98 protein-coding genes (1 of these 98 only partly in view) are annotated in these 113,035 nt (G+C 70.4%); 43 read left to right on the top strand and 55 right to left on the bottom strand.

Going from position 1 to position 113,035, the window contains the following annotated elements:
- On the bottom strand, nt 1-1,135 hold a 1,135-nt coding region (locus BMW78_RS15135; protein WP_143056279.1), incomplete at its 3' end, for an HNH endonuclease.
- Between the two features lie 241 nt (nt 1,136-1,376).
- Between BMW78_RS15135 and BMW78_RS15130 the strand changes: the two genes are divergently transcribed.
- Nucleotides 1,377-1,877, top strand: a complete 501-nt coding sequence (locus BMW78_RS15130; protein ID WP_177180417.1) for a DUF2505 domain-containing protein — start codon at nt 1,377-1,379, stop codon at nt 1,875-1,877.
- A 93-nt stretch (nt 1,878-1,970) separates the two neighbouring features.
- On the opposite strand, the gene pruA is transcribed toward BMW78_RS15130, so the two are convergent.
- The gene (gene pruA, locus BMW78_RS15125; protein ID WP_091761423.1) at nt 1,971-3,599 is read right to left on the bottom strand and encodes an L-glutamate gamma-semialdehyde dehydrogenase; all 1,629 of its coding nucleotides are present in this window, start codon (nt 3,597-3,599) and stop codon (nt 1,971-1,973) included.
- 57 nt (nt 3,600-3,656) lie between these two features.
- Between pruA and BMW78_RS15120 the strand changes: the two genes are divergently transcribed.
- A complete protein-coding gene (locus BMW78_RS15120; protein ID WP_091761421.1) occupies nt 3,657-4,490 on the top strand; it encodes an alpha/beta fold hydrolase in 834 nt (277 codons plus the stop codon).
- Nucleotides 4,491-4,500: 10 nt separating this feature from the next.
- Nucleotides 4,501-5,376, top strand: a complete 876-nt coding sequence (locus BMW78_RS15115; protein ID WP_091761419.1) for an alpha/beta fold hydrolase — start codon at nt 4,501-4,503, stop codon at nt 5,374-5,376.
- On the opposite strand, the gene BMW78_RS15110 is transcribed toward BMW78_RS15115, so the two are convergent.
- The 5 genes from BMW78_RS15110 to BMW78_RS15090 form a co-directional block, all read right to left on the bottom strand.
- The gene (locus BMW78_RS15110) at nt 5,373-6,155 is read right to left on the bottom strand and encodes a SprT-like domain-containing protein (protein ID WP_091761417.1); all 783 of its coding nucleotides are present in this window, start codon (nt 6,153-6,155) and stop codon (nt 5,373-5,375) included. The genes BMW78_RS15115 and BMW78_RS15110 overlap by 4 nt on opposite strands.
- An 85-nt stretch (nt 6,156-6,240) precedes the next feature.
- A complete protein-coding gene (locus BMW78_RS15105) occupies nt 6,241-7,731 on the bottom strand; it encodes an ATP-grasp domain-containing protein (RefSeq protein ID WP_091761415.1) in 1,491 nt (496 codons plus the stop codon).
- Nucleotides 7,732-7,819: 88 nt separating this feature from the next.
- Entirely contained in the window at nt 7,820-8,242 is a 423-nt protein-coding gene (locus BMW78_RS15100; protein WP_091761413.1) for a DUF6912 family protein, read from the bottom strand.
- A complete protein-coding gene (locus tag BMW78_RS15095; RefSeq protein ID WP_091761411.1) occupies nt 8,239-9,249 on the bottom strand; it encodes a patatin-like phospholipase family protein in 1,011 nt (336 codons plus the stop codon). The genes BMW78_RS15100 and BMW78_RS15095 overlap by 4 nt, the downstream gene beginning before the upstream one ends.
- 10 nt (nt 9,250-9,259) lie before the next feature.
- The gene (locus BMW78_RS15090; RefSeq protein ID WP_091761409.1) at nt 9,260-10,684 is read right to left on the bottom strand and encodes a WS/DGAT/MGAT family O-acyltransferase; all 1,425 of its coding nucleotides are present in this window, start codon (nt 10,682-10,684) and stop codon (nt 9,260-9,262) included.
- A gap of 40 nt (nt 10,685-10,724) precedes the next feature.
- Here BMW78_RS15090 and BMW78_RS20865 point away from each other — a divergent pair, with 40 nt between their 5' ends.
- Together BMW78_RS20865 and BMW78_RS15080 are read left to right on the top strand one after the other, a co-directional pair.
- Nucleotides 10,725-11,201: a cupredoxin domain-containing protein gene (locus BMW78_RS20865; RefSeq protein WP_177180416.1), complete on the top strand. Its 477-nt coding sequence runs from the start codon at nt 10,725-10,727 to the stop codon at nt 11,199-11,201.
- Nucleotides 11,198-12,532 (top strand): hypothetical protein, encoded by a 1,335-nt coding sequence (locus tag BMW78_RS15080; RefSeq protein ID WP_091761405.1) that lies wholly within the window; start codon nt 11,198-11,200, stop codon nt 12,530-12,532. The genes BMW78_RS20865 and BMW78_RS15080 overlap by 4 nt, the downstream gene beginning before the upstream one ends.
- Before the next feature lie 38 nt (nt 12,533-12,570).
- Here BMW78_RS15080 and BMW78_RS15075 read toward each other — a convergent pair whose 3' ends face one another.
- Complete coding sequence (locus BMW78_RS15075) at nt 12,571-13,893, bottom strand: CpaE/TadZ family protein (RefSeq protein WP_091761403.1); 1,323 nt, start codon at nt 13,891-13,893, stop codon at nt 12,571-12,573.
- Nucleotides 13,890-14,561 carry a hypothetical protein gene (locus BMW78_RS15070; protein ID WP_091761401.1) on the bottom strand — a complete coding sequence of 224 codons (672 nt, stop codon included), beginning with the start codon at nt 14,559-14,561 and terminating at the stop codon, nt 13,890-13,892. The genes BMW78_RS15075 and BMW78_RS15070 overlap by 4 nt, the downstream gene beginning before the upstream one ends.
- Nucleotides 14,562-14,848: 287 nt before the next feature.
- Between BMW78_RS15070 and BMW78_RS15065 the strand changes: the two genes are divergently transcribed.
- On the top strand, nt 14,849-15,073 hold the full coding sequence (locus tag BMW78_RS15065; protein ID WP_091761399.1) for a helix-turn-helix domain-containing protein: 225 nt from the start codon (nt 14,849-14,851) through the stop codon (nt 15,071-15,073).
- A 76-nt stretch (nt 15,074-15,149) separates the two neighbouring features.
- Here the strand turns inward: BMW78_RS15065 and BMW78_RS15060 are convergent, their stop codons facing one another.
- Nucleotides 15,150-15,713, bottom strand: coding sequence for a hypothetical protein (locus BMW78_RS15060; RefSeq protein WP_091761397.1), 564 nt, complete (start codon nt 15,711-15,713; stop codon nt 15,150-15,152).
- Between the two features lie 157 nt (nt 15,714-15,870).
- Between BMW78_RS15060 and BMW78_RS15055 the strand changes: the two genes are divergently transcribed.
- Both BMW78_RS15055 and BMW78_RS15050 read left to right on the top strand, forming a co-directional pair.
- Nucleotides 15,871-16,704 (top strand): LysM peptidoglycan-binding domain-containing protein, encoded by an 834-nt coding sequence (locus BMW78_RS15055; RefSeq protein WP_177180415.1) that lies wholly within the window; start codon nt 15,871-15,873, stop codon nt 16,702-16,704.
- On the top strand, nt 16,701-17,297 hold the full coding sequence (locus BMW78_RS15050; protein ID WP_177180414.1) for an Rv3235 family protein: 597 nt from the start codon (nt 16,701-16,703) through the stop codon (nt 17,295-17,297). Before BMW78_RS15055 ends, BMW78_RS15050 begins: the two co-directional genes overlap by 4 nt.
- Before the next feature lie 140 nt (nt 17,298-17,437).
- Here BMW78_RS15050 and secA read toward each other — a convergent pair whose 3' ends face one another.
- Nucleotides 17,438-20,365 (bottom strand): preprotein translocase subunit SecA, encoded by a 2,928-nt coding sequence (secA, locus tag BMW78_RS15045; protein ID WP_091761393.1) that lies wholly within the window; start codon nt 20,363-20,365, stop codon nt 17,438-17,440.
- 341 nt (nt 20,366-20,706) lie between these two features.
- Between secA and BMW78_RS15040 the strand changes: the two genes are divergently transcribed.
- Genes BMW78_RS15040 through BMW78_RS15030 form a run of 3 tightly spaced genes read left to right on the top strand, consistent with a single transcriptional unit; the run spans nt 20,707 to nt 22,542 of the window.
- Nucleotides 20,707-20,916, top strand: coding sequence for a hypothetical protein (locus tag BMW78_RS15040; protein ID WP_091761391.1), 210 nt, complete (start codon nt 20,707-20,709; stop codon nt 20,914-20,916).
- The gene (locus tag BMW78_RS15035; RefSeq protein WP_091761389.1) at nt 20,913-21,554 is read left to right on the top strand and encodes a cytochrome b N-terminal domain-containing protein; all 642 of its coding nucleotides are present in this window, start codon (nt 20,913-20,915) and stop codon (nt 21,552-21,554) included. Before BMW78_RS15040 ends, BMW78_RS15035 begins: the two co-directional genes overlap by 4 nt.
- Before the next feature lies 1 nt (nt 21,555).
- A complete protein-coding gene (locus tag BMW78_RS15030) occupies nt 21,556-22,542 on the top strand; it encodes a hypothetical protein (RefSeq protein WP_091761388.1) in 987 nt (328 codons plus the stop codon).
- Nucleotides 22,543-22,562: 20 nt separating this feature from the next.
- On the opposite strand, the gene BMW78_RS15025 is transcribed toward BMW78_RS15030, so the two are convergent.
- Nucleotides 22,563-22,868, bottom strand: a complete 306-nt coding sequence (locus BMW78_RS15025; RefSeq protein ID WP_091761386.1) for a GNAT family N-acetyltransferase — start codon at nt 22,866-22,868, stop codon at nt 22,563-22,565.
- Nucleotides 22,869-23,151: 283 nt separating this feature from the next.
- Between BMW78_RS15025 and BMW78_RS15020 the strand changes: the two genes are divergently transcribed.
- The gene (locus BMW78_RS15020; protein ID WP_091761384.1) at nt 23,152-24,507 is read left to right on the top strand and encodes a hypothetical protein; all 1,356 of its coding nucleotides are present in this window, start codon (nt 23,152-23,154) and stop codon (nt 24,505-24,507) included.
- Here BMW78_RS15020 and BMW78_RS15015 read toward each other — a convergent pair.
- From BMW78_RS15015 to BMW78_RS14995, 5 genes are all read right to left on the bottom strand, one after another.
- Nucleotides 24,493-25,854: an MFS transporter gene (locus BMW78_RS15015; RefSeq protein WP_091761382.1), complete on the bottom strand. Its 1,362-nt coding sequence runs from the start codon at nt 25,852-25,854 to the stop codon at nt 24,493-24,495. The genes BMW78_RS15020 and BMW78_RS15015 overlap by 15 nt on opposite strands.
- 129 nt (nt 25,855-25,983) lie before the next feature.
- The gene (locus tag BMW78_RS15010) at nt 25,984-27,174 is read right to left on the bottom strand and encodes a winged helix-turn-helix domain-containing protein (protein ID WP_091761380.1); all 1,191 of its coding nucleotides are present in this window, start codon (nt 27,172-27,174) and stop codon (nt 25,984-25,986) included.
- Nucleotides 27,175-27,187: 13 nt separating this feature from the next.
- A complete protein-coding gene (locus tag BMW78_RS15005; protein WP_091761378.1) occupies nt 27,188-27,895 on the bottom strand; it encodes a response regulator in 708 nt (235 codons plus the stop codon).
- A 94-nt stretch (nt 27,896-27,989) separates the two neighbouring features.
- On the bottom strand, nt 27,990-28,664 hold the full coding sequence (hpf, locus tag BMW78_RS15000) for a ribosome hibernation-promoting factor, HPF/YfiA family (protein WP_091761376.1): 675 nt from the start codon (nt 28,662-28,664) through the stop codon (nt 27,990-27,992).
- A gap of 239 nt (nt 28,665-28,903) precedes the next feature.
- Nucleotides 28,904-29,713 carry a ComF family protein gene (locus tag BMW78_RS14995; RefSeq protein WP_143056274.1) on the bottom strand — a complete coding sequence of 270 codons (810 nt, stop codon included), beginning with the start codon at nt 29,711-29,713 and terminating at the stop codon, nt 28,904-28,906.
- A gap of 201 nt (nt 29,714-29,914) precedes the next feature.
- Between BMW78_RS14995 and BMW78_RS14990 the strand changes: the two genes are divergently transcribed.
- Nucleotides 29,915-31,519, top strand: coding sequence for a histidine kinase (locus BMW78_RS14990; RefSeq protein ID WP_177180413.1), 1,605 nt, complete (start codon nt 29,915-29,917; stop codon nt 31,517-31,519).
- Complete coding sequence (locus tag BMW78_RS14985) at nt 31,516-32,166, top strand: response regulator transcription factor (protein WP_091761371.1); 651 nt, start codon at nt 31,516-31,518, stop codon at nt 32,164-32,166. The genes BMW78_RS14990 and BMW78_RS14985 overlap by 4 nt, the downstream gene beginning before the upstream one ends.
- Before the next feature lie 32 nt (nt 32,167-32,198).
- Here BMW78_RS14985 and BMW78_RS14980 read toward each other — a convergent pair whose 3' ends face one another.
- From BMW78_RS14980 to BMW78_RS14950, 7 genes are read right to left on the bottom strand one after another with little or no spacing between them, the layout of a single operon-like run.
- Nucleotides 32,199-33,113, bottom strand: a complete 915-nt coding sequence (locus tag BMW78_RS14980; protein ID WP_245735887.1) for a type II secretion system F family protein — start codon at nt 33,111-33,113, stop codon at nt 32,199-32,201.
- A 13-nt stretch (nt 33,114-33,126) separates the two neighbouring features.
- A complete protein-coding gene (locus tag BMW78_RS14975) occupies nt 33,127-35,109 on the bottom strand; it encodes a VWA domain-containing protein (RefSeq protein ID WP_091761367.1) in 1,983 nt (660 codons plus the stop codon).
- Nucleotides 35,109-36,476 carry a TadA family conjugal transfer-associated ATPase gene (locus BMW78_RS14970; RefSeq protein ID WP_091761365.1) on the bottom strand — a complete coding sequence of 456 codons (1,368 nt, stop codon included), beginning with the start codon at nt 36,474-36,476 and terminating at the stop codon, nt 35,109-35,111. Before BMW78_RS14970 ends, BMW78_RS14975 begins: the two co-directional genes overlap by 1 nt.
- Complete coding sequence (locus BMW78_RS14965; RefSeq protein WP_091761363.1) at nt 36,473-37,669, bottom strand: CpaE/TadZ family protein; 1,197 nt, start codon at nt 37,667-37,669, stop codon at nt 36,473-36,475. Before BMW78_RS14965 ends, BMW78_RS14970 begins: the two co-directional genes overlap by 4 nt.
- Nucleotides 37,666-38,454: a Flp pilus assembly protein CpaB gene (gene cpaB / locus BMW78_RS14960; protein ID WP_091761361.1), complete on the bottom strand. Its 789-nt coding sequence runs from the start codon at nt 38,452-38,454 to the stop codon at nt 37,666-37,668. Before cpaB ends, BMW78_RS14965 begins: the two co-directional genes overlap by 4 nt.
- A 29-nt stretch (nt 38,455-38,483) precedes the next feature.
- The gene (locus BMW78_RS14955) at nt 38,484-38,738 is read right to left on the bottom strand and encodes a Flp family type IVb pilin (RefSeq protein ID WP_091761360.1); all 255 of its coding nucleotides are present in this window, start codon (nt 38,736-38,738) and stop codon (nt 38,484-38,486) included.
- A 51-nt stretch (nt 38,739-38,789) separates the two neighbouring features.
- Nucleotides 38,790-38,963 (bottom strand): Flp family type IVb pilin, encoded by a 174-nt coding sequence (locus BMW78_RS14950; protein WP_091761358.1) that lies wholly within the window; start codon nt 38,961-38,963, stop codon nt 38,790-38,792.
- Nucleotides 38,964-39,160: 197 nt separating this feature from the next.
- Here BMW78_RS14950 and BMW78_RS14945 point away from each other — a divergent pair, with 197 nt between their 5' ends.
- The 3 genes from BMW78_RS14945 to BMW78_RS14935 are packed head-to-tail and all read left to right on the top strand — an operon-like array spanning nt 39,161 to nt 43,274.
- A complete protein-coding gene (locus BMW78_RS14945) occupies nt 39,161-40,573 on the top strand; it encodes a hypothetical protein (RefSeq protein WP_143056273.1) in 1,413 nt (470 codons plus the stop codon).
- Complete coding sequence (locus BMW78_RS14940) at nt 40,570-42,066, top strand: hypothetical protein (RefSeq protein WP_091761354.1); 1,497 nt, start codon at nt 40,570-40,572, stop codon at nt 42,064-42,066. Before BMW78_RS14945 ends, BMW78_RS14940 begins: the two co-directional genes overlap by 4 nt.
- Nucleotides 42,063-43,274, top strand: coding sequence for a hypothetical protein (locus BMW78_RS14935; protein ID WP_091761352.1), 1,212 nt, complete (start codon nt 42,063-42,065; stop codon nt 43,272-43,274). The genes BMW78_RS14940 and BMW78_RS14935 overlap by 4 nt, the downstream gene beginning before the upstream one ends.
- A gap of 9 nt (nt 43,275-43,283) precedes the next feature.
- Here the strand turns inward: BMW78_RS14935 and BMW78_RS14930 are convergent, their stop codons facing one another.
- From BMW78_RS14930 to mtrA, 3 genes are all read right to left on the bottom strand, one after another.
- Complete coding sequence (locus BMW78_RS14930) at nt 43,284-45,035, bottom strand: LpqB family beta-propeller domain-containing protein (protein ID WP_143056272.1); 1,752 nt, start codon at nt 45,033-45,035, stop codon at nt 43,284-43,286.
- Between the two features lie 17 nt (nt 45,036-45,052).
- The gene (mtrB, locus tag BMW78_RS14925; RefSeq protein WP_425439062.1) at nt 45,053-46,654 is read right to left on the bottom strand and encodes an MtrAB system histidine kinase MtrB; all 1,602 of its coding nucleotides are present in this window, start codon (nt 46,652-46,654) and stop codon (nt 45,053-45,055) included.
- A gap of 182 nt (nt 46,655-46,836) precedes the next feature.
- Nucleotides 46,837-47,562, bottom strand: coding sequence for an MtrAB system response regulator MtrA (mtrA, locus tag BMW78_RS14920; RefSeq protein ID WP_177180412.1), 726 nt, complete (start codon nt 47,560-47,562; stop codon nt 46,837-46,839).
- Nucleotides 47,563-47,722: 160 nt separating this feature from the next.
- Between mtrA and BMW78_RS14915 the strand changes: the two genes are divergently transcribed.
- From BMW78_RS14915 to BMW78_RS21410, 3 genes are all read left to right on the top strand, one after another.
- Nucleotides 47,723-48,211 (top strand): TadE/TadG family type IV pilus assembly protein, encoded by a 489-nt coding sequence (locus BMW78_RS14915; protein WP_091761495.1) that lies wholly within the window; start codon nt 47,723-47,725, stop codon nt 48,209-48,211.
- A 53-nt stretch (nt 48,212-48,264) separates the two neighbouring features.
- Nucleotides 48,265-49,269 carry a Tad domain-containing protein gene (locus BMW78_RS14910; protein WP_143056271.1) on the top strand — a complete coding sequence of 335 codons (1,005 nt, stop codon included), beginning with the start codon at nt 48,265-48,267 and terminating at the stop codon, nt 49,267-49,269.
- A 71-nt stretch (nt 49,270-49,340) separates the two neighbouring features.
- Complete coding sequence (locus tag BMW78_RS21410; RefSeq protein WP_091761343.1) at nt 49,341-50,480, top strand: acyltransferase family protein; 1,140 nt, start codon at nt 49,341-49,343, stop codon at nt 50,478-50,480.
- Nucleotides 50,481-50,770: 290 nt separating this feature from the next.
- Here the strand turns inward: BMW78_RS21410 and BMW78_RS14900 are convergent, their stop codons facing one another.
- Complete coding sequence (locus BMW78_RS14900; RefSeq protein WP_091761341.1) at nt 50,771-52,054, bottom strand: hypothetical protein; 1,284 nt, start codon at nt 52,052-52,054, stop codon at nt 50,771-50,773.
- A 657-nt stretch (nt 52,055-52,711) separates the two neighbouring features.
- Here BMW78_RS14900 and BMW78_RS14895 point away from each other — a divergent pair.
- On the top strand, nt 52,712-53,089 hold the full coding sequence (locus tag BMW78_RS14895; protein WP_177180410.1) for a GtrA family protein: 378 nt from the start codon (nt 52,712-52,714) through the stop codon (nt 53,087-53,089).
- Between the two features lie 25 nt (nt 53,090-53,114).
- Complete coding sequence (locus tag BMW78_RS21405) at nt 53,115-54,440, top strand: acyltransferase family protein (RefSeq protein WP_091761338.1); 1,326 nt, start codon at nt 53,115-53,117, stop codon at nt 54,438-54,440.
- Between the two features lie 112 nt (nt 54,441-54,552).
- On the opposite strand, the gene ahcY is transcribed toward BMW78_RS21405, so the two are convergent.
- Complete coding sequence (gene ahcY, locus BMW78_RS14885; RefSeq protein ID WP_091761336.1) at nt 54,553-55,986, bottom strand: adenosylhomocysteinase; 1,434 nt, start codon at nt 55,984-55,986, stop codon at nt 54,553-54,555.
- Nucleotides 55,987-56,186: 200 nt separating this feature from the next.
- On the opposite strand from ahcY, the gene BMW78_RS14880 reads away from it, so the two are divergent.
- The 5 genes from BMW78_RS14880 to BMW78_RS14860 all read left to right on the top strand — a co-directional run bounded on the left by BMW78_RS14880 (nt 56,187) and on the right by BMW78_RS14860 (nt 63,830).
- The gene (locus BMW78_RS14880; protein WP_177180408.1) at nt 56,187-57,044 is read left to right on the top strand and encodes a glycosyltransferase family 87 protein; all 858 of its coding nucleotides are present in this window, start codon (nt 56,187-56,189) and stop codon (nt 57,042-57,044) included.
- A 158-nt stretch (nt 57,045-57,202) separates the two neighbouring features.
- A complete protein-coding gene (locus tag BMW78_RS14875; RefSeq protein ID WP_218144370.1) occupies nt 57,203-59,482 on the top strand; it encodes a hypothetical protein in 2,280 nt (759 codons plus the stop codon).
- Complete coding sequence (locus BMW78_RS14870) at nt 59,479-60,909, top strand: hypothetical protein (RefSeq protein WP_143056270.1); 1,431 nt, start codon at nt 59,479-59,481, stop codon at nt 60,907-60,909. Before BMW78_RS14875 ends, BMW78_RS14870 begins: the two co-directional genes overlap by 4 nt.
- Before the next feature lie 122 nt (nt 60,910-61,031).
- Nucleotides 61,032-61,967, top strand: a complete 936-nt coding sequence (locus tag BMW78_RS14865; protein ID WP_091761328.1) for a glycosyltransferase family 2 protein — start codon at nt 61,032-61,034, stop codon at nt 61,965-61,967.
- 159 nt (nt 61,968-62,126) lie between these two features.
- Nucleotides 62,127-63,830, top strand: a complete 1,704-nt coding sequence (locus tag BMW78_RS14860; RefSeq protein ID WP_143056269.1) for a hypothetical protein — start codon at nt 62,127-62,129, stop codon at nt 63,828-63,830.
- A 98-nt stretch (nt 63,831-63,928) separates the two neighbouring features.
- On the opposite strand, the gene BMW78_RS14855 is transcribed toward BMW78_RS14860, so the two are convergent.
- Complete coding sequence (locus BMW78_RS14855; RefSeq protein WP_091761324.1) at nt 63,929-64,990, bottom strand: NADH:flavin oxidoreductase/NADH oxidase; 1,062 nt, start codon at nt 64,988-64,990, stop codon at nt 63,929-63,931.
- Nucleotides 64,991-65,045: 55 nt separating this feature from the next.
- Between BMW78_RS14855 and BMW78_RS14850 the strand changes: the two genes are divergently transcribed.
- Together BMW78_RS14850 and BMW78_RS14845 are read left to right on the top strand one after the other, a co-directional pair.
- Nucleotides 65,046-65,579, top strand: coding sequence for a YbaK/EbsC family protein (locus tag BMW78_RS14850; protein WP_245735886.1), 534 nt, complete (start codon nt 65,046-65,048; stop codon nt 65,577-65,579).
- A gap of 125 nt (nt 65,580-65,704) precedes the next feature.
- On the top strand, nt 65,705-66,766 hold the full coding sequence (locus BMW78_RS14845) for an acyltransferase family protein (protein ID WP_091761322.1): 1,062 nt from the start codon (nt 65,705-65,707) through the stop codon (nt 66,764-66,766).
- 536 nt (nt 66,767-67,302) lie between these two features.
- Here BMW78_RS14845 and BMW78_RS14835 read toward each other — a convergent pair.
- From BMW78_RS14835 to BMW78_RS14815, 5 genes are read right to left on the bottom strand one after another with little or no spacing between them, the layout of a single operon-like run.
- On the bottom strand, nt 67,303-69,897 hold the full coding sequence (locus tag BMW78_RS14835; RefSeq protein WP_091761317.1) for a DEAD/DEAH box helicase: 2,595 nt from the start codon (nt 69,895-69,897) through the stop codon (nt 67,303-67,305).
- 35 nt (nt 69,898-69,932) lie between these two features.
- Nucleotides 69,933-71,120 (bottom strand): SIS domain-containing protein, encoded by a 1,188-nt coding sequence (locus BMW78_RS14830; protein WP_091761315.1) that lies wholly within the window; start codon nt 71,118-71,120, stop codon nt 69,933-69,935.
- 11 nt (nt 71,121-71,131) lie between these two features.
- Complete coding sequence (locus BMW78_RS14825) at nt 71,132-71,341, bottom strand: Trm112 family protein (protein WP_091761313.1); 210 nt, start codon at nt 71,339-71,341, stop codon at nt 71,132-71,134.
- Nucleotides 71,338-72,783, bottom strand: a complete 1,446-nt coding sequence (locus BMW78_RS14820) for a phosphomannomutase/phosphoglucomutase (protein ID WP_091761311.1) — start codon at nt 72,781-72,783, stop codon at nt 71,338-71,340. The genes BMW78_RS14825 and BMW78_RS14820 overlap by 4 nt, the downstream gene beginning before the upstream one ends.
- A 20-nt stretch (nt 72,784-72,803) precedes the next feature.
- On the bottom strand, nt 72,804-73,199 hold the full coding sequence (locus BMW78_RS14815; protein WP_091761310.1) for a DUF3499 domain-containing protein: 396 nt from the start codon (nt 73,197-73,199) through the stop codon (nt 72,804-72,806).
- 60 nt (nt 73,200-73,259) lie between these two features.
- On the opposite strand from BMW78_RS14815, the gene BMW78_RS14810 reads away from it, so the two are divergent.
- The gene (locus BMW78_RS14810; RefSeq protein WP_091761492.1) at nt 73,260-73,754 is read left to right on the top strand and encodes a metallopeptidase family protein; all 495 of its coding nucleotides are present in this window, start codon (nt 73,260-73,262) and stop codon (nt 73,752-73,754) included.
- A 78-nt stretch (nt 73,755-73,832) separates the two neighbouring features.
- Here BMW78_RS14810 and BMW78_RS14805 read toward each other — a convergent pair whose 3' ends face one another.
- From BMW78_RS14805 to BMW78_RS14790, 4 genes are read right to left on the bottom strand one after another with little or no spacing between them, the layout of a single operon-like run.
- Nucleotides 73,833-74,948: a hypothetical protein gene (locus tag BMW78_RS14805; protein WP_091761307.1), complete on the bottom strand. Its 1,116-nt coding sequence runs from the start codon at nt 74,946-74,948 to the stop codon at nt 73,833-73,835.
- Between the two features lie 2 nt (nt 74,949-74,950).
- A complete protein-coding gene (locus BMW78_RS14800; protein ID WP_091761305.1) occupies nt 74,951-76,444 on the bottom strand; it encodes a DUF5719 family protein in 1,494 nt (497 codons plus the stop codon).
- Nucleotides 76,441-79,611 (bottom strand): glycosyltransferase, encoded by a 3,171-nt coding sequence (locus BMW78_RS14795; protein WP_091761303.1) that lies wholly within the window; start codon nt 79,609-79,611, stop codon nt 76,441-76,443. The genes BMW78_RS14800 and BMW78_RS14795 overlap by 4 nt, the downstream gene beginning before the upstream one ends.
- A 37-nt stretch (nt 79,612-79,648) precedes the next feature.
- The gene (locus BMW78_RS14790) at nt 79,649-79,912 is read right to left on the bottom strand and encodes a WhiB family transcriptional regulator (protein WP_091761302.1); all 264 of its coding nucleotides are present in this window, start codon (nt 79,910-79,912) and stop codon (nt 79,649-79,651) included.
- Between the two features lie 212 nt (nt 79,913-80,124).
- On the opposite strand from BMW78_RS14790, the gene cofD reads away from it, so the two are divergent.
- The 3 genes from cofD to BMW78_RS14775 all read left to right on the top strand — a co-directional run bounded on the left by cofD (nt 80,125) and on the right by BMW78_RS14775 (nt 83,183).
- Nucleotides 80,125-81,102 (top strand): 2-phospho-L-lactate transferase, encoded by a 978-nt coding sequence (gene cofD, locus BMW78_RS14785; RefSeq protein ID WP_091761300.1) that lies wholly within the window; start codon nt 80,125-80,127, stop codon nt 81,100-81,102.
- Between the two features lie 2 nt (nt 81,103-81,104).
- Nucleotides 81,105-82,184: a coenzyme F420-0:L-glutamate ligase gene (locus tag BMW78_RS14780; RefSeq protein WP_245735885.1), complete on the top strand. Its 1,080-nt coding sequence runs from the start codon at nt 81,105-81,107 to the stop codon at nt 82,182-82,184.
- Nucleotides 82,185-82,286: 102 nt separating this feature from the next.
- The gene (locus tag BMW78_RS14775) at nt 82,287-83,183 is read left to right on the top strand and encodes a thermonuclease family protein (protein WP_091761298.1); all 897 of its coding nucleotides are present in this window, start codon (nt 82,287-82,289) and stop codon (nt 83,181-83,183) included.
- Between the two features lie 32 nt (nt 83,184-83,215).
- On the opposite strand, the gene BMW78_RS14770 is transcribed toward BMW78_RS14775, so the two are convergent.
- Nucleotides 83,216-83,404: a hypothetical protein gene (locus BMW78_RS14770; protein ID WP_091761297.1), complete on the bottom strand. Its 189-nt coding sequence runs from the start codon at nt 83,402-83,404 to the stop codon at nt 83,216-83,218.
- A 184-nt stretch (nt 83,405-83,588) separates the two neighbouring features.
- The gene (locus tag BMW78_RS14765) at nt 83,589-84,560 is read right to left on the bottom strand and encodes a DNA-3-methyladenine glycosylase family protein (RefSeq protein WP_245735884.1); all 972 of its coding nucleotides are present in this window, start codon (nt 84,558-84,560) and stop codon (nt 83,589-83,591) included.
- Between the two features lie 124 nt (nt 84,561-84,684).
- Between BMW78_RS14765 and BMW78_RS14760 the strand changes: the two genes are divergently transcribed.
- Nucleotides 84,685-85,389 carry a DUF3105 domain-containing protein gene (locus BMW78_RS14760; RefSeq protein WP_091761293.1) on the top strand — a complete coding sequence of 235 codons (705 nt, stop codon included), beginning with the start codon at nt 84,685-84,687 and terminating at the stop codon, nt 85,387-85,389.
- An 86-nt stretch (nt 85,390-85,475) separates the two neighbouring features.
- Here BMW78_RS14760 and BMW78_RS14755 read toward each other — a convergent pair whose 3' ends face one another.
- From BMW78_RS14755 to BMW78_RS14725, 7 genes are all read right to left on the bottom strand, one after another.
- The gene (locus BMW78_RS14755; protein WP_091761291.1) at nt 85,476-86,045 is read right to left on the bottom strand and encodes a DUF4865 family protein; all 570 of its coding nucleotides are present in this window, start codon (nt 86,043-86,045) and stop codon (nt 85,476-85,478) included.
- A complete protein-coding gene (locus BMW78_RS14750; protein WP_091761289.1) occupies nt 86,042-86,464 on the bottom strand; it encodes a cupin domain-containing protein in 423 nt (140 codons plus the stop codon). The genes BMW78_RS14755 and BMW78_RS14750 overlap by 4 nt, the downstream gene beginning before the upstream one ends.
- Nucleotides 86,461-87,030: a TetR/AcrR family transcriptional regulator gene (locus tag BMW78_RS21325; protein WP_091761489.1), complete on the bottom strand. Its 570-nt coding sequence runs from the start codon at nt 87,028-87,030 to the stop codon at nt 86,461-86,463. Before BMW78_RS21325 ends, BMW78_RS14750 begins: the two co-directional genes overlap by 4 nt.
- 71 nt (nt 87,031-87,101) lie before the next feature.
- Nucleotides 87,102-87,992: a class I SAM-dependent methyltransferase gene (locus BMW78_RS14740; RefSeq protein ID WP_091761287.1), complete on the bottom strand. Its 891-nt coding sequence runs from the start codon at nt 87,990-87,992 to the stop codon at nt 87,102-87,104.
- Between the two features lie 10 nt (nt 87,993-88,002).
- On the bottom strand, nt 88,003-89,082 hold the full coding sequence (locus BMW78_RS14735) for a lysylphosphatidylglycerol synthase transmembrane domain-containing protein (protein ID WP_245735883.1): 1,080 nt from the start codon (nt 89,080-89,082) through the stop codon (nt 88,003-88,005).
- Nucleotides 89,082-90,980, bottom strand: coding sequence for a glycosyltransferase family 4 protein (locus BMW78_RS14730; protein ID WP_245735882.1), 1,899 nt, complete (start codon nt 90,978-90,980; stop codon nt 89,082-89,084). The genes BMW78_RS14735 and BMW78_RS14730 overlap by 1 nt, the downstream gene beginning before the upstream one ends.
- Nucleotides 90,977-92,074, bottom strand: coding sequence for a glycosyltransferase family 2 protein (locus tag BMW78_RS14725; RefSeq protein WP_245735881.1), 1,098 nt, complete (start codon nt 92,072-92,074; stop codon nt 90,977-90,979). Before BMW78_RS14725 ends, BMW78_RS14730 begins: the two co-directional genes overlap by 4 nt.
- 95 nt (nt 92,075-92,169) lie before the next feature.
- Here BMW78_RS14725 and BMW78_RS14720 point away from each other — a divergent pair, with 95 nt between their 5' ends.
- A complete protein-coding gene (locus BMW78_RS14720; RefSeq protein ID WP_245735880.1) occupies nt 92,170-92,958 on the top strand; it encodes an inositol monophosphatase family protein in 789 nt (262 codons plus the stop codon).
- 45 nt (nt 92,959-93,003) lie between these two features.
- Here the strand turns inward: BMW78_RS14720 and BMW78_RS14715 are convergent, their stop codons facing one another.
- Entirely contained in the window at nt 93,004-94,143 is a 1,140-nt protein-coding gene (locus BMW78_RS14715; RefSeq protein WP_177180407.1) for an acyltransferase, read from the bottom strand.
- A 152-nt stretch (nt 94,144-94,295) separates the two neighbouring features.
- Between BMW78_RS14715 and BMW78_RS14710 the strand changes: the two genes are divergently transcribed.
- Entirely contained in the window at nt 94,296-96,440 is a 2,145-nt protein-coding gene (locus BMW78_RS14710; protein ID WP_091761283.1) for a cell wall-binding repeat-containing protein, read from the top strand.
- 105 nt (nt 96,441-96,545) lie between these two features.
- Here the strand turns inward: BMW78_RS14710 and BMW78_RS14705 are convergent, their stop codons facing one another.
- Nucleotides 96,546-98,657: a hypothetical protein gene (locus BMW78_RS14705; protein WP_143056268.1), complete on the bottom strand. Its 2,112-nt coding sequence runs from the start codon at nt 98,655-98,657 to the stop codon at nt 96,546-96,548.
- Nucleotides 98,658-98,691: 34 nt separating this feature from the next.
- On the opposite strand from BMW78_RS14705, the gene BMW78_RS14700 reads away from it, so the two are divergent.
- Nucleotides 98,692-99,411: a TIGR03089 family protein gene (locus BMW78_RS14700; protein ID WP_091761279.1), complete on the top strand. Its 720-nt coding sequence runs from the start codon at nt 98,692-98,694 to the stop codon at nt 99,409-99,411.
- A 16-nt stretch (nt 99,412-99,427) separates the two neighbouring features.
- On the opposite strand, the gene BMW78_RS14695 is transcribed toward BMW78_RS14700, so the two are convergent.
- Complete coding sequence (locus BMW78_RS14695) at nt 99,428-101,086, bottom strand: peptidoglycan-binding domain-containing protein (RefSeq protein WP_091761277.1); 1,659 nt, start codon at nt 101,084-101,086, stop codon at nt 99,428-99,430.
- A gap of 330 nt (nt 101,087-101,416) precedes the next feature.
- On the opposite strand from BMW78_RS14695, the gene BMW78_RS14690 reads away from it, so the two are divergent.
- Both BMW78_RS14690 and BMW78_RS14685 read left to right on the top strand, forming a co-directional pair.
- Entirely contained in the window at nt 101,417-102,211 is a 795-nt protein-coding gene (locus tag BMW78_RS14690) for a CoA transferase subunit A (protein ID WP_091761275.1), read from the top strand.
- A gap of 1 nt (nt 102,212) precedes the next feature.
- Complete coding sequence (locus BMW78_RS14685; protein WP_091761273.1) at nt 102,213-102,851, top strand: 3-oxoacid CoA-transferase subunit B; 639 nt, start codon at nt 102,213-102,215, stop codon at nt 102,849-102,851.
- Nucleotides 102,852-103,017: 166 nt separating this feature from the next.
- Here the strand turns inward: BMW78_RS14685 and BMW78_RS14680 are convergent, their stop codons facing one another.
- Together BMW78_RS14680 and BMW78_RS14675 are read right to left on the bottom strand one after the other, a co-directional pair.
- Nucleotides 103,018-105,360, bottom strand: coding sequence for a cell wall-binding repeat-containing protein (locus tag BMW78_RS14680; RefSeq protein WP_091761271.1), 2,343 nt, complete (start codon nt 105,358-105,360; stop codon nt 103,018-103,020).
- A 41-nt stretch (nt 105,361-105,401) separates the two neighbouring features.
- Complete coding sequence (locus BMW78_RS14675) at nt 105,402-107,894, bottom strand: cell wall-binding repeat-containing protein (protein WP_143056267.1); 2,493 nt, start codon at nt 107,892-107,894, stop codon at nt 105,402-105,404.
- Nucleotides 107,895-108,226: 332 nt separating this feature from the next.
- Between BMW78_RS14675 and BMW78_RS14670 the strand changes: the two genes are divergently transcribed.
- The 4 genes from BMW78_RS14670 (at nt 108,227) to BMW78_RS14650 (ending at nt 112,416) form a co-directional block, all read left to right on the top strand.
- Complete coding sequence (locus BMW78_RS14670; RefSeq protein ID WP_091761267.1) at nt 108,227-108,895, top strand: glycosyltransferase family 2 protein; 669 nt, start codon at nt 108,227-108,229, stop codon at nt 108,893-108,895.
- 52 nt (nt 108,896-108,947) lie between these two features.
- Complete coding sequence (locus BMW78_RS14665; RefSeq protein ID WP_091761265.1) at nt 108,948-109,394, top strand: DUF2304 domain-containing protein; 447 nt, start codon at nt 108,948-108,950, stop codon at nt 109,392-109,394.
- A gap of 232 nt (nt 109,395-109,626) precedes the next feature.
- Entirely contained in the window at nt 109,627-111,687 is a 2,061-nt protein-coding gene (locus BMW78_RS14655) for a DUF6541 family protein (protein ID WP_091761262.1), read from the top strand.
- A 105-nt stretch (nt 111,688-111,792) separates the two neighbouring features.
- On the top strand, nt 111,793-112,416 hold the full coding sequence (locus tag BMW78_RS14650) for a class I SAM-dependent methyltransferase (RefSeq protein WP_091761261.1): 624 nt from the start codon (nt 111,793-111,795) through the stop codon (nt 112,414-112,416).
- Here BMW78_RS14650 and BMW78_RS14645 read toward each other — a convergent pair.
- Both BMW78_RS14645 and BMW78_RS14640 read right to left on the bottom strand, forming a co-directional pair.
- Complete coding sequence (locus BMW78_RS14645) at nt 112,329-112,937, bottom strand: DUF2304 domain-containing protein (RefSeq protein ID WP_091761259.1); 609 nt, start codon at nt 112,935-112,937, stop codon at nt 112,329-112,331. The genes BMW78_RS14650 and BMW78_RS14645 overlap by 88 nt on opposite strands.
- Nucleotides 112,937-113,035 carry the end of a glycosyltransferase family 2 protein gene (locus tag BMW78_RS14640; RefSeq protein ID WP_245735879.1) on the bottom strand. 597 nt of this gene lie beyond the right edge of the window, so only the last 99 of its 696 coding nucleotides appear in the window; its start codon lies beyond the right edge, outside the window; its stop codon occupies nt 112,937-112,939. The genes BMW78_RS14645 and BMW78_RS14640 overlap by 1 nt, the downstream gene beginning before the upstream one ends.

The raw sequence follows: 113,035 nt of genomic DNA, 5'->3' as shown, positions 1-113,035 counted from the left end.
TGTTGGCCAGCGACGTGTGGCCGCCCTGCCACCAGGGGGTGCCGTGGTGGGCGTCGCACCACTGCGCGGGCACGGTGCAGCCGGGCCAGGTGCAGCCGCGGTCGCGCAGCCAGGCGGCCAACCGGATGGCGGGTGGGACGAGGCGTTTGCGGCGGCCGACGTCGAGCAGCTCGCTGTTGGTGCCGAGGACGGCGGGGATCAGGTCGGCCTCGCAGGCGAGCCGGCGGACGGTGCCGGCGGTGAGGAGCTCCTGGCCGAGGGTGAGCCCGGCGCCGCGGACGGCGCCGGTGAGCTGTTCCAGGCTCATCGTGACGACGAGCTGGGCCTTGGCGGTCTTCGGGGCCTTGCCCGGGGCGGAGACGCCGCGGCCGACGATCGCCAGCAGGGCGTCGGCGCGGCGGGCGGCCGGGGTGCGCAGGTCCGGGTCGCCCTTGGCCGGCCGCGGTCGGGCGAGCGGGTCGAGGGCGGCGTCGAGGATGGCGGCGCCCTCGGGGTCCAGGACCACCCGGTAGGTGGACATCCCGCCCGGCCCGGGCCCCTTGTACAGGGCGCGGGCGGCGCGTTGCCGTTCGGCGAGGTGCTCGGCGTCCTTCTCCGGGCGCAGCAGGGCGCTGGCGTGCCGGATCGCGAGGGCCAGCTGCCGCTCCGTCAGGGTCGGGGCGGCGGCGATCAGGGTGGCCGTGTCGTCGGCCAGCTGGACCGGGTCGGCCACCGGCGCGGCGCAGCGGTGAAACCGGGCCAGCTGCGCCGCCTTGGCCAGCGAGATGGCCCCGGACTCCACCGCGGTCGCGCGATCGTCCAGCCGCGGGTCCCGGCAGGCGTCGGCGGCCACCTGCAACGTGGAGGCGTGCCCGGTGCTCATGGACGGCGCGGCCTGGGTGGACCAGTCCACCCCCGACCAGCCCTGCTCGTTACCCAACCCGCGGGAGCGGGCCTCGGTCACGACGGCGACCTGCTGGGCCTCCGCGGCGGCCCTCACCCGCTCCAGGTGCCCCAACGTCGAGGCGACCTCGGTGTCGGACAGCGCCCACAGCTGACCGACCTGCGCCCGGCCGCCGGCCAGCACGGCGTCCGCGGGCCGGGCGGCGGACAGCACCGGCCGGGAACCGAACGCGGAGGCTGGAAGGGTGGACATGACAACCACCGTAGGGGCGACCACCGACAACCCAACTCACACCGCGATGCGTGGGAACCGTTGCAGCGCAACGGGTTTCGCGGCATACCGGGTCCCGAAAGGCAACCGCGGTGACGCACCCTGTGGACGGTGTGACGACGTCACGCCGGGTGTGGACAAGCCTCCCGCGGGCCGGCCACGACGGCCGTGGTTACGATCGACGGCGAACCTGAGCCCTTGCTGCCGAACCCCAGGAGTCCCCGTGAAGATCTCGCACACCGTCGAGTTCCCCGCCCCGCCGCACGAGGTCTTCGAGATGCTCGCGGAGCCGCGCTTCCAGGAGGCCAAGTGCGGCGCCACGGCCGCGCTGGAGCACGCCGTCGACGTCGAGCTGTCCGGCGACAAGACGATCATCAGGACCGAGCGGGTGCTTCCCGCCAGGGGGCTGCCCGACTACGCGCGCAACATGGTCGGCGAGACCCTCAAGGTCGGCGAGAAGCAGGAGTGGGGACCGCAGACCGCCGACGGCTCCCGCCACGGCACCATCGACCTGCAGATCCACGGCGTGCCGCTCTCCCTCACCGGCACAGTGCGGCTGGAGCCCGGCGGCGCCGGCACGGTGCAGCACATCGACGGTGACCTCAAGGCCAAGGTGCCGCTCATCGGCGGCAAGATCGAGAAGGCGGCAGCCCCGATCATCGAGTCCGCCATCGAGGTCGAGCACCGTACCGGCGTGAACTGGCTCAACGGCGCGAGGGACTGACCCCGGGAACCCGCCCACACGGCATACCGGCACCAACGCGAGAGGGCCTGGAACCACAACGGTTCCAGGCCCTCTCGGCGTTCGCCGGCGGCGTCAGCCCATGTGCGGGTACTCGTGGGCGGTCGGCGGGTTGAACGTCTCCTTGATGGAGCGCGCCGAGGTCCAGCGCAGCAGGTTCTGCGCGGCGCCCGCCTTGTCGTTGGTGCCCGACGCGCGGCCGCCGCCGAACGGCTGCTGGCCGACGACGGCACCGGTCGGCTTGTCGTTGACGTAGAAGTTGCCGGCGGCGAAGCGCAGCTTCTCGGTCGCGCTGGCGATGGCGACGCGGTCCTGGGCGATGATCGAGCCGGTCAGGCCGTAGGGCGCGAACGACTCCATCTGGTCGAGCACCTTGTCGAACTGGCGGTCCGGGTACACGTGCACCGACAGGATCGGGCCGAAGTACTCGGTCTTGAACGACTCGTCGCTCGGGTCGGCGATCTCCAGCACGGTCGGGCGGATGAAGTAGCCCTCGCTGTCGTCGTACTTGCCGCCCGCGATGACGTCGACGCCCGCCGTGGCGTGCGCCCGGTCGATCGCCGCGGCGTGCTTGGCGAACGCCTTGTCGTCGATGACCGCACCCATGAAGTTCGACAGGTCGGTGACGTCGCCCTGCTTCAGGCCCTCGGTGATCGAGACCAAGTCGGCCTTGATCTGCTTCCACAGCGATTTCGGCACGTAGGCGCGAGAGGCGGCCGAGCACTTCTGGCCCTGGTACTCGAAGGCGCCGCGGATCATGGCGGTGCGCAGGACGTCGGGGTCGGCCGACGGGTGGGCGAGGATGAAGTCCTTGCCACCGGTCTCCCCCACCAGTCGCGGGTAGGTGCGGTAGCTGGTCAGGTTCGCGCCGACCTCCTGCCACAGGTGCTGGAACGTGGCGGTCGAGCCGGTGAAGTGGATGCCGGCGAGGTCGGGGTCGGTGAGCGCGACCTTCGAGACGTTGATGCCGTCACCGGTCACCAGGTTGATGACGCCCGGGGGCATGCCGGCGGCCTCGAGCAGCTCGAGGGTGACCTGCGCGGCGAGCTGCTGCGTCGGCGACGGCTTCCACACGACGGTGTTGCCCATCAGCGCGGGCGCGGTCGGCAGGTTGCCGGCGATCGCGGTGAAGTTGAACGGCGTAATCGCGTAGACGAACCCCTCGAGCGGGCGGTGGTCGGTGCGGTTCCAGATGCCCTTGGAGTTGAGCAGCGGCTGCTCGGCGAGGATCTGCCGGGCGAAGTGGACGTTGATGCGCCAGAAGTCGATGAGCTCGCACGCGGAGTCGATCTCGGCCTGGTAGGCGGTCTTGGACTGGCCGAGCATGGTGGCGGCGTTCAGCCGCGCGCGCCACGGGCCGGAGAGCAGCTCGGCGGCCTTGAGGAGGACGGCTGCGCGGTCGTCGAACGACAGCGCACGCCAGCCGGGGGCCGCGGCCTTGGCGGCGTCGACGGCGGCCCGGGCGTCCTCGACCGTGGCGTTGCGCATGGTGCCGAGGACCTTGCGCTTCGCGTGCGGCTGGCGCACGTCGATCTTCTTGCCCGTGCCGATGACCCGCTTGCCGGCGATGGTGTGGGGCAGGTCGACCCGCTCGCTCCCGAGCTCGGCGAGCGCGATCTCCAGCGCGGCTCGCTCGCTGCTGCCGGGCGCGTAGTCGAGCACCGGCTCGTTGACGGGGGCGGGCACCTGGGTGACGGCATCCATATGGGGGCTACTCCTTGAGGATCTCTCGGCTGTGAGTGCACCCCTATGGTGTCACGTATGCCGTCGCCGGAGTTTCCCCCCGATCTCACCGTCCACGACTACGGAGGTCCGCAGGACGCGCCTGCGCTGGTGCTCCTGCACGGCCTCACGGACTCCGGTGAGTGCTGGGCCGACGCCGCCGCGCGGTGGGCCCCGCGATACCGCGTCCTCGCGTGGGACGCGCGTGGCCACGGCAACTCGGCCCGCTTCACGCCGAAGCAGCTCGAGGCCGGCGTCGGCGAGACCATGGTTGCCGACGCCGTCGCCCTGCTGGAGTCATTGCGCGACCAGGGCTTCGAGCGGCCGGTGCTCGTGGGGCACTCGATGGGCGGTGGCACGGCTGGCTCGGTGGCCGCGACGCGCCCGGACCTGGTGCGCGCCGTGGTGCTCGAGGACCCAGCCCTCGGCGGGGATCCCGACGAGACCCTGGACGACCGGCTGAAGGCCGGCGCCGAGCGCGCCGTCGACGCGCAGCAGTGGCTCGACGACCCCGAGGCCGCGCTGGCCCAGGGCCTCGCCGACAACCCGGGCTGGCCGGCGTCGGAGTACGACGGGTGGGCTCGGGCCAAGAAGCAGACCGACCTCGCCATGCTCGCCACCGGCGAGGCCCGGGTGCGGCGGACGTGGCAGGAGGTCGCCGCCGAGATCGCCGTCCCCGCGCTGGTGGTCACGTGCGACGACGACTACCTCTGGGACGACGCCAAGCGGGCGGAGCTCGACGCACTGGACAACCCCCATCTCGAGGTGGTGACGGTCCACGACGCCGACCACTGCATCCGCCGGTCGAACGTCGAGGGGTTCCACGCAGTGGTCGACCCCTGGCTGGAGCAGCACGTGAGCAGCCGGACATGAGCGGCCGGACATGAGCGGCCGGAACAGCCCCGTGGCCGTCCACCGCTTCGGCCGCACTGACGGCCCGACGCTCGTGCTGTTCCACGGCAACGGCGACAGCGGCCGGTGCTGGCCCGACGCCGTCTCGCGGTGGGGCCGCGACTACCGCCTGCTCGCCGTCGATGCCCGCGGCCACGGCGACTCACCGCGCTTCACGGCGGACGAGCTGCAGCGACCCGCGGAGGTCTACCTCGCGGACGCTCGGTCGGTCGTCGAGAACGCGCGAGCCGACGGCGAACCCGTCGTCGGTGTCGGGCACTCGCTGGGCGGCGGGGTACTGACCGAGCTGGCGGCACGGTGGCCCGACCTCCTGGACGCCGCCGTGCTGCTGGACCCCCCGTGGGACAGCCCCGTCGTGGGCCCCGAGCCGCGGCCGGAGGTCGGCGAGCGCTGGGTCACCCTGGTCAAGGAGTGGCGAGCCGACCCCGAGGGCGCCCTGCAGGAGCACGAGCTGGCGAACCTCGCCTGGCCTGACGGGGAGAGTGAGGCCTGGCTCGAGGCCAAGATGCAGGTCGACCTGTCGCTCATCGCGGTCGGCAACGGCCGGTCGGCCACCGCGTGGCACGAGCTGGTGCGGGCGATCCGGACCCCCACCCTCGTGGTCACCGGTGACCACGACTGCCTGGTGGCCGAGGAGACGCAGTCGCGCTTGGCACAGATTGCCAACCCCGCGGTCGAGGTCGCCGTGGTGGCGGACGCGGACCACTACGTCCGGCAGAGCGCCGCGGAGGCGTTCCACGCCGTGGTCGACCCCTGGATCGCCCGTCAGGCAAGCCACCGACCTGCCCTGACCAGCGGGGACGCCAGCGGCTCGGCAGGCCACCCCGACGCCGACACCGGGCGCTAGGCCGCCTCGGCGAGCTCGAAGGGGACGGTGAGGATGCCCGCCGGCACCTTGAGGTGGTAGCGCGTGCGGCCCCGCTTCACGACGACCCCGACGACGCCGTAGTACTTGCCGGGCGCCAGGCAGCGCGCGCGGGCACCCGGGGCCAGCCGGACCCGTGCCCGCACTGACGTCGATGCGTCGGGGTCGAGAGCTGCCTTGCCCCACAGCTCGAAGGGCGTGACACCCGAGAGGCCGGGCTCGTTCGCGGCGACTCGCGCAGCGGCAGCAGCCTGCTCCAGGTTCCGGCGCACCGCCGCCAGCTGCGACTGGTACGCCGGTGACATCGCGGCCGGCCGCCCCCGGTGGGTCCACTCGAACAGGTGGCGCACGTCGAAGGAGGGCGCGCACCGGGAGCAGGACTGCAGCCGCTGCGGGCGGCGGTGCCGGTTCACCTCGTGCCCGGCGGGACAGGTGCCGGTCCAGTCGCCCTCGACCTTGGGTGCGTCGAGGGGCACGCACCGCTCCCCGGTGCAGCCGATCCGGACCGCCGTCGCCCGCCAGACCTTGTCGTGCCGGTGGCGCGGGCCCACGAGCGCGTGGGCGACCTCGTGCAGGATCGTGTCGCGCACCTGCTCCTCCGAGTGCAGCCAGGTCAGCGGGCCGCTGAGGGTGATGAGCTTCTTGGCGTAGTGGCACGCACCAGCCCGCGTCTTGGCCCGGTCGAGCTCGACCCGCCAACCCGAGAGCCCGTGCTCGGCCACCAGGGAGCGGGCGAGGGCGAGGGCGTCGCGGGTGTCCATGGGCCACTCCTGGGTTCCTGCGGGACGGGGCACTGCAACCACGCACGGCTCCTGCCGGGCCGGGGAGGTCGACTGGCCACGAACTCTAGGTGGCGCCTCCGACAACGGTGGTCCGGGCCCGGGTCGCGGCCGCCTGGATGGCCCCCTGCACCTCCTCGAGCAAGGCGTCCGCCTCCTCCAGGGACGTCCCGATGGCCGTCACACCGCAGCGGGCGTCGATGCCGAGCCCCGACAGGCCGTGCAGCACGGCGCCGCTGCCGGCCCCGCGGTCGAACGCCGCCAGCGAGGCCGCGACGGCGTCGATGGCGGCGGCGGGCCGCAGGTCCTGCCAGCGCGGGTCGCGCAGGTTGTCGGTCGAGGAGTAGCACCGCGTTCCGCCGGCGTCGGCGAGCCACCTCCCCTGGTCAGCGTCGTAGCGCCCCGGGACGAGGTGGCGCAGCGCCGTCAGCGGGTGGGTGGTGCCGCCCTTGCGGAGGTTGACCTCGATCGCCAGGACGTCCCAGGCATCTTGTCGAACCGCGACGAAGTCGACGCTGAGCCGCCCCCGTGCGCCGAGGTCGGCGAGGCGGGCGCCCACAGCACGGGCGTGGTGGGCCAGCACCCCCGTGTACTCGGGGTTCGCTGGGAAGGTGCACCCGGCATACACCTGTCGGTCGTCGCCGGCCAGAACCTGCTCGTGGGTGGCGGCCACCTCGACCGACCCGTCGGGTGCCACGTCGACCTGCGCGCTGGGGCTGGTGAACGCGTCGCCGGCCACCAGCTCCTCGACGACACCGCCGGCCTCGAGGTCGAGGCGGTACCACTCAGGGATCGACTGGTCCAGGATGTGCCGCAGGTCGTCGCTGCCGACCGGCCTGCCGTCGAGGTCCCTGATGCCGACGACGAGGTTGCCCTCCCCCGAGCCGCTGTTGTCGTGCTTGACGACCACCCCGCGGGTCTCCGGGTTGGCCGCCACGATGGCGGCGATGGCGAGCGCGACGTCCTCGACCGAGCGCACGTCCTCGTGGCCGAGGGGCACGGGTACGCCGCTCTCCCGGAAGATCCGGCGACCAGAACTCTTGAACGCCGTGGGCCACAGGTGCGGAGGCGTGCCGTTGAGCGGCAGCCCGAGCCGCTCGGCCACCGCCACCTCGGTGAGCGTGACGTTCCAGGGCTCGATCAGGGCCGGGCGACCGCCGATGATGTCGGTGATGCGCGCCAGGGCGTCCGGGTTCTCCAGCAGCTTGACCGCGACCGGGCGCGCCGAGAGGTCCTCGACCGCCACCACGTGCACGCGCGAGCGGACGCTCTCCTGCAGGTGGCCCGCCACCAGGCCGGCGTAGTAGTCGAGCACCGCACGTCCCGGGTGCGAGGAGCACACGAACACCAGCTCGCAGCCGGGGACCCGGGCGAGCATGAGCACCTCGGTGAGGTAACGGTGCTCGAGCGCCACGAGCCGAGGGCCGTAGTTCCGCAGCATGCTGGGCGAGATGTTGAGCGAGGGCAGCACCACCACGACGTGCTCGGCCGTCGAGCCGGGCTGGTTCAGCGCCCAGACGTCAGCGAGTCCTGCCTGCAGGTCGTGGATCGGTTCCATGCGCCCTCCCGCTGTGGGAATCGACGTCTGCGCCGTGGCTCCGTGCCAAGGGTCTGCGCTGATCGACGTCTGCGACTGAAGGAGGCGTCTACACCAGACGCGTGACCTCGTCGAGCTCCGTGGCGTCGTACCAGAGCAGGTCCTCCGCCCCGTCAGCGCCCGGTGACTCGTCGATGTGGAAGGAGACGATCCGCGGCAGCGGGAGCGACTCCGTCACCTCAACGGCCGAGGGGGCCGAAGCCTCCCCGCCCGCCTTCACCCAGTCCGCCTCGACGTCGGCCGCGGCCACGACCCGCTTGGCGTCCTGCTTCTCACGCAACCAGGAGGCCGCCTCGAGCGCATCACACAGAGCGGCGTACTCCCACTCCTCCTCGTCGCCCGTGGGCATCGAGCGCTCCAGCCGGCTCGTCACGGCGAAGGCCGCCAGCGGCGACTCCGCCAAGGTGCGCCTCTCGTTCAGCTCGCGCAGGCGCGCGCTGTTGAGCGGCACGTAGATCCGGGTCTGGCTCATCCCACATCCTCGAAGTCGGTGGCGCTCGGCAGGGGTGCCGGGTCGTGCAGGGCCTGCGCCGATGTTCGCAGGGAGGTCTCGATGACACGAGGGCGGCGTCGGACGTCCATCAGGTTCGCGCCGAATGCCTCGAGGTCCTCCTCGCCGGGTCCGAGCACGGTGACGTGCGTGCCCTCCTGGTGCACCCGCCGCAGCTCGCGCAGGCAGCGCAGGGTGACGCGGTTGCGCCACTGCCGCTCGACCCGCGTCTTCCAGTGCTTCGGTGCGTCCTGGACGAAGCTGACCGAGGGCGCGAGCACGAAGACCTCGTCGAGCCCGAGACCGGCCATGAGGTCGAGGTTGGTCGACGACCACGCCCCGCCGTCGATGTAGCGGTGCTCCCCCACGCGCACCGGCTGGTACCAGCCCGGGATGGCGCACGAGGCCATCACCGCCGACGACAGCGGTGCGGGCGGGGCACCCTCCCGGCCGAATGCCACCCGCTGGCCCGCGTCGAAGTCCAGCGCCGTCACGCACACGCCCTCGCGCGGGGCCCAGCCGTCCCCGGCCACCCACGCCACGAGGGCGCCGACCGCCTCGATGCTGCCCCGGCCCTCGGGGACGATGGCGGAGAGCACGGCCGTGGGCGGCAGCTGGCGCAGCTGGCGCGCGTTGGCGCGCAGCAGCTCCGGGGACCCGAGGCTGACCCGGGGCCGTGGCGGGCGGTCGCCGCCGGTGTCGCGGTGGTAGTCCCACTCGTAGCCGGCGAGCGGCCCGACGTCGATGGCGCCCTCCAGCTGGTGGCGCACCAAGTCGGCCACCGAGACACCGCAGCCGAGCATCGCCGTGATCACTGCGCCGGCCGACGTGCCGACGTACTGGTCGAAGTGACGGGCGTCCATGCCGATCTCGTCCTCGAGCGCCTTGAGCGCACCGACCATCCAGGCCGCGCCGAGCACGCCGCCGCCGCCGAGCACGAGGCCCCGGCGGGGGCGCCCGGCGTCAGTGGGAACGAGCTCGGTGCTCACGGCCTGCCGCCTACCGCTGGCTCGACTTGCTCTCGAGGAGCTCGCCGAGCGCGTCGACGATCCCCTGCCCGAGGACGTCGATGTCGGGCATGGCGTCACGGTCGGCGTTGAGGCCGTAGTAGACCCCTCCGTCGTAGGAGGTGAGCCCGATCGACAGCCCCTGCCCCTTGGCCAGCGGCATCACGGGGTAGGTCGCCACCATCTTGGCGTCACCGGCATACAGGGCCTGCTGCGGACCGGGCACGTTGGTGATGACCACGTTGAACAGCCGGCGCGAGACCGCGCTGCCGAGGCGGGCACCGAGCGAGTGCAGCGTCGGCGGGGCGAAGCCGGCGAGCTCGGCGAGGGTCTCGGCGCCCACGGCCTGGCCGCCCTCCATCTGCTGGCGCATCGCGAACGCCACCTGGTGCAGCCGCATCGAGGCACCCGGCTCGCCGGCGGGGAGGTCGACGAAGCAGGCCTTGAGCCGGCTGCCGAGGCGGGTGTGGTTCTCGTCGTCGTAGACGCTGACCGGCACCATCGCCCGCACCGTCGTGCCCGAGTGCACCGCCTCCCCACGGGTGAGCAGCCACGAGCGGAACGCGCCGGCGATGGTCGCCAGGACGACGTCGTTGATGGTGACGTCGTCGGCGAAGTGCCCCCGGGCGAGCGCGCTGCGGACCTTCTTGTAGTCGTCGAGGTCGGTGCCGATCATGACGTAGCGGCGGGCCTCACCCACCGAGGCGTTGAGTGGTGACGTCGGCGCGGGACGGGCCGCCGTGCGAGCGATCGTCGACGCCACGTGTCCCGCAGCCGACAGGGCGCGGCCGCCGACCGCCTTGACGTCGGCGATGCCGCCGCGCACGTTCTCGACGATCTCGCTCGGCCGGCGCACGGCGTCGACGAGCGCACTGGTGAGCAGCTCGATGTCGCTCGGCTCCGGCGAGGGGCGCCAGGTGTCGGTGACGAGGCCCTCGGCCGCCGGGTCGTCGTCGACGATCACGTGCGCGATGTCGACCGCGTGCACGCCGTCGACCAGCGCCTGGTGCGACTTGGTGACGATCGCGAAGCGGCCGTCCTCCAGGCCCTCGACCAGGTAGACCTCCCACAGCGGCCGCTGCCGGTCGAGCGGGCGCGGCTGGATCCGCGCGACGAACTCCTGCAGCTGCTCGTCGGTGCCCGGGCGCGGCAGGGCGGACCGGCGCACGTGGTAGGTGACGTCGAAGTCCTCGTCGTCGACCCACACCGGGTTCGCCAGGCGGCCGGGGATCTGCCGGATCCGCTGTCGGTAGCGCGGCACGAACGCGATCCGCTGGGAGATCAGCTGCACCAGCCGGTCGTAGTCGAAGCCGTCGTCCGGGGGGTCGAAAACCATCACCGAGCCCACGTGCATGGGCGTCGTCGCGTCCTCCAGGTAGAGGAAGGACGCGTCGAGCGAGCTCAGGCGGTCGGGCACGCGTCCATGGTGTCAGATCGCGCTGTCTAGACTGCAGCGCGTGACGAAGATGACCCTGGCCAGGGGCGCCTCGTATGCCGCGGGGGCGGCGCTGGCGCTCGCCGTCACCGCGTGCGGGGGAGACACCGCGACACCCGGGGTGAGCCCGGCTGCGTCGTCGAGCACGGCCGCCTCCACCGCCTCGTCGAGCGGGGCCCCGACGCCGCCGTCCGCGAAGAGCCCCACCACTCCTCCGCCGGCCAAGGACACCCCGGCGGGGCGGGTCATCGACGTCACCATCACCGGCAGGAAGGTCACGCCGGCGCCCACCACCGTCGACCTCAAGGTCGGCGAGAAGCTGACCCTCGTGGTCACGAGCGACCACGACGACGAGCTCCACGCCCACGGCTTCGACATCGAGGAGAAGCTGAAGGCCGGAACGCCCACCACCGTCACCCTGACGGGCGCTGAGGCGGGCCTCTACGAGGTCGAGACGCACGAGCCGGCCCTGCGGCTGATGATGATCGCCGTCCGATGACCCTGCTCCCCGCTGCCCTTCCGTCGGTCATGCTGCCGGCCCACGGCATCGGCTCGCGCGAGGACCTTCCCCTGCCGTTCGACCTGCTGCTCATCGGCGCGGGGTTGGCGCTGGCGATCTCCTTCGTCGCCCTCGGGGTGCTGTGGAAGCAGCCGCGGCTGCGCCGCACCGACGGCCGGCTGCTCCCCCCGGCGCTGGCCCTCGCGCTCGACTCGCCCTTCGTGCGCGGGGTGTTCGCGGTGCTGTCGCTGGCCCTGACGGCATGGGTGCTCATGTCGCTGGTGTTCGGCAAGGACGACGCCAACAACCCGGTCCCCTACGTCGTCTACGTCTGGCTGTGGGTCGGCCTCGGCCTGCTCTCGATGGTCCTGGGGCCGATCTGGCGGGTGCTCAACCCGGTGCGCTACCTGCACCGCGGGCTGCTGGCCCTGGCCCGGGTCTCCCCCGACTTCTCGCTGGCGCCCTACCGCCTCGGGTACTGGCCGGCCGCGCTGGGGCTCTTCGCGTTCACGTGGCTCGAGCTCATCGCCCCCGACAACGCGACCCTGCCGGTGCTGCGCGTCGCCATCCTCGGGTTCCTTCTCATCTCCGTCATGCTGGCGATGGTGTTCGGCCGCGACTACTTCGCCACCGGCGACCCGTTCGAGGCGTGGTCCGGGCTCTACGGCTCGCTCAGCCCACTCGGCCGCCGGGAGGACGGGCGCTGGGTGCTGCGCACGCCGCTGCACGGGCCCAACGAGCTCGCGCCCCGTTCCGGACTCCTGGCGACCACCTCGGTCATGCTTGGCGGCACCGCCTACGACGGGTTCTCCGGCGAGACCTGGTGGTACAGCTTCACACAGTCCTCCGACGTGCCACGGGTGTGGGAGACGCTCGCGCTTGTCGCGCTGTGCCTGCTGGTGCCCGCGATGCTGTGGGTCGCGGCGGCCGTGTCGGCGGCGCTGGCCAAGGTGCCCGTCCGCGGACTGGCCACGGCGTTCGCCCCCTCGCTGATCCCGATCGCGGCCGGCTACCTGGTCGCGCACTACTGGTCGCTGTTCGTCTTCGAGGGGGTCAACGGGCTGGCCCGCCTCTCCGACCCGCTCGGCACCGGAGCCAACTGGCTCGGCACCGCCGGCATCCACCCGTGGCACGCGCTGATCGACCCGGGGCTGGTCGCCACGATCCAGGTCGTCTCGATCGTCACCGGCCACCTGCTCGGCGTGGTCGTCGCGCACGAGCGCGCGGTCAGCCTCTTCCCGCGCCGCGTGGCCGTCACCGGCCAGGTGCCGCTGCTGGTGCTCATGGTCGTCTACACCGTGGGCGGCCTCACCCTGCTGTTCTCCCACTAGCTCCCACCGGTCGCACCGGTTCGGACCGCGCTGGAGGGTCAGCGACGGCGGCGCCGGCGGCCGACCGGCTCCGGTGCCCCGACGGCATACCGGCTGGCGACGGCGGCGACGGCACGGCGCAGCTCGGACTGCGGCGCGCACTCGACCAGCGTCCGGCCGGCGAGCATCGCCTCGTCGAGCGAGGCCTGGTCCCACGGGAGGAAGAGCAGGTCGTCCATCCCCGAGAACCGCTCCAGGGCCTCGGCGATCCGTCGTTCCGGCCGGCCTCCGACCGCCGAGGCGCGCACCTTGTTGACCACGACCTGCGGGGTGGGTGAGGGGATGCTGCCGACGTCCTGCACGGCTCGCACCAGCCGTTGCAGGCCGACCGGGTCGGCGCTGCCGACCACCAGCAGCTCGTCGGCCTGCTCCAGCGCGGTGAGGGTGGCGGCGTTGCGGCGGGGCGCGAGCGTGTCGTAGCTGAGCTCCTCGTCGTCCTCGATGGAGAAGCCGCAGTCGACCACCACCACCTCGGCGAGCTTCCGCGCCATCGTGAGCACGTGCTCCACGGCGGCCGCACGGAGCTCGGGCCAGCGCTCCGCGCGCGGTATGCCGGTCAGCACCCGCAGCCCGCGGCTCACCTCGGGTGCCAGGCGGGCGAGCGCCGGGAGGTCGAGGACGCCCTGGTCGGCGGCGCGGGCGGCGGCCGCCATGCCTGGGGCCTCGTCCAGCAGCGACAGCGCCTGGGCGACGGACGAGCCGTAGGTGTCGCAGTCCACGAGCAGCGTGCGCGTCCCGGCGGCGGCCAGCTCGGCGGCCAGCCCCAGGGCGAGCGTGCTGCGTCCGGGCGCACCGGTGGGGCCCCAGACGGCGATGATCCGCGACTGCTCGACCGGAGCCCAGCCGTCGGAGCCGGGCGGTGCCACTGCGGCACCCGGCCCAGTGAGCGCTGCCGCCCCACGAGCGGCCTCGTCACCGGTGTCAGGGTCATTGCCACCGTCGGGCCCGAACGGGTCGTCCGGCAGGTCCGCCTCCTGCAGCCCGGTCAAGGCCTCCTCGATCTCGTGGGGCTCGGCGTCGGCGCGGACCACCACGTCGAGCCCGAGCTGGCGCAGCCGCCGCTCCCCCGCCTCGTCGCCCGGGGCCGCCACCCCTGCGGAGCGGACCCCGTGGCTGGCGAGGTGGTGCAGGGCAGCCCGGTCGAGGGAGCGCAGGTCGGCCGAGACCAGGGCGACGTCGGCCAACCCGGCCGAGGCCGCGGCAAGCAGGTCGGCGAGATCGGCGCAGCGGCGCACGACGGCCAGGCCGGGGGCCGACTCGAGGGCAGTGACGAGCCGGGCCTCCCACTGGTGCCCGACCGCGGTGAGCACCGCTGTGGTCACTGCTCACCGCCCAGTCGCGAGCCCGGCACCGGCACGAGGGTGACGCGGGCGCCGAGGTCGACCTGGCCGATGAGGTCTCGGATGCGGTCCTTGGGCACCATCACCTGCACCGCTCGCTGCGCCTCCGTGCCGCTGAGCCGGCCTCCGGTCTTGGGCACACCCGCCACCGTCGCCGACTCCAGGGCGAGCTCGGCGCCCGCGAAGTCACGGCCCGCGGTGTCGCCCTTCGGGTCGACCGGGTTGACGTAGACGTCGACCACCGAGCCCACCACGAGCGGGGCGGCGGAGCGGGCGTCGACCACGAGCGTGAGCGGCTGCAGCCCCACGGCGTCCTGGCTGCCGATCGCCGAGCGCGGGATGAGCTCGCCCGGCCGGACCTCGCGCAGGACGTAGACGTCGGAGGGCAGGGCCGACGCCGCGGAGAGGTAGCTCTCGCTGCGGTCGCCGAGCTGGACGTCGACCCGGGTCAGCCGGTCGGCGCGCAGGGGTTGGCCGGGCACGAGCTCGGTCGCCGCGGCATACATGGGCACCCGGTCGTCGGCAGCGGCCATGGTGAGCGATCCCAGCACGGTGGCGGCCAGCACGAGCAGGATGCCGACCAGCAGTCGGGTGTCCTTCCACGACGGCTTCTGCAGGCGCGAGGCCTTGGGCGTGGCGATGTCGGGCACGGCGCAGCTCCCCCTCGGTGCTGTTGATGGTGCTCTGTTGGTGCTGTCGTTCCTGGTGCTTTTGTCTCGGTTTCGGCCCCGGTCCGGGAGTCATCATGGCGTACCGGAACGTGTTGCGGGATCTCCAGTCCACAAGGGTGGGGATGACCGCAGGACGTGACCGGCCAATGTGGTGAAATCGCGGTGATGGGAGACTGTCGGCAATCGACAGACGCAGACGCACGCGTATGGTAAAAATTTGGTCAAGGACAGGTAATCGCCTGTTCAAGTGAGAGGCAGGGGAAGCCGTGACCAAGCGATTCATCCAGCTGTCGGAGGTTTCCGAGGTGCTCGACATCTCCTCCGCGCAGGCCTATGCCCTCGTCCGGTCCGGTGAGCTCCCAGCCATCAAGGTCGGCGGCCGGGGCCAGTGGCGCGTCGAGGTCTCCGAGCTCGAGAGCTACATCCAGCGGATGTACGACGAGACCAAGAACTTCGTCGCGGCGCACCCCTTCGGCCAGAACCCCGAGTAGGCCGGACCCCACAGGTCGACCAGACCCGCTCCGTATGCCGGGGCGGGTCTCGTCATGCCGAGGCGTCGTGCCGCGCTCAGATCGCAGCCGGGCCGCCCGCCGGCTGCAGGTAGGCGACCGCCGCGAAGGGCACCAGGCGCCGTCCCGTGACGTTCTCGGGCCGTCGCGGCTCGTCCGGCGCGTGCTCGCTGAGGTCGAAGCAGTCACGCCCGACGGCGTCGATCGTGCCGGTCGCCACGGCCCCCGAGACGTCGGTCAGCGCCACCACCGCCCGGTCACGGCTCAGGCCCCGCAGCGCGTAGCCGAAGCCGAAGCGCCGCGCGAGCTTCGCCTCCGCCGCGCGGACCCCCAGCCCGGTCACCGCCGTGACGGCGGTCAGCGGCACCAGGGCCGACTGGCCACCACGGTCACCGCCCAGCAGCAGCCAGCCGTCGCCGACGTCGGACAACACCCCACGCAGGGGTGGTCCGGCCACCAGCCGCAGACCGACCTCCGTCTCGACCGAGGCCGCGAGGCGCTCGAAGAGGCCGACCGTCGCCCGTTCGCGCCGGGTGCGGTCGGCGACCTCCTGGTCGAGGTCGCGCCGGACCTCGGCCTCCCACTGGCCCTCGAGGTCGCCGAACAGCTGATCCCAGCGCATGGTCCCCCTGCCCTCCCGAGTCGCCCCAGCGTCGCCGAGCGTAGCGCCCGGCGGGGTCTTGAGCCGTCGCTCTGCAGTCACCCCTTGCCAAACGCAGGCAAACGTGCCGGAATGCTGGCATACGCAAACACAAGCAAACCGCATCAAAGGGGGAATCATGGCTCGCTTGCGCGATGTCTGCGGTGGCGTGTCCTTGGGCGTGGGGGCGCCCCTGACCGGGCTGTGGCTGGCCTCGGTGGCGGTCGACCGCTGGCGCGTCGTGACCGGTCCGGCACCCAGCACGCCCGAGGAGGCGCTCACCGCACTGGCGGCTGTCGTCGGCGCTGCCGTCGCCACCTGGCTCTGGCTGGGTCTGCTGCTCGCGCTGCTCGGCCACCTGCCCGGCGCGGCCGGCGCCCGGTGCCGCGCGGCGGCGGAGCGGACCACTCCAGCGGTGGTGCGGCGGTGTGCCGCCGTGGTCGTGGGCGCCAGCCTCGCCGGAGCGCTGGCCCCGGGAACGGCCACCGCCACCGATGGCCGGCTGTCGGGCGGTTCCTCGAGACCCGCGCAGGCGCCGTCCACGTCACTGTCCCCGTCGTTCTCGCCCACCACCACCCTGCGGGGCACGGTTGTCAATGCCGCTGTGCCGTATGCCGGTGCGCCTTCCCCCGCCTTCGCCCCCAGCCCGGTGCCCGCGCACCCCAGCGCTGGGTCGGCGACACCGGCACCCGGCTGGACGCCGAGCCGTCCACCGGTCCGCCCCCAGCCCTCCACGAGGCTGGTCACCACGGCGCCTGCCTCGGAGGGGCCGCGCGAGACGGTGGTGCGTCGCGGCGACACGCTCTGGGACATCGCGCGGGCCCACCTCGGACCCGACGCCACCGACGCCGAGGTCGCCGCGGAGTGGCCGCGCTGGCACGAGGCCAACCGGTCCGTGGTCGGGGACGACCCCGACGTGCTGCTGCCCGGACAGGTGCTGCGTGCGCCCGACGCGGTCGAGGTCCTGCGGTGAGCCGCGCGGTCGCGTCGCAGGTGACGGCCACGCAGCAGGCGGCGACCACGCTGAAGGCGGCGACCACGCTGCAGCCGATCCGGGTGCTGCCGATCCCGCAGGTGCGTCCCTCCGTCATCCACCAGACCGAGTCGCACCTCCCGGCCGCCGTCCTCACGGAGGGGCACGACGCCCAGCGGCCGCGGTACATCCAGGACGCCCTCGCAGTGGACTTCGCGTCGGCCAGCGACGAGCAGCTCTTCGGCCCGCAGCCGACCGGCCGCAGCGGCCTGCCCGACCCGGTGCACTGGGCCGGTCACCTGGCCCAGGCCGTCGTCGAGGTCATGTCCGGCCTGCGCCAGCCCCCGCAGATCATCCGGTGGACGACGCCGGAGGTCTACGCCGTGGTGGCGCGGCGCGGCGCCGTCTCCGCCCGGCGTGGCCGGCCATCGGCTCGGCGTGCCGTGGTGCGCAGCGTCCGGGTGTGCGAGCCGGCCGACGGCGTGGCCGAGGCCGCCGCTGTGGTGCTCGACGGCTCCAGGGTCAGGGCGCTGGCCATGCGGCTCGTGGGCGTCGACGGCCGCTGGCGCATCGAGGCCCTCCAGGTCGGCTGAGCCGACCACTCTGCACACGAGAGAGGTCCGCCGGGCATACGAGAGAGGTCCGCCGAGCCGACCGCGCGGCATACCGGGAAACGGCGAACGCGCCGGCACAGGGCCGGCGCGTTCGACGAGGGTTCAGTGGAGCGGGTCGCTCAGGACTTGGCCCCGTGGCACATCTTGAACTTCTTGCCCGAGCCGCACGGGCACGGAGCGTTCTTCGGGGTCTCCTCGAGCTGCTCGGCGGTGAGGGTGGTGCCGGCGGAGCCCACGTCACGGACCTCCACCCCGCCCTCGGCCGTGGGCGCCGAGTAGTGCAGCTGCGACGCGCGCACCGGCTGCTCGAGGCCCTTGGCGCGGATCTCGATGCGCTCGCGCTCGGCCCGCTCCTCCTCGGTCTCACCGGCCGGCCCGGCGGCCAGCACGTCCTCGCCGATGCCGACGCCCTCGAGCGAGGGCTCGCCGCGGGTCGCAGCCTCCTCGGCGGCAGCAGCCCCGGCCGCCGCGCCGATGCCCGACCCGGCCAGCATGTCGCTGACACTGACGGGAGCCACGGCCGGCGCCGGCTTCTCCACCTCGACGTTGACGTTGAAGAGGTAGCCGACGGACTCCTCCTTGATGGACTCCATCATCGCCTGGAAGAGCTGGAAGCCCTCGCGCTGGTACTCCACGAGCGGGTCGCGCTGGGCCATCGCACGCAGGCCGATGCCCTCCTGCAGGTAGTCCATCTCGTAGAGGTGCTCGCGCCACTTGCGGTCGAGCACCGAGAGCACGACGCGGCGCTCCACCTCACGCATGACCTCGGCGCCCAGCTCTTCCTCGCGGGCGTCATAGGCGTGGTGGGCGTCGGAGAGCAGCTGCTCGCGCAGGATCTCCGCAGTGAGCGAGGGGCGGCCGCCGGCGGCCTCCTCGACCTCCTCGATGGTGACCGACACCGGGTAGAGCGTCTTCAGCGCGGTCCACAGGCGTTCGAGGTCCCAGTCCTCGGCGAACCCTTCGGCGGTCTCGGCGTCGATGTAGCCGTTGATGACGTCGTTGACGAAGAGGCGGATCTGCTCGTGCAGGTCCTCGCCCTCGAGCACCCGGCGCCGCTCGTCGTAGATGACGGTGCGCTGGCGGTTGAGGACGTCGTCGTACTTGAGGACGTTCTTGCGGATCTCGAAGTTGCGGCCCTCGACCTGGCCCTGGGCGCTCTGGATGGAGCGGGTCACCATCTTGGACTCGATCGGGACGTTGTCGTCCATCTTGGCCGTGGTCATGAACCGGTCGACCATGGCGGCGTTGAACAGCCGCATGAGGTCGTCCTGCAGCGAGAGGTAGAACCGCGACTCGCCCGGGTCGCCCTGACGGCCGGAGCGGCCACGCAGCTGGTTGTCGATGCGGCGCGACTCGTGGCGCTCGGTGCCGAGCACGTACAGCCCACCGAGGTCGGTGACCTCCTTGTGCTCCGCCGCGACCGACTCCTCCGCCTCGGCGAGGGCCATGTCCCAAGCGGCCTCGTACTCCTCCGGGGTCTCCTCCGGGTCGAGCCCGCGCTGCTTGAGCGTGGCGACGGCCATGAACTCGGGGTTGCCGCCGAGCATGATGTCGGTGCCTCGACCCGCCATGTTGGTGGCGACGGTGACTGCGCCCTTGCGGCCGGCCTGCGCGACGATCGCGGCCTCCCGCTCGTGGTGCTTGGCGTTGAGGACCTCGTGGGGCACACCCTTTCGGCGCAGCTGGTCGGAGAGGTACTCGCTCTTCTCGACGCTGACGGTGCCGACGAGCACCGGCTGGCCGTTCCGGTGCTTCTCGACGATGTCGTCGACCACCGCGGAGAACTTGGCCTCCTCGGTGCGGTAGACGAGGTCGGCCTGGTCCTTGCGGATCATCGGGCGGTTCGTCGGGATCGGCACGACGCCCAGCTTGTAGATCGAGTGCAGCTCGGCCGCCTCGGTCTGGGCGGTGCCCGTCATGCCGGAGAGCTTGCCGTACATGCGGAAGTAGTTCTGGAGGGTGATCGTCGCGAGGGTCTGGTTCTCGTTCTGGATCTCGACGCCCTCCTTCGCCTCGATCGCCTGGTGCATGCCCTCGTTGTAGCGGCGGCCGGCGAGGAGGCGGCCGGTGTGCTCGTCGACGATGAGGATCTCGCCGTTCATGACGACGTAGTCCTTGTCGCGCTTGAACAGCTCCTTGGCCTTGATGGCGTTGTTGAGGTAGCCGATGAGCGGGGTGTTGACCGACTCGTAGAGGTTGTCGATGCCGAGGTAGTCCTCGACCTTGGCGATGCCGGCCTCGAGGACGCCGACGGTGCGCTTCTTCTCGTCGACCTCGTAGTCGCCCTCGCCGGACTCGAGCTCGCCGCGCTTGAGCAGCAGGGCGATCTTGGAGAACTCGTTGTACCACTTGGTGGCGGCGTCGGCCGGGCCGCTGATGATGAGGGGGGTGCGGGCCTCGTCGATGAGGATGGAGTCGACCTCGTCGACGATGGCGAAGTTGTGGCCGCGCTGGACCAGCTCCTCCATCGTCCACGCCATGTTGTCGCGCAGGTAGTCGAAGCCGAACTCGTTGTTGGTGCCGTAGGTGATGTCCTTGGCGTACTCGGCCCGGCGCTGCTCCGGCGTCATCGAGGAGAGGATGCAGCCGGTCTCGAGGCCGAGCAGGCGGTGCACGCGGCCCATCAGCTCGGACTGGTACTCCGCGAGGTAGTCGTTGACGGTGACGACGTGCACGCCCTTGCCGGTCAGCGCGTTGAGGTAGGACGGCAGGGTCGCGACGAGGGTCTTGCCCTCACCGGTCTTCATCTCGGCGACATTGCCCATGTGGAGGGCGGCACCACCCATGAGCTGCACGTCGAAGTGGCGCTTGCCGAGGGTGCGCTTGGCGGCCTCCCGGACCGCGGCGAAGGCCTCGGGCATGACGTCCTCGAGGCTCTCACCGTCGGCGAGGCGCTCCCGGAACTTGTCGGTCTCCGCACGCAGCTCGGCGTCGGTCAGCTTCTCGAAGTCCTCCTCGATGGCGTTGACCTGGGCAGCGACGCCCTGGAGCTTCTTGAGGGTGCGTCCCTCACCAGCTCGCAGCAGCTTTTCGACGATCTTGACCACGCAATGTCTCCTGGAGTTCGCGGGCCGCCCTCGGGAACGGCCCCGCCTAGGTTAGTCGAGTCGGCCAGCGCGATGTGACCCCCTGCACCACGCGCCCCTTCCACGGGGCAACGTGCCGGCCCCGTGGGCCGGTTCCCCACCACCGTATGCCGTGCGCACGGCATACGGGGCATGGTGCGGGTGCGCGGTGGGTCACGGGAGGTGGTGGGCCGCCGAGGGTGGGGGTAGGGGGTTCACGGAAGGGACCTTTGCCCCTGCCTTCACATCCCACGTCCCCCCGACTCTCGAAGGATCACGGGAGCGACAGCGCCCTCGTGCCGGACAGACGGAGGTGGTCGGTCGTGGTCGGTGCTGCAGCGGCCCTCGCAGACTCAGGGAGCTACCTCCAGTGGGGCTGGTTCAGCATCTCGCTGACCAACCTCCTCATCATCGCGGGGATGGTCGTCGTCTTCGTGCTCGCACTGCTCCTGCCCTTCCCGGGTGGCGGGCCGGCGGAACCGGCGCCCGTGCGGACCAGGGCTCCCGCCGACCCTGACGGGCCGCGGCCATGAGCCGGGCCACCGTCGCGCCGGGCACCAGCGCTGGCCACGACACGTGGACCAGGGCCCTGCGCGAGCGCATCGAGCGCACCGTGCCGCCGGGGCAGGCCCTCCCCGACCGCCAGCCCGTCTACGTCGCCTCGTGGATCTACGTGTTCGGGGTAGCCACGCTGGCGGCGCTCTTCGTCGTCGTGGTGACCGGCGGCCTGCTGGCCCTCGGTGGCTTCGAGTGGTGGCACGTGTCGTCGCTGGGGCGGTTCGTGAACTCGCTGCACCTGTGGAGCGTCGAGATCTTCTTCGCCGCGATGGTGATCCACCTGTGGGGCAAGTTCTGGATGGCGGCCTGGCGCGGCGGCCGGGCGCTGACCTGGATGACCGGCGTGGTGGCGTTCCTCGCCTCGATCGGCACCGCGTTCACGGGCTACCTGACGCAGACCAACTTCGACTCGCAGTGGATCAGCACGCAGGCCAAGGACGGGCTCAACGCCGTCGGCATCGGTGCCTGGTTCAACGTGCTCAACCCCGGGCAGATGCTGCTGTGGCACGTCGTGCTGCTGCCGTTCGCGGTGGGCCTCATCGCGGTGCTGCACATCGTGCTGGTGCGCCGGCACGGGGTCGTGCCGCCGATTGAAGCGGACGGGGAGGACTGACATGGCCACTGCCACCCCGACCCGACCGACCCGTTCGTCCCGCCGGTCGCCAGCTCGACCCCGCGACGCGCACAGCTTCCCCACCCGGCGCTACGACCTGGTCAAGGAGTTCGTCATCGCCCTGGTCGTGGTCGGGCTGCTGACGGTGGGTCTCGCGGCGGCCTTCTCCTCCCCCGACGAGAAACCCATCACCTTCGCGTCGTGGGCGCAGGCCGCTCCCGAGGACGTCGTCGCGACGGCGGCCGCCGAGCTGGCCGGCACGAGCGCCAGCGCCACCTACGGACCGCCCTACAACAGCGCCGCCGAGGGCCAGAAGCTGCTCGGCGTGCCGCTGCAGAAGTGGGGCGGCGTGCGCCACCCCGTGAACTCGGCGGACCTCGTGCTCGGTCCGCTGACCGCCAGCAGCAGCGGCGACCTCCGCGTGAAGGCGGCCCTGGCCCGGTGGAACGGGGCGAGCGACGCCCGGCGCACCGCGTGGGCCGGCGCGTATGCCGATGCGCTGGCGAAGGCGCCGAACGGTGACCCCGCGAAGGTGGCCCCCGGCGACTACGGGCCGGTGCCGACACTGACCAACGGCTTCCTCGACGTCGCCCGGACGGGTGGCCTCGAGGGTCAGCTGACCTCCTCGGGCACGTTCTACGGCGGCGACCCCACGCGTGCGCTGCTCCTGCTCAGCGATGGCGCGTACATCGAGGACACCGCCCGCGCGCAGCACCTCGGTGGCGACCAGTGGGGAATGATGAACGAGACGGGCGCCTACCCCGGTCAGCCGTGGATGTGGCTGTACACGTTCTGGTACCAGGTGCCGCCGTTCTCGACCTCCGACAACGCCGATGCGCAGGTCTGGGGCATGATGATGCTGCTCACCCTGGGGCTGGTGCTCCTGCCGTTCATCCCGGGTCTGCGCAGCATCCCGCGCTGGATCCCGGTGCACCGGCTGGTCTGGCGTCAGTACTACCGCGACTACCCGCCGGGCGAGCGGCACTAGGGCCCGCCGGGCGAGCGGCACTAGGCGCTGGGCGTCTCCGCGAGGAGGTGCTGGTAGTCGGGGTGGCGCTCGATCCAGGCCTTGATGAACGGGCAGACGACCTTGATCCGGCGGTCGCGGCGGCGGATCGCGTCGTCGAGGGCGCCCTGCGCCAGGGCCGAGCCGACACCCTGCCCCTCGTACTCGTCGTCGACCTCGGTGTGGGTGAACGTGATGGTCTGCGAGGTCAGGGCGTACTCGGCGAACCCCGCGAGGGCGCCGTCCACGAGGGCCTCGTAGCGGTTCTCGGCGTCGTTGCGGACGATCTCGGTGTGGGTGTTGGGCATTGCCCCATTCAACGGGAGGTGTCAACCGGCGGGTTGCATTCCCGGCTCCTGCGGGCCGCAGGTTCGTTCATGGATGCGCATCGGCCAAAGGGATGAACGATCCGCCAGGTGGGTCGGATCGTGCGATTTCGGCGCTACCGTCCTGACTGTCCCGCTTCGCGCCGATGTCAAAGGCAACGCATTGACCGATGTCCAGCTGAACACGAACAGCAGGCCCCAGAAGGTTCGGCAAGCCCAACCACCTCGAGTCTCACGTGGAGCAGCTCGGGAGCGTCTTCTGGCCTTGGCCTTCCTCGCCGTGGTTCCCCTCATCCTGCTGCGTCTGACCCTCCACGGCGTCGCCGACCCGGACACCTTCTGGCACATCCGGGCTGGGCAGTACCTGTGGGGGAACTGGAAGTTCACTTCACCGGATCCCTGGTCACCGTTCAGCTCGCGGAACTGGATCCTCCATGAATGGCTGCCCGAGCTGGGCCTGGCGGCTGCCGCCAGCGTGGGGGGCCTGCCGGCGGTCGCGTGGCTCACTGTCGCTGCAGGGGCGCTGCTGTTCCTCTTTGTCTACCTCTCTTGCCGGTCATGGGCCCCGATCCTTCCGGCGACGATTGCCTCAACCGCGGCCGTATTCGGAGCGAGCGCCAGCCTCACGGCCCGACCCCAGCTGGCGTCCTTCGTTCTGCTCGCCGTCTTCGTGGGTGCGTGGCTTCGCACCACACGAGATGGGAAGGCGCGGTGGTGGCTGGTTCCCCTGACGTGGTTCTGGGCGTGCTCGCACGGAATGTGGTTCGTCGGCGTAATGGTTGGCATCGCCACCATCGGAGGGATGATCCTCGATGCCCCCCGCGCGGCGCGCCCGCGGGCAGTTCGCCTCCTGACCGTCCCGGTGCTGGGCATGCTGACCGCGGCGATCACTCCCGCTGGCCCCGAACTGCTGTTGGCACCCCTCCGTGTGGGCGAGACCACCGACCTCGTGAGCGAGTGGAGCGCTCCCTCCCTCACGGACCCCAACGTCGCGGTCACCCTCGCCATGGTTGGCGGCATCGCCCTCATCTGGAGCCGACAGGGCCATCGCATACCTTGGACTCGGCTTGCCTTGCTGGCCAGCGGAGTGGGCTGGACCTTGCTCTACGCACGCACGGTGGCGCTTGGAGCCATCATCGTCGCTCCCTTGTTGGCCGAGGCGCTGCAGTCAATGCATCCCGACGAGCGCGTCACGGGCACCAGGGCCGAACACTGGACCCTTGTGGGTGGCCTCGGCGTGGCACTCACTGTCGCTGCGCTTCTCGTACCCCGCGTGGCATCCGAACCCGGAATGCCCAACGGCTTGGATCCTGCCCTGTCCAGAATCCCCCCGGGCAGTGTCGTGTTCGATGAGTACAGCCTCGGCGGCTGGCTGCTGTGGCGCCATCCGCAACTGCGTCCGGTCATCGACCCGCGCGTGGAGGTGTACGACACCGCCTACGTCCGACAGCACGTGCGTGCGTTGGCGGCCATGCCTGGCTGGCAGGAGACACTGCGCCGGAGCGGCGCCCGTTACGCCGTCGTTCCGACGGACTCGGCACTCGCGGCAGCTCTCTCCTCGCAGGAGGGTTGGACGGAGAGTGATCGCTCCGACGGTTACTCGCTCCTAGTCAAGGGATAGGACCCGCGAGGCGGGACGTACCTCCTGCCCAGCCGTCCTCCCGTCGGAGGGGGACGTGATCGTCAGGCAGGCGAGCGCCGCCACGAGGCAGAGCGCCCCGGCGGTGAGCCAGGCCGGCAGGTAGTCACCGGTCGAGCTGCGCACCCACCCAGCGTACGAGGCGGCGACCCCGGCGCCGACCATGTGCGAGGCGAACACCCAGCCAAAGACCACCCCGGAGCGCTCGAGGCCGAAGTGCCGGCGGCACAGGGCGATCGTCGGCGGCACGGTGGCGACCCAGTCGAGGCCGTAGAAGATGATGAACAGGAACAGGTTCGGGTGGACCTCCGGCCCGAGCAGCGCCGGCACCGCGATCAGCGACAGTCCTCGCAGCCCGTAGTAGCCGAACAGCAGGAAGCGCGGGTCGACGCGGTCGGTGAGCCAGCCGGACGCCACCGTGCCGGCGATGTCGAAGACGCCGATCAGCGCGAGCAATCCGGCTGCGGTGGTCTGCGGCATGCCGTGGTCGTGGGCAGCGGGGATGAAGTGCGTGCCGATCAGCCCGTTGGTCGACCAGCCGCACACCCAGAAGGTGCCGAGCAGGATCCAGAAGACGCGGCTCGACAGGCTCTCCCGCAAGGTCTGCACGGCCAGCCGCGCCGGCGAGGTGGTGGCCGGGGCCGACGTGGAGGCAGCTGGCGCGATCTGCGCCTCGCCCTCCCCCATGCCGTTGAGGTCGACCGAAAGGGTTCCGAGCGGGTGGGTGCCGACGTCGTGCGGGTGGTCGGCCACCACGAGCAGCACCACGGGCACGAGGAGCACGGCCGCGACGGTGGTGACCAGGGCGGCGTACCGCCAGCCCGGTCCCATGGCGAGCGCCGCGACACCGGGCAGGAAGATCAGCTGGCCGGTGGCGTTGGCCGCGCCGAAGATGCCGGTCACGAGGCCGCGCCGGCTCTCGGCGAACCAGCGGTTGGCGACCACGGCGCCGAGCACGAGCGCCATGGCGCCGGTGCCCATACCGACTGCCAGGCCCCACAGCAGCCACAGCTGCCAGGCCTGCGTCATCACGAGCGTCAGCCCGCTGCCGAGGGCCACCAGCAGCAGCGCGGCGCTGACGACCCGGCGGATGCCGAAGCGTTCCATGAGCGCGGCCGCGAACGGCGCGGTCAACCCGTAGATGACGAGGTTGACGCTGACGGCGCCCGAGGTGGTCGCCCGCGACCAGCCGAACTCGCTCTCCAGCGGCTCGAGCAGCGCGCCTGTCGAGGAGCGGAAGCCGGCGGCGGCCACCAGGGCGCCGAGCACGACCAGCGCCACCCACCAGGCGCGGTGGACGCGGGCGGGGCGGACGGAAGTCGTGGTCACCGGCGGAACCTAACCCGCGAGAGCTTCACGGTGACAGCGGTATCCGGCCAATGAGCGGTGTGATCCCGCCGTCCTCCGCGCCGAAAGGTCGGTCGACGAGGGTCGGTCGACGAGAGTCAAGCGGCGGGTTCAGGCGACGCCGGTGAGGCCCAGCCAGCCAGCCATGGCGGCGAGCTCGGCATCCAGCGCGGGGCGGGCCTCCGCAGGTGCTCCGGTCTCCCAGTGCACGGCGTGGACCCGAAGCACCCCGGCGGCCCGGTCTGCTTTCAGGTCGCAGCGGGCGACGAGGTGCTCACCGAAGAGGAAGGGCAGCACGTAGTAACCGTGCACCCGCAGGTGCGCGGGCACGTAGATCTCGAGCCGGTAGGTGAAGTCGAACAGCGCGGCGGTGCGGTCGCGCTGCCAGATCAGCGAGTCGAAGGGGCTCAGCAACGCCTTTGCCGTCACCTTCCGTGGGCGGCGGGCACCCGGGAGCAGGTATGCCGGGCGCGCCCACCCGTCGATGGTGGCCGGCACCAGGGCGCCCTCCTCGACGAGCGAGGCGATGGCCGGTCGTGCCTGCTCAGGCTTCAGCCGGAAGTAGTCGCGCAGGCACTGCTCGGTGCCGACCCCGAGCGCGGCAGCCGCCACCATCACGAGCTCGCGGAAGGCCTGCTCGTGGGTGGGGCGCAGGGCGGGGTCGAGCGCCTGCTCGGCGACGTCGCGGGGCAGCACGCGCTGCAGCGCGGCATACCGGCGCTCGAACTGCTGGGTGCGGCCGGCGCTGGTGATGCGGCCCGCCCAGAAGAGGTGCTCGAGGGCGTTCTTGACCAGCGACCAATTCCAGCCCCAGTGCTCGCGCTCGCGCGGCAGGTCGTGCTCGAGGGCCGCCTCCACATGGCGGGAGGTGAGCGGGCCCCGCGCGACCACCTCCTCGAAGACGGCCTCCACGAGCTCGGGGTGGTCGTGGGCCACCCGCTGCATGCCGCCCCAGGAGTCTTTCAACGCGCGCTGCATCCGGAAGTCGAGCAGCGGCCAGGTCCGAGGCGGGATCAGGCTCGCCTCGTGGGCCCAGTACTCGACCACCCGGCGCGGAGCCCGGTCACGGGCGCGGTCCAGCAGCGCGCGGTCGTAGGGGCCGAGCCGCGAGAAGAAGGGTAGGTAGTGGCTGCGTGCCAGGACGTTGACGCTGTCGATCTGGATGACGCCCACGCGGTCGATGACCCGCTGCAGGTGACGGGTGGTCGCGGTGCCGGGAGCCGGGCGTGGGTCAGCGAAACCCTGCGCGGCCAGCGCGATGCGGCGAGCCTGCGCCTTCGTGAGGCGGACCGGCTCGGTCATTCCTCGGGGACCGTCACTCTTCAGGATCGAGGAGGTTCTCGCGCACGGCATACATGGCCGCTTCCATGCGCGAGTGCAGCTGCAGCTTCTCGAGGATGTTGCGCACGTGGTTCTTCACCGTGTTCTCAGAGATGAAGAGCTGGTGCGCGATCTCCTTGTTGGCCATGCCGCGGGCCACGAGCTTGAGCACCTCGAGCTCGCGTTCGGTCAGGCGCGGCGCCCCAACCGTGGCGGGGCGGTCGGGGCTCTTCTTGCTCATCTGCGCGAACTCGGCGAGCAGCTTGGAGGCCATCGACGGCGAGATCAGCGAGTCGCCCCCCATGACAGCCTTGATGCCGGCCGCGATCTCCTCGCCGGGCACGTCCTTGAGGAGGTAACCGTTGGCGCCGGCCTTGACGGCCTCGTAGAGGTCGGACTCCTCGTCCGACATCGTCAGCATGATGATCTTGGTGGAGGGGACCTGGCTCTTGATCGCCGCGCACGCCTCGATGCCCGAGACGCGCGGCATCCGCACGTCCATCAGGACGACGTCGGGCAGCAGCTCGACAGTGCGGTCGATCGCCTCCTGGCCGTCACTTGCCTCGCCGACGATGTCGATGTCCTCCTCCTGCGTGACCACCGTCTGGAGGCCACGCCGGTAGAGCACATGGTCGTCCGCGATCACCACCCGGATCGGCTCTTGTGTCGTCCGCACGCTGTCCCCTGCGTTCACGCTGCACATCCTGTCATGCGCGAGCGGTGACACCGACGTTTTTCGTCACCAGACGTGCTGGTGCGGGTCGATGCCACCGCTCGGCGCGTGGCACAGGGCTGACTCAGCCGACCTTCTCCATCTCGGTCATGGGCTCGGACGCGGTATCGGCCTCACGCTCGACCTTGAGGTGGATCACGCCGTAGGACCAGCCACGGCGGCGGTAGACGACGCTCGGCTGGTCGGTGTCGCTGTCGTGGAAGAGGTAGAAGTCGTGGCCGACGAGCTCCATCTCGTTGACGGCCTGCTCCAGGTTCATGGGGGTGCTCGCGTGCACCTTCTCCCTGACCTCGATGGGCGAGTTCCCCTGGGCGCCGAAGGGCTCGCGCTCCTCGGCCTCGCCCCCCTCCTGCGCGGTCTCCGCGCCCTGCCCGTCGAGGGGGGCGGACAGACGGGCCGTCGCCTGCGCGACCGACTCCGGTGCGCGGCGGCCGCGGTGGACCCGGCGCCTGTCGTGGGCCCGGCGGAGTCGCTCCATGAGCTTGTCCATGGCCACGTCGAGGGCGGCGTACTTGTCGTCCAGACATGCCTCGGCCCGCACGACGGGGCCCTTCACATGGCAGGTGATCTCGATCCGGTCGCACGCCTTGGCCTGGCGCTTGTTCGGCTCGTGGGTCACTACCACGTCGACGCGCTGCACGCGGGGCGCGAGCTGCGGCACCTTGGCCAGCTTCTCGTCGAGGTGGGCCCTGAACCGATCGGAAACCTGCATGTTGCGTCCGGTGACGACAATCTCCACAGTGTCCTCCTTGGGGGAATCGTGGGGTGCATCGTGGTGGTGCATGAGGCGGGCGTGCGAAGCCCTCGTCAACCGCGGCACCACTCCCCTCGCCGGTCGCTCCGGCTGCCCGCTCCCCGGGCCGAGGCGCCGCCGGGACAGTGCCGGGGGCGCCCTGTCGAGGTGTTCTCCACCAGGACCGGGGGGGCCATAACCAGAAGGTAGTCGACGCTCCCGGATTCCGACAGTGGACGAAGGGCCTATACGGGGGTGGGTTTGTGGCGAGTTGTGCCATGGCCCTTTCGGGGGGTCGCGCACACCGTCGCGGCGATGACCTCTCGGGCTCCCTCGGCCCTCAGCGCCCGTGCCGCCTCCACCAACGTTGCACCTGTGGTGAGCACGTCGTCGACGAGCACGCACACCGCTCCCCCGAGCACCGGCCGCCACGCCGCGCGTGCCTCGATGGCGTGCTCGAGGTTCACGCGCCGCGCGCGCGCCGTCAGCCCCGCCTGGTCGGCGACCCGCCGCCGCAGCCGCAGCGCGTCGCCGCAGACGGCCTCGACGTCGCCGTACCCGGCGACCGACCGTCGGGTCAGCGCCAGGAGGGGTGCATCGCCCCGCCTCCGGCGCGCCTGTCGTGACGTCGGCGCCGGCACCACGACCACAGGGCCGTTGCCGGCGGCGAGCACCTGGCGTGCCAGGGACCCTGCGATGGCGGCGTCGACCGCCGAGGCGAGGAGCGGCGCCAGCACCGTGGCGAGATCACGGCGCTCGTCGTCCTTGTATGCCGCGACGAGGCGGCCGAGCGGGCCGCCGTAGGGAGCCGTCGCCCAGACCCGCGGCATGCCCTCGGGGCACGGGGTCGGCTGCACCATCCGCGGTCCGTCCACCCAGAGCGCCGCGCCGATCGCGGACCGGCACTCACGGCATACGGCCTCGTCGGCGAGGCCGCAGGAGGCGCACGACGCGGGCAGCGCGAGCGCCGCCAGCTCCCCCAGCCCGGCGGTCAGCCCAGTGGGCAGTCCCCTGGGGAACCGCTGCGTCAGCGCGCGGGTGGGCGGACGTGGCACGACATCAGGCTGGCGCAGAAACCAATGGACGTGTTGCGGTGGCCCGGTGCTTGTGGGCGGCGATACGCTGCGGAGATACCTGTGGAAACGCCGCACCCAGATGCACGCAAACACAGGACAACGGGGTACGACAGGGCAACAATGACAGGCGCCGGGGTGAACAGATCGGGAGGTCGGATGCGCTGGTTGCCGCGGCTTTCCATGGCCACCCTCATCCGGATCGGCTTCGCGCTGGCAGCGCTCACCGTCGCCACGTTCACCAACTCCGTGGCGAACGCGCTCCCCTGGGTGCTGCTGGTCCTGACCCTCGACCTCATCGCCACAGGGCTGCTCTCCCAGGTCGTGCCCACGCGGACCCGCCGCATGCAGGCGCTGGCGGTGCTCACAGTCGCCGCTCTGGCCTCCGGCGCCGCGATGGCCTACGGCGGCATCGGCCCGAAGGCCCTCATCGTGATCCCGGCCTTCAACGTTGGACTGCACTACCGGCCGCGTTGGGTGCTCTGGATCACCGGTGTGGGCGCCGCGACTGGGTTCGCCATCGGCTCGTTGGGCACCGGGCTCAACGAGGACATCACCAGCCGGATGCTGCTGTGGACCCTCGGGGCGGCCCTCATCGGGCTGCTCGGGGCCCTCTCTCGACAGATGGAGATGCAGGCGGCCGCGGCCTCCGCCGCGGTGTCGGTCGACCCGTCGCTGGCCGCCGAGGCCAGCATGCTCCTGCGGCGGCTCCACGAGCTGGCCGACTCCCTCGACACCGGCTTCGACGCCCCCGCGTCGGCCGAGATGGCGCTGCAGGACCTCGCCGGGCGCACCCGGTCTGCACGCAGTGCGATCCTCGTCGGCTACGGCGACGACCCGGCCGTGCCACTGGCGATCCGCGGCGCCGACCGCACGCCGTGGCCCGACCCCACCGAGACCGGCTCGGTGCTGTGGCAGGCGTGGAACGAGGGCGAGCCGACACTGTCGGTGTGGGACGGCGACTACGTCGAGCGCTCGGTGATCGCGGTGCCGATGTACGACGAGACCGGCAAGCGCCTCGGGGTGCTCGTGGCCGACCGTCCCGCGATGACGCCCTTCTCGGAGGACGACCTCGCTGCCGCGGTGGAGGTGGCCGCAACGCACTCGGCGCACATCGACCTGTCGGTGGTCTTCGCCAGCCTGCGCGAGAGGGCCGGGCTCGAGGAGCGCGAGCGGCTGGCCCGCGAGATGCACGACGGCATCGCGCAGGAGATGGTGGCGCTCGGCTTCGGGCTCGACTCGGTGCGGCGGCGGGCACGTGACCTCGACTCCCCCATCGCCGAAGACCTTGACGGGCTCCGCAAGGAAGTCTCCCGCGTGCTGGCCGACTTGCGGCTGCACATCGCCGACCTCCGGATCGCCGTGCGGCCCGACACCGGGCTTGGCGCGATGATTGGCTCGCGGCTGCAGAGCTTCGGCTCCGCGACTGGCATGACGACGCGGATGCATCTTTCGGAGACCGGTTTCCGGCTGCCGGCGCACACCGAGGTGCTGATCTACCGCCTGTTCCTCCAGGTGCTGACCGACGCCCGCCACGCGGCCGACACCACGTCGATGGACGTGCGACTCAATGTGGCCGCCCCTCGGGCCGAGCTATGGGTCTCGCACAACGGGACCTCGCAGCTGAAGAGAAAGGACTTCACCGAGCACCCCTTGCGTGCCCTCGGTGCCGAGATCACCGTCGACCCCTATGGTGAGCGCGGTGTCTCCGTCCGTATGAGAATGCGGGCTCGCGGCGCGGCTCCCTCCGCGACGCTGTCACACGAAAGGATCCCTCAGCCGTCATGAGCATCAATGTGATGGTGATCGACGACCACACCCTGGTCCGCGAAGCCGTCTGCAGGATGATCGACAGCGAGCCCGACCTCCACGTGGTCGGGCAGGCCGGCTCGGTGGCCGAGGGCCGGATGATGCTGCAGCAGCACCCGTTGCACGTGCTGGTCATCGATGTGTCGATGCCCGACGGCTCCGGGCTCACGCTGGCCCGCGCCGCCCGTGAGGCGTCGCCGCGGTTGGGGATCGTCGTGCTGACCATGCACAACGACGACGAGACCCTGCTCGAGGCCCTCGACCTCGGCGCGTCCGCCCTGGTGCTGAAGTCCGCGCCGTCCGAGGAGGTCATCGCGGCGGTGCGGCGGGCGGCGGTCGCCCCCGACGCGTTCATGGCGACCGGCCTGGCCGAGGCGCTGCGCCGGCGGTCGTCGTCGGACAAGCCGAAGCTCACGCCGCGCGAGACGGAGGTGCTCGACCGCCTGGTTGCCGGCGACTCCATCGCCGCCGTGGCGAAAAAGCTCTACATGAGCGAGTCGACCGTCAAGACCCACGTCTCGAAGGTCTACGAGAAGCTCGGCGCCCACAACCGTGCATCGGCCGTGATGGCCGCGTTACGGCTGGGACTGGTCAAGCCGGAGTCAGCGGGCAACCTTCCCCGCTGACCCCAGCTGCAGCCGATGAAGTCATGCGGCGCTCAGATGCCGCCTCCCGAGAAGGTGTGGATCATCTTGATGGCGCCCGGACCGATGATCACGATGAAGAGAGCCGGGAAGATGAACAGCAGCATCGGGAACAGGATCTTGACTGGGACCTTCTGCGCTTTCTCCTCGGCTCGCTGACGACGCACGAGCCGCATCTGCTGCGACTGCTCCCGCAGGACGTTGGCGATGGGCAGACCGAGCCGGTCGGCCTGTACCAATGCGCTCACGAAGTTCTTGACCTCAGGCACGGTGGTGCGCGTGCCCAGGGAGCTGAACGCCTCCCCGCGTGACTTTCCCATCTGGATCTCGCCGAGCACTCGGGCGAACTCACCCGCGACGGGACCTTCCACCGAGCGGGCAACCTGGAGAAGGGCAGAATCGAAGCCTTGGCCGGCCTCGACACACACTGTCATCATGTCGAGCGAGTCGGCCAAGCCGAGGCGCAGCTCCTCCTGGCGCTTCTGCCCCAGGTTCAGCAGCAACAGGTTCGGAAGGAAGAACCCCGCTGCCGCGCCCACGATTGCGAACAGCACGCCTTTGAGCGAGAAGTGCCCGATCGCCACTCCCACAATCGCGCCGGCGATGAGGCCGGCGCCCTTGTAGCCCATGATCTTGTCGGCAGTCCAGCTGCCTGGGTTCCCCGCCAGGTCCAACAGCCGCGTCATGCTCTCTGAGGACCCCGCTGGAGACAGCTTGAAGCCGATCCGTCGCGTGGCGCTGAGGAATGGAACCAGCAGTCGCTCGGAGGCAGGCAGCTCAGACTTGCTGACCTCCTTGCGGTCGATCGTCTGCTCGATCAGTGCGATGGACCGGGCCACTCCAGTGGTCTCGCCAGCACCCAAGCTGGCCGCCAAAACGATCGTGACCAGGGCCAGGGCCACGGCCCCCATCCCGATGAACAGAAGCACACTGGAACCCATGTCAGACCTTCACTTCCACGACTTTGCGCATCCAGAAGATGCCGATCCCCAGCGAGATGATGCCGCCGGCGAGCATGCCCCAGCCCATGGGGTCGGTCCACAGCAACTGGACGTACTCCCTGTTCGTCTTCGCCGTGAACAGGAAGATGCCGATGGGAAGGGCAATCAGGATGTAGGCCGACAGCTTGCCCTCGGCTGACAGTGCCTTCACATGCCGCTGAAGGGCTTCGCGCTCACGCAGCGTCTTGGCGGTCGTCTGCAGGGTCTCGGCCAGGTTGCCACCCACGGTGCGCTGGATCTGGATGGCCATCGTCGCCCACTTCATGTTGTCGCTGTCCATGCGAACAGCCACACGTTCCAACGAGTCGCTTACATCCGCACCGATTCGCGTCTCCGCCAGCGCCCTCGAGAACTCCTTCGCAGCAGGCTGGGCTGCGTCCTTGGCCACGGCGTCGAGTGCCTGGAGCAACGAGAAGCCGGTGGAGAGGCTGCTGGCGACAAGCATGAGGACGTCAGGAAGCTGAGCCTCGAACTTCTTGCAGCGCCGCTTCGCCAAGAAGCGAAGAACCCAGGATGGAAGGAAGTAGCCCACAACTGCTCCAACCACCAAGGCGAACACCGTGGCCAGCAAGCCGCCGCCGAAGAACATCAGCGACAGAGCTATTCCGATGACAGCCGAGACAAGCCGCAAGACCCACCACTCTCCGGCACGCAGAGGAAGGTCAGCCCTCTCGATGAGCGCCATCGTCTTGTTGGTGGACTCTCGCCCTTCCATCACCTTGTCGCCAAGCTGGACGAGGCCCGCGGACAGTGCCTGTGGGGTGACCGAGCCGGCCTTCTCGGCCACCATCGACGCCCCGCCCGAGACGTAGCGCTCGACGCCTTCCACCCGCCGACGGCGATCCGAGCGGAACAGTGGTGCGGCGAGCGCCCCGGCCACACCAAAGATGCCAAGCCCTGTGGCGATCAGCGCGATCAGGAGCTGGGGCGGGAGGCCCTCCTGCTTCGCGGGCGGGATAACAGTCGAACGATCGGCGTCATCGGTTGTGGGGGCGCCGGTCGGGGTAGTTGTTGGCGTCGGCTTGCCCCCGAAGTCTGCAACCGACCGGACCTGGAAAGCCCAGCCGTTGGCGCTACCGATGATCGTCACCGACTCCACGGACTGGACACTCGAGTCCGGGGTGAAGGTGAACCTGCTTTGTGAGTCCAGCACCTTGGCCGCACGTTCGAAGGCGGCCCGGACTGCGTCCGCGTTTCCAGCGGCCGCCACGCTGCCGTTGCCGACCTTGGCGAACCCCTGCAGCACGCTGTTGTCGCTGTCCTCGGTCTTGAACCCGATGACCTCCGCACGCACGGAGCTGCTCTTGAGGATGGCGGTAGCGCTGGACCGAGTGGCCTTGGTACTGGCGGTATCGCCACCGTCGCTCAGCAGCAGGATGCTTCGCTCTTCGTAGGGAGCCAAGGCCGACGAGGCCACCGCCACCGCGTCATACAGCGTGGTCTCACCTCGGGCGCGCAAAGCGTTGACCGCCCGCTGCACCTTCGCATGGTCCTTGGTGGGAGCCACATCGACACCAGCCGTGGCCGCGAAGGAGACCAGACCGACTGAGACATCGGGCGGCACCTCTCGGAGGAAGGCTGCTACGGCAGCACGTACGGTTGCCATCCCCGTTTCGCCCATGGACCCGCTCGTGTCCACCACGAGCATGGTGGCCCGCCTCAGCTGGGCCACCGGCGTGGTGGTCACGGGGTACGTCTGGCCCGCGACAATGGCTTTGAGGGATGCTGGGTCGACCGCGACTGGCGCGCCGTTCGCGCGGACTGTCAGCACACCGGTGAACGTGCCGTCATGCAGCTGCACCGAGGTGAGGCTGGCCGTCCCCGGTTCCGGAGCCGCCGCGGCGCACTGCACTCCGAGCAGCGAGACCGCGACCAGGGCGGTGCAGAAGGCCGCCAGCCATCGCAGGTGACGTGAGCGCAGCACTACATCCCCCGTACGAAGAGGTTCGGCGGCAGGTCGATCCCTTGGTCGTGGAGGTCCTCAGCGAACTTGGGGCGAAGGCCAGTGCTGACCAGTGAGCCTCGGAAGCGACCGTTCTCATCACGCCCTGCGCTGTAGTTGAACGTGAAGATGTCTTGCATCGTGATGACGTCAGACTCCATGCCAACCACCTCGGAGATGGCGACTACCCGGCGCGAGCCATCCTTGAGGCGGGCCTGCTGGATCACGAGGTCCACCGCACCCGCCACTTGCTCACGGATCGCGCGCACCGGGAGGTCGACACCTGCCATCAGCACAAGCGTCTCAAGACGGGAAAGGCTATCTCGGGGGCTGTTGGCGTGCACGGTGGTGATGGACCCGTCGTGGCCGGTGTTCATCGCCTGAAGCATGTCGAGCGCGGCGCCGTCACGGATCTCACCGACCACGATGCGGTCGGGGCGCATACGAAGCGAGTTCTTGACCAGCTCACGGATGGGGATCGAGCCCTTGCCCTCGATGTTCGCAGGTCGGGACTCGAGACGCAGCACGTGGTCCTGGTGGAGCTGCAGCTCAGCGGCGTCCTCAATGGTGACAATGCGTTCGTCCTCGGGGATGAACGACGAGATCACGTTGAGCAAGGTCGTCTTACCGGACCCCGTACCACCGGAGATGATGATGTTCCGACGTCCACGAACGGTGGCAATGAGGAAGTCGCGCACCTGCACGCTGAAGGTGCCGAATGCGATGAGGTCCTTGTCGGTGAAGGGGTCGGTCGAGAACTTTCGAATGGTGAGCATCGAGCCGTCGAGGGCAATCGGCGGGATCACTGCATTGACGCGCGAGCCGTCGGGCAGACGGGCGTCCACGAGTGGGCTGGCCTCGTCGACACGTCGACCCACGCGCCCGACGATTTTGTCGATTGTGCGCCGCAGGTGGGCTTCACTGCTGAAGTGGGTGTCGACCGAGTACAGCTTGCCTGCTCGCTCCACGTAGATCTTCTCCGGGCCGTTGACCATGATCTCGCTGATCTCGCTGTCGCGAAGCAGCGGCTCCAGCGGACCGTGGCCGAGGATCTCGTCCGCGACTTCCTGCGCGATGCGGGTGCGGTCCGATAGGGAGAGAGGAGTCTCTTCGGAGTCGATGACCTCCTGCAGCGTGTGCCGAACCCGGGTCTCGAGTTCCCCCTGGTCGAGGTGCGGGTCGTAGAGCTGCGGCCCCAACGAGTCGAGCAGCGCCTGGTGCACGCTCGCCTTCACCGCCGCGAACGGGTCGACGATCCGTGGTCGCTCAGGAGCGTTTCGGTCCTGTTCGGCGGTCGCCGCCGGCTGCTGTGCGCGGCGAACGCTCTCAAGTCGGTCCGCGAGACTCATCGACGACCTCCCCAGCTGAGGATGCGGCGGCGCGCGTGCTCGTCCTGGCCGCGGCGCTCCTTGGGTTCGTCTCGACCGTCACTTGCGGCCAGTGGCTTGATGAAGGACTCGGCCAGCTCCTTGATGGCGAGGCTGACGGCGTGCTTTGGCTCGTCCAGCACGATCGGCACGCCGCGGTTGACCGACGCGGGCACCGCCTGGCTGTTGGGCACCATGACGGCGATCTCCTGCTTGATCACGGCCACGACGTCCTCGGCCCGCAGGCCGACCTTGGCGTCCGAGCGGTTCAGGACCACCACGCGGTCCTCCTTCGGACTGCCCAGGAGGTCGAGGGTGTCCAATGTCAGGCGGAGGTTCTTGACCGCAGGGATGTCGAGCGTAGCCAGCAGTATCAGCAGATCGCTGTTGTCGAACGCCGCCAGCACATGCTCTGTGAATGCAGGCGGTGTGTCGACGACGATGAAGTCATACTTGCGCTTGCCGACTTTCAGAAGCTCGCCGATGATCTGGCCCGGAATCCGGTCGGCATCACTCGGTTCCGCCGGCGCACAAGCAGCGTCCAAGCCGCTCTCGTGGTGGGTGACGACGGACTCCAAGCCCTTCTCATCGAGGTGCCCAGCCATCTGGACCAGGTCAATGATCGAGTTCTGCGGCAGCATCTGCAGGCTGATGCCGACGTCGCCAAAGGCGAGGTCAAGGTCGACCACAAGAACCTTTGCTCCCGTCGAGGCGAGGTAAGCCCCCAGGTTCGTCGAGAACGTCGTCTTACCGACCCCCCCCTTGGCGGAGAACACCGTGACCACCTTGCCCTCCTTGACGGCGTGGTCCTGGTGGCCCGCCATTTTCAGAGAGAGCTCACGGCTACGGCGAACGGCGTCCGCCAGTCCGGTCAGGTCGTCCGCGGTGATGACCTCACGCACGCCGGCCCTGAGAGCCTGCCCCAGCACCGCGACGTCCAGACGCCGGCGCAGAAGTAGAACTCCCACCTCGGCACGCTGCACGCGCACTGCCTCGGACAGGTCACACGCGCTCTGCATGTCGATGTCGGGCCCGATGACGACCAGGTGCTCGCCGGGGGAGTCCTCCAAAGACCGTATGAGAGCCGCGTGGGAGTCTTGGCGGGTGATGTCTCCACCGACCGCGTAGCTGAACCTCTCGGCCGCCGCCGGGTCGTTGTCCCAGAGCAGCGTCACTTGCCCACCCCTGACAGGTCGAAGAGGTTGAGGTCGTCCACGCGGGGGACACCAGCCATCTTGACGTCCGAGCCACGCAGGGCGGCGTAGAGCTCACCGGTGTTGATGCCATGAACCAGACGCGCGGCGTCCTTGGGAGAAACGGCGACGGTGACCAGGAAGCTGGGTGCTGCCGGCGCCGCCTTCTCGTCAGTGGAGGCCTGGACCCCCGGTGTGAGGGCTGTGTCACCCATGGCGATGACCAGCACATCGTCAAGAAGAATGCTGGTCCCCTTGACATCGGCTTGGTTGAGCGTTTTCGACTTCGGGTCGTCACCGATCGCCTTGATCTTGTATGAGTCGAAGATCGCGATTCGCGTGCCCGGAGTGACGAAGGTTCCGACCCGTGCCGGGTCGGACAACTGCACGGAGACGGCCACCATGCCCGCCGGTACCTCGATGGCCCTGGTTCCCTTGGGCGTTGAACCGAACCGGCCTGCCAGCACGTACTCACCCGGCTGGATGTCGGTAAGCGCCAAGAGTGAGCTGTTGCTGTCGGTGACGGTGGTCAGGGCTCCCAGAGGGCGTCCCTTCGCCGCAACCGACGTCTTCACGATGGCTCCGCTGCGAACGGCATCCTTCAGCATGGTTCCTGAAGAGACAGGTTTGGTCGCAACATAGACATCCGCCGGCTGCTGCTCGGCGATGGCCCGCTGGTCAGCGCCGCGGGCATACAACAGCACCGCCCCGACGCCCAGGATGGCGACGAGAGCGGCTGCGAAGATGGCGACGATTCTGCGTCCCATGAGTGGTTTCCTCGATCAGTCAGGAGCGGCTAGGGGTTGAAGACGCTGGTCGGCACAGCGAACAGGGTGACGACGTTCTGTCCGAAGAGCGTGACCGAGGCAACGATCACGACGGCAATGAGACTCGCCATCAGGGCGTACTCGACAGCGGTGGCTCCGTGGTCGCCTCGGCTCTCACCGAGGCGACCACGTACCAACCCGCTGAGGGTGGCCGTGACGAGGAGCACCATCGACTTCGCCACCTCTCGGCTGCGAATCGAGGAACCGTTGGAGTTGCTGCTCATCACTAACCTCCTGCGATCGGCGGGCCGGTGAGCCCGTCGCTCTCAGCTGGATCAGACGCTGCCGGCGACCTTGTTGAACAGGCCGGAGAGGTTGTTGCCCAGGAGGGAAACGGCAACGATGATGACGATCGCGATCAGGGCGACCATCAGGCCGTACTCAACCGCGGTGGCGCCACGGTCGGCCGTGGCCATGCGTGCCTGGAACTTGGCGATGAACTTGATCATGCTGGTGAGTCCTTTCGAGACCAACGGGCTGCGAGGCGATGCACCTCGACCTCGAGAAGGCTGTCAGGCGAGAGGCACCCGGCGAATCGGCCATCTCGTCACAGTGAGGTGGACCCTTCGTATCCCGAAGATCAACCGAACGGGTGATGCCGGTGTGTGGTCCGGCTCGGGATGCGTCGATCCGGCAGAATTGGGGCATGTCGCCCGGCTCACCCTCAACACTGGTGCGCCGTGGCCACCTCTGGGGCCACATCGTCCCCCTAGCGCTGCTCGCGGCCCTGCCCGTTCTGGCGCTGCGTCCTGTGAGCGACCCCAGTCCATGGCTGCACCTGAAGGTCGGTCAATTCCTCTTGCACGGCAACCGGTTCGGCCTCCCCGACCCTTGGGCGCCGTTCGCGAGCCATGAGTACATCCCGACCCAGTGGTTGCCATCAATCCTCTCTGCCGTCCTTTTCGACAGGTTCGGAAGTGCTGCCGTGGTCTGGGAGCGTGCAGCTGGGATCGCGATCCTTGCCCTCCTTCTCTGGCGCTGGGCAAGCTCTCTAACGCGGCCGTGGGTCGCCTGTCTGACAACGACCGTCGCGATCTTCGCGGCGTGGCCTTCCCTGACGGAGCGTCCACAGCTGGCGGGTTTTGTCTTGCTCGCTCCAGTCCTCATGGCGTGGTGGCGGACAGCCGAGGACCGCCGGCCCCGTTGGTGGCTGGTGCCCTTGACCTGGGTCGCCGCCTCGACGCACGGCGTGTGGGTCATCGGGTTAGGTCTGGGCGGTCTCACGGTCGTCACTCTGCTGATGACGGGCGCCGTGAAGCGCAGAGCGGCAGTTCGGCTTCTTGCGCTGAAAGCCTCGTGCCTGCTGGCAGCGGCGTTGACACCACTGGGCCCGCGCTTGCTCCTCACCCCCTTCGCGGTCGGCTCACAGGCGCGGGAGTTCGTCCAGGAGTGGATGCCGACTTCGGTCCGTTCCCCCCATGTCATGGCGGTCCTGTTGCTGCTCGCGGCCGCATGGCTGGCCTGGCTCTCGCTGCAGCGGCGCCCACCCACGTGGCAACTCGTGAACTGCCTGGTCGCCCTCGTCCTCACTCTCTATATGGAACGCACGGTGGCTGTGGCCGCCATGGTGGCGCTTCCCTTGACGTGCACCGCACTCGAGCAGAGGCTGCCGCGACGCAAGGTAGAGCACTCGAAGCCCAACCTGCGGCTTGGGTGGGTGGCGGTTCTCTTCGGTCTCGTGGTGGCAGTGCCGGTGGCTGGTGCACAAGCAGGGCACCCGAGAGGGACGCCGTATGCTCTTCAGCCGGCTTTGGCCGCACTTCCCACGGGCACGCGGATCCTCGTCGACAGCGACACCAGTGGCTGGGTGATGTTCGCAGCGCCTCAACTCCGTCCGGTCTACGACCTTCGGGTCGAGTCATACACCTCACTTCGCGTCAGGAACTACATGACCATGGTGGCTGCTGAGCCCGGGTGGGAGGGGCTCCTCAGTTCATCGGGCGCCACCGCCGCGCTCGTGAAGGAGGATGCCCCGGTGCGTGCTGCGCTGGCCGGAGAGGCGGGCTGGTCCGACCTCGGCTCCGGTTCAGGGCTGGTGCTCATGCGAAGGCTTCCATGAGCAAGTTGACAGCTTCGACGGCCGACGTCGTGACCAGGAACGAGCCGTCGGATGACCTCGCGAGTGGCGAGGAGCCTCGACTTTTGCGCACGACTCCTCCACTGCTGAGTCTTGGCGCGCTCGGCGTCGTCATGACGTTGGCCCTGGTGAAGGGACTGTCTCCGTTCAGTGAGCCGGATGTCTGGTGGCACCTCAGGGTCGGCGACGTCCTGCGATCGACAGGAGCACTGCGCTTCCACGATCCATCGGCCCGCTTCGCCGACCGTGCATATGTGGCGACACAGTGGCTGCCTGAGGTGCTCACGTCGCTCGGATACTCGAGCTTCGGTCCAGGCTTCGTCCTGTGGCTGCGCGCGGTGGCCATCGTCGCTCTCGTCGCCATCGTCTACGTGCTATGCCGTCGCTACGCCGGGCGTCTGCCTGCAGCCGTGGTGAGTGCCCTGGCGCTGGTGGGCGCGGGTGGAGGGTTGAACCCACGACCTCAACTGGTGAGCTTCGTGCTGTTCGCCGTGACCCTCCACGCCTGGTGCGGCATGGCTGCCGACCGGAGGCCTCGCTGGTGGTTGGTCCCGGTCTTTTGGCTGTGGGCGTGCTCGCACGGTCTCTGGACATTCGGCCTCGCTCTTGGGGGCCTCGTCCTGGTATCCCTTGTGGCCGACCCGGCTACCCGACCGTCACGGAAGGAAGCCACCAGGCTCGCCATTCTGTGGCTGTCGTGCCTCGGGGCCGTTCTCGTCACACCCCTTGGGCCCTCCCTTGCGCTGACGCCGTTCGAAGTGGCGGACAAAGCCACGATGATCGCTGAAGAGTGGCGGGCCACCCCGCTCAACAATGTGTTCTCGTGGGCCGCGCTCTCCATGGTGACTGCGTGCGCGGTTCTGTGGGTTGTGAAGCCGCGCAAGCGACCGTTGTGGCACATCGCCCTCCTAAGTTTCGCGGGGTTTTGCGTCCTCTGGATGTGGCGTCTGGTGCCCTTGGGGTGCATCGCGGCCGCACCTCTCCTTGCAGGCGGGCTTCAGTCGCTCACCACCGCTGGACGGGAACGCCTCTCGACCCGTGAGGTTCGAGCGCTGGCGGCTAGCGTCGCGGTGCTCACCGTCATCGCGGCAGGCATGTGCGCAACTCCGATCGGGAGACAGGCACAGCACTATCCAAGTCGGCTCGACGCTGTGGACATGGAAATGGACGCACTGCCGGCGGGAACGGTGGTCCTGAATGACTTCGGCATCAGCGGCTGGCTCCTGTGGCGACACCCGAGTCTCGTTCCTACGGCGGACCTTCGGGGTGAGATCTACTCCAACGCCCATCTTCGCGCTTACGTTGATGCGCTGGAGGCGAAGCCCGGGTGGCGAGCTTTCGTCGATGAGACGGGTGCGGGGGCGGCACTGCTCACCAAGGACTCAGCGCTGGCTGATGCCTTGACGCATCGCCTTCGCTGGACGAGCGAGGCATCCGGGGGGAACTTCGTCCTGCTGACTCGGCCAACCCGGTGAAGCGGCTCCTGAAGGAATACGGTCCCGCCCTCGCGATCTACCTGGTCACGCGACTGCTGGCCGTCCTCTTCGTGGTGGCGACGTCGCCGGGCAGGGTCGTCCACATGGAGGCCCTGCCCGGTTACCACTCGGTCGGGCCAGCCATCCTGCCGGCTGACTACGGGACCGTGATGACGTCTTGGGACAGTCAGTGGTACTGGGATATTGCCCAGAACGGCTATCCAGATTCTGCACGAGGCGCTGACGGGCAGCCACAGCAAACCTCACTCGCCTTCTTCCCCCTCTACCCCATGCTCGTGCGACTCCTGATGGCGATCACGAAACTTGATTTTCCGATCGTCGCCCCAACGCTGAGCCTGTTGATCGGTGCCGCCGCTGTTCTGGTGGTGTACCGACTCACCGCCGAAGCGACAGGCCGTGGCCAAGCCCTCTCGGCGGTCGCCCTCCTCTGTTGCTTCCCCGCAGCACCCATCTTCCAGGCGGCCTACACCGAGAGCCTTGCGCTGCTATTGGTCGGGTCTGCGTTGCTCCTGGTCCTGCGACAACGTTACTGGTGGGCGATCATCCCGGTTCTCCTCCTGGGGTTGACCCGAAACATCAGCTTGGTGCTCGCGCCAGTGATCGCGCTTCATTGGTGGGTGCGTGTGGCTCGGCCTCTCCGCAGACGGGACGGCCGCATCCCTTGGCCGCCGGTTTCGCTCCTGGCGTTGTTCACGGCCAGTGTCGCCGCCACCGGCATGTGGCTGCTTCTCGCCGGAGCGATCACGGGGGAACCCGACGCCTACCTGACGACCATGAAGGCGTGGCCCGGGTTCACCTCTTCCCCCTTTGATCCGCCGTGGCTGGCTGCGGCTCATCGCACGGGTGCAGCTGGTTGGGTAGTCCTGGCCGTGCTGGTCCTCAGTTACGCAGGGCTGCTGCTCCGACTGGCTCAGCGCTCACCTGGGCCCGAACTCTGGGGATGGGCAGCGACGTATCCGGCTTACATCCTCATGACGACGGGGGCCACCTGGAGCATCGTCCGGTACCTGCTGCTGTCCTTCCCCATCGCGCTCGCCCTTGTGCCAGGCCCGCAAAAGGGGAACAGCAAGATGATGCGAGCGTCCCTCGTGGCGGGGCTTTGCCTGCTAGGGATCGCGGCCCAATGGGTCTGGGTCAGCAAGCTGCTTGTTTATGCCGGCCCGCAGGGCGGCTGGGGCTTCCCCTGACCACGCTTCTCAGGTCGCAGGCACCGCGAAGTCCGTACCCTTGGCGACATCGAGCCAGCTACTGCCAGCCCGTAAGAGCACTTGGCCGCTGTCGGTGGTGACGACGAGTCCACGCTCCCCGTTGACGGTGGTGATCGACTGTGCCGCCGGCACGTCCGATGCTTCGGCGGCGGTAGTCCGCCCACCGATCTGGCTGATCCAGACGCGCACCGGTGAGGTGCTGGCCATTCGGCCGAGCAGCGCCACCCGCGTCTCATCGATCCAGACGAGGTCTCTCACCAAGGTCAGAGACGGCGCCAGGGCCACTGGCTCCGCCAGGCTCTCAGGAGTTCCATTGGCCGAGCGCACCACGCCGGCCACGTCAATGCGCGGCTTCGCTCCGGCAGCATCTGCGGACACGACGGCTGCTCGTTGGCCGTCTGGGGAGAGCCGGACCGCCAGAATCGACCTGCCCCTCAGCCACGGTGCGGCAACCTGGGTCGGACGAGCCCGTGCCGTGTCCTCAGGGTCGACCCGCGTGTTGACGACCCACAACCCTGAGGATCCATCGCTCTGGCCTCCCACCCACAGGAAGTCCTGACGGTCGTACGAGGGACGCGTCAGCTGGGTGGCGAAGCGTCCGACTCGGATCTGGCGACCTTCCCGCCATCGAGAAAGCTCAGCGCGGTCACCGCCGACCGCGGCGGTGTCCTTCCCATCCTTCGAGGCAGCCAGCCAGACCCAGCCCGGCGCGATGCTGCTCGGCGTGGCGCGGCGTCGAGCCGGGCCGGCATCGCGGTCCTCGCCGATGCGAGCGGGGTCGACTGTGAACACGTCGCCGTTGGAAGTGCGCAGCAGGGGTTGCGCCGCGGGCGCTGCTGGCGTCTGCGGGAACCCGAGGTCCGCCAGGCTCGCCGGAGCCTTCTCAACACCGGGCAGGTCAAGGTCGGAGCCCTCCACCTTCAGCGCAACCCGGTCCACCTGGGGGACCTGCGACAGCGTGGCCACGAACTGGGCCCACAGGTTCTGCCGGCGAACCGGATCGCCGCCCGGCTTGGTGGCGGTCAAGTCGACGGTGGCGACACCGTTGTCCACCGGCACCGCGTCAACGGTGAGGCGGGTGCCCACCGGCACATCGCTGCGGACAGCGCCGCGCAGGTATGCCGGCGGCGAGCCGAGCTGGGCCCGGGCCAGCCGCGTGGCAAGCCCCTTCCCCACGAAGAACCAGCGGACATCCGGGACCAGGCTCCGGTCGAACGTCGAGACGTAGTGGATGCGGAAGGGCTGGTAGAGCCTGTCCACGTCGGACGCGCTCAGCCACAGCCCGAACCCTTCAGGGACGGAGCTGATCCGCCACTCCCCCGCAACCTTCTGGAGCCCGAACGTGGCCTCGACCGTGGTGCCGGCGGGCAGATCGCGGTACCGGCCATTGGCGTCGATGCTGGCCGAGACCTTGGCCACTGCCTTCACCGTGTTCTCGCTGACGGCTTTGACGGAGACAGCGGAGTCGTCCGTGAACACCATGATGGATGAGTCGGGCCGCCATGTGGTGCCTGACGAGAGCGAGAGGAAGGAACGGGCAACCTCGTACTCCTCGTCGCTTGCCGCGCCGGCCCGGAGAAACCCCTGCACGATCTGCTGCGCCGAAGAACCCGAAGCTGGACCCGGGAAGAGGATCTTGACCGGGTCCGCTGCTGCCGCGCCCACCTCCAGGCCGGGGCGCACCGGCGAGTCGCTGGAGATGCCGCCACAGCCGGCCAGCACTACGGCCGCGACGACCACGAGGAGTGGGCGGTACCTCACGGCTCGGACCGAGCCTGTCTCGTCGCGGCCGTTCCCCCGGCTCCGGAAGCGGGGGCGGTGCCACTGCCCTCAATGCTCGTGTGACCTCTGGGCCGCGACACCGGCCCATTGGTCAGCGCGGGTTCGAGTGGTAGAGGCGCCTCGTCGATCGGCGAGCCGGCTCGACGCGGAAGGGTCAGCCGGAAGCAGGACCCCGCGCCAGGTTCCCCCCAGGCCTGAAGCCACCCGTCGTGCAGGCGTGCGTCCTCGAGGGAGATCGCGAGGCCGAGGCCGGTCCCACCCGTCGTCCGGGCGCGTGCCGGGTCGGCGCGCCAGAACCGGTTGAAAACGAGCGCGGCCTCACCGGGGCGCAGTCCCACCCCGTGGTCCCGAACGGCGACGGCGACAGCCGACTCGTTGCCGGCGATCCGAACCTCGACGGGCCGGCCCTCCCCGTGCTCCACGGCGTTCACCAAAAGGTTGCGGAGGATGCGCTCGACACGCCTGGAGTCCACCTCGGCAACGCAGTCGCCCTCGGCCGCGACCGAGATCTGGCTGCCGCGGCGGTCTGCGATGGACTGCGCGGCGGTGATCGCCCGGGCGACGGGGTCACGCAGGTCGGTCGGTTCGGCATCGAGAGCAGCTGCACCGGCGTCGAAGCGGCTGATTTCCAGCAAGTCGGCGAGCAGTTCCTCGAAGCGGTCGAGCTCGTTGTTCAGCAGTTCGGCGGAGCGCGCTGAGACCGGGTCGAAGGCCTGCCTCGAGTCGTGAAGGAGGTCTGCGGCCATGCGGATGGTGGTGAGAGGCGTCCGCAGCTCGTGAGAGACATCGGAGACGAACCGCTGCTGAACCCTGGACAGCCCTTCGAGCTGACGGATCTGCGACTGCAGGCTGTCGGCCATCTCGTTGAAGGACTTTCCGAGCATCGCCAGGTCGTCTTCGCCTCGCGAACGCATGCGTTCGTTGAGCTTGCCGGACGACAGCCGCTCCGCCACCACCGCCGCCCGTCTCACAGGGATGACGACCTGCCTGGTCACGACGTAGGCGACCGCACCGACCAGCAGCACCAGCGCCACTCCCCCGAAGGCGAAGGTGTTGGTGATCAGCTTGAGCGTCTGCTCCTCACGCTGCATCGGGAACAGGAAGTACAGGTCGTAGGCACCAGCGACAGGTAGCTCGATTTGCGAGCCGACGAGCACCGCGGGGACGGTGCTGCCCGAGGCGTCGCTGATGCTGGTGAGCTTGTACTGCTGGCGTCGAGGGTTGTCGCTGACTGCCTCACGGAGGTCGTTCGGGATGCTCGGCAGACAGGCCTCGTCGGAGCACACGGTGGCGACGAAGGTCGGGCTGCTGTTGTCCAGTGACCGGGTGAACACCACCTGTCGGCTGGCATCTGCTCCGGGCGACGCCAGCTTCTGCTGCACCAGGTCCCGGGCGAACTGCCCGAGCTGGGCGGCGCTCTCCGTGCTGTCGGTGGCGTCGAAGGCCTGCTGTGCCTCGGTGGCGAGTCTCGAAGCTTCCTGAGTCGCGGTGGAGACCCGGTCCTCCTCCAGCCCGTTGGAGATGGACTGGTAGAGGTACGACCCCAGCAGCACGATGACGAGCAGCCCGAGCAGCATGGTCGTCGTCACCACGCGGAACTGCAGTGAGGAGCGCCACGTGTGCCTCAGGGCTCGAGCGGCGCGCAGCAAGGCAGGCCGGAGGCCACGACCTGCCTGTCGTGCGACTTCGATCCCGCGCGAGCTGGTCGCCCTCCACCGCGAGGTCGGCCCCGGGTGAGGCCTGGCCGACCCGGTCATGGCTAGCTCGGGCCTGCCTTGTAGCCGACACCACGCACGGTGACCACGATCTCAGGCTTCTCAGGGTCGTGCTCGATCTTTGAGCGGAGCCGCTGCACGTGGACGTTCACGAGCCTGGTGTCACCGGCGTGCCGGTAGCCCCACACCTGCTCCAGCAGCACCTCTCGCGTGAAGACCTGCCACGGCTTGCGAGCGAGAGCCACGAGGAGGTCGAACTCGAGGGGGGTCAGCGACAGTGCCTGGCCGTCGCGCTTGACCGAGTGTCCGGCCACGTCGATCACGAGGTCACCGATCTCGAGACGCTCCGGCTCCGGCTCGTCACCACGACGGAGCCGCGCCCTGATCCGGGCGATCAGCTCCTGCGGCTTGAAAGGCTTGACCACGTAGTCGTCGGCGCCGGACTCGAGACCAACCACCACGTCAACGGTGTCGGTCCGTGCGGTCAGCATGACGATGGGCACCCCGGACTCCGAACGAATTCGTCGGCACACCTCCATGCCGTCCAGCCCTGGCAACATGACGTCGAGGAGCACGAGGTCAGGCTTGGCCTCACGGAAGGCGCTCACAGCGGCGGCGCCGTCGGCGACGTGTGACACCTCGAGACCCTCGTTGCGAAGCACGATTCCGAGCATCTCTGCAAGAGCCAGGTCGTCATCGACGACGAGTACGCGACCCTTCACGTGCGTCTGCCCTCCCACCTGGGACCAACGGATTTCATCACGAATCATCACACAGTCGGGGTGGACGCTTGCACGCGACATCCCAGTCGCTCATGCGGAACGTTCGGTTGCCCTCCTCTGGCCGAACGGACGATTTCCGCCCGACCGGGCGAACGGCAGGATTCCCGTGGACGCACGACTCCGTGTCCTGGAGGCAGAGGAACAAGACATGAGCTGGCGACACCCCAGGCATCAACGACGCAGAGACCGCGGGGCGGCTGCTGTCGAGTTCGCCCTCGTTGTTCCCATTCTGGTGCTGCTCGTTGGTGGAATCATCGACTTCGGGTTTGTCTTCTCGCAGCAGATCGCCCTCAACAACTCCGCCCGGGACGCTGCCCGGGCTGGCGTCGTCACAGACCTTGCCGGCAACGGTCTCACGTGCACTCAGATCGGTGACAGGGTCAAGACCAGTCTTCAAAGTGGCGCGGTGGGTCTGGCGAGCGGATCAGTGGTACCCACGGTTGAGCGCTTGGACTCGGGCGGCAGCCCCGTCGGGTCCGCATGTAGTGCGGGGGGCAACAAGCCTTGCACTGGCTCCACGGTGGGCCAGCAGTTGAGGGTGGTGGCGACCTATCCCTCCAAACCTCCATTCCCGCTGCCCTACATGAATCCCATTAATCTGACCGGCCAGGGGGTCTTCCAGTGCGAGTACAGCTGAGGTCCAGCTCACGCGGGCGGGAACGCGGAGCGGTCGCAGTGACCGTCGCCCTGATGACCATCCCGCTGCTCATCCTCGCTGCCTTCACGTTGGACTTCGGCATGACCTACGCCCAGGCGCGGGCCTTCAGCACCGGCGCCGACAGTGCTGCTCTGGCGATCGTGAACGCCAAGCGAAGCATGATCAACGCGCAGCCGTCGGTCCCGACCAACTGCCGCACGATCGTGGACAACGATGCGGGCGCTTCTCTGACCCTGGCCAAGGCGCAGGTCGACAAGAACGGGCCGTTCGGCCTCGACACCACGTCGGGAAACATCTCCGTGTCCATAAACCTGCAATGCCTGGACAAGAACGGTAACGCCGATGACAACGGCATGCTCAAGGCCACAGTTCGCGTCCAGCGTGACGTGCCCACGTCGCTGGGCCGCATGGTCGGCGTCTCCTCTGTGCACGCCGACAAGGACGGGAGCGCCGCCCTCGGCGTGGCGCGCCAAGTAAGCGGAGTGTTTCCCTTGGCCATTTGCAAGGCCGAAGCCGATGAGATCGCCAACAATGCGACCTTAGCCGGCTCCCCGTACCCGATTGAGACGATCGCGGTCGACAAGGTCTGGAACGCGGACTGTTCGGCTGGCAGCAACGGCTCAGGGAACTGGGGGTGGCTGAACTGCGGGGACGGACTCAGCGCAACCGATATCGGGTCCTACATCTCCAATGGTTGCAAGGCGGACCTCACACTCACGGGCACTCCCCCCACGCTCACCGTTAATGGGGCGCCTGGAAACAAGATCAACTCGGGCAACGTGGCTGGACCTTTGAGCGCCGTCCTGGGAAAGACGTACGCATTCCCCGTCTATAACAAGATCTCCGGAAATGGCGCCAATACCAATTACACCATCATCGCCTTCATCCAGCTGAAGCTCATCAGCTACGACGGTGATGGCAACATCAAAGTGCAGTACGTCTCGTATAGCCCCGTTGGAGACATCAACAACCTCTGCGGCATCGGAAACATCCAATGCACCGCCTACAATGCTTGGGCCACGGGACTTGTCAACTAGGTGCCTGCGGCGGCAGATCCTTTGTCGCCGCATAGCCTGACCGTGCGAGGTTCGGAGTATTGTCAGCAAACATGTCGGGGCTCGCTTCAGGGGTGAACCCTGGGAGAAAGGGCTGTTACGTCGAGCCTTCAGGCGGGACCGGAGCCACGCCGCCCGTGCCGGAGGAAAGCGCCCAGGACCTTCAGACTTACCGGCTTGGCCGAAGGCCAGCGCTTGACGGCTTGCGAGGGCTGGCGGTGACAGCGGTGATCGCTGGTCACAGCCTTCTGCCGCTATGCGCTAACGCGGGCACCGTGGGGGTTACCTTCTTCTTCGTACTTTCTGGCTTTCTCATCACGCGGCTACTCTTGGAGGAACAAGAAGATCACCGGCGCATCGATATTCGAGCGTTCTATGTACGCCGTGCCCGGCGCCTAGCTCCTGCTCTGTTGATCTTCCTGCTCTTCACTAGCGCCGCTCACAAGGTGGCGGGCGACTCGTTGTGGCCTGTCGTTGCGTCTTTCGCGTATGTAGCCAACTTCGCGGCCATCAGCGGCCTCCCCATGCACTTGCTGCAACACATGTGGTCGCTCTCGATGGAAGAGCAGTTCTATCTGCTGTGGCCCATGTTGATGGCCGTCCTCTTGCCGCGAGGACGACGGCGACTGCTTCTGGTGCTTTGTCTGGGTCTGATCCTTTGCGTGGGGCTTCGTGCCTGGTTGACACTCAGCGGTGCGCCGTCGTCACGCGTAATGTTTGGACCGGACACGCGAGCAGACGCGCTGATCATTGGCGCAATGCTGGCGTTCTTCCTCCCCCACCTGACGGATTGGCCCTTGGGCCGCATAGCCTCTTACGCAGCCTGCGTGCTGGCTCTGAGCCTCCCTTTGGGCCCCCAGGGATCATGGACCCTTCTCCCTGTTGCCTTGGCTTCGGCCGGGGTAGTCGGCTGGGCAGCCACAGTGTCTGCCTCTAGGCGTCCCAGCCGTGCAGCGACGGCACTGGCACGAGGGCCCATAGCAGCACTTGGGCGCATCTCCTACGGCGTCTACCTCTGGCATTTTCCCATTGCCATAATCCTCGCCGCGAGAGTCCCGCACGTGTTGGGGGCAATTCTCACTCTGTGCCTCAGCACTGCTCTGGCGGCCGCATCCTGGCGTTACGTCGAAGTACCGATCCTTCGACGGCCCGTGCGCGGGCTCGCAACAAGGGGAATGCGCCAAGGTCCGTGACATCTTCTCCCTGAGTTCACACAACATTGCCGGCTTGAATTCCTTCGTATGACCGTACGCAGCGAAGGGATGGCGTTGTTCTCGGCGTGCCTCGAATCAGTTCAGGAAGAAACCACAAGCCAAGTAGTGACACCCCCTGGACGCGTAACGAACGTAGCTCGAAGGTGCCACGAAGTGGGCCAGGCTTCGGCTTTGCCGAAGCTGCTTGTGTCTTTGCCTCGGCGAGTTCGGGCTTCGACGCCACCTCTGCCCGTCCATTCGTCGCGAGCTGACAGGAAGGCGGGGACCAGCTAGGGCGCCGAGGCCCGTACAACACGGATTCTCGGGACACAGGCGTACCTGGCTTGGACCAGGGGCGGCGAGGCCGATGACAAGACCGTCGGTTGGGCCGCCTCGCGGAGGAGGCTGCACTCCTCGGTGACACTCAGCGGCGGCTGGGGTGTTCTGGCTGAGGTGCGGTCAACCCTGTAGAAGTCCAACAGAATTCGGCTAATGGTGTCGTCGAGAGGGACGCCCAGCCACGCCACCTGTGCGTTCGCGGCTTCTGGGGAAGTGACGGCTGCCAGGACTTCGGGGCCACGAACCGTCGACCAGGCACCAATAAAGGCTCCTGCCGGGTTGACGCAGGCGAACGCTACTGCCAAGGCAGCCGCTGACGTGCCGAGAACCCGAGCTGGGCGGGCCACGGCGCCCATAGAGTGCCCGGCCAGCGCTGACCAAGCCATGACGGCCACAGCAGCGAGCGGGCCGAGTCCGAGCGCCGCGGAGTGCCACAGCAATTTACTCGGGTAGTAGACGAAGAGACCGATCCTCGCTTGCAAAGCGACTGCGATGGCGGTGAGCGCCGGCGTGGCGGTCATCACCCATAGCAGAGTGATAGAGCGGTCGCCTCGGCAGCGCACCGCGAGAACACCGCAACAAAGTAACCCCCCAAGCACCAACGTCACGGGCACGGGCGCCTTAACGCCGGCGTCCGCCGCATGGTTGATGCCCACATCGCGAACGACAGCGAGGATCCCGGGGAGGGCCACCACCGCAGCGATTAAGCTCGAGATGACCGCAACCGCGAAGCGTGCTCCGCGTGCGAACCGGACGAGCCGCCTGACCTGTTGGACGAGGGCGACGCCGAGCGCCGGCAGCAGTAGCTGCCAAGCGTTGGCACAGACAACGATGCCCATGAGCACGACGACAAATGGCCAAATGCGCGTCTCAGCCGGCTCCATCGCGTGCCGCGCAACCACCGCGAGCACGATCGCCCCTACGAACGAGTTCTCGAAACCGAGAGCCTGATAGGCAGACAGGAAAGGCGGCCAAAGCACCATGGTGGCAGCGAGGAACCCGGCCGTGCTCGCATGGGCCGCGGACAGGCCCGCACGCCTCGCAGCTTGGAGGGCGAGCGCCCCCATAGCGATGCTCAGCACGGCTGGCAGACACCAGGCTGCAGTCGCCTGCACGTCGATGAGGGATCGCAAACCAGCCCGGTCCAGTCCGCCCCCGGTCGACGACCACACCGCAGCAACGAGGGTGTGCCACGCCCGCGGGTAGCTTTGGTCGGCATACGAGAGGTTTCCCACCGCTCGCTCCTCTGCCACGTAAAGCAGGTGTCGCACGTGGTCCCCGTTGAGGAACCATTCGGATCGCTCCCCCAGCGGCACCAAACGGGTGGCCAAGGCATACCCAACGAGAACGAGCCCCGGGATCCACGGGGCAACGGGGAAGCCCCTCAGGGATGACGCACTTGCCACCCGCTGCGGGTATGGCAACCATGCGGATGCGGCCAATAACGTCACGACAAGAAGGAACAGCCTACTTCCCAACGCAGTCGCGAAGGGACGAAGACCTAGTACCGCACAGAGCTCGCCCAGCGCGACGGAGACGGCTAGAACCGCAAGAAATACGTCGGGAACGGCCGCGAGCACGCGCGCCGCGTTCCGGCCTGTTCGCGCTCTTTGGTCCCCCCTTCGTCTGACCATGATGGGAGGCTATGCGACATGCCTGCGACAGGAGTGCTGGCTCCTCATTGAACAGGCGGCTTTCAGCGACGATCGTCCGTTCGGCCTAGGTTGGCTACCCTATTCGGTTCCGTTCCCAGGCCCTCGCCCAGACTGGCACTGGCCCGGCCTAGCCTCAGCAGGATACAGACCACGGGGACGGGAGACAGCATGGCCGCGGTACCGGCGCCGGCCGAGATCGGTTTCGTACGGGCTCGGAAATCTACTGACGGTCGTGTCGTGCGATTCGCACTCGTCGGAGTCGGCAGCACTCTCGCACACCTCGCTCTGTTTACTGTGATTTTGGGTGCTGTCGAGAAGAGCCAGCTCGCTAACCTCATCGCTCTGGCCGTCGCAACGGTCGCCAACACGGCTGCCAACCGCCGGTGGACCTTCGGGATCCGAGGAAGCACGGCTGTGGTGCGCCAGCATTTCCAAGCGTTCGTGCTCTTCTTCATTACCTGGGGGCTGTCATCGGCAGCTCTGGGCTTTCTTCACCACGTCTCGGCGGCCCCTCGGCCACTCACCCAGGTTGTCGTAGTCGCCTTGTCGATGGCGGGCTCAACCTTGCTCCGCTTCGCAGGCATGCGCGCGTGGATCTTCCGCCAGACCCAATGACTCTCACGTCCATGGCGCTGCCCAGATGCCCAGGTGTGGATCGACGTATAGGCGTATTGCTTCGGCGGGAAGGCGTTTGCAAGGCGCTGCTATCGAATGCCGATCTCCCGCCACAGGTTCATCCATGACCGCAGAAGGAACCCACAGGCGGCCACCCAGTCAGTGCCCAGCCGAGATCAGTGCCAGCGATTGCACTGCTGCCGACTCGGACGTCGGCCTCACGCTTGCCGAGCGGGAACTGCGGGTTCCGACATCCCCTTGCCTGGGGTCGACTGACGTCTCTACCCGCCCGACAAAGGTGGAGGAAGACAGCCGTGAGAGCTTTAGGCCGCCCCACCTGAACCGCTCACCCGCGCTCGATGGGATGAGAGGACTTGCCGCTCTGGCGGTTGTCCTGACCCATTTCGCAGATTACTGGGGTGCTCTCCCATGGTGCCCTTTGGGCGGCATGGGCGTCCTAGTCTTCTTCGTCCTCTCCGGATACCTCATCGCGCGGGTCACCGTCCGCCAAGGGCATAGTTGGGCTGTTTACCGTGCCTTCGTCCGGCGCCGAGCGGTTCGGCTTGGCCCAGCCATCGTGACCATGAGTGTGGTGGTGCCACTCCTCCTGTGGCTGGACGGAATGCCGCGCCAACGGGCATTGGGCGAGGCCTTCCGGACGGCCACGCAGACCACGGGACTGAGTTCCCTCTTTGGCTGGGAGGTCCACCCGGCCCTGCAACCTCCCTGGAGCCTCACCACGGAGTGGCTCTTCTACCTTGCCTTCCCTTTGGCGGTGCTAGTCGCAAGGCGTCGAGGGGCGGGCACCGACGCCTTGGGCCGAATCATGCTGTGCGCCGCTGCGGGGTTCTACATCTGTGCCTTGCCGCTGAATCATGAGCAGTTCTATTCGGTCCCCCTGTCCAACGTGGGCGTCATGTGCGTTGGCGCAGCCCTCGCATTCGCACACGAGTCGGACTGGGCGGGGCCCGCACTCATTACTAGTGGACCAGGGCCATACGCAGGACTCGCCATGGTCTTGATATTTGTGCTCCTGCCCGGGTACGGGGCCAGTTGGGGCTACGCCGTGGCCGTCCTACCGGCAACCGCCTTGGCTGCGGCGGTGATGATCCACGGAGTGCATCACCGCCACCCGGTCCTTCGCGTCCTTGCGCTGCGACCGCTCGTCACCGTGGGGGTCCGCTCTTACAGTCTCTACCTTTGGCACGTGCCGGTCATGTGGTTCGTGTGGCGCGCTGTCGGAGGCCATGGCCTGATCCCGATGTTCCTTCTTGGTGTCCCCCTCATCGCACTCGTCACGACGATCAGCTTCATCTGCCTGGAGCGGCCAGCGCTTCCCGCACGGCAGTGACGACGACGCGAAACGGTCGAAGCAAGGACCCTCACGTGAGGCTCGGAGAGATGCGTATGCCGCCCGCTCGGGTGAGCGGGCGGCATACCGGTGCGTTCCTGAACCGGCGGGCTCAGTAGCGGTAGTGCTCCGGCTTGTAGGGGCCGGCGACATCGACGCCGAGGTACTCGGCCTGGCCCTTGGTCAGCTCGGTGAGCTTGGCGCCAAGGGCGTCGAGGTGCAGGCGCGCGACCTTCTCGTCGAGGTGCTTGGGCAGGACGTAGACCTTGTTCTCGTACTCGCCCGGCTTCGTCCAGAGCTCGATCTGGGCAATCGTCTGGTTGGAGAACGAGTTGGACATGACGAACGACGGGTGGCCCGTGGCGTTGCCGAGGTTCATCAGGCGGCCCTCGGACAGCACGATGATCGAGGAGCCCGACTCGAAGGTCCACTCGTGGACCTGCGGCTTGATCTGGGTCTTGGTGATGCCGGGAACCTTCGCGAGTCCGGCCATGTCGATCTCGTTGTCGAAGTGGCCGATGTTGGCGACGATCGCCTTGTTCTTCATCTGCTGCATGTGCTCGGCGGTGATGACGTCGTAGCAGCCGGTGGTGGTGATGAAGATGTCGGCGGTGTCGACGACGTCCTCGAGACGAGCCACCTGGAAGCCCTCCATGGCGGCCTGCAGGGCGCAGATCGGGTCGACCTCGGTGACGATGACGCGGGCGCCCTGGCCGGCCAGGGACTGCGCGCAACCCTTGCCGACGTCGCCGTAGCCGCAGACCACGGCGACCTTGCCACCGATGAGCACGTCGGTGGCCCGGTTAAGGCCGTCGATCAGGGAGTGGCGGCAGCCGTACTTGTTGTCGAACTTGGACTTGGTGACCGAGTCGTTGACGTTGATGGCCGGGAAGAGCAGGTTGCCGGCCTCGGCCAGCTGGTAGAGGCGGTGGACACCGGTGGTGGTCTCCTCGGTGACGCCCTTGATCCCCTCGGAGACCTTGGTCCACTTCTTGGCGTCGGCCTCGAGGGTCCTGCGGACCAGCGACTTGAAGACGCCGAACTCCTCGGAGTCCTCCTCGGTGGTGGGGGGCACCTGGCCGGCGGCCTCCCACTCGCGGCCCTTGTGGACCAGCATCGTGGCGTCGCCGCCGTCGTCGAGGATCATGTTCGGCCCGTCGCCGTTGGGCCAGGTGAGGATCTGCTCGGTGCAGTCCCAGTACTCCTCGAGCGTCTCGCCCTTCCAGGCGAACACCGGCACGCCGGCGGGCGCCTCCGGGGTGCCGGTGCCGACGACGACCGCCGCGGCCGCCTCGTCCTGGGTCGAGTAGATGTTGCACGAGGCCCAGCGGACCTCGGCGCCGAGGGCGGTGAGGGTCTCGATGAGCACGGCGGTCTGCACGGTCATGTGCAGCGAGCCGGCGATCTTGGCGCCCTTGAGGGGCTGGCTCTCGCCGAACTCCTCGCGCAGGGCCATGAGGCCGGGCATCTCGTGCTCGGCGAGGCGAATCTGGTGACGGCCGGCCTCGGCGAGGCTCAGGTCGGCAACCTTGTAGTCAAAAGACATGGAGATACTCCTGTGGGTCTGACTTGTTCGGTGTGCGACCCGGCGTAGCCCATCTGGGCGCGCTGAGCGGGTTATCACCCACGCCGGCAGTTCTCCAGTCTAGCGGGGCAACGCTCGCGGACCCCAACCGAACGGACCGACGGGTGGCGGCCTTCGGGCTGCGAAGGCCCTCGTCCGCTAGCGTGCCCACGGTGGGGACTGTGTCAGTACGCGACCGATTGCCGCGCGACCTCGCCATCGTCATCGGGGTGGCAGACACGTACGTGGCGGTCCGCGGGGCGCTTCGGCACGGGCTCGGATGGGACGCCCACGCCTATTTTCTCGCGTGGCCCGGCTCCCTGTACGACGTCCCTCCGGGCCAGATCGACGCCTACAACTACAGCCCTGCCTTCGCGCAACTCATCTGGCCGCTCGCCCACCTGCCTTGGCCGGCGTTCTGTGCTCTGTTCGTGGGGGCAGCCGCAGTCGGCACCGGCTGGCTGCTGCGACCCCTCCGACTATCGGTGGGCTTGCCGTTGTGGTTCGCATTCACCCCCGAGATCCTGTCGGGAAACATCTACTGGCTACTGGCGGTCGTTGCCGTCCTCGGGCTGGGAAGAGGGTGGCCGTGGGTACTGGCCGCCCTGACGAAGGTACTGCCAACACCGGGCCCTTTGTGGTTTCTGATCCGAGGGGACTGGGGCCGACTCACTGGGTTTGCCGCCGCCTTCGCCGCCGTTACCGCTGTGTCGATCGCCAGCGCCCCCGACCTGTGGAGGCAGTGGTTCGACTTCCTCACCTCGCATCGCGGGGACACCGGCGCGGCAAGCCTGGCGTTCGTCCCGCCATTGTGGCTGCGCCTGCCCGTGGCGCTTGTGCTGCTCGCTTGGGGGGCCCGACGGGACCGGCCTTGGGTCTTGGCGCCGGTCATGCTGCTCGCCACTCCGGTCGTAGGGATGGGCTCGTTCGCCCTGCTTGCGGCACTCCCCCGCTTGCGCATGCAACCTGCGGCGGAGGATCACCTGCTCTCGCCACTCGTACGGGGTGAAGTGACCCGCAGCCCAGGCGACCAAGGCTGATGACTGCGTCGGGATCCCCGTACCCCTGCTGTCGTCCCTGTCGTCCGCCCGCTTGTCCCAGTCCACCATGAGCTGCACCACCGGGGGCAGGTCGTCCCTTTGGCTCCCTTCCGCGCGGCCACGCCCGACCCGGGACGAACCAACGCATACTTCTACGCGTGACCGTGACGCGCGCCCCCAAGGACCACCTTGCCAGCGTCACCGCTCGGCGCCCCGCGGCAGCCCGCGTCCCTTCTCGGCGACGCAGAATCTGGGCAGACCCCCTCGCTGGCCCCCTGGTGGTTACGGTGTCGTCCCTGGCGGCAGCAGCTCAGGCGTTGCGGTTGTGGCAGTGGCGACCGGGCCTTCCCATGGGCCTCGACGGTGACGCGTCCTATGTGCTCATGCAGGTGCGTACGATCCTCGAGCAAGGCTGGTACGCCCCAACGTCCCGCATTGGCGCGCCAGACGGCCTCAACCCGTCTTGGCACTCCACCGCCGACGTCCTGAACTTCGCCACGATCCGACTGCTTGGCCTGTTCGGCGGCAGCCCGGCCACCGTCAGTGCCCTTTTCTTCATCGCGCAGTTTCCCCTCGCCGCTCTGTCCGCCTACTGGCTTGCGCGCCACCTGAGGGTTGGCCGCCCCGGGGCCGTTGTCGTAGGTGTGCTCTTTGCTGTGCTCCCCGGGCACCAGGTCTGGTTCGCCCATCTCTGGCTCGCGGCGTACTGGATGGTCCCGCTCGCACTCTGGCTCGTCGTCGAGGTGGCCCGAGGAAACAGGCTGTGGCCCCAGCTCTCAGACTTGCGCGGTCCTGGCGCCACGGCCGCCCGCTGGTCTGCCATGCGGCTCATAGCCATGGGCGTCGCGGTCGGGTTGGCCGACGTCTACTACGTCGCCTTCACCCTGCTCCTCATCAGCGGCGTGCTCCTTCTGCGTCTGGTCACGGGCACACGTCCACGTAACCTGCTACCGGGGGCTGGGGTGGCCGCGGCGGTCGGCGGACTCTGCGCGATATCGCTCGTCGCCGTGACCCGCGGCCGGGCTGGCGACCAGGTCACCGGAGGCCTACCGGCCCAGCGCGTCATCGGCGAGTCCGAGACGTATGCAGGCAGACTCATCGACCTGGTTCTGCCCTGGTACGAGCATCGCAGCGAGCCGCTGCGTTTCCTCACCAACGCCTACGGCGTCGCGACCACGCCCAGCGTTGAACGGCCTGCCCTCGGCGTAGTCGCCCTCGTCGGCCTTGGAGCGCTCCTTGTGACGACGTTCGCTGCCCTGCTCACCGGCCGTCGTGTGGGTCCGCTGCCCGGACTCCTTTCTGCCCTCGCCGTCATCTGCCTGGGCTTCTACACAAGGGGCGGACTTGGGTCACTCGTCGCACTCTTCGTCACGCCCCAGATCCGGACATGGTCTCGGTTCGTGGTGCTGGTCGGACTGCTGGGCCTGCTTGTCGTCGGTCTCGCCCTCACGCGGGTTGGGGCACAAAGGGGCCGCCGACTCGTCTGGCCGCTCGCCGCCATCGTCACGCTCGTGGGCGTATTCGACCAGACGAGTCCCGCTGCGGCGCCACACTATGAGGCGCTGCGGCACCGCACCGCCGACCTCACGGCATACACAGTTGCACTTCATCGCGAGGTCGGGGACTGCCCAGTGTTCCAACTACCAGTCGTCTCGTTTCCCGAGGAGCCACCGCCGGGGCGGATGGGCGACTACGACCACCTCCTTCCGAGCACGTTCGCCCCTAAGGGGCTGTCGTGGAGCTACGGCGCCATCCGTGGCACCGCGCGCGCAGACTGGCAGCTCGCGCTGCCCGTCGCCCGCACACCACAGCTGCTTGACGACATCGCGGCCGCTGGTTTCTGCGCGGTCGAGGTAGACCGTGATGGGTATGCCGGTGGCGACGACCCCAGCGCCGACATCAGACGCGTTGCCGGCGTACCGGTAGCGAGCGCCGTCCCAGAGGCGCTCGACGCGTACGACCTGCGGCGGCTGCGCGCCGACCACTCGCGCCGCGACGCGGTGCTCCAGCCGGTGGTCGTCAGCGCCGCGGGATCGCTCATTGACACGAGCGGGACCGATCCGTTCCAGTGGACCGGACCATCCACCGTAATCACCCTGGCCAACATGGGCAGGGGGCCTCGTCCCCTCACGTTGACTTTTCGGCTCGAGGGCATCGGTCCCACCCAGCGCACAGTTGTGGTGACGGCGCCGGGAGCCCAGCGCAGGGTCACGGTGTCCGCGAACCGCTCAGAGCTGGTGTCGCTGGCTCTGACCGTCCAACCGGGCTCGACGCGGGTCGAGGTCTCCACCGACGGCAGAGCCGAGTCAGTTCCCGGCACCGCCGGGTCCGTCGTCGCCGCACTGCGGCTGTCGAACCTGCGGGTCGACGCCAATGGGGTGGTCAACGCCGCCAGCCTGCAGCAGTTCGCCGCCGCCAGCCCGAGGTCGCTCCAATGACCGTCTCGGTCCAGAAAGCGACTTCGCGGGCGGCGGCCGAACGCGCCGAACCCAACCTGCTCAAGTGGGCACCCGCAGTTGCTTTCGGCCTACTCCTGCTCTCACTATCTCGACACGCCGCGGCGGGAATCTCCGACCCGGACACTCCGTGGCATGTCTTGGCAGGCCGCTACCTCTGGGACACCTGGCAGTTCAGCGGTCCAGACCCGTTCTCCCGGTTCACCACCGGTCCGTGGGTACTCAACCAGTGGCTACCCGAACTGATCTTCGCTGCTGCCGACCATGTCGGAGGACTCGCCGCCGTAGCGTGGCTTGCGCAAGTGGGGCGCTTGACCGTCTGCCTCCTGCTCTACGCCGCGTGCCGGCGCCAAGCGGGCGGGCTCCCGGCAGCGTTGGTCGCCGGTGTGGCCGTGTTGGGCACTGCAGACAGTCTCAGCCCTCGCCCCCAGCTCGTCGGGTTCGCCCTCCTCGCCGTGACCCTGGACGCGTGGCTGCGGACCACCACAGACGTCCGACCGCGGTGGTGGCTAATGGCCGTGTCGTACGTCTGGTCCTGCTCGCACGGCACCTGGGTCGTCGGCATCACGGTCGGCATCGCAGCCGTTGCCGGTCTAGCGCTGGACCGCCGCATCGACCTCCGGGCGGCAGTACGACTCGCGGCAATTCCTGCGGGTAGTGCGCTTCTTGCGGTACTAACCCCCGTCGGTCCCGCGTTGCTTGGGTCGTTTCGCGCCGTGCGGGCGGTGAGTCCCTACATCCAGGAGTGGCGCCTGCCCACCACGCCCACACCCTCGGTCATCGCGACTGCCACATTGCTGCTCCTGGTGCCACTCGGGTGGCTCCTGGCTCGCAGGACCTTCTCATGGACGACGCTGGCCCTGTGGCTGGTCGCGCTCGCCTGGGGTGTCAGCAGCATGCGCACCGTCGCGGTGGGGGCGATCGTCATCGCGCCGCTCGCGGCATCGGCGCTCAACGCCATGATTGGCCGGCCGTGGATGGCCGCGTCAAGGGGCGAGCGAGGGTTTCTGGGCCTGGCAGCGCTTCTCGCCGTGGCCTTGTCGGCGGCGCTTGCTGCGGGTGGTCCTCGCAACCAGACAGGGGTCCCACACGCGTTCGACCGCACCCTCGCGGCGATGCCGCGAGGCACCGTCGTCTACAACTCCGATCTTCTCGGCGGATGGCTCATGTATAGGTACCCCGGCATCGCGCAGACGGCTGACACCAGGGTGGAGCTGTACGGGCCGAGTTCGGCGCGGGACTACCTTGACGTCATGGCGGCCCGACGCGGCTGGGAGCAGGGCCTCGCCCACTTCGCACCTGCAGCTGCCATCGTCGAGCAGCACCTCCCCCTGGTCGATGCACTTCGCACAAACGGGTGGCAGGAGCGTGGCAGGGACGCTGGCTACGTCCTCCTCATCGCCCCGTGACGAGTCAGCCCCATATCGGCCGTTTGGTCGGGTTTAGCACGCCGAACATCCCTAACCCGCCTCATGGCCTTCCCTGCCTGCGGACCGGTTCCTACCGTGCTGGTGTCCGGTAGGAGGGATTCATGTACCGAGGGCTCCGGGTCGCGGTGGTGGTGCCCGCCCACAACGAGGAGCGGCTCATCGGCCGCACCGTGTCGACCATGCCTGACTTTGTGGACCACATCATCGTCGTCGACGACGCCAGCTCTGATGGCACAGCCGAGGCTGCGAAGGCGGTGGGCGACTCCCGGGCGCAAGTGATCACCCTCATCGAGAACCAAGGTGTTGGTGGGGCAATCCTGACCGGCCACGCCGAGGCGCTCGTGCTCGATGCGGACGTCTCGGTTGTCATGGCTGGCGACGCACAGATGGACCCGGACTACCTGCCTGCCCTGCTGGACCCGATCGCCTCAGGTGAGGCGCAGTTCACCAAGGGCAACCGCTTCTACGGCAAGGGTTCCTTCGCCGGCATGCCCAGGCACCGGATCCTCGGCAACCTGGCACTCTCGTTCCTCACCAAGGCGGCTTCGGGCTACTGGAACCTCTTCGATCCACTGAACGGCTACACGGCTATCAGCCGTGAGGCACTGCTGCGACTGGACCTGTCCCAAATCGAACGGCGGTATGAGTTCGAGAACGATCTACTCATCCACCTCAACATCCAGCGCGTTCGCGCAGTCGATGTAGCCATCCCGGCGCAGTACGGTGACGAAGTCTCCGGCATAAACCTGCGCAAGCAGGCGCCGCGGGCGGTTCGCCACCTGGCTCGCGGCTTCTGGTCCCGAATCTGGTGGAAGTACGTCCTGCAGTCCTTCTCTGCCGTGGCCCTCATGCTGTTCGGGGGCCTCGTGCTCACTGGCGTCGGTCTGGCCATCAGCCTTTGGACTGCCGTCCACACTCTCGGGCCAGCGACCGCCAGTGCGGGCACCGTGGTCCTCGCTGTGGCTCCGCTTCTCAGCGGATTTCACATGTTGATCTACGCCATGGTCCTGGACATCCAGGACAACACAGCCCGCTGAGTCCGTGTGGCCCAACTCCGTTTGGTTATGAGAACCGCCCTTGCCCACAGGCCTGGTCCAAGTCCATTCATATACGGCCTTGCCGCCGTCGTCATAGTGGTGGCTCCGCTTCTCACGCTCCCGGCAATCAGTCGAGGGTACGACTTCACGGACGAGGGGATGTATCTCAACGCGATCAGCCATCCGGGAGACGACAAGTCAACCGTGCTGCTGTTCGGTTGGATCTACCACCCGTTGTATGACGTTCTTGGCGCCGACGTGGCGCGGGTGCGCGCAGCTGGAATCGCGATGACGTTTCTCTGTTGCGCGGTTGCCGGGTGGGTGGTGTTAGGTGTGGGCGTCCCTTCGCGCCATCAGGCGCCCCCGCGACCTCTCCGCTTGGCATTGGCCGGCGGGACAGGCGCTATGGGCCTTCTCATTTACGCGGGCATGCCGATCAGCCCTTCGTACAACAGTCTGGCGCTCCAATCTGTCGCCATCACCGTAGCCGGGCTGGGACCCGGCTTGTACTCGACGGGACTCAGGGGCTGGCTGGGTTGGGCAGTCGCGGGCATCGGCGAGGCGGTCGCGTTTGGTGCCAAACCCACAACCGCCGCAGTCCTTGGCATCCTTATCATCTTCGTGAGCTTCTCCGACGTCCGCCGGTACCTGCGGGGACTCACGGTCGCACTTGCTTGCGCTGCCGCCGTAGGACTGGGGACCGCCATTCTCGTGCGACAACCCCCCGCGCACATTGTCGACACCGTTGCCGCAGGCGCGAAGGTGACCGAACTTCTGGGCAATCATCCAGCCCTCATCCGCCTAGACCCTGTGGTCCTGCTGCCGGCGATAGCTCTCATGGGGCTGCTCGCGGCCACCTGCCTGGGCATGGCGTCGTGGTGCCTGCCTGGCGTTTCATCCGTGGATCGCCGTGGCGTTGCCGTCTCGATGCTGCTCATCGTCGCAGCCGGTTTGTCTTCAGTGGCGGTCTTCGCGTTGGTGGGGAGCGGTCGGGATGGTTCGAGCATTACCGATGCTTCCGCGCTTCTGTGCCTACTCCCAGGGATGACCTTGATCGGCGGAGTTGTAGCGCTTGCGAAGATCGGACGGACCACGTCCCTAGGAGTATCGACCGCCAAGCCGCAGACCGATCGTCTGTTCATCGTGATTCTGCTCGTCTTGCCGTTGGTGCACGCCTTTGGGACCAACAACAACTACTGGAGCTCGGCAGGCAGGGCTTCGACCTTCTGGCTCATGTCGGCTGGCCTCGCCCTCGCCGGCCGTGGCTCGGTGGGGAATCGCATGTCGTTAGCTTGCTTAGGCTACGGAGTGCTCATCACGGAAACCCTTCTCAGCGCCAGCATCTGGCTTCCTTATCATCAAGGCTCTTTGCTCGAGGCAACCGTTCCCACCCAACTGGGGCCGGGAAGCAGCGAAGTGCGGCTCTCACCGAATCAGGCCGCCGAAATTTCGTCGATGCGAACGGTAATGCAATCGCATGGGATGACCCGCGACACTAGGATCATCGACTTCACAGGAGTATCGCCGGGTTTCATCTACGCGGTTGGAGCCAGAGCCGCGGGCCAGGCGTGGCTTCTTAACGACGGACCGAACAGTACGACCTCCGCCACCTACGCCTTGTCCCGAGACCGGTGTGTCGCAAGCGGGGCATGGCTGCTTGTTTCCAGCGGCGGGAAGGCCATAGACCACACCGCGGTCCTGAAGGCTCTCGGACTCGACTACGACCGTGGCTACGAGGCTGTTGGCAAGATCTCGACGGTCGCGGGCAGCCAGTCCCCGGGTGGTTCGGGCATCTCTGTCTTCAAGCCGAGCGCCACATCAGATGACGCCAGCTGCACATCATCCAGTACGGGCGAACGGTAACTCGACTTAATGCTGGGGGTTCATCGTCACACTTGAGATTCACACCCCGCACCAGCCGGGACGACGACAGACGACCCCGGTGACATGCCCTGTCGCTTTCACCACGTGGCTCGGAGGTACTGCTCGGGCCAACGGACCTCGCCGCCCAGCTCTGCGGCCGCCCGTAGGGGCCAGTGCGGCTCACGCAGCAGCTCCCGGGCGAGCAGCACCACGTCGGCCGACCCGTCGGCCAGGATGTCGGCCGCCTGCTTCGGCTCGGTGATGAGTCCGACCGCACCCGTGGCCACCCCAGCGGAGCGACGCACCTCAGCGGCGAACGGCACCTGGTAGCCCGGTCCGACGGTGATCTCCTGCCTCGGGTCGTTCCCGCCTGACGAGCAGTCGATGAGGTCCGCTCCTGCAGCAGCAAGCAGCCGGGACACCTGCACGGTGTCGTCCAGTGACCAGCCGCCCTCGACCCAGTCGGTCGCCGACAGGCGCACCACGACCGGCGCGTCCTCCCCCACAGCGGCACGCACCGCGGCATACGTCTCCATCAGCAGGCGGGTGCGTCCCTCGAAGTCCCCGCCATAGGCGTCGGTGCGGCTGTTCGACAGCGGCGAGAGGAGCTCGTGCAGCAGATAGCCGTGTGCGGCGTGGATCTCGAGGACCTCGAAGCCAGCGCGCAGGGCACGCTCGGCTGCCGCGGCGAACAGACCGGGCACCTCCTGCACCTCAGCCAGCGACAGGGCCCGAGGGATCAGCAGCCGACCGAACGCGTTGCCGTCGGGACCCACCGGTTCCCAACCGCCCTCGTCCGGTCCGGCTGTGCCGTGCACCCACGGCGGGTTGACCGAGGCCTTGCGGCCGGCGTGAGCCAACTGGATGCCCGGCGTCGCACCTTGCGAGCGGATGAACTCAGTGATCCGCGACCACGCCTGCACCTGCTCGTCGTTCCAGATGCCAGCGTCCTGGGGGCTGATCCGCCCCTCCGGCGACACAGCGGCGGCCTCCGTGAAGACCAGCCCCGCTCCCCCACGCGCGAACGAGCCGAGATGCACCAGGTGCCAGTCGTTGACCACGCCGTCCGTCGCCGAGTACTGGCACATCGGCGAGACCCAGATGCGGTTTCGCACCTCGGTCGAGCGCAGCGTGATGGGGTCGAAGAGCGTGCGGGCCATGACGGCGGCAACCCGTTGCAGGAGCCGACTATTCCTGGCGTATACGGTCGGAGACGTGACTCCTGCTGCCGGAAACCTCACCTGGACGACCGCCAACGCGGACCAGGCCCGCGCCCTGCTCGCGCCCCCCGTCGCCGAGTCGATCCACCTCGTGCCCGACGCCCGGGTGGCTCCGATCGACCCGACGCTGGCGGACACCGCCGCCTTCTGCGAGGCCTACGCCTCGCCGCCGGAGCACTCGGCCAACTGCGTGGTCGTGGTCGGCAAGCGCGCCGGTGAGGTCCGGTATGCCGCGGTGCTGGTGCTCGCGACGATGCGCGCCGACATCAACGGCGTGGTTCGCCGGCACCTCGACGTCCGCAAGATCTCCTTCGCCCCGCAGGACGAGGCGGTGCAGCTCACGGGCATGGAGTTCGGCGGCATCACCCCGGTCGGCCTTCCCGACAGCTGGCCACTTCTGGTCGACGCGGCCGTCGTTGCGGCCGGTGAGGTCGTCATCGGCAGCGGCATCCGCGGCAGCAAGCTGCTCGTACCGTCGGCCGGACTACTTAAACTGCCCGGTGCCCAGGGGCTCCAGCTGGCAGTGTAGGAATCAGACGGCGCCCTTCATGAGGCAGGTATGGCGCCCTCGGCCTTTCGTGCAGGTCGTACGAACGGCCATATAAAAGTGCATAGCGCAACCAAGTGTTCCCGGTGCCTCCAGACTGTTGCCCTATGAACGCAGGCCTGCTGGACGTGGCCGTCGGCCCATCCTCGATGGCGCCCCCGCGTCGAAACCCAGCGCTCGACGGACTGCGAGGTCTGGCGGTGCTGCTCGTCATCCTTTCGCACACCGTGGACCCTAACTTCGAACCCATGGGGGCCATCGGGGTCACCATCTTCTTCGTCCTGTCCGGCTACCTCATCACCACGCTTTTGCTGGAGGAGCGAGGTGCGACGGGCAGGATCGATCGGCGCCGCTTCTATTCGCGGCGGGCATGGCGCCTGCTGCCTGCTCTGGCGATTCTCTTGAGTGCAGAAGTTGCTTGGCGCTTGGCCGCCGGGGTCACCCTCAGCCCTGTCGCGATCGCCGCCTCGTATGGGACCAACATCGCGATGGCCATGGGTGTCGACGTGTCAACGCTCGGCCACACATGGTCATTGTCGCTGGAGGAGCAGTTCTACCTCCTGTGGCCCCTGGCGCTCCCATTCGTCATGCGTCGCAACCCAGTAGCCACCATCGTCTTCGCGGCCGCAGTGTCTGGCCTGGCACGGGTTGCAATCTCTGTGTTGGCTCCTTGGCCGGTGTCATTCTTCAGCCCAGCCACCCGCGCGGACGCCATCTTGGTCGGGTGCGCGTTGGCCGTAGCGCTGCGCCAGGAGCCAAGGCCATCACGGCTTGGCCTCTTTGCTGGACTCGCAGCGACTCTGCTCACCCTGAGCTGTCTCACCGTCGGGGTACCGGCTGCGATTGCCTTGATCGCTCCTGCGTCCTTGGCGACCGCCCTGCTCATTGCGCGACTCACGGCGACCTCGGGCGGGGTTTTCGGGACCGTACTTGGGTGGTCGCCTTTGCGCTACACCGGCCGCATCTCGTATGGCCTGTACCTCTGGCACCCTCTGATGCTCAGCATGGCCCACGTCCATCGGTTTCCTGTCGTCGTGTTCACTCTCGTGAGCACCTTCGCCGTGGCGAGCATTTCCTGGCACGCTGTCGAGCACCCGATCCTGCGACTGCGGTTGCACCAGGGCCGTCGCATGGCTAGAACTGTTCCTGCCACCGCGGGCGGCCCATAACGATGGGACTCCCTCCAGCCTGATACTCGGCGTCGAATCTGAATGGACCAGAGCAGGCGTAGGTGGCTTGGGACTCTACGCTAGGCGGGGCCCAACCCGGTGACCGTCATGGCAGCGGCATCCGCGGCAGCAAGCTCCTCGAGCCGTCTGCCGGGCTGCTCGACCTACCCGGCGCCCAAGAGCTCCAGCTGGCGCAGTAACGAATCCCGCTTTCCGCACTTGGAGGGCGGGGCCTGCCAGTGACGGCGCCGCGATGCCCGCCGTCCTAGGTCCTTCCAGCGCGAGCAGCAAGAAGCCCCCCAGCAACGGCTCCGACGAGGGGGCATCCGCCCGCCAACAGCAGGGCGACACCGAGGGTCTGGCTCTCCTGGAGGGGAAGGGAGCTCAGTACCGGCCCGATGAGCACGATCGCCAAGCACATGCCGGCCACCCCTCCGAAGAGGACGCCGACGATCAAACCCAGTACACGTCCCATCATGCCCCCCGGCTCGTCGCGTCGTACCCGAGGAGCGTACCCACAAGCGGAGCTCAGGACGTCAGTCGTGGAAATTCTTCACGGGGCCGAAGTCGGTGATGGCCACCGCCGCTTCTCCCGTGGCGCCCGACGCCTCGAGGTCGACGACGGCCGTGATGGCCCAGTCGTGGTCGCCCTCGGGATCGTCGATGACCTGGCGGACCAGCCACTGCCCCGGCTCGCGGGTGATCTGCAACAGCGCCGGGCCCCGCGCGTCTGACCCCGTGCCGATGGAGTCATACTCGGAGAAGTAGTCCTCGATCGCCTCCTGCCACCGGTCGGCGTCCCACCCTGCGGCGGCATCGAGCTCGCCGAGGTCGATCCACCGCCGCAAGGCTGCCAGCTCGACCCGTCGGAACATCGCGTTGCGCACCAGCACCCGGAAGGCCCGCTCGTTGGCGGTGATCGGCCGAGGCTCGCCCGCCACTCCCCCGGGCCGAACCTCGCCCTCGCCGTCCAAAGTGCCTGACAAGGCAGTGGGATCGGTCAACGCTTCCCACTCGTCGAGCAGGCTCGAGTCGGTCTGACGCACCACCTCACCCAGCCACTCGATGAGGTCGGTGAGCTCGTCTGTCTTGGCCGAGTCCGGCACCGTCTGGCGCAGCGCCTTGTAGCAGTCCGAGAGGTACCGCAGCACAAGCCCTTCGGACCGCGACAGCCCGTAGTAGGCGACGAACTCACCGAACGTCATGGCGCGCTCCCACAGGTCGCGCACCACCGACTTCGGCGAGAGCGGCGTCTCGGCCACCCACGGGTGGCCCTGTCTGTAGGTCTCGAAGACCGCCTCCAGCAGCTCCTGCAGCGGCTTGGGGTACTCGACGTCCTCGAGCAGCTCCATCCGCTCGTCGTACTCGATGCCCTCGGCCTTCATCTCCGCGACAGCCTCGCCGCGCGCCTTGAACTGCTGGGCCATCAGCACCTGACGCGGGTCGTCGAGCGTCGCCTCCACCACCGACACCACGTCGAGCGCGTAGGTCGGCGACTCCTCGTCCAGCACCGAGAACGCCGCCAGCGCGAACGGCGACAACGCCTGGTTGAGGGCGAACCCGAACTGCAGGTCCTCCACCAGCCGCACCGCACGGCCGAACTGGTCCGGCTCGTCGAGCCGCTCCACCACCCCGGCCGTCAGCAGCGACCGGTAGATCTGGATCGCCCGTCGCGCCAACCGAGCCTGGCGGCGGGGGTCCTCGTGGTTGTCGCGCAACAGCTTTCGCATCGCCTCGAACGGGTCACCCTCGCGGGCAAGGACGTTCAGCAGCATCGAGTGGCTGACCTGCATGCGCGAGACCAGCGGCTCGGGCTCGGCCTCGACCAGCCGGTGGAACTGCTCCTCGGTCCACGTCACGAAGCCCTCGGGCGGCTTCTTGCGCTGCACCTTCCGCTGCTTCTTGGGGTCATCCCCCGCCTTCAGCAGCGCCCGGTGGTTCTCGATGACGTGCTCGGGCGCCTGCACCACAACAGAGCCGGACGTGTCATAGCCGGCCCGGCCGGCTCGCCCCGCGATCTGGTGGAACTCGCGTGCCTTGAGCAGCCGCTGGCGCGACCCGTCGAACTTGGTGAGCCCCGTCAGCACCACCGTGCGGATCGGCACGTTGATGCCCACCCCGAGGGTGTCGGTGCCGCAGATGACCTTGAGCAACCCCGCCTGCGCCAGCTGCTCGACCAGCCGCCGGTACTTGGGCAGCATGCCGGCGTGGTGCACCCCGATGCCGTGGCGCACCAGCCGCGAGAGCGTCTTGCCGAAACCTGCGGAGAACCTGAAACCCCCGATGAGAGAGGCGATCTCGGCCTTCTCCTCCTTCGTGCAGACGTTGATGGACATCAGCGACTGCGCCCGCTCCAGAGCCGCAGCCTGGGTGAAGTGCACGACGTAGACCGGCGCCTGGTGCGTCGTCAGCAGCTCCTCGAGCGTCTCGTGCAGCGGCGTCAGCGCCCACGAGTACGACAGCGGCACGGGTCGCTCCGCCGACGTCACCACCGCGGTCGTGCGGCCGGTGCGCCGGGTCAGGTCCTTCTGGAACGGCGTGACGTCACCGAGGGTCGCCGACATGAGGACGAACTGCGTGCGCGCCAGCTCGAGCAGCGGCACCTGCCACGCCCAGCCGCGGTCGGGCTCGGAGTAGAAGTGGAACTCGTCCATCACCACCTGCCCGATCTCGGGCGAGGCGCCGGTCCGCAGCGCGATGTTGGCGAGCACCTCGGCGGTGCAGCAGATGATCGGGGCGTCGGCGTTCACCGACGCGTCGCCGGTCAGCATGCCGACGTTGCTGGCACCGAACAGGTCGCACAGCGCGAAGAACTTCTCCGACACCAGCGCCTTGATCGGCGCCGTGTAGTACGTGCGCACCCCAGCCGCCAGTGCCGCGAAGTGGGCGCCGGTGGCCACCAGGCTCTTCCCCGACCCGGTCGGCGTCGACAGGATCACGTTGGACCCCGTCATCACCTCGATCAGCGCCTCTTCCTGGGCCGGATAGAGCGTCAGCCCCTGGCCCGACGCCCACTGCACGAAGGCGTCGAACAGGGCGTCCGGATCCCGCTCCCCCTCCGGCGGGAGGTGGTCGAGCAGCGTCCCCGACGAGCCGGGACCAGCCGTCCCCGACGAACCGACCACCGGCATGGGACCAGCCCCAGCGGACGAGCCTGGGTCAGCCGTCACCGGCGACCCGAGCGCAGGTCGGCGACGTGCGGGGCCACCGCGGGGTCAAGCCCCAGCCCGAGCGCGAGGTAGGTGGCCGCGAAGTCGGTGACAGCGATCTGCCCCGCCAGCCGCACCAGCGGGTGCCCCGGCTCGGCGGTCACCTGCGACACCTTGACCCCGGTCTCCCGGGCCGACTCCACGACCGCCTCGGTCAGCGCCTCGGCCTCCGCCACCTCGGGAGAGGGGTCCTCCGGCACGGCATCGCGCAGCATCAGCAGGCCGAGCCGTGGCGGCATCGGCCCATCGAGGTAGGGGTCGGCGAAGATGTCGCCGGCCGCGACGCCGCTCGCACCGGCCGACGACGAGCTGAACGCCGTCGTGAAGGGCCCGTCGAAGCAGGCCACGATCTGGGAGGCGGCATCGGGCAGCTCGCCGAACGTCGCCGGCATACGGGCTGTGCGCGCCAGCATGGAAGCGGCGCGTGACGCGGCTACTCCGTTGAGGGGGCCGTCGCCGAGCACGAGCGGGACGGTCTCGGCGAGGTCGACCGCGAGCACCTTTGCCGGGTTGACGAACGACTCCGAGGAGGGCCGGCAGGCCTCCGCGTGCTCGTCGAGGCGGTCGGCCACGTCCGCCAGCACCGCGGCGTCGACGTCGGCGATGCCGATCTGGCCGGCGGCCAGCATGACGGGGGCCAGCATCGACCACAGGTGCGTGCGCGAGCCGTCGCGGTCGTTGCCCACGTTGATGTGCACGCCACGCGCGCGGGCACACACGTCGGCCAGCGGCGAGTCGGACGCCCCAACGGTCAACAGGGAGGCGCCCCGGCGCGCAGCCTCGGCCGCGAGGGCCAGCGGCCCCGCCGCGCGGCCCGACTGCGAGACGGCGATGACGAGGTCGAGTGGCCCGACCCACCCGGGCAGCGGCAGGTTGCGCCGGATCGCCACCGGCACGGGCGAGCCCGGCTCGGCGAGCATCTCGAGCACGTCGCAGATGACCGCCGTGCCGCCGAGCGAGGCGACCAGCACCGACCGGGGGCGCTCACCGCCGGCGACCCGCTCGATTCCCGCGTCCTGCGACAGGGTCAGCGCCTGGCGCACCTGCGCTCCCGCCATCGCGAGCGACCGCAGGGTGCCGTGGGTGTCGAGGGCCGCGCAGGCGTCCTCGTTGTCGATGCGCTTCTCGTCGAGGAACGGGGCCATTGCCGTGCCCGTCAGGCGGGCTTGCGGGCTTCGTCGACGAGCAGCACCGGCACGCCGTCGTCGATGCGGTACTGCAGGCCGCAGGCGGCCGTGTTGGTGCAGTGCAGCTCGGGCTGGCCCGTGGGACCCTCCGCGTCCGCGAGCTCGGCGTGGCACGCCGGGCAGCGGAGGATCTCCCGCAGCCAGGGCTCGATCAGGGGTGCGCCGGCCTTCTCGGTCATCGGGCCTCTCCTCTCACCAGGGCCAGGACGTCGTCCCGCACCCGTTCCATTGTGGCCTCATCGGCGGCCTCGACGTTCAGCCTCAGCAGCGGTTCGGTGTTCGACGGGCGCAGGTTGAACCACCACATCGGGTCACCGTCACCCCCGCGGTGCGTCGCGGTGAAGCCGTCGAGCGTGTCGAACTCCGCGCCCTGCCCCCCCGCCCACTCTCGCACCACCTCGGTGGTGCCCGCAGCATCGGCGACCGTCGAGTTGATCTCGCCGGACGCGGCATACCGGTTGTATGCCGCCATGAAGCGGCTCAGCGGCTCGTCCTGGGTGCCGAGGGCGGCCAGCACGTGCAGCGCGGCGAGCATGCCGGTGTCGGCGAACCAGAAGTCGCGGAAGTAGTAGTGGGCGCTGTGCTCGCCGCCGAAAATGGCGCCCTCGTGGGCCATCTGGGCCTTGATGAAGGAGTGGCCGACCCGCGTGCGGATCCCCCGGGCGCCGCTCTCGGCGATGATCTCGGGGACGGCCGCCGAGGAGATCGCGTTGTAGACGATGCCGACGTCCGCGGCCGGGGTGCCGGCGGCGACCTCACGGGCCACCTCGCGCGCGGCGACCATGGCGGTGATGGCGCTCGGGCTCACCGGCTCGCCGCGCTCGTCGACGACGAAGCAGCGGTCGGCGTCGCCGTCGAAGGCCAGGCCGATGTCGGCGCCGTGCTCGCGGACAGCTGCCTGCAGGTCGCGCAGGTTCTCCGGCTCGAGCGGGTTCGCCTCGTGGTTGGGGAAGGTGCCGTCGAGCTCGAAGTAGAGGTCGACCACCTCGAGCGGCAGCTCGGGCAGCCCGGCGGCGGTGCCGAGCACGGCCGGCACGGTGTGGCCGCCCATGCCGTTGCCGGCGTCGACGACCACCTTGAGCGGGCGGATCTGCGACAGGTCGACCAGCGAGCGCAGGAAGGCGGCGTAGTCGGCCAGCACGTCGCGCTCGGTGACGGTGCCGGGCTCGAGGTCGTCGCGGGCGAACGGCTTGCCGCCGTCGAGGATGGCCTGGCCAAGGTCGCGGACGTCGGTGAGGCCGGAGTCCTGGCCAACCGGGCGGGCGCCGGCGCGGCACAGTTTGATGCCGTTGTACTGCGCCGGGTTGTGGCTGGCGGTGAACATCGCACCGGGCAGGTCGAGGGCGCCGCTGGCGTAGTAGAGGCCGTCAGTGCTGCACAGCCCGATGAGGATGGCGTCGATCCCGTGGGCAGCCACCCCGTCGGCGAACGCCCGGGACAGCTCGGGTGACGACGGCCGCATGTCATGGCCGACCACTACCGCCTTGGCCTGCTCCGGCAACGCGACCACCTGGGCGAACGCCGAGCCGATCGCGTAGGCGACGTCCACGTTGAGCTGGTCGGGCACGACACCACGGACGTCGTAGGCCTTGATGAAGTTGGCAAGCACGGGCGCGGTCACGCCCGAAACCCTATCGGCAGTCAGAGGTCGCGCAGGACGCGCAGGTGGCCGCGCCGGCCGGTCTCGACGGCGCCGGACCGGCTCTCCTCGCCGCGACCGACCTGGCCGGGTACGGCCTGCGGCGTGGGGTGCTCGGTGAGCTTCGGCTTGCCCGCCTCACGGACCGCGTTCGCCAGGGCGAGCAGGTCGTCGTGGGTGGGCTCGGGCTCGACGTACTCCCCCGACAGCCGCACGATCTCCCAGCCCCGCGGCGCGGTGAGGCGCTCGGCGTGGACGGTGCACAGGTCGTAGGTGTGCGGCTCGGCGTAGGTCGCGAGCGGCCCCACGACAGCGGTGGAGTCGGAGTACACGTAGGTCAGGGTGGCGATCGCGGCGTTGGGGCACGCGGTGCGCGAACACCTCCTGGTCAGACTCACGGGTGGACTTTAAACCACGACCGGCAGGAAGCCGCATCGGCGCGCCGTAGCATGGCGAGCATGACCGCTGCCGGCGCTGGTGCGCGCTTCCCCTCGCGGCCCTCTCGGGGCTCCGCCTCGGGGTCGGCCAGTGTGCCGGCGCGCCTGCGCCGCGACCGGCGTGGCCGTGGCCGCCGCGGTCCGCTCGCCTGGCCGGAAGTGCCCGCGATGGTCTCCCGGCGCGAGCAGTTCGACGACCTCGTGCTCGATGCCGCCTCCCGGCTCGAGTCGCGCCTGGGCGAACGCCACGTCGACGTCGAGTTCGCCGTCGAGGACGTGCCACCCAGCGATCCCGCCCCGTGGGAGAGCTCGGTGGTGCCGCTGGGCCGCCTGTTCCCCGCCCAGGGCAAGCTGCCAGCGCGCATCGTGGTCTACCGTCGCCCGATCGAGAGCCGCGCCCACGACACCCGTGAGCTGACCGCGATCGTGCAGGACGTCGTGGTCGAGCAGGTCGCCGCACTGCTCGGCATCCCTCCCGAGCAGCTCGACCCTCGCTACGGCGACGACTTCGACTGACCCCCGGAGCGCGTAGGTCAACTCGCCGAACGGCGAGGTATGCCGGCTGGCTGGCTGGCCGCGCGGCATCCCAAGGGCTCATCGGACATTCCGTTGGAGCTCCTCCTCCGAGGCGATCATGGCGCCGAAGTCCCGCCGTGCCTGCGCCACTAAGTCCGGTGACGGGAACTGCCCTTGCGCCCACGCAGTTTGGTCGGGCATCTCGTACCAGTCCCTGAGGTCCGGGGCGCAGACCAACCACCGGTCGTCAGTCACCCTGGTGACCTTCCAGCCGGACAGGTCCGTGGCCCGCTCGAGGTGCTCCGACGTGAGCAGCTGGATGCCGTGGACGTCGTCCACGCGACTCGCCCACAGACGCCGGTTCAACACCCACCGACCACCATTCGACAACGAGTTCCAGCTCGGGAAGAGGGGACCGGCGAAATCGATGACCGCGATCTCCAACCCCGGTGCGGTGGCAGAGATGGTGGGGATGAACGACGCAGCAAGCTCCACATCGCTCATCCCGGGCTCCACCCGCACCTGGGCAACTTGACCCCAGTGCTGCACGCACACGGCGCGGTAGCGTGCAGAACCAAGTGACACCGAGTGCAGCACCAACGTCTGATCCGCGTACGGCAGACAAAGGCCGAGGAGGTCAGCCGCATCCTCGGGCTCGGCCGGCAGGGTGGGACCAGCGCCCGTCACCTCGGTGGCACCGTCGTCGAGCGGCACCCACCTCGCCGCCGCGGCAAGGAGCTCGTCCGTCCACTCACGCGCCACGCCCCACCTGAACGCAGCAACGCCGTACTCGTTGACCGGTAGATCGGTGACCGGGACCTCGAGGCGGAACCCGGAGAACAAGGTGGGCCTTGGAGGTTGGGCCCTGATGAAGTCGTCGAGTCGAAGCCTGTCGGGTGAGGTCACCGAACCGGAGAAACCACGTACTTCCAGTCCTGTGACCAGAGGTTCCACGAGCAGCTTCCACTGGGAGGTGTTGACGAACCACACGCAGGCGCCTGCCACCGTGGGGTACACCTGCCAGCTGACACCCTCCACCAGCGAGACGGTTGAGAGCACGTCGGACACCGCGCGTGCGGTGGCCTCTCGGTCGACGCCATGGAGGCTGACGATCAGCGGCACCACGGGCGAGCCAGCCCGGCGCAGCTGCGACGTGCGCGAGCGAACCCGGGCTGCGTCGACGTCAAAGCCCATCGCTACTGCGGGACCTCGAGGAGGCCAACGTTGGTGGTGCGCAGCACCGCGTCCTTCAGTGGCAGCACGGTGACGAGAGCGCCCTTGGCGTCCGACCCGCCGACCACCACGCCGGCGCGCACCTGACCCTTGCCGGAGAGCCGGTGCACCCACACGCTGGTCGCGCCCGTCAGGTCGACCGTGGCGGAGGAGTCGGCCCCCACGGTGAGCCGTCGCGACGACGCCTTGCCCGACGCGTCGGTCGTGACGACCTCGACGCCGGCGGTGTCGCCGCTGCTCGTGAGGGCCAGCGACCGGTCGAGCGGCTTGCCGGCGATGGCCTGCGACGGCAGCGGCGTGCCGGCCACCCCGCGGATGGCAGGCGTCGAGGCGGTCCAGGCGAAGTCGCCCACCGCGGTCGCCGCGGTGCGCCGTTGCACGACCGCTCCGGCGACGACCGGCACGTCGGCCCGGACCTGGAGGCCGTAGGTCCCCGCCGGCAACCCGTTGAGGCTGATGTCTCGCACCGAGCCGCCGGCCACCCGCACCACGCCGTCCTTGGGCAGCGCCCGCGGACCCGAGGGCGTCAGCGCCCGAGCCTGCACCACGCCCTCACCGTCACCCGGCACCACGACGCGCAGCGCGGCCGAGCCGGCCAGCGCCACCGCGGGGATGACCTGGTCGCGCGAGGGCGCGGCGGCTGCCACGGCGTCGTCGCTGCCGGCAGCGATCGAGCCGTCGAGCCAGTAGTCGTTGAGAACGGCGTGCACCTCGCCGCCCTGCGCCACGACGTGGACGGCGGGCGACCCCTCGGTGCCGGAGATCGAGTCGAGCAGCACGACGGTGCGGCCGAGCGACGGCACGACGATGCCCTTGCCGACCGGCGAGTCGACGATCCCCTTGGCGCCGTGCAGCGTGAGGTCGACGGTCACCGGGTTCTCGCCCGGGTTCGTCAGCACGAGGCGTTCCTGGCGACCGGCCGCGCCGGCGCCGGCGATGAGCCAGGCGTCGGCGCTCGGCGAGCCGCAGGACGTCATGCCGAGCCCGCGGTGGTCGCCCTCGGTCACCAGCCACGACTGGGCGGCAGCGAGTCCGGGGGCCATCGACTGCTCCCCGCGCACGAGGACCGCGGACGGCTTGGTCAGCTGGGCCTGGCCCACGAGTCCGCGCGCCGTCGTCTTCGCGCGGGCCGAGCCGCCGTCGAGGTCGGTGAGGCTGAACGTGCCGTCCTGCGACGGCAGCGACAGGCCGGTCAGCGCCCGCACCGGAGCCGCCGAGGCCGCCACGGTCACGTCGACCGGCAGGTCGTCGATCCCCGGGAGGCCCTTCAGCTCGGGCCCGGGGCAGACGAGGGCGGCGCTGCGCACCGTGCGGGTGCCGCCATCGCGGCTCGTGTCCGCGTTGGACGAAGGCCCGAGGGCCACGGCGCCCGGTGCCTGCACCGCGGCATACACGAGGGCGGCACCGCCGCCGGCGGCCAGCACGGCGCGGACGATTCCCTTGGGCGAGACGATCACGGACGGCTCCTCGGGGCCGGGCCGCCGAAGGGCAGCGCCACGAACGCGACGACGAGCAGCAGGGCCAGCTGGGCCCACCGCCACGGCTCGTCCGTCGGCAGCACGTCGACGACCAGCTTCCCGGTCTTGGCGGGCAGGGCGTAGGTCGGCTGGTCGGCGCCAGCGACCGGACGCAGCACCACGCGGTCGTAGGTGACGCGTGTGTGGGCCGCCCACTCCGGTGGCTCGGCCACCACGAGGGTCGACCCGGGAGTGGGTGACAGCGGGGTGGAGGTGCGGCCGTGGTCGCCCAGTACGCGGACGTCGGTGCTGACGCCCTTGGCGTCGACCAGTCGGGCCCGCGAGGGCGCGATCGTGCCGTCGGCCGCCTTGTGCGGCATCACCCGCCAGAACAGCACGCCGTCGTGCTGGCCGAGCCGCGAGAGCCCCGCGGTGGCGTCGAGGGTGCGGATGGCCGGGTCGGTGGCCTCGGCGCGCAGGCCGACGAAGCCGACGGCATGGTCGGCCAGCGCGGCGGCGGGCTCCTGCGCGTCGGGCGAGCCGCCCTGCTCGAACAGGCGCCCCACGACCTCGGCCACCGCGGCCCGGTCGGGCTGCTGGTCGGCCGGCAGCGGCAGGTCGCGCGCCACGCCCGAGACCTCGCGGCCCAGCAGCTGGTAGCGCACCTGGTCGCCGTGGGGCTCGAGCAGCAGCATCCGGTTCGACAGCTCGCTCTCGGCCTGGTCGATGGCGATCGCCGGCCGTGGGTCGTTCCACGCCGACAGCTCGGTGCCGACGGCCTTCCACGCCGTCCAGCCGGCACTGGCCAGCACGGCGAGCACCACGGCCACGCCGACCGGCCACCGGGCCACGGCGAGCCAGCCGCCCTCGGCACGACGCAGCGGCAGCCGGTCGGCACCGAGCAGGGCGGCGGCGAGGAGCGCCAGCACGTAGACGAGCAGGCCGGTCCCGGACCACGCGGTGATCGGGTCACCGGCTCCGGGCAGGCCCTCGGGCACCGTGCCGAGGTGCAGGTGCGGCGCGGCCAGCCCGGCGGCGAGGCCGAGCAGGGCGAGCAGGGCCAGGAAGGTGGCGGCAGCGGACCGCGCGCCGCAGCGCAGCAGCCCGACCAGGCCGGCCAGCACGAGGGGTGCGGTGAACAGCACCGGGTACGAGCCGGGGCCGCCCGGGTGGGCCAGGGCGATCTCCCAGGGCTTGGCGCTCGCGCCACCCCAGACCGCCAGCCCCGGGCCGGCGAGCAGCCGGTAGGGAGCCTCGACGAGCTCGAGCAGCCAGGGACCCATGAGCGCCGGCGGCACGAGCAGCAGCGCGAGCCCGCGGATCCGCGGGCCGGTGCCCCGACCGACGACGACGAGCACGAGGGCTGCCAGGGCGGTCAGGACCAGCAGGGCAGGGACGAACGCACCCAGCACCGCTGCGCCGAGGGCGGTGGCGGCGGTGGCCGACGCCGTGCTGTGCCGCCGCGCCGCGATGGCGAAGCCGGCAGCCACCGCCGGCAGCAGGACCGCGGCGACCACTCCCCCGAGCCGGCCGGCGCCGACGGCGGTGCCCACGACGGCCGTGCTCGACCAGGCGAGCGCCGCGAGCGCGCGGGGCCAGCGCGAGCGGGTCACCACGCGCGCCGACAGGTATGCCGTGAACGTGGCGAGCGGGAAGGCGAGGCCGACGACCGCGGCCACGGCCGCGCCCACCGACGAGCTCGCCGGGCTCAGCCACGGCAGGTGCTCGCCCAGCCAGGCGAGTGCGGCCAGCACGGCCAGGTAGGGGCTCTGCTCGCCGGCGTGGCCCGATGCGGCACCGTGCCAGCCGTCGACCCAGGAGTGCCACAAGGTGGCCGAGTCGGCGCGGACGCCGACCAGCTCGCCGCCGGTCAGCCCGGAGTCCAGGCGGCCGAGGAAGCCGCCGGGCAGGTGGCGGCCGGCGAAGAGGGTCACGACGGTTGCGACCGTGACGGCGAGGACGCCGGGGTTGCGGACCACGCGCGAGGCCCACGAGGCGGAGAGGACGTGCAGGTCCATCGCCTCGTCGGAGACCGGGCCGGTCTCGACCGCCTCCACCGGGGTGTGAGCGCGCTCTGACGGCCCGCGGTCGTGGACCACCTGGTCGTGCACGAGGTCGGCGGTGTGGCGCAGGGCCGCGCCCGGGCGGATGAACAGCCCGGCGAGGTCGCGGCGGCGCAGCCGGCGGGTGCCGCGGGACCGCCAGCGGGCACCCAGGCTGCGCCACGGGTCGAGCAGGGCGCCGATGTCGGACAGCTCGCGCCACGCGGCCGTCGGCTGCTTGGCCACCAGGAGGACCAGGCCCCCGAACAGGCTGCTGACCGCGATCCAGAGGGCCATGAACGGCACGGCCCACCACGCGCACCGGGTGAGCGCCACCCGGCGAGCGGCCCGGCGCCGCGACGCGACGCCGTCTGCGCCACGCGGGGTGGTGCGCAGGGTCGCGCGAGGCACCACCACGACGCGGTGGCCCGCCTGGTGGGCGCGCCAGGAGAGGTCGAGGTCGGCGCCGAAGTCGCCGAAGGCGGGCTCGTGCCCACCGAGGTGCTCGAGCAGGTCGCGCTCGACGAGCATCCCCTCGAACGGCACCGCGAGGGCGTCGGTGCGCCGGTCGTACTGGCCCTGGTCGGGCTCCCCGGGCCACGGCGAGGGGATGATCCGCCCCGCCCGGGTGAGCTGGATGCCGACCGACTCCAGGGTGCGCGGGTCGTCCCAGCGCACCAGCTTCGGGCCGGCGACCCCCACCGACGGCGAGCGGCGCAGGGCGTCGAGGAGGCGGGCCAGTGCCATCGGGTCGGGTGCGGTGCCGTCTGTCAGCAGCCACAGGTGCTCCACCGCGTCGTCGGCCTCATCGGCGCTCGGGGGGATGGCGGCGAGGGCGGAACGCACGGCGGCCCCCAGCGGGGAGCCGGGGGCCACGGTGGTGAAACGGATGTCGGGGACGGCCTTCGCGAGGGACTCGTGGCCGCGGACGGTGTCGACGGAGTCGCCGTCCTGCCCGTGGTCGACGACCACGAGGCGTTCCGGCGCTCGGGTCTGGCGGGCGAGGGAGTCGAGGACCTCGCCGAGCCGGGAGCCGGCGCTGCGGAGCACCAGCACCGCGGTCACCTTGGGGGTGGCGGTGGGTGCTCCGTCGCGTGCGTGGGCGTGCGCTGGGGCCAGTGTCATGCGCTGAACAGCAGGTGCGGTGTCGCCGGGGCGGCGACTAGACCGCGCGCTTCTTCAGCTTGCGGCGCTCGCGCTCGGACAGGCCGCCCCAGATGCCGAACCGCTCGTCGTTCGCGAGTGCGTACTCGAGGCACTCGGACCGGACCTCGCAGCCGACGCAGACCTTCTTCGCCTCGCGGGTCGACCCACCCTTCTCAGGGAAGAACGCCTCCGGGTCGGTCTGCGCGCACAGTGAGCGCTCCTGCCAGGACAGCTCCGCCTCGTCAGCTGTGCTGACGGAGACCAGTTGTAGTTCGTGCACGGTTCCCTCCTCGACCCGGTGGCTGTCTCGGTGTGCCGCTCGAGACAATGATGGAATTACACGCGTGTCATACGTGATCCGTCAAGCGGAACTCTGATATTTGCCCGCACGGCTGAGGGGTGTTACTGGAGGGGCTGCCGGTGGGGGCGTCAGCCGGGTCCTCGAGGACTCCGGGTGCGGCCTCCTGACCCTCCCCTGAGAGACTGCCCGCCATGCGCATCACGGCACTGGCAGGCGGCGTCGGAGGGGCTCGGTTCCTTCGTGGCCTGCGCGCCCATCTCGACCGCACCCCCGAGCTCGCCGACAGCACCGTGACCGTCATCGGCAACACCGGCGACGACATCACGCTCTTCGGCCTGCGGGTGTGCCCGGACCTCGACACGATCCTCTACACGCTTGGCGGCGGCGTCCACGAGGGACAGGGCTGGGGCCGCGCGGACGAGACGTTCCGCGTCCAGGGTGAGCTCGCGGCATACGGCGCCGTGCCGCAGTGGTTCCACCTCGGCGACCAGGACTTCGGCACGCACGTCGTGCGCTCGCAGTGGCTCGGCCAGGGCCTGTCGCTGTCGGAGGTGACGGCACGGCTGGCCGAGCGGTGGGGGCTGCCGCAGCAGGGTGTGACGCTGCTGCCGATGACGGACTCCCCCGTCGAGACCCACGTGGTCGTCGACGAGGGCGAGGGTCCGCGGGCGGTGCACTTCCAGGAGTGGTGGGTGCGCATGCAGGCCAAGGTGCCGGCGAGCCGGTTCGTGGCCGTCGGCATGGACCAGGCGACCGCCGCCCCGGGCGTGCTCGATGCGATCCGCCAGGCCGACGTGGTGCTGCTGCCGCCGAGCAACCCGGTCGTCTCGATCGGCATCATCCTCGGCGTCCCGGGGGTCCGCGACGCGCTTCGCGGCGCGACCGCGCCGGTGGTCGGGGTGTCGCCGCTGATCTCGGGCGCGCCCGTGCGCGGCCACGCCGACGCCTGCCTGCAAGCGATCGGGCTGGAGTCGACGACCGCTGCGGTGGCAGGGCTCTACGCCGACTTCCTCGACGGCTGGCTCGTGGCGCCCGAGGACGAGGGCACCGTCACCGGCCTGCCGCGGCTCGCCGTGCGCGGCCGGCCGCTGCTCATGACCGACGTCGACGCCACCGCCGACATCGCCGGCGCCGCCCTCGACCTGGCCCTCGAGCTCAAGCAGCGCTGACCGTGCACGTCACCGTCACGGCGCTGACCGGTATGCCGGAGGTGCCGGCGGGCGCGGACCTCGCCGCGCTGCTCCTGGCCGCGGTCGAGGGCGTCGGAGAGCGCCTGCTCGACGGTGACGTGCTCGTCGTCTCGAGCAAAGTCGTCTCCAAGGCGCTCGGGTTGTGGGCCGAGGCGGGCGCTGACCGCGAGGCCGTCATCGCGCAGCAGACCCGGCGGGTGGTCGCCGAGCGGCGCTCGGGTGACCGGCTGACCCGGATCGTGCACTCCGTCGCCGGACCGGTCATGGCGGCCGCCGGGGTCGACGCGTCGAACACCGGCGGCAGCGACGGGCTCCTCCTCCTGCCCGCCGAACCGGATGCCGCGGCGCGGTCGCTGCACAGGGCCCTCTTGGCAGCCTCGGGCCGTCGGCGCCTGGGGCTGGTGTTGAGCGACACCGCCGGGCGAGCCTGGCGCGCAGGGCAGGTCGACTTCGCACTCGGCACCGCGGGCCTGCAGGTGCTCGACGACCTGCGCGGCGGAGTGGACGCTGACGGCCGTCCGCTCGCGGTGACCGCGCGTGCCCTGGCCGACGAGGTCGCCGCCGCGGCAGACCTCGTCAAGGGCAAGGCCGAGGGGGTGCCGGCGGCGCTGGTCCGTGGGCTGGACGGCTGGGTGGTCGAGGACGGCGGCGATGGCCTTGGCGACGGCGCTGGGGTGGCCGCTGTCGCTGGCGCGGGGTCGCTGGTGCGGACCGGCCGGGAGGACTGGTTCGGGTACGGCTGGGTCGAGGCGGTCCGGGCCAGCCTGGGCGTCGAGCCCGGCTCCCCCGAGGCTGAGGAGTGCGGCATACCGGCTGTGCACCCGGAACCGGTCGGCGACCGGGTCGGGCGGGCCGTGCGCGTCGCGCTGCACGGCCTACCCGACGTCGGCGTCGACGTGGGGCCGGGCGACGTGAGGGTGACCTCCGGCGACCCGTTCGAGCTGGGCCGGGCCGTCGCACGGCTCGAGGTCGCGCTCTGGGCGGAGGGCCTGCTCGCGGAGCTGGCGTCACCGCCCGGCGAGCCCGAGGCCGTGCTGCGGCTCGGCGAGCGCAACGCCTGATGGGCGGTCGGCCGTTCGGCCCGTTCTGGGGTGATCGGCCGCGGCACTGCCGGCTGCCGACCTACCGTCGCGGACAAGTCCGTCACCACAGGAGTGCAACCGATGTCTTCCCTGCTGTCCGCCCGACGACGACTGGCAGCCACCGCGCTGGCGGCTGCCCTCGCGGGGGGCTTGGCAGCCGGGTGCACGCCCGAGGCAGACGGCCCGGGAACGCAGGCGACAGCCGCAGCTCGGCCGATCGCGCAGGCCGCCACGAAGACGGCGGCGGCCCATGCGACGGCTCGGCCCACCACCGAGAAGCCAGCACCTGCAAAGACCACGCCTGCCGCTGCGCCCAAGGCGCCCAGCCCCTCGAAGAAGCCGGTCGCCTCGGGGCTCGTTGCGGTGGTCGGCGTCACCGACGGCGACACGATCAAGGTGCGGCTGGCCGGGAAGACCGAGCGGGTGCGGGTCATCGGCATCGACACCCCGGAGCTGAGGTCGCACGACTGCTACGCGCAGCAGGCAGCCAGCAGGATGCAGAGCCTGGTCCAGAGCAAGAGCGTGCAGCTGCTCGCGGACCCGACCCAGGACGACCGCGACCGCTACGGGCGACTGCTGCGCCACGTGCGCCTGGCCGACGGCCGGTCCGTCGCCGAGCTGCTCATCGCCGGAGGCTTCGGGCGGGAGTACACCTACGACGTCGCGTACAACGGCCAGGCCGCCCACCTGAGGGCCCAGGCCGCGGCGAAGGCCGCCCACCGCGGGATCTGGAGCAGCGGCTGCCTCGCGGCCGTCTCGCCTGCGCCGGCGCCGGCGCCTGCTGCACCGCCGGCACCGGCCGCCGCGCCCAAGTCGTGCCTCATCAAGGGCAACATCGCCAGCGACGGCGAGAAGATCTACCACGTGCCGGGCGGCGCCTTCTACGACGTGACGAAGATCAGCGAGTCCAAGGGCGAGCGCTGGTTCTGCACGGAGTCCGAGGCTCAGGCCGCCGGTTGGCGCCCCTCCAAGCGCTGAGCTCGATGGGACGGCCACCCGCAGGCCTGAGCTCAGAAGATCACGAAGACGAAGAAGAGCAGCGCGATCACCACGGCCGCGAGGCAGCCTGCACCCGCAGGCGATGAGGACCCTGACGAGCCACCTGTGCCGAACTTGTAGACCAGGGCGAAGATCACGACCAGCGCCACGATCCATCCCCACCGTGCCAGCAGCTCCCCCGCTGTGCCCGTGATCTCCACGTGCCACCCCTTGCAGTCCCCGCTCCGACGATCGGGGTGAAGGATGGCACGACACGGCCGGTCCGCGGGGTGCGTTTCATCCAACCCAGCAGAGGGTGCTTCCCCTGGGGTATGCACCAACCTGTCCGATCGGCAGCAACCCCTGTTAGCAGAGGTTGCTGCAGGGCCCGCGCGGACAGGCGGCTCAGCGGCGGGTGGGCAGGTGGCGGCGTGGGGCCATCCGCGGTCCCCGCCTCGGGCGCATCGCTCCCTCGAGCTCGAGGAGCCGTTGCACGCGGTAGCGGTGCCCGGCATACGGCTCGAGCAGCTCGGCACAGGCGTCGTCGTCGAGGGCCTCACCGGTGAGCGCCCAGGTGATGTTCTTCGCCACGTGGTAGTCGCCGAAGCTGACGGAGTCGGGGTCGCCGAGCGCGCGCTGGGCCACTTCCGCCGCGGTCCAGACGCCGATGCCCGCGACCGAGCGCATGCGCCGGTGCGCCTCGGCCAGGTCGAGTGAGGCAGCCTCCTCCAGCCGACCGGCCCGCTGGGCGGCGCGCACGGCGGTGCCGGAGCGGGCGCCGTCGACGCTGGCGCGAAGCCACTCCCACGACGGGATCGACGCCCAGGCCTTCGCGTCCGGCGGCACCCACAGCCCACGAGCGGCACCCGGGCCGGGGGCCGGCTGGCCGAACCGGCGCACCAGCACCCGCTGCCCGGAGAACGCCTCCTGCCCGGTCACCTTCTGCTCGATGACCGCCGGCATCAGCGCGTGGAGGACGAGACCCGAGCGCGGCACGTGCCACCCGGCATACCGGACCTTGGCCTGGGCCACGCGCGGGTGGTGTGCCACGAACCCGTCGGCGTCGTCGCCGTCACCGAGCAGCGCCGGCATCTGCTCGAGCACCCACTCCGCGCCCGGCCCCCACGCGCGGGCAACGACCTCGTCGTCGGCGGGACGCGCGTGCAGGTGCAGCGTGGCGGGACCAAGCGTCGTCGGCAGCCCCAGCCACCATCCCTGGCCCCGGTCGCTCTGGAACGTCGGGTCGCCACTCCCCCGTCGGAAGATGGTCAGGATGGCGCCCAGCGACACGGGACGCCGCGGTCGCCAGACGCGCTCCCGCGCCGGCGCAGTCTCCGCAGACGCCGCATCGGCGGCAGGGCGGGACGTCGGGGACACACGGACAGTCTGACCCGTTGCACCGACGAGGGCGCACGGCACCCCGTGACAGCGGCTGCCCCACCCGCACAAGGCGCGCACGTAGACTGCGCCCGACCCGAGTCCCCCCGAACGCGAGGAACCCGTGAGCAACAAGAAGGCGAGCCAGGACCGCAAGGCGCGGCTGGCGGAGGTGCAGAAGGCCCAGAAGGCCAAGGAGAAGAGAGTCGTCGTCGGCATCGTCATCGGCTGCCTCGTGCTCCTGGCCGGCCTCGGTGGCGTGGTGGCCTTCGCCGTCAACGACGCCAAGTCCCAGCAGCTGCCCAACCTCGGGGTGGGCGCCTCAGCCGCCTCCTGCGACCCGATCACCACCGACACCGGTGGCGGCCAGGGCGAGCACGTCGGCCCGGGCACCCCGAAGCCCAACGAGACCACCGTCAAGTACGACACCGTGCCGCCGTCACACGGCCCGCACTTCGCGGCCCCGGCGGTCAGCCCGCGCAAGTTCTACACGGCTGCCGACCGTCCCGCGGTCGAGACGCTGGTGCACAACCTCGAGCACGGCTACACGATCCTCTGGTACGACAGCACCCAGACCAAGGGCAAGGAGAAGCTGCTCCGCGACATCGCCGACCAGGCCAACAAGCAGAGCCAGTCGCGCGACAAGTTCCTCGTCGTCGAGTGGGACAACTCCCGCGGTGCCTTCCCCAAGGGCAAGCCGTTCGCGCTCGTCCACTGGGCCAAGGACGCCGGACACAGGCAGCTGTGCGGCGACCTCTCCGGCGCGGTCATCGTCGACTTCATCAAGAAGTACCCGGCGAGCGACACCCAGGAGCCGGGCGCGGCCTGACCCGGAGGGCCTGACCCGGGGAGACCTGACCCGAGAGTCGTGACGCCCTGCCTGACCCGCCGGTCAGGCAGGGCGTCACGCTGTGGTCAGAGCGTGGACATCTCCGGTGCAGACAGATGCCCGACGCGGTATGCCGTGCCGGCGTCGCCACCGCTCGGGGGCGTGGTCGCCAACCGCAGGATGACCGCCTCCCAGCGGCTCGGGTCCACCGCCCACGCGACGGAGTGCGTAGCAGCCTGCTCGCTCAACGCGGCGGCCCGCTGGTCGAGGGAGGGCACCTCGTCCGCGGGGTCCGTCCCGGGCGCGAACGGCACCAGCAGCGTGGTGGCGTGGAGCGGGGTGTCCTCGAAGGCCGGACCCCTCCGGAACCGGCCACCGACCCAGGTCCGGACGGCGGGACGGCCGAAGTCCCGCACGATCCCCCCAAAGCCCTGGCCCTCCCAGTGGAAGGCGGCCAGGGCCCTGGGGTCGGTCCACAGGTAGAACGGCGCGTAGGCGTTGGAGGGCGACCCGTCGGCGACGTCCCGCACGAGGTAGGCCTTCAGCCCCAGCCCTGCCCGGTGGTCGAGCGCGCTGCCGCGCTCGGCGATGCGCCGGTGGATGACGGTCATGTCGTAGTCGGTGGGCAGGGCGATCTCGTAGTGTGCGGCGATCATCGCGGGTCCTCCTCGGGGTCGCGGGGGCGGGGCGGGTAGGTCCCGGCGGCGAGGGGCTCGCCGAGGTCGGCGGCGCGGCCGTCGTCGTGCTCCTGGATCGACAGGTGGCGCAGCAGCTGGTCGGGGGCGGCGCCGTGCCAGTGCTCCTCGTCGGGCTCGACCCACACCACGTCGCCCTCGCGGACGGCCAGGGCCGGCCGGCCCCTTGCTTGGAGCCAGCCCGCACCGGCGGTGACAACCAGGACCTGGCCACAGGGGTGGCGGTGCCAGATCGTGTGCGAGCCCGGGGCGAACGTCACGTCGTCGACGACCAGCCGGGAGGGGGCTTCGGGGTGTGCGAGCGACCGGATCCAGGCCGAGCCGGACACGACCTCGGGCGGAGCCGGCTCGGCGCCGGCGGCGTGCTGCAGGCGCCTCACGAGGTGGTCCGAGCCGTGTCGAGCAGCCCGAGCAGGCCTTCGACCGCCGAGTCGAAGGCGGCCGGGTCCCCCGCGGCACGGGCGAGCACGTAGCCGCCCTGCAACGTCGCGGCCACCGCGGACGCCACCCGGTGGGCGTCCAACGAGTCCCGCAGCTCGCCCGCGGCCTGCCCCTCCCGGACGACTACCTCCAGCCGCTCGACGAGCCAGCCGAACATGTCCGCGACACGGGGACCGAGCACCGGGGAGGCGACGACGTCGGGGTCCTGGGCCAGCTTGCCGAACCGGCAGCCGCGCATGACGTCCCGCTCCCGGCGCAGGTAGCGCGCCAGCCGCTCGACCGCCGAGCCGGGGCCGGCCAGGTCCCGGTCGACCTGCGCCCGCATGGTCTCCGCGTTGCCCTCCACCACCGCGCGGGCGAGGTCCTCCTTGCCGCGGAAGTGGTGGTACATGCTCCCCTGGCCCACGCCCGCCGCGTCGAGCACCGCCCGCGGGCTGGTCGCGGCATACCCCCGGTCCCACATGAGCTCACGAGCCGACTCGACGAGCCGTGTCTTCGCCTCCATGCCGTACATACTAGTAGTTACAGCCGGTCGGAGCCACCCCTCCCCCGTGGAGGCGATGGCGCCGCGTCCGGCTACCGGCGGCGGAAGGTCAGCAGGATGAACGTGTAGTCGAGCCCCAGCCGTGCCCAGTGCACCGGCCGCTCGCGGTGGGCCAGCGCCTCCGGCGCCGAGACGTCGCCCACCAGCTCGAGCCCGACCCGGTCCGCGGCGGCGACCAGCTCACGGATCTGTGCCGGGTCGAAGATGCGCACCGGCGTGCCGTATGCCGTGTGCTTGCGGGTGTCGGGCGGGTTCTGGTCGTAGTCGGTGGAAAGGCAGAGCACCCCTCCGGGGCGCAGCACGCGGGCCGTCTCGGCGAGGAACGGCTCCACCGGCACCCCGTGTTCGACCACCGACATGCAGGTGACGGCGTCGAGCGAGGCGTCCGGCAGCCCCGTTGAGGTGACGTCGCCGTAGCGGAACTCCACCCCGTCGCGGTGCACCGGCTCCCCGAACTCGAGGTTGATGCCGAGCAGCGAGGCCGGCTCGTTCCCGAACCCGTAGAGGCGCAGCCACGGCAGCACCGGCGAGTACCGCGCGCTGCCGGCGTCCATGACCTTCGCCGTCCGCGAGCCGTCGTCGGCGAGGGTCAGCACCGCCGCCACGGCTCCGAGGGCGTCCCAGTTCTTCGGCTTGTCCCGGTGCAGGGGCAGCCGTAGGTGGCGGGCCTCGTTGACGGCGCGCTCCCACTCGGCGCGGCTGCGCAGCACCCCGGTGGGCGGCACGGTGGTGGGCACCGGGCGGCCCTCGCCGTCACGCTGCTGCCAGCGCCCCTCGAGGCGCCGTTGCACGCCGACCCGCGCCCACAGCAGGTGCTCGGCCCCGCGCTTGGCGACCGCGAGCAGGCGGCCGCCAGGGGGCGCGGCGACCTGGCCCTCGGGCGCGGTGCCGTCGGTGTCGGGCAGGTTCTCGGGTGAGGTCATGCAGGGAAACCTATCCGCCGGAGGGGGTGTGGCCGGACGCGCGCCTGGCCTCGTCGCCGACCGAGTCGCCCGTGAGCGCGTCCCTGTCGGTCGCGGCTCCTTCCGGGTCGTCCGCCTCGGTGGGCAGGCCGTCGTGCTCGCGCTCGGCGCGCGAGGTGATCAGGTGGTGGGAGCGGGCCCAGGCCCATCCGGCGGCGGCGAAGACCACGTCGCTCATCACCGTGAGGAACCGGGAGAGCACGACCACAGCCGTCGCGGCGGAGGTCGACGTCGCCGGTGCGAGCAGCAGCACCAGCAGACCCTCGCGGGCGCCCACACCGGCGGGCAGCACCACGGCGAACATGGCCAGCGAGGAGGCGAGCGCGAAGCCGCACACCGACAGCAGGGCGAGTCGCTCGGGAGAGACGGTCGACTCCCCCACGGCGCGCACGAGCACCCACGCCTGTGCCCCCGACGCGAGCCAGGCACCCACGAAGCACAGTCCGGACAGGAGCACGGCGCGGCCGGAGAGACTGTGCTCCAACGGTTCGCGGCGCAGCAGTCGCAGCCCCAGGCCGATGCCCCAGTTCAGCAGCCGCGGCCAGAGCACCAGCGCGAACAGCGGCAGCGCCAGCAGCACCGCCCACACGACCGACTGGGTGTCGTCGCGGCGGAACAGCAGCGGCAGTGCGGGCAGGCCCACGGCGAACCCGCAGACGGCGGCGAGTCCGATGGTGATCAGGCCCGCCACGGCCGAGCGGGCGCGGGGGATGCGCAGCCGGGTGCCCATCTCCGCCTGGGCCACGATGCTCCACACCGAGCCCGGCACGTACTTGCCGAGCTGCCCGACGAAGTAGATGCCCCCAGCCGGCGCGAGGTGGAGCGGCGACCCGAGGTCGGTGAGGATGACACGCCACCCGAGCACGGTCAGCACGGGCGCGACAGCCACCAAGGCGGCGGCCAGGAGCATCGAACCGCCGCTGATCTTGCGCAGGTCCGCGGAGACCTCGGCCCAGTTGCGGTAGACGGCGAGCGCCACGGCGGCCACCACCAGCACGGCGAGCGCGATGCGCAGGGCGTTGAGGACCTTGTGACGGGGCACGCGGGTCATCAGCGCCGCCTCAGGGTGAGGCGGAGCAGGCCGTATGCCGCGTCGGCTCGGGTCGACGCGGTCGACGCCCGCCGCATGCGCTCGGTGATGTCGCGGTCGAGGTCGCCGACGAGCACGAAGCCCAGGTCATGCGATCGGGCGAGGACCCCGCGCACGTCGGCCGGGCCGAGCGCGCCCTCGGCACCGGCCGGCCCGATCGGCAGGGTCAGCACCAGCAGGCCACCGGAGCGCAGCGCCCACGACGCCTGGCTCATGGCCTCGTCGACGTCGTCGGCGTCGCACCCGCCGGGGTGCAGCCGGGCGATGACGTCGAGCGAGGCGGTGTCGACGTCGAGCACCTCGACCGAGGAGCGGCCCGCGGTCAGGTCGAGCTCCACGGGCGCGAACCCGATGGCCCGCGCCCAGCGCGACAGTGGTGAGCGGTTGCCGGACTCGTCGACGATGACGGCGCTGCGCCGGCCGTCGTCACGCACCCGCACGATCGCCGCCAGCGCGCCGAGGGCGGCCCAGGCGGCGATGCCGTCGGCGCACCGGGGCAGCCCCACACGCCGGGCGAACGCGCGGGCGTGGTCGGAGTCCTCGGCGTCGGCGAGCACGTCGGTGGCCCGGATCCAGTCGGGGAGGTCGGCTGCCTGCAGCGAGAGGGTCGGTCGGCGAGCGGCCACGGCCCGGTGCACCTGGGCGAGCAGCCGCGCCCGCAGGGTGCCGGCCGGTGGCGCTCCCACGTCGGCACCGGCGTCGGGCTCCGGCTCGGGCTCCGGCTCGGTGGCGACCTCCCGCGACGCGAGCGCCTCGAGGGTGCCGACGTACGTCGCCCACGGCCCCGACAGGTCGGGTGCCGCGACCGCGGACCGCAGCTGCGCGGCATACGAGGGCTCGGCGAGCCGCTTCAGCGCCGCGACCAGGGCCTCCTCGTCGCCGGGCGGCACGATCAGGCCGTCGACGCCGTCGCGCACCTGGGCGGCGAAGCTGCCGACGTCGGAGGCCAGCACGGGCAGGCCGTGGCGCTGGGCGAGCAGCACGTTCTGCGACGCGGTGGCGTTGCGGTAGGTCAGCGTCATGACGTCGTGGCTGGCCAGCAGCGGCGCGAGCCGCTCGGCCGGCACGTAGCCGCCGTGCACCTCGACGCGGTCACGCAGCCGGGGGTCGCGCGCCAGCGACTTCACGAGCTCGCCGGCGTCGCCCCACATCTCCCCCGCGACCGTGAGTCGTGGGCCGGGCACCTGGGCGAGGGCGCGCAGCAGCACGTCGACGCCCTTGTACTCGCGCACGATACCGAGCGCGAGCAGCCGGGTGGGGCCGTCGTGGTCGGGTCGCTCGACCGGCGCGCCACCGGGAAGGTGCGGGGGCAGCTCGGCCACCGAGACGCGGCCGGCACCGAGCTCGTGGGCCAGCCGGGCCTGCTCGGTGGAGTGGACCAGCACGGCGTCGACCCGCTGCAGGAAGCGGCTCACCAGGGCGCGGTCGCCCCGGTGCGTCTCGTGAGGAAGCACGTTGTGCACCAAGGCGATTCCGCGCGGCGCGGACGGGTCGCCGGTGCCGATGCCGGCGGCACGCAGCAGCGCCAGGTGCGCGGGCACCACGGCCGGGATGACGTGCACGACGACCACCGCGTCGAAGCCGCGCAGCCGTCGTCCGGTGCGCACCCAGGTGTCGGGCCGGGCCCAGCTCAGGGCTCGCACCGTGCGCGGGAAGGGCTCAACGTCGGGCGCCCCGCCGGGCACCGCCTGCTCACCGGGGTAGAGCCGGCTCGGGTAGAGGTGCGACCACGACACCAGCGTGACGTCGTGGCCGGCCTCGGCGAGCTCGTGCGCGAGCGTCGTCGTGTGGGCGGCGACGCCTCCCTTGTAGGGGTGGGTCGGCCCGACGACGGCGACCCGCAGGGCCGCCGCGCTCACACGCCCTCGCGCGATCTGACGACCAGGTCGGCGAGCAGGGCCAACGAGCCGATCATGATGCCGCTGACCACGAGCAGCACGGTGCTGGCCGGGAAGTAGAACGGGTGCCGGAACATGTCGACGACGCCCTTGACGACGCCGATGACGAACAGCCACAGGGCCGGCGGCATGAGCACCTTGAGCGGGTCGAAGTACATGACCATCCGCAGCACCTGGAGGATGTAGCGGTAGGCGTCGTGCAGGAAGTGGAACTTCGACTCACCCGCACGCTTGGCGTACGACGTCGGCACGTACTTGATGTCGTGCTGGTTCTGCAGGAAGGCCAGCGTGATCGTGGTGACGCAGGAGAACCCGGGCGGCAGCAGCCGCAGGTAGGGCAGCGACACCTCGCGGCGGAACGCGCGCAGGCCCGAGTTGAGGTCGGGGATCTTCTGGTTGCTCAGGCGCTCGGCAATCTTGCGGATCAGCCACTTGGCGGGCACGCGGGCCCACTTGTGGGTGCCCTCCTCGGTGGTGCGGGCGCCGACGACCTGGTCGTAGGAGTCGTCGTCGCGCAGGATCCGCACCAGCTCGGGGATCCGCTCGTTCTCGTAGGTCATGTCGGCGTCGGTCCACACGACGATCTCGCCGTAGGCCTGCTGCGTGCCGATGCGGCGGGCCGTGCCGCTGCCACCGTTGCGGCGGAACGGCATCACGCGGATGTTCGCGTAGCGCTGGGCCGCGTCGTTGAGCACCTCGAGGGTGTTGTCGGTCGACGCGTCGTCGATGCACAGGAGCTCGTAGGTGAACTCGCTCGCGTTCATCGCCTCGGTGATCCGGTCGATCTCGCGCAGCACGTGCTCGCCCTCGTTGTAGCAGGGCAGCACGATGGTGACGTACGGCCGGGGACCATCCGCACCCTCCCGCTGCGCCGCCGTCTGCGTCGCGACGTGGGCCTCCGCCGCGGTGGTGCCGGGGGCGTGGCCGTATGCCGGGTGGCCCGCCTCGGTGGCCGGCGCGCCGAGGCCGGGGTCGACCGGGAGCAGCTCGGTGGGCGGGGTGGCTGCGGCCGGGACGGGCGCCGAGGGGGTGTCGGTGGTGGTGTGCTCGTTCATCGTGCTCAGGAGCCTACCCGCCGGGGGCGGCCGACCCGGTTAGCGCACCGACCCGATTACCGCCGAGGGGGGCGCGTGTGGAACGGTGTGTGGTCGTGGACACCAACGCGGTGCTGGACCTGATGAAAGACGTCGCGGCCGAGGTCATCACGCCCCGGTTCCGCTCCCTCTCCGCGGGGGAGGTCATGGAGAAGAACCCCGGCGACCTGGTGACGGTCGCCGACCAGGAGTCCGAGGTGCTCCTCACCCGCGCGCTGAACGCGGCATACCCCGACGCCTTCGTCCTCGGTGAGGAGCGCTCGTCGGCGGACCCGACGGTGCTCGAGCGGTACCTCACCGCCGACCACGCCTTCACCGTCGACCCGGTCGACGGCACCAAGAACTTCGTCGGTGGCTCCAAGGACCACGCCGTGATGGTCTCCGAGACGCGCGGCGGCGTGACGGTGCGCGGCTGGATCTGGCAGCCCGAGCACGAGGTGGCCTGGGTGGCCGAGCGCGGCGCGGGCGTCTACCGCAACGGCGAGCGCGTCACCCGCACCCCGGTCCCGGACGCCGACGAGCCGCGCGGCTGCACCTCGATGTGGCCGCTGCGCGGTCACGCGTTCGGCCCCATGCCGCCGCTGGTCGGCTCCTGGGTCTGCTGCGGCGTCGACTACCCCAAGCTCATCGAGGGCGCGATCGACTACGTGCTCTACGGCCGCAACAGCCCGTGGGACCACTCCCCCGGCGCACTGATGGTGCACGAGGCCGGCGGCTGGGTCGGCCACCCGGACGGCGCGGCCTACACGCCCCGCAGCCGTGTCGCGGGCATCATCGTGGCCGCCGACAAGGGGACGTTCTCGCACGTGCGCCGGTACGCCGGCGAGGCGCTCGCCCACCGCTGACCCGGCCTTCGACTGACGGGGCCGTCCGCGGCATACCGCCCTGCGTCAGACCGCGCGGCGCAGCACCGGCGTGCGGGAGAGCAGCCACGCCACCGCGAACGACACGGCGACCACGGCGGCGCTGAGCAGCAGCACGCCGGCGGCCGAGGTGGCACCGTCCTCGACGTCGAGCCCGGGCAGCTGGGCCAGCAGCCAGAAGACGAGCAGGTGCACGGCGAAGACGCCGAAGGTGAGGTCGCCGATGCGGCGCGCCGCGGTTGCCCGGCCCGGCTCCGCCCACACCGAGCCCGGGCGGAAGAGGCCGTGGGCGAGCAGGAAGACCGCCACCGCCGAGAGCCCGACCACCAGCCCCTGGTAGCTGAGCGGCAGCAGCGCGGGCAGCAGCGCGGGCGCGTGGCCGGCACCCGTGTCGACCGCCGACTCCACCGTGAGGGCCTGCCAGACCATCTGCACCAGCAGCCCTACGAACGCCACAGCCAACGCCGCGAGCCGGGCACCGCGCAGCACCACCCCGCGCAGGGCGTGGCCGAGCAGGAAGAAGCCGACGTAGGGCACGAACTGCGTCGCCAGCGTGGGCTCGGGCAGCACGCGCGGCTCGTCGCGCAGCACGGCGACGAGACCCCGCAGCACCACGTCGAGGGCGGGGAGCGCGGCGAGCGCGGTACCGGCCAGTGCCAGCCCGCGGGGGCGCAGGGAGGCGACGACCGGCCACAGCAGCGGCGTCACGGCATACAGGCCGAGGATGAGCCAGAAGAAGTAGAGCGCGGTGTAGGACCTGCCCTCGAGGAGGTTGGCCAGCAGCTCGCGTGGCGTGAAGTCGCCCCGCACCGCCGAGAGCGGGATGTATGCCGCGTGCCAGACGACCAGCGGGATTCCCACCTTGCCGAGCCGGCGCCGGAAGAAGCGCCGCGGGTCCGGGTCCACCGGCGGGGTGAGCAGCAGGGCGCCGCTCACCATGACGAAGACGATCACCGCCCACCGGCTGCCGTAGGCCAGGGCGCCGCCGAGCGCCCAGGCGGGCGTGCCCTGCAGCTCCTCGCGGACGAAGGAGAGGCCGGCGACGTGGATGAGCACCACGCCCACGATCGCGGCGACGCGCAGGTAGCTGGTCCACGCGAGGTCGCGGACCCGTGAGGCGGGCTCCAAGGGGTCAGAGGTGGGTTGGGTGGCGGCGGGGGACGTCACCCCAGCAGGATGGCGCAGGTCCACCCATTCGTCCCAAATCACCGACCACCAAGTGGTCACCAATCTGGACAAAGGCGCCCTCTCGGGACGATCGGTCCCGTAGGTTTCGCGCAGCGCGATCGCGCCACTTCACCGCCACAACGAGGGGAACCATGGCGTCCAGGGGGAACAACCACATTCGTCGCGGTCGACGGACAGCTGCGGGGGCAGCCGTCACCGCCCTGACCACAGCACTCGGCCTCGCCGTCGGGACGGCTGCTCCGGCGCAGGCCGCAGGCAGCTGGAACCCGCGCGACTTCGCGCTGCCGTGGCTGCCGACGGCGGCGGCCGACAACGGGGAGATCACCGTCACGCAGGTGGCGGCCGACGACCGGGGCACGATGCAGTCGTTCAAGCGCGACGGCACCGCGGTCTCCTACGCCACCAAGTCCGGTGCCCGCGAGCACACCTGGGGACCGGCCGGCGACGTGGTCGCCACCCACGTGACGGGGACCGACCCGACGTTCACGGTGACCCAGCTCAACTCCCCCCTGGAGTACCTCACCTTCAAGAGCACCTCCACCCCGGCGCAGTGGTCACCCCTCGGCGACAGCATGGTGCGGAACGCGGGTGGGACCTCGGGCCAGCAGGTCGCCACCTGGATCGGGTCGGGCCGCAACGAGACGGTGACCACCGGCACTGCCAAGGACACCAACGCGGCGGCGCCCACGCCCGACGGGATGGGTGCGGTCCTCACGATGAGCTCCCCGACCGTGGCGGGCAAGCGTGACCTGGGTCTGTTCGACGTCGACTTCCCGCGGTACGGCAACAGCGCCCTGCACACCCCAGCCAACGCCCCGCAGGCGCTCGGTTACGGCGACCTCGACGCCCGGCTGCCCGCCGTCGCGGCGGACGGCACGCTCGCCTTCGTCGGTACCGGTGACAAGGGCGTGGCCCTCTTCGTCGACGAGGGGCAGGGCCCGGTCGCGGTCCGCAGCCTCGGCGCGGACTGCCGGGGCCAGCGACCCACCTTCTCACCGAGCGGCCGCTCCCTCGCCGTCGTGGTCGCCAACCCGGACTGCACGTCCACCGAGCTGCACGTCATCGACAAGGCGAACGGGTCCTTCGTCGCCGGCCAGGACACCCTCGTGACCAGCTCGGCCCCCGGCTCCCACTTCGAGGCGCCGTCGTGGCGGGCCACGACCCCGGCCGCGCAGGTCATGCGACTCGGTGGCAAGGACCGCATCGCCACCGGCATCGCCAGCAGCAAGGAGGGGTGGCCCGAGGGCTCGCAGGACGGCGCCGTCCTCGCTTCCTCCGCCTCGTTCGCCGACGCCGTGGTCGGCGGGCCGGTCGCCGGCCAGTTCGGCATCCCGCTGCTCCTCACTGGGCCCAAGGCCCTCGACAGCCGGGTGATGACCGAGCTCAAGCGGCTCATGCCCAACCCGGAGGACCGCTTCGTCTCCATCGTCGGTGGCACCGGCGTCATCAGCTCGGCCGTCGAGAAGTCGCTGAAGTCCAACGGCTTCGCCGTCGAGCGCATCGCCGGCGCGGACCGCTTCGCGACCAGCGTCGCTGCGGCCAAGGTGCTCGACGCCGGTTGGCAGGGGTTGCCCCTGCCCCGCAGCTCGGCGTTCCTGGCCGACGGGATGAACTTCCCGGACGCGCTCTCGGCGGGCCCGGCTGCGTCGGTCTTCTTCGCCCCGGTGCTCCTCACGAAGGGCAAGACCGTCCCCGCCTCCGTCGCCGGCTACGTGAACGGCCGGTCCGCCATCAAGAACGTCTACGGCATCGGCGGCAACGCTGCGGCGGCGAGCCGTTCGTTCACCTCCAAGGAGGGTCGCTACCAGGTCTTCGGCCAGGACCGCTACGAGACCAGCGTGCAGGTTGCCCGGACCTTCTTCCCCGGCGGCAGCTTCGTGGGCTACGCGTCCGGGCAGTCGTTCCCCGATGCCCTGACCGGCGGCGCGCTCATGGGCGCCATGGCCGAGCCGCTGCTGCTGGTCAAGGGCTCCGAGGTCCCCAGCCTCGTGCGGGTGCAGGCGGAGCGGTACCGCGCCGCCACCGACCTCGTGCTGGTCTTCGGCGGCACCGCGGTGGTGTCGGACGGGGTCAAGAGCAAGGTCGGCTCGCTGGCCGGCCGGCAGACCGCCCTCTGGGGCCCGACCACGCCGTGGGAGCAGAACCCGGCGTTCCCCACGACCTCCGCCGCCCGCAAGCCCGGCATCTCCGCCGGTGTGGCGGGGGGTGACCGCCCGGGCACTGCCCCGTCGCGGCCGAGCACTCCGCGCGACCTGCGCACGGCGTCGCAGGGCTGAGCCGCACGGCACAGACCAGCACAGCAGATCCACCGGAGGGGTCGGGCCGACACGGCCCGGCCCCTCCGTCGTTGCCCCCAGGCGTCTCCGCCGCCTTCTGCGGGGTCAGCGGGCGGGGGCGACCCAGACCTGCAACGGGAGCGTCACGAGGTGGTCGGGGCGCCGCTCGAGGAGCCGGGCGTCCTCGCGCACCGTGGTGTCGAGCACCTGCTGGACCTGGCCGCCGGAGAGCGCGCCGACCGCCTCCGCGGAGTCGGCACCGAGCAGCACCAGGCGCCCACCGCGCTCCCCCACCGCCTGACGCACCTGCGCGACGGCGGCGGCGAGGGCGGCGTCGTCCTTGCGCAGCGCCGAGGTCGTCGACAGGGACGGGACCCCGCACTGCCCCCGCAGGACCTGCGGCCACTCGTTCGCGGCCCGGGAGTCGACCATCAGCGCCACGTCGCCGGGGCGGAACGCCGTGCAGACCCGTTGCACGGCGGCCAGCTCACCGTCCTCGACCCGCTCGGTGGCGTGCGGCCACGTCGCCAGCGCCGTGGGCACCAGCAGGGAGAGCACGGCCACGCCACTGGTGGCCACACCGACCCAGACCGGCAGCCGGTGCGTCGACCAGCGGGCGCTCACCGCCGCCACCACCACCACGAGCAGCACCACCGTCGGCAGGGCGATGACCAGGCGCCGGTCGGCCCAGGGGTGGTCGGGCGTGATGCCCGGCCGGTAGAAGGTGAGGACGGACGAGCCCAGACCGACGACGAGCGGCCCGATCCACGACTGCAGGGCGCGCCCCGAGGTCCAGGCCTCGAGCGCGCGGTGCACCAGCGCGGCCGCTGCCACCAGCGCGAGCACCAGCGCGATGGGGCCGACCCACCACGACATCCAGACCAGCGACTGCTCGGCGTAGGTGCGACCACCGTCGACCGGCAGTCCCTGGCGCAGCTGCAGGCCGGCCACGACCCGGGCCCCCGGGTCGGCAGCCGACTGCCGCACTGTCTGCCAGAGCGGCCGGCTCGCCAGGACCAGCCCGACCAGCACCACGAACGCCGCACCGGCTCGCGGGGCCCAGGCGAGGGCCAGGTTCGGCACGCCGCGGCGCCGCCCGAGGCGGAGCAGGACGACGCAGGCCACCACGACCACGATGCCGAAGGCGACCAGTGGGAGCAGCGAGCCGCCGATGCTCTTGAGGTACTCGCTCGAGGTCAGCCAGGTCAGCCCGAACGCCGCCGCCGCGGAGACCCCGGCGGCCGTGACGAGCGCCCTGGCGTGGGGCTGTCGCTGCGCCGCGGCGAGCGCCGCCACCGGCACGAGGAGCACCACCTCGCGCAGGCTGTCGACGCGCACCAGCACGCCGGCACCCACGAGCGCGCCGGCCACCGCGGCGGCATACCTCGCGGCAGCGGCATCGTTGGCGCGAGCCGCCCGGGTCGCCTGCACGAGGGCGCACATGGCGGCCACGAGCACCAGCATGGCGAGCGGCTCGCTGTAGGTCGCACGGTTGACGTGCAGGAGGGGGAAGCACAGCGCCATCCCGAGGGCCCCGACAGGCGCCCAGCGCCGCCCCGCAGTCAGTGCGGTGAGCAGGCCGAAGGCCAGGACGGCCAGGCCACCGAGCACCGCCGGCGCCCAGAAGGTGGCACCCGCCCCGCCGAGCCACCACGCCACCGAGTACCAGGCCGACGGCCCGGCCGGGAACTGCGGCTGGATCGCGGGCGCGTCCGGGGTGCCGACCTCGAAGAAGGCCGGGCTGGCCAGGGTGACGCCGTCGATGCGCAGCACCCCGGCCCCACCGACCGACTCGGGCGCGATCTCGATGGGCCGGTCGTGGCCACGGGAGAGCTCGACCGACGACTGGAGGTAGCTGCCGGAGTCGCGTCGCGGCAGCACCTGCTCGGAGTGGGTGAGCCCGGCCCACAGCGTCGACCCGAGCGCCACGACCGTGAGGGCCAGCGCGGCCCAGACCGGCACCGGCCTCGAGGGAACCAGCGCCGCCACCCGGACCGACACGGCGGCCAGGACGAGCAGCACGACCCCGGCCACCAACGGCTGCCAGATGCCGGCCAGGGCGAGCAGCCCGCCGGCGGCGGCGCCGAGCAGCACCCAGACCGCGGCACCGACGACCACCCGCCCGAGCAGCCACCCGGCGAACGCCTCTCCCCGCAGGAGCGGCAGGTCGGTGGGCTCGGGAGCCATCGGGTAGCTGCGGGGCGCGCGGCTGCTCACGGTCGGCCACGCTATCGCTCCTAGGCTGGGGTCCATGCGCGCCCCACGCACCCCTGCCGACGTCCTCGCCCACCTGCTGCGTTCCGACCCGGCCCGACCCCGGGTCACGTGGTACGACGACACCCCCGGGCCCACCGCCGGCGAGCGCATCGAGCTCAGCGCGAAGGTGCTCGCCAACTGGGTCAACAAGGCGGCCAACGCGCTGCAGGACGAGTTCGACGTCGAGCCGGGCTCGACCGTGCGGCTGGCCCTGCCCCCGCACTGGCGCGCGCTCTACTGGGCGCTGGCGGTCTGGTCGGTCGGCGGCTGCGTGAGCGTCGGTGGTGCCGACGGCGACGCCGACCTCACGGTCACCGACGACCCCGACGTGGCGGCCGACGCCACCGCGGGCGTCCTGGTCACGCTGCCTGCCCTGGCCCGTTCCGCCCCCGAGCTGCCGCCGACCGGCGTCATGGACGAGGCCCGCGAGCTGTCCACCTTCGGCGACCAGTTCAGCGCCTGGGAGGAGCCGTCCGACGACGACCCGGCGTTGCGCACCTCAGCCGGCCCCACGGCATACGCAGCCGTTGTGCCACAACGGGACTGGCCACAGGGCACCCGCCTGCACACCCGCGCGGACGACCTCGGGCAGGTGCTGCTCGACGCGCTGGCGGTCTGGGCGCTCGACGGCTCGCTCGTGCTCTCGCGCGGACCCGCGCCGACCGAGGGCGACCGGGCGCGGCTGGAGGCCGAGGGCGTCACCCTGCCTCTCTGAACACCGCGCGCTGAGGTCAGCGGCGGCGCAGCTCCGCCTCGAGCGCCTGCCAGGTCAGCGACGCCACGACGCCGGTGCGGGCGATCTTCGCCCGCCCCTGCAGGGCCTTGACCGCTGCCTCCGTCTGCGGGCCGAACTGGCCGTCGGCACCGACGCGCAGCGCCTTCTGAAGCGCGACGACGGCGGCACCGGACGAGCCCTTCTTCAGCACGGTGGTGCGGTACTTCAGGAGCGGGTAGTCGCGCGCCTCGAGGGCCTTCCAGACCTTGGCGTCGGTCACGCCGGTCGCCTTGAGCTGGTGGGCCTTCTGGAACGAGCTCACCGCTGCGGCCGTGCGCGGCCCGTAGGCGCCGTCGACCGCGAGCCCGCCGAGGGCGCGCTGGAGGACGCGCACCGCGGTGCCCGTCGAGCCCTGCTTCAGCACCACCTTCGAGACCGCCGTGTATGCCGTGGTGACGGTCGGCTTGGCGGCCGCCGGGGGCGGTGTGGTCACCGGCGGCCGCGACGTGCTGCGCGACGACGTGGGCTCGGAGGGAGTGGTCTTGCCCATGAGCGCCTGCCACGTCAGCGTCGCCACCACCCCGGTGACCGGCAGCTTCTTGCGGCTCTGGAAGGCGCGCACAGCACCCTCGGTCTGCGGGCCGAACTGGCCGTCGGCGGTGATGGTGAGGGCCTTCTGGAGCGCGACCACGGGGGCGCCGGTGGACCCGCGCTTGAGGGTCGTGGAGGCGTACCTCGCCAGCGGCGAGGTCGTGGCGGCCGGGGTCGTCGGTGACGGCGCGGAGGGGACCGGCGTGGAGGGGACCGGGGCAGGCGTGGAGGTCGTGCCGCGGGCGGGCACCTTGCCGAGGGCGACCATCTTGGCCCACGTCGCGGCGTCGAGCTTGCCGGTCACCGGAACGCCGTTGGCGGCCTGCCACTTCTTCAGCGCTGCCAGGGTCATCGGCCCGAAGATGCCGTCGGCGGGGACACCGATCACCTTCTGCGCCAGGGCGACGTCGGGGCCGGAGCTGCCCTGGATCAGCACCGTGTAGACGCTGGAGGGCGCGGCGGGAGGCGTGGTCGGGCTCGGCGTGGGGCCGGGGTCGACCGTGGTGACCGCCCGGCCGGTCCACCAGGACGTGCGCTTGTAGGCGCCGTCCCAGGTGAACGAGAAGTGGATGTGGTCGGTGTGCGGCGCGGAACCCGTGTAGGTGGCCCAACCGCGACCGGGGTCGTAGGCCCGCCACATCTTCTTGTTCCAGATGATGTACATGATCCCGAAGCGGCGGGCCATGGCCCCGGGACGACCCTGGGCGTCGGGCGCCGACAGCCAGGCGACGACGGAGTCGGCGATCGCCTTCTGGTCCGTGCTGTTGACGCTGAGCATCCAGTCCCAGGCGCGGCCGTCGGAGTGCTCGGTGACGCCGTTGTTGCAGCTGCGCTCCATGTACCAGGGCTGGGCCGACCCGACCTTGTAGTGGCTGACCATCAGCTCGGCGAAGGCCACCACCCCGGGCTTGGCGTGCGGGTCGCAGACCTTCTGGCCGTTGTAGGGCGGGGCGATGTCGAGCGCCGACGGCAGCGCCTTCGTCGGGGGCCTCGGCACCGTCGTGGCCTGCGCCGCCCCGGCCACGAGCGGGACGCCGAGGACCGGCACGGACAGGACACCGAACGCGCGGGTGGCGAAGGACACGAGCACTCCTGCGGTGAAGAGAGGGGACGACGCCGCCCGGGTCACGGGAGGCTGATCGGTACCACGACGACAAACCGGCTCTGAGTCACCAGCAGCCACAGAAGACTCCGAGCGAGACATTTGTCCCACTGGTCGCACCAGGTCACAACCGCTTCACGTGAACTACAGACGTGAAATTCTTACGGCCCTCGTCCGAACGGCTGATGCGCGCACGCCGCCCCCGCCGCAGGAGCCGACCTCGGGCCCGTGTGCGCGGAGCACGCTCGATCGGGCTGGTGATGGTGCGGGGGCACGCATGTCGATGCCCCGGGCGGCGCTAGAGTCCGGCTCATGGACAAAGTCGTCTCCTCAGCATCCGAGGCCATCGACGGGATCGTCGACGGCTCCTCCCTGGCGGTCGGTGGGTTCGGCCTCTGCGGTGTGCCCAGCGTGCTCATCGCGGCCCTGCACGACGCGGGGGTGAGCGACCTCGAGGCCATCTCGAACAACTGCGGCGTGGATGACTGGGGGCTCGGCATCCTGCTGCGCGACAAGCGCATCCGGCGGATGGTGTCGTCGTACGTCGGCGAGAACAAGGAGTTCGCGCGCCAGTACCTGCAGGGTGAGCTCGAGGTGGAGCTGACGCCGCAGGGCACCCTGGCCGAGCGGCTGCGCGCCGGTGGCGCCGGCATCCCCGGCTTCTACACGGTCACCGGCGCCGGCACCCAGATCGCCGAGGGCGGCCTGCCCTGGCGCTACAACACCGACGGCTCGGTGGCGGTGGCGTCCCCGCCCAAGGAGACCAAGGTCTTCGAGGTCGACGGTGAGGAGAAGGAGTTCGTCCTCGAGCGGGCGATCGTCGCCGACTTCGGCCTGGTGCGGGCGTGGAAGGGCGACCGCCACGGCAACCTCGTCTTCAACAAGTCGGCCCGCAACTTCAACCCGTTGTGCGCCATGGCCGGTCGGGTCACCATCGCCGAGGTCGAGGAGCTCGTCGACCCGGGAGACCTCGACCCCGACGAGATCCACCTGCCGGGCATCTATGTCCAGCGCGTGCTGCCGCTCGGCCCGGAGCAGGCGGCCGAGAAGCGCATCGAGCGCCTCACCACCCGTCCCCGTCCCGCGACCGACAGCAAGGAGGCCTGAGATGGCCCTGACCCGTGAGGAGATGGCCGCCCGCGCTGCCGCAGAGCTCTCCGACGGCGCCTACGTCAACCTCGGCATCGGCCTGCCGACGCTGGTCCCCAACTACGTGCCGGACGACGTCGAGATCGTGCTGCAGTCCGAGAACGGCATCCTCGGCGTCGGTGCGTACCCCTTCGAGGGCGACGAGGACCCTGACCTCATCAACGCCGGCAAGGAGACGGTGACCCTGCGCAAGGGCGCCTCCTTCTTCGACTCCGCGACCTCCTTCGGGATGATCCGCGGCGGCAAGGTCGACGCCGCGATCCTCGGCGCGATGCAGGTCTCGGCCAAGGGCGACATCGCCAACTGGATGATCCCCGGCAAGATGGTCAAGGGCATGGGCGGCGCGATGGACCTCGTGCACGGTGCCAAGAAGGTCATCGTGCTGATGGAGCACACCGCCAAGGACGGCTCCTACAAGATCGTGAAGGAGTGCTCGCTCCCCTACACCGGGCGCGGCGTCGTCGAGCGCATCATCACCGACCTGTGCGTCTTCGACGTCACCGGCGACGGCCTGGTGCTGCGCGAGCTCGCGCACGGCGTCACCGAGGACGAGGTGCGCCAGAGGACCGAGCCGGAGTTCACCGTCGACCTCACCTGAGGACCCGGTATGCCGCGTGGCGGCACACATGGTCCTCACCTGAGGACCCGGTATGCCGCGTGGCGGCACACATGGGAAGGGGCCCCGCACCAGCGGGGCCCCTTCTCTCGTGTCGGCTCTCTCGCGTCGGCGCCGGGTCAGTGGCGTCGGACCGCTGACGACCGGGTCAGCTTCGCGATGCCCTGGTCAGCACGCCGTTGGCCACGACGGCGGTGCCGCCGACGGCCGTCACCGTCTCGAGGCCGGGCGTTCGCTGCATGACCTCTGCAGCAGTGGCCGGCAGCGACGTCGGGCTCACCAGCACCATGAGGCTGCGGCGGGTGCCCGCGACGAGCGAGTCGACGAGCGAGGCGTCCTGGCCCGAGGTGACGACCATCTCCGCGGTCGACGGCATCTGCCCGCGGAAGTAGTTCGCGATGGTGGCCGAGACGTCGTAGCGGTTGTCGCCACCGAGGCGCCGCACCGTCTTGTCCTTCCTCAGGGTGTCCTCCACGCCCTGGCTGACCACGGCCGTGCCACCGACGATGTGGACGTACTTCGCCCCCAGGTCCGTCATCGCCGACGACGTGGCGGTGGCGAGGCTGTCGGCGGGGGTGAGCAGGATGGGCTCCTTCAGCGCCGATGCGGGGCCCGAGCCGGCAAGGGCGTCGGCGAGGCCGAAGCCGCCCGCCAGCATCACGGCCGTGACCGTGCGTCGCTTGCCGATCTCACGGGCCACCGCAGCCGCGGTCTGGTAGCGGTCCGCGCCGGCGACCCGCACGACCGTGAGCCCGCGCTGCTGGAGCTGGGCGACCACCGTGGAGGAGACGGCGCCCTCGCCGCCGACGACGTAGGCGGTCTTCAGCACGCTCCCCCGCCGGCTCAGCTCGGCGCCGGTCTCGTCGGGGAGCCGGTCCTTCGAGGTCAGCAGCAGCGGCGAGCTGAGCGTCGACGCCAGCGGCCCCGCGACGGAGGCGTCGGGCAGGTTGGTGTTCTCGCCGCTGGCGATGACGACCGAGGTGGCACCGGGGGCGACGGAGCGGGCGACGGCCGCGCCGACGGCATACCGGTTCGCGCCACCGAGCCGCTGCGTGAGGTGACGGATCATGGTCGAGTTGACCCGGCTCGAGTAGGAGGTGCCGGACGCGGCGATCGTGCGGAACTGGTCGCCGGTGATGGTGCGGGTGGCGCCGCTCGAGGAGGTCGCGGTGGCGCTCTTGATGCCGCCGTTGGCGGTGCGCGCGCTCAGGTCGAGGCGGGCGACGTCGGGCAGGCCGAAGACGCTGGCCATCGACCACCCGCTCGTGACCTGCCGCCAGGAAGCGGCTGGGTTGCTGGGCTTCAGGCTCCAGGAGTCGGAGACGCCGCGCAGGTAGCCGATCGGGTCGGCCGTGCCGGTCGAGAGGTTGTACCAGACGTCCTCGTTGTTCTCCGTGCGACCGCCGGACGAGGACGAGTAGAAGGCCTGGATGATGCTGCCGTCGTAGGTCGAGACGTAACCCGTGCTCGCCTCGCCGGTGGCGCGGACGGCCTTCTGCCAGTTGGGCCAGTAGGTGCGGTTGCCCGAGCTCGGGTAGCCGCCGTAGACCTGGTCGGCCGTCGTGTCGTAGACGTGGCAGTTGCAGGTGCTGCGGATGCCGGCGTCGTGCTTGCGCAGCACGTAGCCACGGGCCGCGGCGGCCTGTGCCTTGAGGGCCTCCAGCGACCACGACCACGGCGACTCCGCCAGGTAGTCGAGGTACTCGTCGTGGATGCGCACCTGCAGCACCGCGTTGAGCGTGCTCGCCGACTTCGCGCTGACGATGGCGGCGCCGTCCTTGTACCAGGTGCCACCGACCTTCATCAGGGTGTCGCCCTTGGTCGCGGGCAGGCCGGCGTCGGCGCGGTCGTCCCACCGGATGACCGCCAGCGGCGCGCTCGAGGTGCCGGTCACGCTGGTCGGCGAGCACGTGGAGCAGGTCGCCTTCACCACGCTGTTGGAGACGCTGTAGGACACGGCGTCGCCGACCTTGCCCGACATCACCTTGCCGCCGAGGGAGACCGTGAAGTCCCCTCCCCCGCTGACCAGGGCCTGCGAGACCGTCGTGACGGTGGCGGCGCCGTAGACGACGTTGACGTTGACCCAGTCGCTGTCGTCGACCTTCGTGTAGGCCGTGCCCGAGTAGTAGTGGCCGAGGATCTGCTGGGCCGAGTAGCCGGCCCTGGCCATCTCGTAGGCGCCGTACTGGCTCATGCCGAGGCCGTGGCCCCAGCCGGCGCCGTGCAGGACCCAGCCCGGGGTCGTGGCGGCGGCCGCCAGCGTGGAGCCGTTGGCGCCGCTGGCGAGCTTCGGGCTCTCCACCGTGGGGCCGGCGTCGGGGTCCTGGCTCTGGCTCAGCGGCGGACGCTCCTGCATCACGCCCCACTCCGGACCGGGGGTGGGCGGCTCGGCCGCGAGGCCGGCCGTCGCCGGCACCGCCAGGGTCACGCCCAGCGCTCCCACGGCCAGCGCGCTCAGGCCGCGCGCGGCATACCTCTGTGTCTGTCGCATGACTGCTGTTCCTCCCTGCCCGTGACGCGCGGCCACGGTCCTCACTGCAGAACTGCCCGCTGGACCCGGCCCGCGACGAGGTCGTCGACCACGCCGGAGCCGCCGAGCACGGTGGCCTTCTGAAGGTCCGGTGCCCCGTCGAGCCACGAGGCGACGTCGGCCGGCACCCGCAGCGACGTGACGTAGAGCGTGGCCCGGCCGAACTGCCCGCCCGAGAGGGTGTCGACGAGCCCGGCGTCCTCACCGGAAGCCGCCAGCACGCTCGAGACCGGCATGACGCCACGTGCCCACGTCGCCAGCGCGCTGGAGGTGGCGTAGCGGTTCGCGCCGGCCACCCGGGTCGGGCTGGGCAGCTGCGCCAGCACGGCGTCGGGCACGACGCCGGTGCCGCCGGCCACCACGGTGCGCTCGGTGCCGAGCTGCGTCAGGGCCGTGGCGGTCGACGCCGGGACACCCCGGTCGTTGACCAGCAGGATCGGCCGCCTCAGCTCGGCCGCCGGTCCCGACAGCACCAGGCCGTCGGCCATCGCGAGGCCGCTGGCGACCATGACGTCGGGGCTGCTCGCGCCGACACCCTTGGCGACGGCTGCCGCCGTTCCGTAGCGGTCGGAGCCGCTGTAGCGGGTGATGCTCGTGACGCCGAGGTTCTTCAGCTGCGTCTGCACGGTGCTCGAGATGGCGCCGGTGCCCCCCACGATGAGCGCGGTCGTGGCCTTGCGGCGCGTGATCTCCGAGGAGACCGACGCCGGCAGGCTGGTGGGCGCCGTGAGCAACAGGGCCGCGTTGCGGGCCTTGGCCAGCGGCGCCGAGACCAGCGCGTCGGGCATTCCGGTGTTGGCCCCGCTCGCCAGCACGACGGTCCTCGCCGACGGGTTGGCCGACTTCGCGGCGGCGACGGCGGTGGCGTAGCGGTCGGTCCCGGCGACGCGGTCGGGGCAGAAACCCTGCGGGGAGGTCGCCGTGCCCACGACCCGCACGCGGGTGGTCCACGGGGTCGCGTTGACGAGGGTGCCCGACCCGGTGGTGGCGGTCAGGGTGAGGTCGTACTCGCCCGGCGGGGCCCAGGCGCCACTGGCCAGCTTGCCGTTCCACGCGGCGTTGATGCCGGTCGTCGTGGTGGCCGAGCCCTTGACGGTGGCCAGGGTCTCGGTGCGGCAGGGGCTGTTCACCTGAAGCGACCAGGTCAGGCTGGTGCTCGGCTTCGCGGTGATGGTCGGGCCAGCCGAGCCGTAGTACCACGACGTCGAGGACGCCTTCGGGCCGTAGAACATCGTGCCCTGCAGCGCCTTGGCGTTGGTCCGCAACGTCGGCAGCTTGGCGTAGAGGGCGTTGCCCGGGCACTCGGTGTCGTTGATGCTGCCGGAGGCGTCGCGGTGCCCGGAGACCGTGTAGACCTTGGTGGTCATGCCGTCGAGCAGCACCGTGCCGGCGGCGTCGACGTGGGCCAGGCTCAGCTTCCAGGCCAGCAGCTTGCTGTAGGCGTTGAGCAGGGCCGTCGGCGGGGTCGTCGTGCTGTAGGTGCCGATGGCGGCCGCGCCGAAGAGCTGGGAGTTGAAGCCGCCGGTGTGCGCGCCGATCACCGGCTGGTCGATCCCGCCGTAGCGGCCCTCCCAGGTGCGGCCGAACTTGTCGATCAGGAAGTTGTAGCCGATGTCGCTCCAGCCGCGTCCGTTGACGTGGAAGGCGTAGATGCCGCGGATGATCGCCGGCACCTGGCTCGAGGTGTAGCTGTTGGAGTCGACCGTGTGGTGGACGAAGCCGGCCTTGATGGTGCCGTACTCCGGCGTTCCCTTTCGCAGGCTCTCGTCGGCGCCCCACTGGGCCCGCGTGTAGATCGTCGGTCGCGCGCCGGCGGCCGAGGCCGCACCCGGCGACGCGACCGCGGCACTGTCGGCCGGGGAGCTCATCGGGTCGACCACGTCGAGCCGCACGTCGGGGGCGACGCTGGCCTTCTCGCTCAGCACCCGCACCTGCACGTCGTCGCCGGTGACGACGTAGGGGTCGGTGCCGCCACGGGCGTGCCTGGCCTCCTCCGTGCCCGGGTCCGGGGCGTGGTCGTCGGAGACCTCCATCGGCTGCCACTGGCCCCAGCGACCGTTGTCCTGCGTGCGGTACTCCACCCGGTCGGCCTTGCCCAGCCGGCCCTGCGGCCAGGTCACGCCGACCACCTTCAGCCTGCCCCTGGTCGGCTGCACCGGGCTGACCGCGCCGGAGCGGATCGTCGGTGCGGCCTGGGCGTGAGCCGTCCGGCCGCTCGGCGCGGACGTCGACCCGGCGCTCGGCGCCGCGCTGGGCGTGGTGCTGCCCGCACCGTCCTGCGGAGGCAGGCTCGATGCCTTCGCCGCCCCGGCGACCGCGTCCTGGGGCATCGGCGACAGCGAGACCGCCTGGAAGTGCGGGTTGACCGGGCGTGGCGACGAGGAGCCGAGGCCGGCCATCGGCCCGGTCGTCACGACCGAGAGGGTGAGCAGGGCGCCGGTGCTGGCCGCAACGGCAGGCAGCAACCTCGGTCGGGAGAAGCGCGGAAGAGGCATGGCGGGTCCAAGCAGTCGGCGGCAGGTGGAGTCGGTGGAGGTCGCGGGAGAGAGCCCGCGCAGTCGGAGTCGGGAGTCAGGTTCGAGTCGAGTTCGGGACGAACCGGTCAAGGGTCACACACCACTTCACAGGTGCCCCACCCGTCACGGTGACCGTGGCCGATTCGTTACGCATTCGTTTGGCACGGATGGGTGCAGACGTCCGAGGGGGCGCCTCGCCCGTTCGGCCGATGGCCTCGCGGTTTCCGGTGGCGCCCGCGCGGGGCGGCAGTGGCGTCCGCGCAGGGCGGGGTGGCCGGTGCCGTGCTGGCGGGCCACTAGGCTGTGCCCCGATGAATGACGAAGTCTGGCTCGTCGTCCCCCTCTACAACGAGGCACCGGTGATCGGCGACGTCGTGCGCTCCGCCCGTGCGGTCTTCCCGAACGTGGTGTGCGTCGACGACGGTTCCGCGGACGACAGCGTGGCGCAGGCGGCCCGGGCCGGCGCCGTGGTGGTGCGCCACCCGGTGAACCTCGGCCAGGGCGCCGCCCTGCAGACCGGTTTCGAGTACGCCCTCTCCGACCCGGGCATGCGCTGGGTCGTCACCTTCGACGCCGACGGCCAGCACCAGGTGTCCGACGTGCTGGAGATGCTGGAGAAGGCCCGCACCGAGAACCTCGACGTCGTCTTCGGGTCGCGCTTCCTCGACGACCGCACCCAGGCCGGCTTCGCCAAGCGCCTCGTGCTGCGCACCGCCGTCGCCTACACGAACCTGACGACGCACACGCGGTTGACCGACGCGCACAACGGCCTGCGGGTGATGTCCCGCGACGTGGTCTCCCGGCTCCAGATCACCCAGAACCGGATGGCGCACGCGTCCGAGCTCGTCCAGCAGATCGGGGCGATGGACGTGCGGTACGGCGAGAGCCCGACCCACATCCTCTACACCGACTACTCGCGCGCGAAGGGGCAGTCGCTGTGGAACGCCGTCAACATCCTGGTGGAGCTGATCCTGCGATGAACGGCGTCCACCGGCTCCTCCCGCACTGCCCGGCCCAGACGGAGGCGACCGCATGAAGCTCGTGCTGATCCAGGTCCTGCTGATCGCCGTCGTCGTGGCGGTCGCTGCACGGCTGTTCCGCTCCGGGGGCGCGCGCAGCCAGGCGGTCCGCCGGATCGGGCTGCTGCTCTTCGCCGCCTTCGCCGTCTTCTCGATCCTGGTCCCCGGCGTGTGGAACCGGATCGCCCACTTCGTCGGCGTCGGCCGCGGGACCGACATGGTGCTCTACGCGCTCGTGGTCGCGTTCCTCAGCTATGTCGTGACGACCTACCTGCGCTTCCGCGACTTCGAGGTCCGCTACACCCGGCTGGCCCGGCGCCTGGCCCTCGACGAGGCCGCCCGCGACTACCCCTACGGACGCCGGAGCAGCGCCAAGGGCGCACCCGCCCCCGACGACGACGCCCCGGCTGGTGGGCACGAGGACGGCGAGGTGCTCGATGAGCCCGGCGGTCGGAACTAGCCCGAGCCCAGCCTGACGGCGCGCGCCAGGCGGCCCATCTGCCGGCCCACCTGGCGGCCCACCTGGCGGCCCACCTGGCGGCCCACCTGGCGGCCCACCTGGCGGCCCATCTGCCGGGCCCTCTGCGCGCCTGCCCACCCCGGATGGCGACAACCCGGTGCGCACTCGGGATCCCACTCGTACGCTCGGACCATCTGAACACGTCTGGGCGGGAGCCGGCATGCTGGCAGGAATGACGGCTGCGGTCGTGGCTGTGGCCGTGGGCTGGGGACCCGGAGCCATCCTCTGCCTCGCGGTGGGCCGAGGACGGCAGCGCTGGCTGGCCCTGGCCGCAGCACCGGCCCTGACGCTCGGCCTGGTCACCCTGGCGATGGGCTGGCTCCCTCGCGTGGGCATGCCCAACGGGGTAGTCGCCGTGCTGGTGACCGAGGTCGCGGTGGCCGCCGCGATCGTGCTCGTCAGCCGGGTCGCGCCGCGCCTCCTCTCACGGAGGCGCACCGCAGCGCCCGACGGAGGCGGCCACGCGGACGCCCTCGAGCCGCCGGTGCGCCGCACCCGCCTCCTGCCGGACGTCGTGGCGCTGGCCGTGCCCGCAGCCGTCGCCACGGTGTACGGGTGGAACCTGCTCGGTCGGTTCAACGCACCGCCCGGGTGGGACGCCATGAACCATGGTCTCCTGACACGCCGGATCCTCGACACCGGGAGCACCTCCATCCCCGACGTGTGCTCGACCGGACCCGTGGACCCCGCGGTCGCGTGCTCCCTGTACCCCCTCTCGGCCAACGTGACCTGGGCCCAGGCGGCGCACCTCTCCGGCGCCCGGATCGGGGAGGTGATGACGCTCTGGCTGGTCCTCGTCGCACCCCTGGCCCTGGTCGCCGGCATCTATGCCCTGGTCCGGATGTTCGGTGTGCACCCGTTCATCGCCGGCGCGGCCGCCCTGGCGCCCGCGTTCGTCGGGCCCATGTGGACGTCGATGCTGATCGGTCGCCCCACCCAGCAGTTCGGCCCTGCCCTGGCGCCCGCCATCGCGGTGCTCGTCGTGGCGGCGGTGCGTGGACCCGATGCCCTGCGGCTCGGGGTCCTCGCGGGGCTCGCGGGAGGTGGGCTCGTCATGACCCACAGCTACGACGCACTGCCGATACCCGTCCTCACCCTCGGCGCGCTCCTCGCCCTCGGTGTCAGGCAGCTGCGGTGGCGCCCCGCTGTGGCGGGTGCGAGCGCGCTCGCCGTGGCGTCGTTCGTGACGATCGCGCCCTTCCTGACGAGACTCCTCTCGGCCGAGGCGTCGCTGGGCCAGACGCCGCCGAGCTACGTGGGCCGGGTGGGCGTGGCGGCCCACTACTGGGTCCTCAACCCCCTGCGGTACGTCCTCCTCGGGTACCCACCGCCGGAGAGCGGGCGGGACTTCCCGCTGCACGAGCCCCAGGTCATGGTGGCCCTGGTCGTCACCATCGCCGGGCTCGTCGCCTCACCACTGTGCCTGGTGTTCCGGCGGCTCAGGTGGGGCTGGCCCTGGCTGCTCACCTGGGCCGTCTTCACCGGGCTGGGGATCTGGACCTCCAGCTCCAACTCACCGACCGCCCAGGGAATTGCCGGGCTCTGGTACGGCACCCGGGACCGGCTCCGCTCGATGATCCTCTACAGCTACGGGGTCCTGGCGGTCGTCGGCATCTGCGCGCTGGCGTTGCTGGCGGTGCGCCTGGTGTCGCTGGTGCGACGAGAGCGGGCCGAGCCCCGGCGCGGCTGGTCCGAATGGGTCCCCGCGGCTGCGACCACTGTGTTCCTGTGCATCCTCGTGACGACGGCGGTCATCCCGCAGACCTGGCGGCCGCTGCGTGCGGACCTGGCCCGGCGCACACCCAGCGCCGCCGCCTACCCACGGGTGTTCACGTGGCTCCAGCAGCACACCAGGACCGGGGATGTGGTCGCCGGTGCCGGGAACAGGGAGTACGTGCCCTGGGCGTACATCGACTACGGAGTGCTGGTCCTGGTGGGGCAGGTGCCCCACACGGAACCTGCGTCGGCCCGGAACTACAGCGACCGGTGGGTGGCGTGGAACTGGCTCGTCGGCAGGTCCCCTGCGAAACCGGCGGGCTGCCTCGTCCAGCACTTCGGCATCCGCTACGTCGTGACGAGCCGCACGCACGTGCCCGGGAACTGGCCGAAGCGGTATGACGCCAAACAGCTGCGCCGCAGCCCCAACCTCGTCCCCGTCCACCGGGACGGGCCCGTCACGGTGTGGCAGGTCACCGACAAGGGCCGTGCGTGCCAGCAGGCAGCGAGCACCTGACCCGGTCAGTCGCCTCGGCACACCCGGTGACGGACGCGGCCGATGGGGTGATGGATCCGAGGAGGAGGCCGTGAGACGCTGCCGGCACCGAGGAGAGGGTTGCTCATGGACGAGACGGACGGCGGTCGTGGAGAAGCCACGTCGGGGGCCGACTACGCCGCACGGCTGACCCGCCTGGAGTCGTCGACCTGGAAGCGCCTGCTGGGCGTCCAGGCCCCGTACCGCTGGAACCTCCGGCGCCTCCACCTCGGCCGGGTGCTCGACGTCGGTTGCGGCATCGGTCGCAACCTCGGCCACCTCGACGGCAACGGGGTGGGAGTGGACCACAACCCCGACTCGATCGCGGTCGCCCGGCAGCGGGGGCTGACGGTCTACGTGCCGGAGGACTTCCTCCGCTCCCCCGACGCCCGGAAGGGCAGCTTCGACTCGATGCTCGTGGCGCACGTGCTGGAGCACCTCCACGCGGACGCGGCGGACGAGCTCCTGCGCACCTACCTCCCCTACGTCCGCCCGGGGGGCAGGGTCGTCCTCATCACCCCCCAGGAGGTCGGCTACCGCACCGACGAGACGCATGTGCGGTTCGTCGACGCGCGGGAGCTCGAACGCCAGGCGCACTCCCTGGGCCTGACCGTGACGCGGTCCTACTCCTTCCCCTTCCCGCGCGCCGCGGGAAAGGTGTTCGCGTACAACGAGTTCGTCGTCGTCGCGGACCGGTCACCCGCCGGCTGAGAGCTCGTCCCCTCCGCCGCCGGCGAAGGGCTCGTCCCCTCCTCCGCCTGAGAGCCCGTCACCTCGCCCGCCGGCTGAGGGCCCGCCGGCTGAGGGCTCGCCGGCTGTCCCGCTTCTGCCCTTCCCTCGGGGCCATCGGCGTCCGAGCGGTCGCCGTCCGGGTCAGCACGCTCCAGCGCAGCCCGGTCCTCCCGGCGGAGCGCTTCCTGGATCGCCAGGGCGCGCGCGAGCTGGTGCACGCGGTCGTCGGTCTCGCGCAGCCGGAAGAACAGGCCGAGCGTGGTCAGGGTGAAGACCACGACCAGCAGGTACAGCAGCAGGTCGGTGCCACGCACGACACCCACCCGCTGCGCCACCTCCTGGGGGATGTCGGGGTTTGCGATCGACACCACGGCGAGCAGGAACAGCACGACGGCGGCCACGCGGGTGCCCGCCCTGAGGAGCACCCGGTTGCGGTGGCGGAAGAGCACCACCAGCACCAGCAGTGCGCTCGCGATGAGCAGGACCTTGATCCACGACATCAGCGTCGCCCCCTCAGCAACCGGTTGACCACCACGTCCATGCCGATGTTCACCGAGTTGATCGATGGTTGTCCCTTCGACAGGGAGTAGGCGGTGTA

Origin of the sequence: Pedococcus cremeus, assembly GCF_900111375.1 — a bacterium.
Taxonomy (GTDB): domain Bacteria; phylum Actinomycetota; class Actinomycetes; order Actinomycetales; family Dermatophilaceae; genus Pedococcus_A; species Pedococcus_A cremeus.
This window is presented reverse-complemented; position numbering and strand designations above follow the sequence as displayed.

Bases quoted from the DNA above. Each gene is read 5' to 3' on its own strand.
- pruA (WP_091761423.1), bottom strand. From the start codon at position 3,599: ATGGATGCCGTCACCCAGGTGCCCGCCCCCGTCAACGAGCCGGTGCTC.
- BMW78_RS15120 (WP_091761421.1), top strand. From the start codon at position 3,657: ATGCCGTCGCCGGAGTTTCCCCCCGATCTCACCGTCCACGACTACGGA.
- BMW78_RS15115 (WP_091761419.1), top strand. From the start codon at position 4,501: ATGAGCGGCCGGAACAGCCCCGTGGCCGTCCACCGCTTCGGCCGCACT.
- BMW78_RS15110 (WP_091761417.1), bottom strand. From the start codon at position 6,155: ATGGACACCCGCGACGCCCTCGCCCTCGCCCGCTCCCTGGTGGCCGAG.
- BMW78_RS15105 (WP_091761415.1), bottom strand. From the start codon at position 7,731: ATGGAACCGATCCACGACCTGCAGGCAGGACTCGCTGACGTCTGGGCG.
- BMW78_RS15100 (WP_091761413.1), bottom strand. From the start codon at position 8,242: ATGAGCCAGACCCGGATCTACGTGCCGCTCAACAGCGCGCGCCTGCGC.
- BMW78_RS15080 (WP_091761405.1), top strand. From the start codon at position 11,198: ATGACCCTGCTCCCCGCTGCCCTTCCGTCGGTCATGCTGCCGGCCCAC.
- BMW78_RS15060 (WP_091761397.1), bottom strand. From the start codon at position 15,713: ATGCGCTGGGATCAGCTGTTCGGCGACCTCGAGGGCCAGTGGGAGGCC.
- BMW78_RS15055 (WP_177180415.1), top strand. From the start codon at position 15,871: ATGGCTCGCTTGCGCGATGTCTGCGGTGGCGTGTCCTTGGGCGTGGGG.
- BMW78_RS15035 (WP_091761389.1), top strand. From the start codon at position 20,913: ATGAGCCGGGCCACCGTCGCGCCGGGCACCAGCGCTGGCCACGACACG.
- BMW78_RS15030 (WP_091761388.1), top strand. From the start codon at position 21,556: ATGGCCACTGCCACCCCGACCCGACCGACCCGTTCGTCCCGCCGGTCG.
- BMW78_RS15025 (WP_091761386.1), bottom strand. From the start codon at position 22,868: ATGCCCAACACCCACACCGAGATCGTCCGCAACGACGCCGAGAACCGC.
- BMW78_RS15010 (WP_091761380.1), bottom strand. From the start codon at position 27,174: ATGACCGAGCCGGTCCGCCTCACGAAGGCGCAGGCTCGCCGCATCGCG.
- BMW78_RS15005 (WP_091761378.1), bottom strand. From the start codon at position 27,895: ATGTGCAGCGTGAACGCAGGGGACAGCGTGCGGACGACACAAGAGCCG.
- BMW78_RS14990 (WP_177180413.1), top strand. From the start codon at position 29,915: ATGGCCACCCTCATCCGGATCGGCTTCGCGCTGGCAGCGCTCACCGTC.
- BMW78_RS14985 (WP_091761371.1), top strand. From the start codon at position 31,516: ATGAGCATCAATGTGATGGTGATCGACGACCACACCCTGGTCCGCGAA.
- BMW78_RS14970 (WP_091761365.1), bottom strand. From the start codon at position 36,476: ATGAGTCTCGCGGACCGACTTGAGAGCGTTCGCCGCGCACAGCAGCCG.
- cpaB (WP_091761361.1), bottom strand. From the start codon at position 38,454: ATGGGACGCAGAATCGTCGCCATCTTCGCAGCCGCTCTCGTCGCCATC.
- BMW78_RS14955 (WP_091761360.1), bottom strand. From the start codon at position 38,738: ATGAGCAGCAACTCCAACGGTTCCTCGATTCGCAGCCGAGAGGTGGCG.
- BMW78_RS14950 (WP_091761358.1), bottom strand. From the start codon at position 38,963: ATGATCAAGTTCATCGCCAAGTTCCAGGCACGCATGGCCACGGCCGAC.
- BMW78_RS14945 (WP_143056273.1), top strand. From the start codon at position 39,161: ATGTCGCCCGGCTCACCCTCAACACTGGTGCGCCGTGGCCACCTCTGG.
- BMW78_RS14940 (WP_091761354.1), top strand. From the start codon at position 40,570: ATGAGCAAGTTGACAGCTTCGACGGCCGACGTCGTGACCAGGAACGAG.
- mtrB (WP_425439062.1), bottom strand. From the start codon at position 46,654: ATGCTGCTCGGGCTGCTCGTCATCGTGCTGCTGGGGTCGTACCTCTAC.
- mtrA (WP_177180412.1), bottom strand. From the start codon at position 47,562: ATGATTCGTGATGAAATCCGTTGGTCCCAGGTGGGAGGGCAGACGCAC.
- BMW78_RS14915 (WP_091761495.1), top strand. From the start codon at position 47,723: ATGAGCTGGCGACACCCCAGGCATCAACGACGCAGAGACCGCGGGGCG.
- BMW78_RS14910 (WP_143056271.1), top strand. From the start codon at position 48,265: ATGACCATCCCGCTGCTCATCCTCGCTGCCTTCACGTTGGACTTCGGC.
- BMW78_RS21410 (WP_091761343.1), top strand. From the start codon at position 49,341: ATGTCGGGGCTCGCTTCAGGGGTGAACCCTGGGAGAAAGGGCTGTTAC.
- BMW78_RS21405 (WP_091761338.1), top strand. From the start codon at position 53,115: ATGCCCAGGTGTGGATCGACGTATAGGCGTATTGCTTCGGCGGGAAGG.
- ahcY (WP_091761336.1), bottom strand. From the start codon at position 55,986: ATGTCTTTTGACTACAAGGTTGCCGACCTGAGCCTCGCCGAGGCCGGC.
- BMW78_RS14870 (WP_143056270.1), top strand. From the start codon at position 59,479: ATGACCGTCTCGGTCCAGAAAGCGACTTCGCGGGCGGCGGCCGAACGC.
- BMW78_RS14865 (WP_091761328.1), top strand. From the start codon at position 61,032: ATGTACCGAGGGCTCCGGGTCGCGGTGGTGGTGCCCGCCCACAACGAG.
- BMW78_RS14860 (WP_143056269.1), top strand. From the start codon at position 62,127: ATGTATCTCAACGCGATCAGCCATCCGGGAGACGACAAGTCAACCGTG.
- BMW78_RS14855 (WP_091761324.1), bottom strand. From the start codon at position 64,990: ATGGCCCGCACGCTCTTCGACCCCATCACGCTGCGCTCGACCGAGGTG.
- BMW78_RS14845 (WP_091761322.1), top strand. From the start codon at position 65,705: ATGAACGCAGGCCTGCTGGACGTGGCCGTCGGCCCATCCTCGATGGCG.
- BMW78_RS14835 (WP_091761317.1), bottom strand. From the start codon at position 69,897: ATGCCGGTGGTCGGTTCGTCGGGGACGGCTGGTCCCGGCTCGTCGGGG.
- BMW78_RS14830 (WP_091761315.1), bottom strand. From the start codon at position 71,120: ATGGCCCCGTTCCTCGACGAGAAGCGCATCGACAACGAGGACGCCTGC.
- BMW78_RS14825 (WP_091761313.1), bottom strand. From the start codon at position 71,341: ATGACCGAGAAGGCCGGCGCACCCCTGATCGAGCCCTGGCTGCGGGAG.
- BMW78_RS14810 (WP_091761492.1), top strand. From the start codon at position 73,260: ATGACCGCTGCCGGCGCTGGTGCGCGCTTCCCCTCGCGGCCCTCTCGG.
- BMW78_RS14805 (WP_091761307.1), bottom strand. From the start codon at position 74,948: ATGGGCTTTGACGTCGACGCAGCCCGGGTTCGCTCGCGCACGTCGCAG.
- BMW78_RS14795 (WP_091761303.1), bottom strand. From the start codon at position 79,611: ATGACACTGGCCCCAGCGCACGCCCACGCACGCGACGGAGCACCCACC.
- cofD (WP_091761300.1), top strand. From the start codon at position 80,125: ATGCGCATCACGGCACTGGCAGGCGGCGTCGGAGGGGCTCGGTTCCTT.
- BMW78_RS14775 (WP_091761298.1), top strand. From the start codon at position 82,287: ATGTCTTCCCTGCTGTCCGCCCGACGACGACTGGCAGCCACCGCGCTG.
- BMW78_RS14755 (WP_091761291.1), bottom strand. From the start codon at position 86,045: ATGATCGCCGCACACTACGAGATCGCCCTGCCCACCGACTACGACATG.
- BMW78_RS21325 (WP_091761489.1), bottom strand. From the start codon at position 87,030: ATGGAGGCGAAGACACGGCTCGTCGAGTCGGCTCGTGAGCTCATGTGG.
- BMW78_RS14740 (WP_091761287.1), bottom strand. From the start codon at position 87,992: ATGACCTCACCCGAGAACCTGCCCGACACCGACGGCACCGCGCCCGAG.
- BMW78_RS14735 (WP_245735883.1), bottom strand. From the start codon at position 89,082: ATGACCCGCGTGCCCCGTCACAAGGTCCTCAACGCCCTGCGCATCGCG.
- BMW78_RS14725 (WP_245735881.1), bottom strand. From the start codon at position 92,074: ATGAACGAGCACACCACCACCGACACCCCCTCGGCGCCCGTCCCGGCC.
- BMW78_RS14710 (WP_091761283.1), top strand. From the start codon at position 94,296: ATGGCGTCCAGGGGGAACAACCACATTCGTCGCGGTCGACGGACAGCT.
- BMW78_RS14700 (WP_091761279.1), top strand. From the start codon at position 98,692: ATGCGCGCCCCACGCACCCCTGCCGACGTCCTCGCCCACCTGCTGCGT.
- BMW78_RS14690 (WP_091761275.1), top strand. From the start codon at position 101,417: ATGGACAAAGTCGTCTCCTCAGCATCCGAGGCCATCGACGGGATCGTC.
- BMW78_RS14685 (WP_091761273.1), top strand. From the start codon at position 102,213: ATGGCCCTGACCCGTGAGGAGATGGCCGCCCGCGCTGCCGCAGAGCTC.
- BMW78_RS14680 (WP_091761271.1), bottom strand. From the start codon at position 105,360: ATGCGACAGACACAGAGGTATGCCGCGCGCGGCCTGAGCGCGCTGGCC.
- BMW78_RS14675 (WP_143056267.1), bottom strand. From the start codon at position 107,894: ATGCCTCTTCCGCGCTTCTCCCGACCGAGGTTGCTGCCTGCCGTTGCG.
- BMW78_RS14670 (WP_091761267.1), top strand. From the start codon at position 108,227: ATGAATGACGAAGTCTGGCTCGTCGTCCCCCTCTACAACGAGGCACCG.
- BMW78_RS14665 (WP_091761265.1), top strand. From the start codon at position 108,948: ATGAAGCTCGTGCTGATCCAGGTCCTGCTGATCGCCGTCGTCGTGGCG.
- BMW78_RS14655 (WP_091761262.1), top strand. From the start codon at position 109,627: ATGACGGCTGCGGTCGTGGCTGTGGCCGTGGGCTGGGGACCCGGAGCC.
- BMW78_RS14650 (WP_091761261.1), top strand. From the start codon at position 111,793: ATGGACGAGACGGACGGCGGTCGTGGAGAAGCCACGTCGGGGGCCGAC.
- BMW78_RS14645 (WP_091761259.1), bottom strand. From the start codon at position 112,937: ATGTCGTGGATCAAGGTCCTGCTCATCGCGAGCGCACTGCTGGTGCTG.